Source organism: Pseudomonas inefficax (assembly GCF_032164165.1).
In the GTDB taxonomy this organism is placed as follows: Bacteria; Pseudomonadota; Gammaproteobacteria; order Pseudomonadales; family Pseudomonadaceae; genus Aquipseudomonas; species Aquipseudomonas inefficax.
This window is the reverse complement of the sequence record NZ_CP134401.1, coordinates 4,635,047-4,750,389: the sequence shown is the minus strand read 5'-3', so window position 1 is coordinate 4,750,389 and position 115,343 is coordinate 4,635,047. Positions and strand designations below refer to the sequence as shown.

At 63.6% G+C, this 115,343-nt stretch carries 99 protein-coding genes, 3 tRNA genes and 2 riboswitches (2 of these 104 running past the window's edge); of the genes, 57 read left to right on the top strand and 45 right to left on the bottom strand.

Going from position 1 to position 115,343, the window contains the following annotated elements:
• The 5 genes from RIN61_RS21480 to RIN61_RS21460 form a co-directional block, all read right to left on the bottom strand.
• Positions 1 to 161: the beginning of a glycosyltransferase family 61 protein gene (locus tag RIN61_RS21480; RefSeq protein ID WP_112252415.1), read on the bottom strand. It extends 955 nt beyond the left edge of the window; only the first 161 of its 1,116 coding nucleotides appear in the window; its start codon is at positions 159 to 161; its stop codon lies off the left edge, out of view.
• Positions 162 to 193: 32 nt separating this feature from the next.
• Positions 194 to 1,336 (bottom strand): hypothetical protein, encoded by a 1,143-nt coding sequence (locus tag RIN61_RS21475; protein WP_252378869.1) that lies wholly within the window; start codon positions 1,334 to 1,336, stop codon positions 194 to 196.
• A gap of 214 nt (positions 1,337 to 1,550) precedes the next feature.
• On the bottom strand, positions 1,551 to 2,921 hold the full coding sequence (locus tag RIN61_RS21470) for an oligosaccharide flippase family protein (protein WP_112252413.1): 1,371 nt from the start codon (positions 2,919 to 2,921) through the stop codon (positions 1,551 to 1,553).
• 168 nt (positions 2,922 to 3,089) lie between these two features.
• Positions 3,090 to 3,166, bottom strand: a tRNA-Val gene (locus RIN61_RS21465).
• 261 nt (positions 3,167 to 3,427) lie between these two features.
• A tRNA-Val gene (locus tag RIN61_RS21460) sits at positions 3,428 to 3,504 on the bottom strand.
• 202 nt (positions 3,505 to 3,706) lie between these two features.
• Between RIN61_RS21460 and RIN61_RS21455 the strand changes: the two genes are divergently transcribed.
• Positions 3,707 to 4,990, top strand: a complete 1,284-nt coding sequence (locus tag RIN61_RS21455; RefSeq protein ID WP_112252412.1) for an NAD(P)/FAD-dependent oxidoreductase — start codon at positions 3,707 to 3,709, stop codon at positions 4,988 to 4,990.
• Positions 4,991 to 5,111: 121 nt separating this feature from the next.
• Here RIN61_RS21455 and RIN61_RS21450 read toward each other — a convergent pair whose 3' ends face one another.
• Complete coding sequence (locus RIN61_RS21450; protein WP_207878378.1) at positions 5,112 to 5,789, bottom strand: peptidase C39 family protein; 678 nt, start codon at positions 5,787 to 5,789, stop codon at positions 5,112 to 5,114.
• Positions 5,790 to 6,011: 222 nt separating this feature from the next.
• Here RIN61_RS21450 and RIN61_RS21445 point away from each other — a divergent pair, with 222 nt between their 5' ends.
• Positions 6,012 to 6,185 carry a hypothetical protein gene (locus tag RIN61_RS21445; protein ID WP_313853919.1) on the top strand — a complete coding sequence of 58 codons (174 nt, stop codon included), beginning with the start codon at positions 6,012 to 6,014 and terminating at the stop codon, positions 6,183 to 6,185.
• Between the two features lie 132 nt (positions 6,186 to 6,317).
• Here RIN61_RS21445 and RIN61_RS21440 read toward each other — a convergent pair whose 3' ends face one another.
• Positions 6,318 to 7,070 (bottom strand): TerC family protein, encoded by a 753-nt coding sequence (locus RIN61_RS21440; RefSeq protein WP_112252410.1) that lies wholly within the window; start codon positions 7,068 to 7,070, stop codon positions 6,318 to 6,320.
• A 29-nt stretch (positions 7,071 to 7,099) separates the two neighbouring features.
• Positions 7,100 to 7,339 (bottom strand): hypothetical protein, encoded by a 240-nt coding sequence (locus RIN61_RS21435; RefSeq protein ID WP_112252409.1) that lies wholly within the window; start codon positions 7,337 to 7,339, stop codon positions 7,100 to 7,102.
• Positions 7,340 to 7,472: 133 nt separating this feature from the next.
• On the opposite strand from RIN61_RS21435, the gene nhaR reads away from it, so the two are divergent.
• From nhaR to RIN61_RS21365, 14 genes are all read left to right on the top strand, one after another.
• Positions 7,473 to 8,366, top strand: coding sequence for a transcriptional activator NhaR (gene nhaR / locus RIN61_RS21430; RefSeq protein ID WP_112252408.1), 894 nt, complete (start codon positions 7,473 to 7,475; stop codon positions 8,364 to 8,366).
• Between the two features lie 34 nt (positions 8,367 to 8,400).
• Positions 8,401 to 8,609, top strand: a riboswitch (cobalamin riboswitch).
• 109 nt (positions 8,610 to 8,718) lie between these two features.
• Entirely contained in the window at positions 8,719 to 10,845 is a 2,127-nt protein-coding gene (locus tag RIN61_RS21425) for a TonB-dependent receptor (protein ID WP_207878374.1), read from the top strand.
• A gap of 203 nt (positions 10,846 to 11,048) precedes the next feature.
• Positions 11,049 to 12,215 (top strand): acetyltransferase domain-containing protein, encoded by a 1,167-nt coding sequence (locus tag RIN61_RS21420; protein WP_313853915.1) that lies wholly within the window; start codon positions 11,049 to 11,051, stop codon positions 12,213 to 12,215.
• Between the two features lie 28 nt (positions 12,216 to 12,243).
• Positions 12,244 to 12,441: riboswitch (cobalamin riboswitch) on the top strand.
• A 111-nt stretch (positions 12,442 to 12,552) separates the two neighbouring features.
• Positions 12,553 to 13,563, top strand: coding sequence for an ABC transporter substrate-binding protein (locus RIN61_RS21415; protein WP_313853913.1), 1,011 nt, complete (start codon positions 12,553 to 12,555; stop codon positions 13,561 to 13,563).
• On the top strand, positions 13,563 to 14,579 hold the full coding sequence (locus RIN61_RS21410; RefSeq protein WP_313853912.1) for a FecCD family ABC transporter permease: 1,017 nt from the start codon (positions 13,563 to 13,565) through the stop codon (positions 14,577 to 14,579). The genes RIN61_RS21415 and RIN61_RS21410 overlap by 1 nt, the downstream gene beginning before the upstream one ends.
• Positions 14,580 to 14,584: 5 nt before the next feature.
• Positions 14,585 to 15,364 carry an ABC transporter ATP-binding protein gene (locus tag RIN61_RS21405; protein WP_390899151.1) on the top strand — a complete coding sequence of 260 codons (780 nt, stop codon included), beginning with the start codon at positions 14,585 to 14,587 and terminating at the stop codon, positions 15,362 to 15,364.
• A gap of 16 nt (positions 15,365 to 15,380) precedes the next feature.
• Positions 15,381 to 16,721, top strand: coding sequence for an OprD family porin (locus RIN61_RS21400; RefSeq protein WP_112252402.1), 1,341 nt, complete (start codon positions 15,381 to 15,383; stop codon positions 16,719 to 16,721).
• Between the two features lie 140 nt (positions 16,722 to 16,861).
• Entirely contained in the window at positions 16,862 to 17,341 is a 480-nt protein-coding gene (locus RIN61_RS21395; RefSeq protein ID WP_313853909.1) for a hypothetical protein, read from the top strand.
• Between the two features lie 78 nt (positions 17,342 to 17,419).
• The gene (locus RIN61_RS21390; protein WP_112252400.1) at positions 17,420 to 18,991 is read left to right on the top strand and encodes a sensor domain-containing diguanylate cyclase; all 1,572 of its coding nucleotides are present in this window, start codon (positions 17,420 to 17,422) and stop codon (positions 18,989 to 18,991) included.
• A 264-nt stretch (positions 18,992 to 19,255) separates the two neighbouring features.
• Positions 19,256 to 20,032 carry a ParA family protein gene (locus RIN61_RS21385; protein WP_112252399.1) on the top strand — a complete coding sequence of 259 codons (777 nt, stop codon included), beginning with the start codon at positions 19,256 to 19,258 and terminating at the stop codon, positions 20,030 to 20,032.
• 173 nt (positions 20,033 to 20,205) lie between these two features.
• The gene (locus tag RIN61_RS21380) at positions 20,206 to 20,616 is read left to right on the top strand and encodes a DUF2946 family protein (RefSeq protein ID WP_207878362.1); all 411 of its coding nucleotides are present in this window, start codon (positions 20,206 to 20,208) and stop codon (positions 20,614 to 20,616) included.
• A gap of 70 nt (positions 20,617 to 20,686) precedes the next feature.
• Entirely contained in the window at positions 20,687 to 22,837 is a 2,151-nt protein-coding gene (locus RIN61_RS21375) for a TonB-dependent receptor (RefSeq protein ID WP_112252398.1), read from the top strand.
• Between the two features lie 31 nt (positions 22,838 to 22,868).
• Positions 22,869 to 23,003, top strand: coding sequence for a hypothetical protein (locus RIN61_RS21370; RefSeq protein WP_313853903.1), 135 nt, complete (start codon positions 22,869 to 22,871; stop codon positions 23,001 to 23,003).
• A 134-nt stretch (positions 23,004 to 23,137) separates the two neighbouring features.
• Entirely contained in the window at positions 23,138 to 24,475 is a 1,338-nt protein-coding gene (locus RIN61_RS21365) for an MFS transporter (RefSeq protein ID WP_207878358.1), read from the top strand.
• A 134-nt stretch (positions 24,476 to 24,609) separates the two neighbouring features.
• Here the strand turns inward: RIN61_RS21365 and RIN61_RS21360 are convergent, their stop codons facing one another.
• The 3 genes from RIN61_RS21360 to RIN61_RS21350 are packed head-to-tail and all read right to left on the bottom strand — an operon-like array spanning position 24,610 to position 30,218.
• A complete protein-coding gene (locus RIN61_RS21360; protein ID WP_313853900.1) occupies positions 24,610 to 27,756 on the bottom strand; it encodes an efflux RND transporter permease subunit in 3,147 nt (1,048 codons plus the stop codon).
• Positions 27,757 to 27,772: 16 nt separating this feature from the next.
• Positions 27,773 to 28,972 (bottom strand): efflux RND transporter periplasmic adaptor subunit, encoded by a 1,200-nt coding sequence (locus tag RIN61_RS21355; RefSeq protein ID WP_313853898.1) that lies wholly within the window; start codon positions 28,970 to 28,972, stop codon positions 27,773 to 27,775.
• Complete coding sequence (locus RIN61_RS21350; protein ID WP_313853896.1) at positions 28,965 to 30,218, bottom strand: TolC family protein; 1,254 nt, start codon at positions 30,216 to 30,218, stop codon at positions 28,965 to 28,967. Before RIN61_RS21350 ends, RIN61_RS21355 begins: the two co-directional genes overlap by 8 nt.
• Positions 30,219 to 30,444: 226 nt before the next feature.
• On the opposite strand from RIN61_RS21350, the gene aroQ reads away from it, so the two are divergent.
• Complete coding sequence (gene aroQ, locus RIN61_RS21345) at positions 30,445 to 30,894, top strand: type II 3-dehydroquinate dehydratase (RefSeq protein ID WP_112252393.1); 450 nt, start codon at positions 30,445 to 30,447, stop codon at positions 30,892 to 30,894.
• Positions 30,891 to 31,739, top strand: coding sequence for a shikimate dehydrogenase (locus RIN61_RS21340; RefSeq protein WP_313853894.1), 849 nt, complete (start codon positions 30,891 to 30,893; stop codon positions 31,737 to 31,739). The genes aroQ and RIN61_RS21340 overlap by 4 nt, the downstream gene beginning before the upstream one ends.
• Positions 31,740 to 31,870: 131 nt before the next feature.
• On the opposite strand, the gene RIN61_RS21335 is transcribed toward RIN61_RS21340, so the two are convergent.
• Both RIN61_RS21335 and RIN61_RS21330 read right to left on the bottom strand, forming a co-directional pair.
• The gene (locus tag RIN61_RS21335; RefSeq protein ID WP_112252391.1) at positions 31,871 to 32,401 is read right to left on the bottom strand and encodes a thioredoxin family protein; all 531 of its coding nucleotides are present in this window, start codon (positions 32,399 to 32,401) and stop codon (positions 31,871 to 31,873) included.
• On the bottom strand, positions 32,391 to 32,666 hold the full coding sequence (locus tag RIN61_RS21330; protein ID WP_112252390.1) for a DUF2790 domain-containing protein: 276 nt from the start codon (positions 32,664 to 32,666) through the stop codon (positions 32,391 to 32,393). The genes RIN61_RS21335 and RIN61_RS21330 overlap by 11 nt, the downstream gene beginning before the upstream one ends.
• A gap of 219 nt (positions 32,667 to 32,885) precedes the next feature.
• Here RIN61_RS21330 and RIN61_RS21325 point away from each other — a divergent pair, with 219 nt between their 5' ends.
• The 4 genes from RIN61_RS21325 (at position 32,886) to RIN61_RS21310 (ending at position 36,169) form a co-directional block, all read left to right on the top strand.
• A complete protein-coding gene (locus tag RIN61_RS21325; protein WP_003250463.1) occupies positions 32,886 to 33,626 on the top strand; it encodes a response regulator in 741 nt (246 codons plus the stop codon).
• Complete coding sequence (locus RIN61_RS21320; RefSeq protein ID WP_112252389.1) at positions 33,623 to 34,909, top strand: sensor histidine kinase; 1,287 nt, start codon at positions 33,623 to 33,625, stop codon at positions 34,907 to 34,909. Before RIN61_RS21325 ends, RIN61_RS21320 begins: the two co-directional genes overlap by 4 nt.
• Positions 34,910 to 35,048: 139 nt before the next feature.
• Positions 35,049 to 35,684, top strand: a complete 636-nt coding sequence (locus RIN61_RS21315; protein ID WP_112252388.1) for a ferric reductase-like transmembrane domain-containing protein — start codon at positions 35,049 to 35,051, stop codon at positions 35,682 to 35,684.
• Positions 35,681 to 36,169, top strand: a complete 489-nt coding sequence (locus tag RIN61_RS21310) for an HvfX family Cu-binding RiPP maturation protein (RefSeq protein WP_112252387.1) — start codon at positions 35,681 to 35,683, stop codon at positions 36,167 to 36,169. The genes RIN61_RS21315 and RIN61_RS21310 overlap by 4 nt, the downstream gene beginning before the upstream one ends.
• A 120-nt stretch (positions 36,170 to 36,289) precedes the next feature.
• Here RIN61_RS21310 and RIN61_RS21305 read toward each other — a convergent pair whose 3' ends face one another.
• From RIN61_RS21305 to RIN61_RS21275, 7 genes are all read right to left on the bottom strand, one after another.
• The gene (locus RIN61_RS21305; RefSeq protein WP_112252386.1) at positions 36,290 to 36,988 is read right to left on the bottom strand and encodes an HvfC family RiPP maturation protein; all 699 of its coding nucleotides are present in this window, start codon (positions 36,986 to 36,988) and stop codon (positions 36,290 to 36,292) included.
• Positions 36,981 to 37,829: an HvfB family MNIO-type RiPP peptide maturase gene (locus RIN61_RS21300; protein WP_112252385.1), complete on the bottom strand. Its 849-nt coding sequence runs from the start codon at positions 37,827 to 37,829 to the stop codon at positions 36,981 to 36,983. The genes RIN61_RS21305 and RIN61_RS21300 overlap by 8 nt, the downstream gene beginning before the upstream one ends.
• Positions 37,830 to 37,905: 76 nt before the next feature.
• The gene (locus tag RIN61_RS21295) at positions 37,906 to 38,397 is read right to left on the bottom strand and encodes an HvfA family oxazolone/thioamide-modified RiPP metallophore (RefSeq protein WP_112252384.1); all 492 of its coding nucleotides are present in this window, start codon (positions 38,395 to 38,397) and stop codon (positions 37,906 to 37,908) included.
• A gap of 163 nt (positions 38,398 to 38,560) precedes the next feature.
• Complete coding sequence (locus tag RIN61_RS21290) at positions 38,561 to 39,115, bottom strand: DUF4174 domain-containing protein (protein WP_112252383.1); 555 nt, start codon at positions 39,113 to 39,115, stop codon at positions 38,561 to 38,563.
• 197 nt (positions 39,116 to 39,312) lie between these two features.
• Complete coding sequence (locus RIN61_RS21285) at positions 39,313 to 43,812, bottom strand: NEL-type E3 ubiquitin ligase domain-containing protein (protein ID WP_313853885.1); 4,500 nt, start codon at positions 43,810 to 43,812, stop codon at positions 39,313 to 39,315.
• 208 nt (positions 43,813 to 44,020) lie between these two features.
• A complete protein-coding gene (locus tag RIN61_RS21280) occupies positions 44,021 to 48,496 on the bottom strand; it encodes an NEL-type E3 ubiquitin ligase domain-containing protein (protein WP_313853883.1) in 4,476 nt (1,491 codons plus the stop codon).
• Positions 48,497 to 48,574: 78 nt separating this feature from the next.
• Positions 48,575 to 50,935: a DNA polymerase II gene (locus RIN61_RS21275; RefSeq protein ID WP_313853881.1), complete on the bottom strand. Its 2,361-nt coding sequence runs from the start codon at positions 50,933 to 50,935 to the stop codon at positions 48,575 to 48,577.
• A gap of 494 nt (positions 50,936 to 51,429) precedes the next feature.
• On the opposite strand from RIN61_RS21275, the gene RIN61_RS21270 reads away from it, so the two are divergent.
• The 5 genes from RIN61_RS21270 to RIN61_RS21250 all read left to right on the top strand — a co-directional run bounded on the left by RIN61_RS21270 (position 51,430) and on the right by RIN61_RS21250 (position 57,811).
• The gene (locus tag RIN61_RS21270) at positions 51,430 to 53,490 is read left to right on the top strand and encodes a DUF6531 domain-containing protein (protein WP_313853879.1); all 2,061 of its coding nucleotides are present in this window, start codon (positions 51,430 to 51,432) and stop codon (positions 53,488 to 53,490) included.
• Between the two features lie 117 nt (positions 53,491 to 53,607).
• Positions 53,608 to 56,028, top strand: coding sequence for an RHS repeat-associated core domain-containing protein (locus tag RIN61_RS21265; protein ID WP_313853877.1), 2,421 nt, complete (start codon positions 53,608 to 53,610; stop codon positions 56,026 to 56,028).
• The gene (locus RIN61_RS21260; protein WP_146742839.1) at positions 56,025 to 56,492 is read left to right on the top strand and encodes a hypothetical protein; all 468 of its coding nucleotides are present in this window, start codon (positions 56,025 to 56,027) and stop codon (positions 56,490 to 56,492) included. Before RIN61_RS21265 ends, RIN61_RS21260 begins: the two co-directional genes overlap by 4 nt.
• A 778-nt stretch (positions 56,493 to 57,270) precedes the next feature.
• Positions 57,271 to 57,534 (top strand): hypothetical protein, encoded by a 264-nt coding sequence (locus RIN61_RS21255; RefSeq protein ID WP_112252378.1) that lies wholly within the window; start codon positions 57,271 to 57,273, stop codon positions 57,532 to 57,534.
• A gap of 4 nt (positions 57,535 to 57,538) precedes the next feature.
• On the top strand, positions 57,539 to 57,811 hold the full coding sequence (locus RIN61_RS21250) for a DUF3077 domain-containing protein (RefSeq protein WP_112252377.1): 273 nt from the start codon (positions 57,539 to 57,541) through the stop codon (positions 57,809 to 57,811).
• Between the two features lie 235 nt (positions 57,812 to 58,046).
• Here RIN61_RS21250 and RIN61_RS21245 read toward each other — a convergent pair whose 3' ends face one another.
• A complete protein-coding gene (locus RIN61_RS21245) occupies positions 58,047 to 59,237 on the bottom strand; it encodes an MFS transporter (RefSeq protein WP_112252376.1) in 1,191 nt (396 codons plus the stop codon).
• A gap of 117 nt (positions 59,238 to 59,354) precedes the next feature.
• On the opposite strand from RIN61_RS21245, the gene RIN61_RS21240 reads away from it, so the two are divergent.
• Positions 59,355 to 60,251: a LysR family transcriptional regulator gene (locus tag RIN61_RS21240; protein ID WP_112252440.1), complete on the top strand. Its 897-nt coding sequence runs from the start codon at positions 59,355 to 59,357 to the stop codon at positions 60,249 to 60,251.
• On the opposite strand, the gene RIN61_RS21235 is transcribed toward RIN61_RS21240, so the two are convergent.
• Positions 60,232 to 61,152, bottom strand: coding sequence for a LysR substrate-binding domain-containing protein (locus RIN61_RS21235; protein WP_085592215.1), 921 nt, complete (start codon positions 61,150 to 61,152; stop codon positions 60,232 to 60,234). The genes RIN61_RS21240 and RIN61_RS21235 overlap by 20 nt on opposite strands.
• 159 nt (positions 61,153 to 61,311) lie before the next feature.
• Here RIN61_RS21235 and RIN61_RS21230 point away from each other — a divergent pair, with 159 nt between their 5' ends.
• The 8 genes from RIN61_RS21230 (at position 61,312) to RIN61_RS21195 (ending at position 67,041) form a co-directional block, all read left to right on the top strand.
• Positions 61,312 to 62,100: a YqcI/YcgG family protein gene (locus RIN61_RS21230; protein ID WP_112252375.1), complete on the top strand. Its 789-nt coding sequence runs from the start codon at positions 61,312 to 61,314 to the stop codon at positions 62,098 to 62,100.
• A 2-nt stretch (positions 62,101 to 62,102) separates the two neighbouring features.
• Positions 62,103 to 62,729 carry a LysE family translocator gene (locus RIN61_RS21225; RefSeq protein ID WP_025338491.1) on the top strand — a complete coding sequence of 209 codons (627 nt, stop codon included), beginning with the start codon at positions 62,103 to 62,105 and terminating at the stop codon, positions 62,727 to 62,729.
• Positions 62,730 to 62,768: 39 nt separating this feature from the next.
• A complete protein-coding gene (locus tag RIN61_RS21220) occupies positions 62,769 to 63,851 on the top strand; it encodes a hypothetical protein (RefSeq protein WP_313853869.1) in 1,083 nt (360 codons plus the stop codon).
• Positions 63,852 to 63,989: 138 nt separating this feature from the next.
• The gene (locus RIN61_RS21215; RefSeq protein ID WP_313853867.1) at positions 63,990 to 64,685 is read left to right on the top strand and encodes an SEL1-like repeat protein; all 696 of its coding nucleotides are present in this window, start codon (positions 63,990 to 63,992) and stop codon (positions 64,683 to 64,685) included.
• 222 nt (positions 64,686 to 64,907) lie between these two features.
• Positions 64,908 to 65,600 (top strand): AzlC family ABC transporter permease, encoded by a 693-nt coding sequence (locus tag RIN61_RS21210; protein ID WP_112252372.1) that lies wholly within the window; start codon positions 64,908 to 64,910, stop codon positions 65,598 to 65,600.
• Positions 65,597 to 65,911: an AzlD domain-containing protein gene (locus RIN61_RS21205; protein WP_112252371.1), complete on the top strand. Its 315-nt coding sequence runs from the start codon at positions 65,597 to 65,599 to the stop codon at positions 65,909 to 65,911. The genes RIN61_RS21210 and RIN61_RS21205 overlap by 4 nt, the downstream gene beginning before the upstream one ends.
• Positions 65,908 to 66,741: an AraC family transcriptional regulator gene (locus tag RIN61_RS21200; RefSeq protein WP_112252370.1), complete on the top strand. Its 834-nt coding sequence runs from the start codon at positions 65,908 to 65,910 to the stop codon at positions 66,739 to 66,741. Before RIN61_RS21205 ends, RIN61_RS21200 begins: the two co-directional genes overlap by 4 nt.
• A 72-nt stretch (positions 66,742 to 66,813) precedes the next feature.
• Positions 66,814 to 67,041 carry a hypothetical protein gene (locus RIN61_RS21195; protein ID WP_003250422.1) on the top strand — a complete coding sequence of 76 codons (228 nt, stop codon included), beginning with the start codon at positions 66,814 to 66,816 and terminating at the stop codon, positions 67,039 to 67,041.
• Positions 67,042 to 67,167: 126 nt separating this feature from the next.
• On the opposite strand, the gene RIN61_RS21190 is transcribed toward RIN61_RS21195, so the two are convergent.
• The 5 genes from RIN61_RS21190 to RIN61_RS21170 form a co-directional block, all read right to left on the bottom strand.
• Positions 67,168 to 67,650 carry a copper chaperone PCu(A)C gene (locus tag RIN61_RS21190; RefSeq protein ID WP_313853863.1) on the bottom strand — a complete coding sequence of 161 codons (483 nt, stop codon included), beginning with the start codon at positions 67,648 to 67,650 and terminating at the stop codon, positions 67,168 to 67,170.
• Positions 67,651 to 68,259 carry an SCO family protein gene (locus RIN61_RS21185; RefSeq protein ID WP_024086651.1) on the bottom strand — a complete coding sequence of 203 codons (609 nt, stop codon included), beginning with the start codon at positions 68,257 to 68,259 and terminating at the stop codon, positions 67,651 to 67,653.
• Between the two features lie 340 nt (positions 68,260 to 68,599).
• Positions 68,600 to 69,184, bottom strand: a complete 585-nt coding sequence (gene nfuA / locus RIN61_RS21180; protein ID WP_003250416.1) for a Fe-S biogenesis protein NfuA — start codon at positions 69,182 to 69,184, stop codon at positions 68,600 to 68,602.
• Positions 69,185 to 69,242: 58 nt separating this feature from the next.
• On the bottom strand, positions 69,243 to 70,277 hold the full coding sequence (locus tag RIN61_RS21175; RefSeq protein ID WP_112252368.1) for an acyltransferase family protein: 1,035 nt from the start codon (positions 70,275 to 70,277) through the stop codon (positions 69,243 to 69,245).
• Positions 70,278 to 70,552: 275 nt separating this feature from the next.
• On the bottom strand, positions 70,553 to 72,853 hold the full coding sequence (locus tag RIN61_RS21170) for a fatty acid cis/trans isomerase (protein ID WP_112252367.1): 2,301 nt from the start codon (positions 72,851 to 72,853) through the stop codon (positions 70,553 to 70,555).
• 182 nt (positions 72,854 to 73,035) lie between these two features.
• Here RIN61_RS21170 and metH point away from each other — a divergent pair, with 182 nt between their 5' ends.
• Positions 73,036 to 76,743 (top strand): methionine synthase, encoded by a 3,708-nt coding sequence (metH, locus tag RIN61_RS21165; protein ID WP_112252366.1) that lies wholly within the window; start codon positions 73,036 to 73,038, stop codon positions 76,741 to 76,743.
• A 171-nt stretch (positions 76,744 to 76,914) separates the two neighbouring features.
• The gene (locus RIN61_RS21160; RefSeq protein WP_112252365.1) at positions 76,915 to 77,130 is read left to right on the top strand and encodes a DUF2970 domain-containing protein; all 216 of its coding nucleotides are present in this window, start codon (positions 76,915 to 76,917) and stop codon (positions 77,128 to 77,130) included.
• A gap of 378 nt (positions 77,131 to 77,508) precedes the next feature.
• On the opposite strand, the gene RIN61_RS21155 is transcribed toward RIN61_RS21160, so the two are convergent.
• Positions 77,509 to 78,585 carry an ABC transporter substrate-binding protein gene (locus RIN61_RS21155; RefSeq protein ID WP_313853858.1) on the bottom strand — a complete coding sequence of 359 codons (1,077 nt, stop codon included), beginning with the start codon at positions 78,583 to 78,585 and terminating at the stop codon, positions 77,509 to 77,511.
• A 213-nt stretch (positions 78,586 to 78,798) separates the two neighbouring features.
• Between RIN61_RS21155 and RIN61_RS21150 the strand changes: the two genes are divergently transcribed.
• The 7 genes from RIN61_RS21150 (at position 78,799) to RIN61_RS21120 (ending at position 86,544) form a co-directional block, all read left to right on the top strand.
• The gene (locus RIN61_RS21150; protein WP_112252363.1) at positions 78,799 to 80,451 is read left to right on the top strand and encodes a nitrite/sulfite reductase; all 1,653 of its coding nucleotides are present in this window, start codon (positions 78,799 to 78,801) and stop codon (positions 80,449 to 80,451) included.
• Positions 80,435 to 80,929, top strand: a complete 495-nt coding sequence (locus tag RIN61_RS21145; RefSeq protein ID WP_013971943.1) for a DUF934 domain-containing protein — start codon at positions 80,435 to 80,437, stop codon at positions 80,927 to 80,929. Before RIN61_RS21150 ends, RIN61_RS21145 begins: the two co-directional genes overlap by 17 nt.
• Before the next feature lie 124 nt (positions 80,930 to 81,053).
• The gene (locus RIN61_RS21140; protein ID WP_313853853.1) at positions 81,054 to 82,625 is read left to right on the top strand and encodes a hypothetical protein; all 1,572 of its coding nucleotides are present in this window, start codon (positions 81,054 to 81,056) and stop codon (positions 82,623 to 82,625) included.
• A 223-nt stretch (positions 82,626 to 82,848) separates the two neighbouring features.
• Positions 82,849 to 83,652: a 2,5-didehydrogluconate reductase DkgB gene (gene dkgB / locus RIN61_RS21135; protein WP_313853851.1), complete on the top strand. Its 804-nt coding sequence runs from the start codon at positions 82,849 to 82,851 to the stop codon at positions 83,650 to 83,652.
• A gap of 4 nt (positions 83,653 to 83,656) precedes the next feature.
• Positions 83,657 to 84,649, top strand: coding sequence for a TIGR03571 family LLM class oxidoreductase (locus RIN61_RS21130; protein WP_215521210.1), 993 nt, complete (start codon positions 83,657 to 83,659; stop codon positions 84,647 to 84,649).
• A complete protein-coding gene (locus RIN61_RS21125) occupies positions 84,646 to 85,818 on the top strand; it encodes an MFS transporter (protein ID WP_313853848.1) in 1,173 nt (390 codons plus the stop codon). Before RIN61_RS21130 ends, RIN61_RS21125 begins: the two co-directional genes overlap by 4 nt.
• A 261-nt stretch (positions 85,819 to 86,079) precedes the next feature.
• Positions 86,080 to 86,544, top strand: a complete 465-nt coding sequence (locus RIN61_RS21120) for a nuclear transport factor 2 family protein (protein ID WP_085592957.1) — start codon at positions 86,080 to 86,082, stop codon at positions 86,542 to 86,544.
• Here RIN61_RS21120 and RIN61_RS21115 read toward each other — a convergent pair whose 3' ends face one another.
• Positions 86,545 to 87,900, bottom strand: a complete 1,356-nt coding sequence (locus RIN61_RS21115) for an ATP-binding protein (RefSeq protein WP_112252359.1) — start codon at positions 87,898 to 87,900, stop codon at positions 86,545 to 86,547.
• The gene (locus RIN61_RS21110; RefSeq protein WP_112252439.1) at positions 87,897 to 88,607 is read right to left on the bottom strand and encodes a response regulator; all 711 of its coding nucleotides are present in this window, start codon (positions 88,605 to 88,607) and stop codon (positions 87,897 to 87,899) included. Before RIN61_RS21110 ends, RIN61_RS21115 begins: the two co-directional genes overlap by 4 nt.
• Positions 88,608 to 88,773: 166 nt before the next feature.
• Between RIN61_RS21110 and RIN61_RS21105 the strand changes: the two genes are divergently transcribed.
• The 5 genes from RIN61_RS21105 to RIN61_RS21085 all read left to right on the top strand — a co-directional run bounded on the left by RIN61_RS21105 (position 88,774) and on the right by RIN61_RS21085 (position 93,411).
• Complete coding sequence (locus RIN61_RS21105; protein ID WP_207877399.1) at positions 88,774 to 89,556, top strand: MlaA family lipoprotein; 783 nt, start codon at positions 88,774 to 88,776, stop codon at positions 89,554 to 89,556.
• 13 nt (positions 89,557 to 89,569) lie between these two features.
• The gene (locus RIN61_RS21100) at positions 89,570 to 89,779 is read left to right on the top strand and encodes a hypothetical protein (RefSeq protein WP_313857661.1); all 210 of its coding nucleotides are present in this window, start codon (positions 89,570 to 89,572) and stop codon (positions 89,777 to 89,779) included.
• A gap of 328 nt (positions 89,780 to 90,107) precedes the next feature.
• Positions 90,108 to 91,340 (top strand): MFS transporter, encoded by a 1,233-nt coding sequence (locus tag RIN61_RS21095; protein ID WP_215521213.1) that lies wholly within the window; start codon positions 90,108 to 90,110, stop codon positions 91,338 to 91,340.
• 39 nt (positions 91,341 to 91,379) lie between these two features.
• Positions 91,380 to 92,153, top strand: coding sequence for an AraC family transcriptional regulator (locus tag RIN61_RS21090; RefSeq protein ID WP_112252355.1), 774 nt, complete (start codon positions 91,380 to 91,382; stop codon positions 92,151 to 92,153).
• A gap of 109 nt (positions 92,154 to 92,262) precedes the next feature.
• Positions 92,263 to 93,411, top strand: a complete 1,149-nt coding sequence (locus RIN61_RS21085; RefSeq protein WP_112252354.1) for a M14 family metallopeptidase — start codon at positions 92,263 to 92,265, stop codon at positions 93,409 to 93,411.
• A gap of 167 nt (positions 93,412 to 93,578) precedes the next feature.
• On the opposite strand, the gene RIN61_RS21080 is transcribed toward RIN61_RS21085, so the two are convergent.
• From RIN61_RS21080 to RIN61_RS21050, 7 genes are all read right to left on the bottom strand, one after another.
• Complete coding sequence (locus tag RIN61_RS21080) at positions 93,579 to 94,547, bottom strand: Csu type fimbrial protein (RefSeq protein ID WP_112252353.1); 969 nt, start codon at positions 94,545 to 94,547, stop codon at positions 93,579 to 93,581.
• Positions 94,544 to 96,841, bottom strand: coding sequence for a fimbria/pilus outer membrane usher protein (locus tag RIN61_RS21075; protein ID WP_313857659.1), 2,298 nt, complete (start codon positions 96,839 to 96,841; stop codon positions 94,544 to 94,546). Before RIN61_RS21075 ends, RIN61_RS21080 begins: the two co-directional genes overlap by 4 nt.
• A 108-nt stretch (positions 96,842 to 96,949) precedes the next feature.
• Positions 96,950 to 97,726: a fimbrial biogenesis chaperone gene (locus RIN61_RS21070; protein WP_252378845.1), complete on the bottom strand. Its 777-nt coding sequence runs from the start codon at positions 97,724 to 97,726 to the stop codon at positions 96,950 to 96,952.
• 39 nt (positions 97,727 to 97,765) lie between these two features.
• Positions 97,766 to 98,269 carry a Csu type fimbrial protein gene (locus RIN61_RS21065; RefSeq protein ID WP_112252351.1) on the bottom strand — a complete coding sequence of 168 codons (504 nt, stop codon included), beginning with the start codon at positions 98,267 to 98,269 and terminating at the stop codon, positions 97,766 to 97,768.
• A 3-nt stretch (positions 98,270 to 98,272) separates the two neighbouring features.
• Positions 98,273 to 98,803 carry a Csu type fimbrial protein gene (locus RIN61_RS21060; protein ID WP_112252350.1) on the bottom strand — a complete coding sequence of 177 codons (531 nt, stop codon included), beginning with the start codon at positions 98,801 to 98,803 and terminating at the stop codon, positions 98,273 to 98,275.
• Between the two features lie 18 nt (positions 98,804 to 98,821).
• Entirely contained in the window at positions 98,822 to 99,358 is a 537-nt protein-coding gene (locus tag RIN61_RS21055; protein WP_112252349.1) for a Csu type fimbrial protein, read from the bottom strand.
• Positions 99,359 to 99,388: 30 nt separating this feature from the next.
• The gene (locus RIN61_RS21050) at positions 99,389 to 99,916 is read right to left on the bottom strand and encodes a Csu type fimbrial protein (protein ID WP_252378842.1); all 528 of its coding nucleotides are present in this window, start codon (positions 99,914 to 99,916) and stop codon (positions 99,389 to 99,391) included.
• Positions 99,917 to 100,179: 263 nt separating this feature from the next.
• Here RIN61_RS21050 and RIN61_RS21045 point away from each other — a divergent pair, with 263 nt between their 5' ends.
• Genes RIN61_RS21045 through RIN61_RS21035 form a run of 3 tightly spaced genes read left to right on the top strand, consistent with a single transcriptional unit; the run spans position 100,180 to position 105,307 of the window.
• Positions 100,180 to 102,429 carry an ATP-binding protein gene (locus RIN61_RS21045; protein ID WP_112252347.1) on the top strand — a complete coding sequence of 750 codons (2,250 nt, stop codon included), beginning with the start codon at positions 100,180 to 100,182 and terminating at the stop codon, positions 102,427 to 102,429.
• 15 nt (positions 102,430 to 102,444) lie between these two features.
• A complete protein-coding gene (locus RIN61_RS21040) occupies positions 102,445 to 102,906 on the top strand; it encodes a response regulator (RefSeq protein ID WP_112252346.1) in 462 nt (153 codons plus the stop codon).
• 13 nt (positions 102,907 to 102,919) lie between these two features.
• The gene (locus RIN61_RS21035) at positions 102,920 to 105,307 is read left to right on the top strand and encodes a hybrid sensor histidine kinase/response regulator (RefSeq protein ID WP_112252345.1); all 2,388 of its coding nucleotides are present in this window, start codon (positions 102,920 to 102,922) and stop codon (positions 105,305 to 105,307) included.
• Between the two features lie 92 nt (positions 105,308 to 105,399).
• On the opposite strand, the gene RIN61_RS21030 is transcribed toward RIN61_RS21035, so the two are convergent.
• A tRNA-Gln gene (locus RIN61_RS21030) sits at positions 105,400 to 105,474 on the bottom strand.
• Between the two features lie 261 nt (positions 105,475 to 105,735).
• On the opposite strand from RIN61_RS21030, the gene RIN61_RS21025 reads away from it, so the two are divergent.
• Positions 105,736 to 105,978, top strand: a complete 243-nt coding sequence (locus tag RIN61_RS21025) for a hypothetical protein (RefSeq protein ID WP_085624636.1) — start codon at positions 105,736 to 105,738, stop codon at positions 105,976 to 105,978.
• A gap of 1 nt (position 105,979) precedes the next feature.
• On the opposite strand, the gene RIN61_RS21020 is transcribed toward RIN61_RS21025, so the two are convergent.
• Positions 105,980 to 106,405, bottom strand: coding sequence for a DUF1810 domain-containing protein (locus RIN61_RS21020; RefSeq protein ID WP_112252344.1), 426 nt, complete (start codon positions 106,403 to 106,405; stop codon positions 105,980 to 105,982).
• A gap of 167 nt (positions 106,406 to 106,572) precedes the next feature.
• Here RIN61_RS21020 and zapE point away from each other — a divergent pair, with 167 nt between their 5' ends.
• Positions 106,573 to 107,643 (top strand): cell division protein ZapE, encoded by a 1,071-nt coding sequence (gene zapE / locus RIN61_RS21015; RefSeq protein WP_215521217.1) that lies wholly within the window; start codon positions 106,573 to 106,575, stop codon positions 107,641 to 107,643.
• 127 nt (positions 107,644 to 107,770) lie between these two features.
• Here the strand turns inward: zapE and RIN61_RS21010 are convergent, their stop codons facing one another.
• Positions 107,771 to 109,660 carry a propionyl-CoA synthetase gene (locus RIN61_RS21010; protein WP_207877414.1) on the bottom strand — a complete coding sequence of 630 codons (1,890 nt, stop codon included), beginning with the start codon at positions 109,658 to 109,660 and terminating at the stop codon, positions 107,771 to 107,773.
• A 180-nt stretch (positions 109,661 to 109,840) separates the two neighbouring features.
• Here RIN61_RS21010 and RIN61_RS21005 point away from each other — a divergent pair, with 180 nt between their 5' ends.
• Complete coding sequence (locus tag RIN61_RS21005) at positions 109,841 to 110,707, top strand: LysR family transcriptional regulator (protein ID WP_112252341.1); 867 nt, start codon at positions 109,841 to 109,843, stop codon at positions 110,705 to 110,707.
• On the opposite strand, the gene RIN61_RS21000 is transcribed toward RIN61_RS21005, so the two are convergent.
• The 5 genes from RIN61_RS21000 to RIN61_RS20980 form a co-directional block, all read right to left on the bottom strand.
• Positions 110,681 to 111,835: an HPP family protein gene (locus RIN61_RS21000; RefSeq protein ID WP_207877417.1), complete on the bottom strand. Its 1,155-nt coding sequence runs from the start codon at positions 111,833 to 111,835 to the stop codon at positions 110,681 to 110,683. The genes RIN61_RS21005 and RIN61_RS21000 overlap by 27 nt on opposite strands.
• A 341-nt stretch (positions 111,836 to 112,176) precedes the next feature.
• Entirely contained in the window at positions 112,177 to 113,496 is a 1,320-nt protein-coding gene (locus RIN61_RS20995) for an ATP-binding protein (RefSeq protein ID WP_112252339.1), read from the bottom strand.
• On the bottom strand, positions 113,493 to 114,161 hold the full coding sequence (locus RIN61_RS20990) for a response regulator transcription factor (RefSeq protein ID WP_112252338.1): 669 nt from the start codon (positions 114,159 to 114,161) through the stop codon (positions 113,493 to 113,495). Before RIN61_RS20990 ends, RIN61_RS20995 begins: the two co-directional genes overlap by 4 nt.
• The gene (locus tag RIN61_RS20985) at positions 114,162 to 114,476 is read right to left on the bottom strand and encodes a PepSY domain-containing protein (protein WP_133971027.1); all 315 of its coding nucleotides are present in this window, start codon (positions 114,474 to 114,476) and stop codon (positions 114,162 to 114,164) included.
• The gene (locus RIN61_RS20980) at positions 114,476 to 114,787 is read right to left on the bottom strand and encodes a PepSY domain-containing protein (protein ID WP_025338449.1); all 312 of its coding nucleotides are present in this window, start codon (positions 114,785 to 114,787) and stop codon (positions 114,476 to 114,478) included. Before RIN61_RS20980 ends, RIN61_RS20985 begins: the two co-directional genes overlap by 1 nt.
• A 279-nt stretch (positions 114,788 to 115,066) precedes the next feature.
• Here RIN61_RS20980 and RIN61_RS20975 point away from each other — a divergent pair, with 279 nt between their 5' ends.
• Positions 115,067 to 115,343, top strand: partial view of a patatin-like phospholipase domain-containing protein gene (locus RIN61_RS20975; RefSeq protein ID WP_313853823.1) — the beginning only. It continues 803 nt past the right edge of the window; 277 of the gene's 1,080 nt are visible here — the first part of the coding sequence; it begins with the start codon at positions 115,067 to 115,069; the stop codon falls past the right edge of the window.

Here is a 115,343-nt window from a genome sequence, read left to right as displayed (position 1 = left end):
ACCTCGGCCGGCGCGATATCCCAGGTCTTGACTGCAAGGCTCTTGAGGTTCTCCGACGGCTTTCGTACCAACCGCTTTCTTGCCAGGTACGTGTATGCGGCCAAGCTCCAGCTTTTACGGTCCGATCCCTTCGTCTCTACATTCGAAATATCGTTCATCATGCAGCACTCTCATTGAAGGCAATCTTTCACGCTCAGTTGGACGCTACTCTTTCCAGAATGGGGGGAGACTGGAAGTGGGCATACCGATCTCGCAAGTTCTCCAGCAATAGTTCACCAGGCGCTTTCGCACAGTAAATGTATATCTTGAACAAACCACCGAAGACCATTTCACGATAGCGGTCGACAACTTCCTGGTCACTTGGCCCATCCGGCAGCCCCAGATGCAGTGTGAGCTTACTGTCCTCGACGGCGAATAACGGGAACTCCCAGAGGAACTTGGCGATGCCGGTCTTGGGTAGCCGGACGAACATATAGGCCTGGTTGCCCAAGGTATCCACATCACCGCCGCGCCGGCGCTTCCATTTCAAAAGCCCATCGTCCGGACGTGCCAGGCATTGGCCGATATCGTAATAATCGAAACCCTGCTCGATGGCCCACTCCAGGGCCATGAAAGTAGTGATGGAGTTGACCTCGCGCAGTCGTTTGGGGTCGCTGAAGACAGCCTCCGGGTAGCCAAAGCGAAGCGTGCTCCAATAGCGCTTGCCGGCCCGGGTTATTACACAACCGAAATGACAGGCGACAACCTCGTCGCCTTTCATTATCAGGTCGAGTCGGCCAACGGTCTGGGCGATGCGCACCACTTCCTGCGAGTCGAATTGTTTGGCATACAGGCCATGCCGCGCCTGAGCATAAGGCTGCAACATTTCCCGGTCGGCCTTGCCAATCGCCTCGTCCGTCAGCACCTGCTGCATACGGTACAGCGGCCGGCACTTGCGAATACTGCGGCGTAGTTCACCGTCGTAGCGGGCGATGATCTCCTCCAGCGGACGCCCCAGGGGGATGATGGCACTCAGGTAATGGGGCACGTACAGGGCCCCTGCACTGGGCATCTCGCTGATTAACAACCTATGGGACGCGGCGCCAGATTGTTGCGGGCCATCGCCAGGCTGGGTGTCGACCTCGGGCTTACCGCCGATGAGCAGCCTGGCCATTTCCCTGCGGCTCTTTCGCCCGACATACAAGACCTCGTAGTCGTTACTTTTCTGTAGCCGGAACCTGGCGATTTCCCAGCGCCACAAACACGCGCGCCCCATTATATCCTGGGTCCAAATCAAGAGCTTTCTTATTTCGAAGCGCATCGACGGCGTTATGAGCTTTCGTATGTGCTCTCTCATTTTAGTTTACCCGGATAACAGGTTATATGCTGTCAAATAAACACCCAATCACCTTTGGCACTTAAACGCCATAGGCTGCCAGATACAAAAATATTAAAGATCCGCGAAAAAGATCTGTCAAACACGCTTAATCATTGAATATTCAATGGTTAGCCAGTGAAAACAGTATGTTTTATGGCGCCATTTTTTCTTGTGGAACATCTTCACGGCCCAATCAGGTGAACAGGCTGGTAATCATTTCACCGAAAAGGACGCCAATCAGCAGGGCGGGCAGCACTACAAGCTCGCGCTTCAGGTCCAGCAGGCCCAGCTTGCGGTTGACCGGAAAAATCAGGAAAAGCGTGAAGAAGGTATGCAGCGCCACACCCCAGATGGCATAGGTCACGCCACCGATGGCCATGAGGACCGGCAGCAGGATAAACAGCGAAACGACCCGGATGATGTTGTCCATCGCCACGTATTTGGTCAGCCCCAGGGCCAACCAGAGCTGGTGTGCCAGCGTGAAGCGCAAGGTGAAAAGCGAGAGCGAGAGAATGGCCATGGTATTGCCGGCGCCGGCATAACGGTCGTCGTAAAGCCAACTGATCATCAGTGGGCTGGCAGTCAGCAAAAAACCGCAAGCAAACAGCGAGGTCAGGTCGAACAGCGCCCTGGAGCGGTAGTAAAGGCTGCGCACCCGCTCTTTGTCGCCACTTCTCGTCGCCTCACTGAAGGCCGGCAGGGCAACTGCCCCCGCCAGCCGCAGCAGGACCGACTGAATGGCCCCGAGGATGGCGACAGCGATGGAATAGACCCCTAGTTCCGCGACCGACATACTACCGCCGAACCAGATCCGGTCACCCTGCATTGCCAGGACCCCTACGGAGGACGACAACAATATCCAGCGTCCGTAATCGAACACCTCGCGCAGCGCAGCCGGTTCCAATCGCAGGCGGTTGCGCGGCCCCTGGAAGATCAGGTGACTGAGTACGGTGAAAACCAGTGTGCTCAGCAGGCCTGCGGCCACCAATGACCAGATGGAGCGGGTGAGATAGCCTGCCACGAGCATGGCTATCAAACCGACAAACTGCGCAATCAGCTCGGCGATCACCACCTTCTTCTGCTGGAAGACACGGATGGCCACATCGACCTTGGGCGACTGGAAGCCATAGATGATTGCGGCGACCCCAGACAAAGCCAGTACCATCGGTAGCTCTGGAGCGGCGTAGGTGGAATGGGCCGGCCACAGCTCGATGTGTTGCGTGAATTGTGCCCCCAGGGCCAACAGCAACGTGAGAAGGAACAGCACAAACCCACGGATGACTTGCACCGTCCACACGGTATCGAGAAACAGCGGTTCGTCGCCGCGCGAACTCTGAATGACGTTCGGCCGCAGCCCGACATCGGAAAGCATTTGCAGCAGCACGGATACAGTGGTCGCAATGGCCATCACGCCGAACATTTCCGGCACGAGCAAGCGGGTAATAACCAGATTGCCGCCCAGGCGCATGACCTGGGAAGCAAAGACAGCGACAAGGTTCAACGCACTGGCCCACATGGCCCGTTTGCGCAGGCTCAACGGAAGCGACACATCTATCGAAGGCATAGCCGCATCTCTGAACCCATCGCTAGAGACTCACTATAGTCACAATTCGCCATGGGGCTATCCGAGCAGGCTGTAGCGCGTGAAATCGCCCTCCGCCGGGCACAACAAAAACAAAAGGGCGACCCCTTGGGGTCGCCCTTTTGATGCCCGGAAACCGGGACTTTTATTTGGTAGGCACAATTGGACTCGAACCAACGACCCCCACCATGTCAAGGTGGTGCTCTAACCAACTGAGCTATGTGCCTGTCGTGTGGGGCGCATATTAGTGATCGAAAGCGTAGCTGTAAAGCGTTTTTTTCAGAAAAATCAAAAACTTTCGAAACCGAACGCATCGCGCTTGTTGTAGGAGCAGCCTCGTGCTGCGAAAGGACCGGCATGGGCGACTCAATACCGGCGGCAGGACTGGCGTCTGCGCAGCACAAGGCTGCCCCTACAATTCAACGACTACCTACAAAATCGGGCAATGAAAAAAGGGATGACCCTTGCGGATCACCCCTTCTTCGATTTGGTAGGCACAATTGGACTCGAACCAACGACCCCCACCATGTCAAGGTGGTGCTCTAACCAACTGAGCTATGTGCCTGTCGTGTGGTGCGCATTCTACTCATTCCAAAAACCGTGTCAACACTTTTTTTCGCGCTAACCTACTGAATCTTAAACTCTTTATAGAAAGGCGCGCTGGCAGGACCGAGTAAAGGATTTTCACCGGACGACTAGCGGGTGTTTATTATTATTGATAGCATCGGTACATTCGTTAAAAATATAAAACACGAGGTTCCTGCAGCATGGCTAACACCCCCTACCCCCAGTCCTACTACGCCGCCTCGGCCAACCCGGTGCCGCCACGTCCGGCGCTGCAGGGTGAGGTGGAAACCGATGTGTGCATCATCGGCGCCGGTTACACCGGCCTGTCCAGCGCCCTGTTCCTGCTGGAGAACGGCTTCAAGGTGAGCATCGTCGAAGCGGCCAAGGTCGGCTTCGGCGCATCGGGCCGCAACGGTGGCCAGATCGTCAACAGCTACAGCCGCGATATCGACGTCATCGAACGCACCGTCGGCCCCAAGCAGGCCCAGCTGCTGGGCCATATGGCCTTCGAAGGTGGGCGCATCATTCGTGAGCGCGTGGCCAAGTACAACATCCAGTGCGACCTGAAGGACGGTGGCGTGTTCGCTGCCCTCACCAGCAAGCAGATGGGCCACCTGGAGTCGCAAAAGCGCCTGTGGGAACGCTTCGGCCACAACCAGCTGGAGCTGATGGACCAGAAGCGCATCCGCGAAGTGGTCGCCTGCGACAACTATGTGGGCGGCATGCTGGACATGAGCGGCGGCCACATCCACCCGCTGAACCTGGCCCTGGGCGAAGCCGCCGCGGTCGAGTCGCTGGGCGGCATCATCTATGAGCAAACCCCGGCCGTACGCATCGAGCGTGGTGCCAACCCGGTGGTGCATACCCCGCAGGGCAAGGTCCGCGCCAAGTTCATCATCGTTGCCGGCAACGCTTACCTGGGCAATCTGGTGCCGGAGCTGGCCAGCAAGTCCATGCCATGCGGCACCCAGGTGATCACCACCGAGCCGCTGGGCGACGAACTGGCGCGCACCTTGCTGCCGCAGGACTACTGCGTCGAAGACTGCAACTACCTGCTCGACTACTACCGCCTGACCAGCGACAAGCGCCTGATCTTCGGTGGCGGCGTGGTGTACGGCGCGCGTGACCCGGCCAACATCGAGGCGATCATCCGCCCGAAGATGCTCAAGGCTTTCCCGCAGCTGAAGAACGTGAAGATCGACTACGCCTGGACCGGCAACTTCCTGCTGACCTTGTCGCGTCTGCCACAGGTTGGCCGTATCGGCGACAACATCTACTACTCCCAGGGCTGCTCGGGTCACGGCGTGACCTACACCCACCTGGCGGGCAAGGTGCTGGCCGAGGCCATGCGTGGCCAGGCCGAGCGTTTCGACGCCTTCGCCGGCCTGCCGCACTACCCGTTCCCGGGTGGCCAGATGCTGCGCGTGCCGTTCAGCGCCCTTGGCGCCTGGTACTACAGCCTGCGTGATCGCCTGGGCTTCTGATGTAAGCAGGCTTGGCCTCTTCGCGGGTGAACCCGCTCCCACAGGTACAGCACAGGATTTGAATATTGTGCAGTACCTGTGGGAGCGGGCATGCCCGCGAAAGGGCTTGAACAGGCAGAAGCTACTTGTTCAGGCTACTCACAGCCTGCCTGGCCGCAATCTCCTGCCCCGCCCGGGCCAGTTCATCCGCAGCCTGCAACCAGCGCTGGCGGTCCACCTGGGCCGGCAGTTGCCGCGGTGGCTGCACGAGCACTGCCCAACTCCCAAGCTTCGCCCACGCCGAGGCAAAGTCATCGAACGCCATCAGCTGCCGCCGGTGCATGCCCGAGCGCAACAGCACCCGCTGCTTGTAGCGGTCGTAGCCGATCAGCACGGCATAGCGTGGCTCGCTCCACCAGGCCGAACCATCCTCGTAACGCAGCAGCACTGGGTTGCCCGCCGCCACCTGGGTCAACAGCGCGTCCAGTTGCTTGTCCAGCGGATACACCACCATGCCGTAGTCGCGCGCTACCCGGGGGATACCCGTGTCCAGCGCCTCGGCGCCCTGGGGCAGGTTCAGCGGCTTGTCCAGCAGCCCCGGCGTGATCGGGGCCCCCTGTTGCGACAGCACCGCCGCCAATGCCATGGCCCCGCTGTGGTTGGCGTTGCCACGGTAGAACGGCACGCTGCTGATCTCGACCCGCTGTGGCAGGCCTTTGAGGTTGGCGGAGGGTCCGCCGGCACAGCCGGCCAGGCTGGCCGCTACCAGGCAGGCAGCCAGCAGCCGACGAGGGATGGTCTTGAAGGAAAGTTGCTGCATGGACACTCGCTTGCTTCAACGCCAGGCAGGCAGCGCCCGGCTCTGGCCAACGATCATAGGTCGGACAGCGGCGCGGGTATAGTCCGACACCGGCTAGTGCCAAATCGGACCAAGCGATAGACCTTTGGTCAATGGAACGTCACAGGCGAAGGGCTAGACTAAAGCAGTGTCTGGAGGGCCAGCGTCGGCGACCGAGCGCGGCCCATAGAGATGGAGGCACAAATGAGCCTGACCATGGCAATCCTCATGCTGGTGGGCATGTGGCTGAGCGTTGCAGCCGCCATGCTGTGGGGTGTACTGCGTATCGTGCGGCGTCATTCCCACCACCTGCCACCGCAGGCCCTCGCCAAGCCACAGCCTGTGCGCCGGGCGCGGCGGCATGCCGGGGTGCACTGATTTCAGAAGTTTCGAGGCCCATTCGCGGGTGAACCCGCTCCCACAAGATCCTCCACTGCCTTCAGAAGCGGCGAATTACCTGTGGGAGCGGGCAAGCCCGCGAACGGGGCGCAAGCGCCCCGCTTTTTTACATCAACCTTCTGCGGCTTCGCGCTTCAACCGCGCCCGACGGGCGAGGATGTTGAGGATCTCGATCGCCGTCGAGAAGGCCATGGCTGCGTACACATAACCCTTCGGTACATGGGCGCCAAAACCTTCGGCGATCAGCGTCATGCCGATCATGATCAGGAAGCCCAGGGCCAGCATCACCACGGTCGGGTTGTCGTTGATGAAGTTGGCCAACGGGTCGGCGGCCACCATCATGACGATCACGGCAGTGATAACGGCGATGATCATGATCGGCAGGTGCTCGGTCATGCCCACGGCGGTGATGATGCTGTCAACCGAGAACACGATGTCCAGCAACAGGATCTGGAAGATCGCCGCAGCAAAGCCCAGGGTAACCGTCGACGATACCTTGGCTTCTTCCTTGGCACCGTGCGGGTCGACGTTCTCGTGGATTTCCTTGGTCGCCTTCCACAGCAGGAACAGGCCACCGGCAATCAGGATCACGTCCTTCCAGGAGAAGGCATTGCCGAACACCTCGAACACCGGGTCGGTCAGCTGGACGATCCAGGCCACCGTGCTGAGCAAGGCCAGGCGCATGACCAAGGCCATGCTGATACCGATACGGCGCGCCTTGGAGCGATACTCCAGCGGCAGCTTGTTGGTCAGGATGGAGATGAAGATCAGGTTGTCGATGCCCAGTACGACTTCCATGGCCACCAGCGTAGCCAAGGCAACCCAGGCGGTAGGGCTAGCGACGAGTTCCAGCAAATATTCCATTGTTCAAATCCTGCAGCAGCGGTTGGGGGTCAGATTTCCTGGGTGTCTTCTTTCTTGTCGGCGTCCTTGGGCTTGTGCCCTTCGTTGCCGATGGCCTCGCTCAACGCCTGCTGTGCAGCCTTGTTGGTGTCGTCGATGGCCTGCTTGGCCGACTGTGCGGCCTGGTCGAGCATCTGCTGGGCGGATTTCTCGGCCTGCTCGCAACCGGCCAGGGTGAACAGGGCCAAGGCCAGCACCAGCGGCGTGCCGATGGATTTGAGTTGCAGCATGGGTTCCTCGCTTTCATATTCCGGCGGCGCGCACGGCGCCTGATGGAGCCGCATTCTAAAGAGCGTAATACATCAGGAAAATTCGTTTTTTCAGCGGTTATACTTCGGGTTTTACGAATCCGGAAACATACCGATGCTCAACTATCGGCAGTTGCACTACTTCTGGGCCGTGGCCAAGACCGGCAGCATCGCCCGCGCCAGCGAACAGTTGAACCTCACCCCGCAAACCATCAGCGGGCAGATCAGCCTGTTCGAACAGACCTACGGCCTGGAGTTGTTCCAGCGCGTGGGGCGCCAGCTGGAGCTGACCGAAACAGGGCGCCAGACGCTGATCTATGCCGAGCAGATGTTCCAGCTGGGTAGCGAGCTGGAGGCCATGCTGCGGGCCGGTCCGCAGGAACAGATCCTGTTCCGCGTGGGTGTGGCGGACGTGGTGCCCAAGTCCATCGTCTACCGCCTGCTGGCACCGACCATGGAGCTGGACGAGGTGCTGCGCATCAACTGCCGCGAAGACAAGCTCGAACGGCTGCTGGCCGACTTGGCGATCCAGCGCCTGGACCTGGTGATTTCCGACAGCCCCATGCCCAGCCACCTGGACATCAAAGGTTATAGCCAGAAACTGGGGGAATGCGGGTTGAGCTTCTTCGCCACCCTGGCGCTGGCACAACGCCTGGAAGGCCCCTTCCCCGCCTGCCTGCAGGATGCGCCATTGCTTATCCCCGGGCAGGAAACCGTGGTACGCAGCCGCCTGCTGCGCTGGCTGGGTGAACAGCAGGTGCAGCCACGGATCGTGGGCGAGTTCGATGACAGTGCCTTGATGCAGGCATTCGGGCAGTCGGGCAGCGGCATCTTCGTCGCGCCCAGCGTGATCGCAGAGGAAGTGTGCCGCCAGTACGGCGTGGAGCTGATCGGGCAGACCGAGGCGGTGCACGAGTCGTTCTATGCCATTTCGGTGGAGCGCAAGGTCAAGCACCCGGGGATCGTGGCGATTACCGAGGGGGCGCGACGGGAGTTGTTTCATTGGTAGAGGGCAGATTTGACGCCCCCGCGTTTCAATGGTCATATGCCTGCCAGTTTCAGGTGCCCTGCGCCGCCGCGCGCAGGGTGAAACGGGAAGCCGGTGCGTCGTGTTACCCCACGACAAGTCCGGCGCTGCCCCCGCAACGGTAAGCGAGCGAACCCTTCGAGATACCACTGTGCACCTGCATGGGAAGGTGAAGGTTTCATGCCCCTCGCAAGCCCGGAGACCGGCCTGGAGCTTCACTTGGCAACCCGCGGTGGGCGGGCGCAGGCCGGTATCGGTGCGCGCGCCTGCGTGCACGGTGTGCCTTTGCGTGTTTTCCACCGGGATCCATTCATTCCTGCAGTAGTGGAACGACATGTCCCGTATCTTCAAGCTTCACCCCTTGGCGGCCTGCCTGGCCGTTTCCCTGCCGGCCCTGGCCGATGACCTCGACCGACAACCATTGGCCCTGCCCTCAACGGCCATCACCGACACCTTCGACAGCCACGCCATCGACCTGGCCACCCCGACCCAGGCTGGCTCGCGCCTGGGCCTGAGCGCCCTGGAGACACCGGCCAGCACCAGTAGCATCAGCGCCGAGGAGATCCAGCAGCGCAACAACCTCACCGTGCAGGACGCGGTGACCCGCTCACCGGGCATCAGCTACATCGGCTCCCCGGGCGACGGCGGCACGGGCCTGTCCGCCCGCGGCTTTACCGGGCACAACTCGGTGATGACCTTGTTCGACGGCGCACGCCTGTACACTGGTGCCGGCACCCAGACGTTCCCGATCGACCCGTGGATGGTCGAGCGCATCGATGTGATTCGCGGCCCGGCCTCGGTGCTGTATGGCGAAGGGGCCACCGGTGCGGTGGTCAACGTGGTCCCGAAAAAGCCGTTTGCCGGCGAGGTGCGCAACCACCTGCGCCTGGGCTACGGTTCGTGGGACCGCCAGCAGCTCGGCCTGGACAGCGGCGGCAGCCTTGGCGAGCGCCTGAGCTACCGCCTGGCCCTGAACCAGCAAGCCGGTAACGGCTGGGTCGACCGCACGCCGTCGCGCAGCCTGGCGTTGAGCGCCGCACTGCGCTTCGATGCCAGCGACGACCTCAGCTTCACCCTCGCCCACGACCGTGGCGATGCGCAGCCTGCCAACTATTACGGCACCCCGCTGATCGACGGCCGCTACCGCAGCAGCCTGCGCGACAAGAACTACAACGTGCAGAACGACGTGCAGCATTACGTCGATGAATGGACCCGCCTGAACACCGACTGGACGTTGAACGACCACCTCAGCGCCAGCAACCAGCTGTACTACATCAAGAGCCGCCGTCACTGGCGCAATGCCGAGGACTACAGCTGGGATGCAGGGCGCCAGCAACTGCTGCGTGGCAGCTACCTGCAGATCAAGCACAACCAGGAACAGTTCGGCGATCGCCAGGCCTTCACCCTCGACCACACACTGTTCGGTCTGGCCAGCAAGACCGTGGTCGGCGCCGAGTACAACAAGGTCCGCTTCAACGTCGACAGCAACGCGCCCTACAACGATGTGGGCGGCGACTACGTCGACCCGTGGCAACCGCAACCAGGTTGGTTCCACAGCGCCTCGCCACTGCGCCCGCAAACCCTGTCCAGCACCCACACCTTTGCCCTGTTCGCCGAAAACCGTCTGCAGTTGAGCGATCGCCTGTCACTGGTCACCGGTGTACGCCGCGACCAGAACCACATCGTCCAGGAGAGGCTGACCACCGACAGCCACAGCGACCGTAGCCTGCGAGGGGGCAACTGGCGCGCAGGGCTGGTGTTTGCGGTCAGCGAAGACCTGTCGCTGTATGGCCAGTACTCCACCAGCGAGGACGGGGTCGACAACCTCATCAGCCTCAGTGCCAACCAGATGCACTACGACCTGACCGAGGCCAGGCAGACCGAGGTGGGCCTCAAGCAGCGCTTCTGGGAGGGGCGTGGCGAGTGGACATTGGCGGCCTACCACATCGTCAAGAAGAAGCTGCTGGTGGATGACCCGCTCACCCACGAGAAGCAACAGGCTGGCCAGCAGACCTCCGACGGCCTGGAGGCAACCCTGGAACTGGCGCTGGCGCACCAGTGGCAGGTATCGGCAAACGCGGCGATCGTGCGCGCCAGGTATGACGACTTCGAGGAAATGGTCGGCGGCGTGGCTCAGGACCGTGCGGGCAATCGCCCGGCAAATGTGCCGCGGCGTACCGCCAACCTGTGGCTGAGCAAAGGCTTCGGCCAGTGGCTGGAGGCCGGCATAGGCGCGCGTTATGTGGATGAGCGCTATGCCAACACCGCCAACACCCAGAGCGCCCCCGGCTACACCGTGGTCGATGCCAACATCGGCTGGCAGGTGTTGCCGGACGTGCGGCTGGGGTTGCAGTTGAACAACCTGTTCGACCGTGAGTATGTGCAGTCGGCGTTCAGTGGGCAGCAGTGGCTGATGGGGATGCCACGGTCGTACTTTGCGACGGTGGATTACAGCTTCTGATCTGAACTGCCTGCACCGGCCTCTTCGCGGGTGAACCCGCTCCCACAGGGATATCACAGAATTCGAATACGGTGACGTACCTGTGGGAGCGGGTTTACCCGCGAAGAGGCCGGCACAGGCAGCACAAAAACATCTACCTCTCCGGGATAATTTAGTTATAAGATAACGTTTCAGTTGACATCGATTCCTAACAGCGACCTCCCATGACAAGCGCCAGCGCCACCCCCACCCTGCTCACCCAGCGCCTGCAGAGCATCGATGCCCTGCGCGGCCTGGTGATCCTGTTCATGCTCCTGGACCACGTCCGTGAAACCTTCTTTCTGCACCGCCAGGTCAGCGACCCGATGGCCATCGACGCCACCGAGCCGTCGCTGTTCTTCAGCCGCACCCTGGCCCACCTGTGCGCGCCGGTGTTCGTCATGCTGACCGGCCTGTCGGCCTGGCTGTACGGCGAGAAACACCAGGGCCGCAGCGATGTCGCGGCGTTCCTGTTCAAGCGCGGGCTGTTCCTGGTGGCGCTGGAATTCACCCTGGTCAACTTCGCCTGGACCTTCCAGCTGCCACCCAGCGTCATCTACCTGCAAGTGATCTGGGCCATCGGCGTGAGCATGATCGCCCTGTCGCTGCTGGTGTGGTTGCCACGTGCCGCCCTGATCGCCCTGGGCGCAATCATCATCGCCGGCCACAACCTGCTCGATGGCCTGCACTTTGGCGCCGAATCCGCCCTGCATGTGCCGTGGGCAATCCTGCATGACCGGGGCTGGCTGGAGTTCTCCGAAAGCCTGCGCCTGCGCACCTCCTACCCAGTGCTGCCGTGGATCGGTGTCATCGCCCTGGGCTACGGCCTGGGCCCCTGGTTCGCCCGTGGCAGCGAGGCCGGCCAACGCCAGCATCGCCTGCTGCTGGCCGGGCTGATCGCGCTGCTGGGCTTTGTCGTGCTGCGCCTGGTCAACGGCTACGGTGAGGCGCCGTGGAGCACTTATCCGACCGTCACGCAAACCCTGATGAGCTTCTTCAACATCACCAAGTACCCGCCGTCGCTGCTGTTCCTGGCACTGACCCTGGGCAGTGGCCTGCTGTTGCTGCGCGCCTTCGAACGTGCCGGCCAGGCCCGCTGGATCAGTGCCCTGGCGGTGTGCGGTGCGGCACCGATGTTCTTCTACCTGCTGCACCTGTATGTGCTGAAGCTGCTGTATCTGGCCAGCCTGGCGCTGTTCGGCCGCAACCATGGCGACTACTTCGGTTTCGACGGCATTGCCGCGGTGTGGCTGGCGGCAGTGCTGCTCGCGGTTTCGCTGTACCTGCCGGTGCGCTGGTTCGCCCGCCTGAAGGCGCGGCGGCGCGACATCACCTGGCTGAAGTACTTCTGAAAAGCGTTTTCACCCGGCGGCACGATGGTCTACCATGCCGGCCGCCGGTTTCCACCACGGAAACAATAGGGAATCCCAGGCCCGCCAATTCGGGCCAAACGGAACTGCCCCCGCAACTGTAGGTGCCGAGCCTGCTCCATCGATGCCACTGGGCCACGAACCCGGGAAGGCCGGAGCCAGGCGATGACGCACCAGTCAGGAGACCTGCCGGCCTACATTCACCAACCGGCGGGGTGTCCGGGATTGGCCATCAGTGTTGCCCCTGCCACCAGCGGGGGCTCGGCGATGCCTGTCCGTGCGTTCCTCACCCGAACTGTCCGATAGGAGATCGCCCAGCATGCTGCCCCGTTTTGCCACCCTGCTCGCCGGCCTGGGCCTCACCGGCCTGGCCCAGGCTGCTGCCACCCACTACCCGCTGACGCTGGACAACTGCGGCAAGCCGCAAACCTTCGCCCAGGCGCCGCAACGCACGGTCACCATTGGCCAGGCCAGTACCGAGCTGCTCTACGCGCTGGGGCTGGGCGACAAACTGGCTGCCACCTCGCTGTGGTTCAACAACGTGCTGCCCGAGTACCAGGTGCAGAACGCCAAGGTGCCGCGCCTGGCCGACAACGAGCCCAGCTTCGAGGCGGTAGTGGGCAAGCGCCCGCAGCTGGTGACGGTGCAGTTCGAATGGATGGTCGGCGCCCAGGGCGTGGTCGGCACCCGCGAGCAGTTCGATGAACTGGGCATCTCCACCTACCTGCTGCCGTCGGACTGCGAAGGCAAGGACAACCTGGTGGGTGCCGATGGCACCCGTCTGCAGGCGTTCCAGGTCGATACCATCTACAAGAGCGTCAGCCAGCTGGCGGCAATCTTCGACGTGCAGGACCGTGGCTCGGCCCTGAATGCCGAGCTCCAAGGCCGCCTGGACAGTGCCAGGGCGCAACTGGCCGGCAAGGACCTGTCCGCCACCTCGGCGCTGTTCTGGTTCTCCAGCGCCGACCTGCACATCGACCCCTACGTGGCGGGCCGCCAGGGGGTCGCCGACTTCATGCTGCGTACCCTCGGCGTGCGCAACGTGGTCGAGTCCAGCGAAGAGTGGCCGACCGTAGGCTGGGAAACCCTGGCCAAGGCCAACCCCTCGTGGCTGATCATTGCCCGCATGGACCGCCGCCGCTACCCCGCCGATGACTACCAGAAGAAGCTGGCATTCCTGCGTAGCGACCCGGTAACGCGCAACATGGACGCGGTGAAGCACGATCGCATCGTCATCCTCGACGCCGACGCCATGCAGGCCGGCATTCGCTTGTTCAGCGGCGTGCAGACGCTGGCCGCCGCCTTCGCCAGCGGCAAAGCAGCCCAATGATGATGCGCCTGTTACCCTGTATCGCCGTTGCCCTGGCCGCCCTGTTGGCCGCCCTGCTGGCCGGCACTGCCATCGGTGAAACCAACCTGGCGCCCGGCGTAGTCGGCCAGGTGCTGGCCAACCACCTGTGGCAGGCCGGCTATCCGGTCGACCTGATCGACGCCGGCATCGTCTGGAACTACCGCCTGCCCCGCACCCTGGTCGCTGCGGCCTGCGGCGCAGGCCTTGCCACCTGCGGCGTGATCCTGCAGGCACTGTTGCGCAATCCGTTGGCCGAGCCTTACCTGCTGGGGTTGTCTGCAGGCGCCTCGACCGGTGCGGTGCTGGTCGGCCTGCTGGGCTTCGGCAGCCTGGCGCTGAGCATGTCCGGCGGCGCCTTCATCGGCGCCCTGGCAGCGTTCGCTCTGGTACTGGTGCTGTCCAGGGCAGCCGGCCCCAGCAACAACAACGCCCAGGTGATCCTTGCCGGGATCGCCGGCTCGCAACTGTTCAACGCCCTTACCGCCTTCCTCATCACCATGTCGGCTACTGCCGAGCAGGCGCGCGGCATCCTGTTCTGGCTGCTGGGCAACCTCAGTGGCGTACGTTGGCCTTCGGTGTGGCTGGCCGTGCCAGTTGTACTGTTCGGGCTGTTGGTGTGCCTGTGGCATCGCCGTGCCCTGGATGCCTTCACCTTCGGTGCCGACTCGGCGGCGTCGCTTGGCATCCCGGTGCGGCGTACCCAGTTGCTGCTGATCAGCTGCGCGGCGCTGGTGACCGCCGTGATGGTGTCCATCGTCGGCGCCATCGGTTTTGTCGGGCTGGTGATCCCCCATGCCCTGCGCCTGCTGCTCGGCCCCGGGCACAGCCGCCTGCTGCCCGCCAGCGCACTGGGCGGGGCCCTGTTCCTGATTGCCGCCGACATCCTGTCGCGCACCTTGATCCCTGGCCAGGTGGTCCCCGTTGGCGTGGTCACCGCGCTGCTTGGCGCACCGGTCTTCGCGCTGATCCTGGTCAGCCGCCGGGGGCACCCATGACGGTCATGACGACGCTACGGATGGCCCCCTTGAGTTGCCACGACCTGGGACTGCAGCTGGCCGGCAACACCGTGCTCAGCGCTATCGAGCTGAGCGTTGTCGCCGGCGAGACCCTGGGTATCGTCGGCCCCAACGGCTCCGGCAAATCCTCGCTGCTGAAAGTGCTGGCCGGGCTGCGCAAGCCAGGCAGCGGCAGCGTGCGGTTGCAGGGCGAACCACTGGCACGGTTGCCCCGCCGCCGTGTCGCCCAGGCCCTGGCACTGGTCGAACAGCAGGCCGACACCCTCGATGCAATCAGCGTGTTCGACGCCGTTGCCCTGGGCCGCACCCCCTGGCTGTCGGCGCTGGCGCCATTCTCTCGGGAAGACCACGCAATCGTCGAGCAGGCCCTGGCCGACCTCGATGCCCTGCACCTGCGCGCACGCCTGTGGGGGTCGCTGTCCGGTGGCGAGCGCCAGCGCGTGCACATCGCCCGTGCCCTGGCACAGCGGCCGCAGGTGCTGCTGCTGGACGAGCCGACCAACCACCTGGATATCCAGCACCAGCTGAGCCTGTTGCAACAGGTGCAGGCCCTGCCGGTGACCAGCCTGGTGGCCCTGCACGACCTCAACCAGGCGCTCACCTGCGACCGCGTGGCGGTGCTCGACAAGGGCCGCCTGGTCGCCTTGGGCAAACCGCTCGAGGTGCTCACCCCCGAGCGCCTGCTGAACACCTTCGGCGTGCACGCCCACTACCTCATCGACCCCTTCGACGGCGCGCGCATCCTGCGTTTTCGCGCCCCCTGAACAGGAAGTTCTGCCCATGCCGCGCCCTGTCGCCCTGCTGCTTGCCAGCGCCCTGCTCGCGCCCCCAGCGCTGGCCGACTCCGCCCAGTCGCAAAGCAACGGCTTCATCGAAGATAGCCGCTGGAGCCTGCTCAACCGCAGCGTATTCGACCAACGCGACTACAAGCATGGCGGGCGCAACAGTGCCGGGCGCAACGCTTACAAGCCGCGCAATGAACGCAGCGGCAAGGCCGAGGAATGGGCCTATGGCCTGATGGGTACCTTCCGGTCCGGTTTCACCCAGGGGCTGATCGGTGTCGGGGTCGACGCCCACGCCTACCTGGGTGTGCAACTCGACAGCGGCGGCGGGCGCGTCGGCAAGGCACGCTTGCTCGGGGTGGATAACGAGGGGCACCCGAAAAACGAATACAGCCGTGCCGGCGCGGCAGTGAAACTGCGCATGTCCGATACCGTGCTGTCCTACGGTGAGCAACGGGTCAAGACCCCGGTGTTCAGCTCCTCCGACAGCCGCCTGCTGCCCGAGACCGCAACCGGGTTCTTCCTTGACAGCACCGAGTTCGACAACCTCAGGCTGGTTGCCGGGCACTTCAACGAGAGCGCCGACCGCAACGCTTCCAGCCATGACCAGGGCTTCGTGGTGAACTACTCCAATGGCCGCCAGGGCAACAGCTTCGACCTGGCCGGCGTGGTGTGGAACCCCGGTGCCGCCTTCAGCGGCAGCCTGTACACCTCACGTTATCAGGACAGCTGGAACCAGCATTACCTGGGCAGCACCCTAAGCCATGCCCTTGATGAACGCCGCAGCCTCACTCTCGACCTCAACCTGTACCGCACCACCGACACCGGCAAGGCGCTGTCCGGGCGCATCGACAACACCACCTGGAGCCTGGTCTCGCGTTACGACCACGGGCCGCACGGTTTCAGCCTGGGCTGGCAGCAGGTGGACGGCAACACGCCGTTCGACTACGTGACGCGAGGGGCGATCTTCATTGCCAATGCGGTGCAGATGTCGGACTTCAACGCACCGAACGAGAAGTCGTGGCAGGCGCGCTATGACCTGAACATGGGCGCCTACGGCGTACCGGGGTTGAACCTGACGGCATTGTACGTGCGCGGGTTCGATATCGACGGCAGCCATGTCGACCCTGCGGGCGGCTACGCGTACCTGGGGTATGGCAAGGGGGGCAAGCATTGGGAGCGCGACCTCGAGGCACGGTATGTGGTGCAGGGTGGCAAGGCCAAGGGCACCGTGTTTTCGTTGCGGCATAACGTGCATCGGGGCAATACGGCGCAGGCGGAGCTGGATGGGGACCAGATACGGTTGGCGGTGGAATGGCCCTTGGGGGGTGGGTTCTGATGTTTCGCGTGACCTGAAAAAATTCTGGGGCAGCTGCGCGCCCCTTTCGCGACACAAGGCCGCACAGCGGCCCCCAAAATCCATCAGGCAACCCAACTGCCGTATAATCGCCAGCACCCACTGCCCAACCAGGCCACGCCATGCCTCGCCTCCAGAAGTTGCTGTTACCCCTGCTGCTGGCTGCAGCCCTCACCGCCTGCGATCAGAAACCCTCCCGCGAAGAACAGATCCTGTCCCAACTGCCGCTGCAGGATGCCTACACGCACAACATCGAGCGCATGGCCGCGCTGCTCGGCCGCACGCACCCGCAGCTGTCGCAGGCGACGATCCAGGGCGTGCTGCGCAAGCACCTGACGGTCGAGGACCAGCGCCAGGACCTGTTCCGCCTGTACAGCGAAAAGAACTTCAGCGATGCCGAGTTCGCCACCATCGTCGAGGCCACCCAGGACCCGGCCAAGGCTCGCGCCCTGGAAGACACCGAGGCAGGCAAGCGCCTGAGCGAGAAGCTCACCGCCCTGATGCGCGAATCGGCCCGCGACGCGAAGGTGCAGGCCCTGGCCGAGCAGCGCATGCAACAGGTTGAAGACGAGCTGGACGCGCTGGAAGACGCGGGCTCCTGAACGCGGTTCCCCACTGCGCTCACAAGGCGTAAGGTTGTTCCCATTTCGTAGCTGTTTTTCGATCACTCGAGGTCAGGATTGCCACACACCAAGCACGGACTGCGTCTGGATCTACGCACACTCATTCTGGTGCTTTGCGCCCTTACCGCCGTGGTCATGCTGTGCGCCAGCTATTTCGCCAGCTACCGGGTGCAACGCCAGCTGCTGATCGACCATGCCCTGGAAGCCAACCGGGTGTATGCGATGAAGCTGGCCAGCATCACCGAGACCTTTATCGGCAACGCCTTGCAGCAGCTGTCGTTCAGCGCCGGCGTGCAAGGCCGACAGCTGGGTGACGCCGTCGCCCTGCAGGCGGAGACCGAGCGCGTCCTGAGCCAGAGCATGGCTTTCAACTCCACGTTCGTGATCGATGCCGACGGAGTACTGCTCGCGATTTCCCCCCCGCCCTTGCGGCACCTGGTCGGCAGCCACATGCACTCGCCCGGTGTCCAGGAGGCGCTACAGGCGCGCCGCCCACTGGTGTCGACGCCCTACATGTCGGCGGCCAACAACCTGGTGGTGGCGCTGTCGCAACCCATTTTCGACAGCAACGGCCGCTACCTGGGGTATGTCGGCGGCAGCCTGTACCTGCGTGAACGCAACATCCTCAACAGCCTGCTGGGCGAGCATTTCTACAAGGACGGTTCCTACCTGTACGTGGTCGACCGCAACCGCCGCCTGCTGTACCACCCCGACAGCCAGCGCGTGGGTACGGTGGTTGAAGGCAACGCATTGATCGACCAGCTGGCGACCCTGGGCAGTGGTACCCGGCAATTGTCCAACAGCCTCGGCGTGGAAATGCTCGCCGGGTTCGCCACCGTGCCCAGCGCCGGTTGGGGCGTGGTGGCGCAGCAGCCGCTGACCCAGACGGTGACGCCACTGAGCCACCTGATCCTCAGCGTGGTCGGCACCTCCGTGCCGTTGGCACTGGTGGGCAGCGTGCTGCTGTGGTGGTTGGCCATGACCATCGCCCGCCCGCTGTGGCAGCTGGCCGCCGGCGCCCGCTCGATGGACCGGGCCGGCACTGCCGAGCGCCTGCATCGGGTACCGGCCTGGTACTTCGAGGCGGCCGAGCTGAAGCGCGCGCTGCTATTCGGGCTGAACCTGCTGCATGAACGCATCGGCCGGCTCAACCGTGACGCCCAGACCGACCCGCTGACCGGCCTGGGCAACCGCCGTAGCCTGGAGTTCAGCCTGTCGTTGCTGGAAGCCGAGGGTCGGGCGTTTGCGGCGATCGTGCTGGATGTCGACCATTTCAAGCGAGTAAATGACGGCCACGGGCACGAGGTGGGAGACCAGGTGCTGCGTCGGCTGGCGGAACTGATGCGCCGCTGCTGCCGCGAGGGCGACTTGCTGTGCCGCACCGGCGGCGAGGAGTTCCTGATGCTGCTGCCGGGGGCCAGCCTGGACGTTGCGGCAGTGGTGGCCGAGCGGCTGCGGGTTACGGTGCAGGATACGCCGGTGGAACCGGTGGGGGCGGTGACGGTGTCGCTGGGAGTGGCGCATTGGGATGGCGAGGCAGAGAGCGAACCGGGGGATGCGTTGAGCGAGGCTGACCGGGCGCTTTACCGGGCCAAGCAGGAGGGGCGCAATCGGGTGGTGGTTGCCTGAGCGCCCTTGCCTGCCTGTTCCGGCCTCTTCGCGGGTAAACCCGCTCCCACAGGTCCCCCACTGCCCTCAAGGACGGTGCATAACCTGTGGGAGCGGGTTCACCCGCGAAAGGGCCCGAACAGACACTACACAGCTCAAGGCAAACCTATCGCCACATGAAGCAATGAACTTGGCAGGTTGTAACATTCATTGTCATAAAACTGTCTTGTTTCGGTCATAGGATTGACCCCAGCCTGACATTTTCACTTCATGGATGAGCGTCTCATGCGTCGTGTGGTTTTCAATCAGAAAGGTGGCGTCGGAAAGTCCAGCATCGCCTGCAACCTTGCCGCCGCCAGTGCCGCCGAAGGCTACCGGACCTTGCTGGTCGACCTTGACCCGCAGGCCAATGCCACCTATTACCTGACCGGCCTGGTCAATGACGCCATTCCTTCCGGCATCGCCGATTTCTTCCGCCAGACCTTGTCGCCAGTCACCGCTGCCGGCAAGAAGCACCGGGTTGCGATCACCGAAACCCGCTACCGCAACCTGCACCTGATCACCGCCAGCCCCGACCTCAGCGACCTGCAAGGCAAGCTGGAGAGCAAGTTCAAGATCAACAAGCTGCGCAAGCTGCTGGTGGAACTGGGCGAGGACTACGAGCGGATCTACATCGACACCCCGCCGGCGCTCAACTTCTATACCTTCAGCGCACTGGTGGCGGCCGAGCGGCTGTTGATCCCGTTCGACTGCGACAGCTTCTCGCGCCAGGCCCTGCACTGCGTCATGGCCGAGGTCGAAGAACTGCGCCAGGACCACAACCCGACGTTGCAAGTGGAAGGTGTGGTGGTCAACCAGTTCGCCGGGCGCACCGCGCTGCACCAGACCCTGGTCGAGCAATTGCGCGGTGAAGGCATGCCGGTGTTGCCGGTGTACCTGAGCAGTTCGATCAAGATGCGTGAATCGCACCAGGCCTCGGTGCCACTGGTACATCTGGCGCCGCGGCATAAACTGGCGCTGGAGTTTGTCGATTTGCTGGATGTACTGGAGCGTGCGGCCTGACAGAACCCTGGGTGCGCTTTGCGCCCCTTTCGCGACGCAAGGCCGGTACACAAAGACCGCGCCGCCTTTGAAAGCTGTGCACGGACTTGTGTCGCGATGGGCTGCAAGGCGGCCCCAAAATATCAATCCCGAAGCACTACCCGACCGTTCGTCCGGGTGGTAGATTCGCCGTCATGAAAACCACCCGGCACACCCGCACGCTGACCGCCTGGACGCTCTACGCCAGCGTCCTGTTCAGCCTGGTTCTGTGCGGCCTGCACCATGGCCAGATGGGTGGCCTGCGCCTGGCCGGCCTGGAAGGCGGTTTCTGCTCGATCAACAGCGAACACGGCGTAGCCATCGACCTGGATGGCGCCGGCGGCGACCAGCACATGGCACAGCTCGACTGCCCGGTGTGCTCCTCGTTCGGCATGGCCGTACCGCTCAGCAGCAGCGGCTGGTCGTTCACCCCGGCGCAAACCGTGGCCACCTCGCCCATAGTGGTGCGCAGCTGGGCGCAACCGCCACCGCGCTATCAACGCCCCGCCCTCAACCCCCGCGCCTCCCCCGTCGCTTTCCCCGCAGCCGTACTTCATTTCGCCTGACCTCAGCCGGGCGCGCCTGACTGCGCGCGCTCGCGGTCAGCCATGACCTTTGCGTGGAAGACACATCAACATGCTTCGCAATACCTCCCTGGTGCTCCTCATGGGCACCTGCAACCTTGCCTGGGCGGATGCTGCCCCGGTGGAACTGAACGCCACCACCATCGACGGTAAACGCGACGCCGCCAGCGGCGTGCAACTGGACGAGCCGATCCGCACCGGCTCGCGTCTGGCCCTCACCGCGCGGGAAACGCCGGCCTCGGTCAGTGTCTCGGACCGCCGCCTGATCGAAGAGCGCGGCGCCAAGGACAGCCAGGACGTGATCAACGCCATGACCGGCGTCAACGCCTCGGCCAACCCCGGCTTTGGCGGCTTCGTCGCCTATCGCGGCTTTACCCAGAACCAGGTTACCCAGTTGTACAACGGCATCAACCTGGGCTACAGCAGCGCCACACGGCCCGTGGATGCCTGGGTACTCGACCGCGTCGAACTGATTGGCGGGCCGTCGTCGTTCCTGCATGGTGCGGGCGCGGTGGGCGGCTCGATCAACTACATCACCAAGCTGGCCAGCCGCGATCAGCAGACCATCGATGGCCGCATCCGCTACGGCAGCTTCGACGACAGCGAAGTGGCGTTCGGCATCAACCAGGCTCTGGCCAGCAACCCCGCCGATGCCCGCCACTTCATGCGCCTGGACTTCAGCCGTGGGCATGGCAACGGCTACATCGACCGCAACGAACGGCACACCGACAGCCTGGCCTTCTCGTTGCTGAGCGACCTCACGCCGAACCTCACCCACACCCTGGCCCTGGAATACCAGGAAGACCGCGAAGACAGCCCTTACTGGGGCTCGCCGATCCTGCCTGGGCGCAGCACGATGAAGATCGACAACAGCCGCCGCTTCGAAAACTACAACGTCGGTGACGGGCGCTATGAGCAGCGGGTACGCTGGCTACGCTCGATCCTCGACTACCAGCTCAGCGACAGCACCAGCGTGCAGAACACGCTGTACCACTACAACGCCCAGCGCGATTACCGCAACCTCGAACGTTACAGCTACACCAACGATGACAAGGTACAGCGCAGCAGCCCTTACCTGCAGCGCCACGACCAGAACCTGCTGGGCGACCGCATCGAGCTGCGCCACGACAACCAGCTGTTCGGCCTGGCCAGCCAGTGGTCGCTGGGGTTGGAGTACTCGCGCATGCGCCAGACCCTCTACCCCACCTCGAGCAGCTGGAGCGATGTGGTCGATGCCGAGCACTTCGACCCCGGCAGTTTCGACGACATCCCCGGGGTGAACGCCGGCCTTACCAAGCAACGCCGCCACGAGGTGACCAACCGCGCGGTGTTTGCCGAAAACCGCGTGCAACTCACCGAACGCCTGGCCTTGCTGACCGCCCTGCGCTACGACTACCTGGACATGCAGGTGACCAACTACGGCGCGGTAACGCCAACCTCGCCGGCGTTCTTCGAACGGCGCTGGGAACCGCTTTCCGGGCGTATCGGCCTGACCTATGCGCTGACCCCGTCCGCCAGCGTCTATGCACAGTACAGTACCTCTGCCGACTTGCCGGCCGGCTCGCTGGCAGCAGCGACCTATTCCAACGTCGGGCTGTTCGACCTGTCGAAGGGCGAACAGTGGGAAGTGGGCAGCAAGTTCGACTTCCTCGACGGGCGCGGCGCGGCCACGCTGGCGCTGTACCAGATCGTGCGCAAGGACTTTGCCGTGCGCGACTCCAACGACGCCAACCTCACGGTCCAGGCCGGGCAGCAGACCTCGCGGGGTGTCGAGTTGTCCGGGCGCCTGCAGGTGACATCCAAGCTGCTGGCCGAGGCCAACTATGCCTATGTCGATGCGCAGTACGACGAGTTCAACGAGGCCGTCAACGGTGTATCGGTGTCGCGCAAGGGCAACGCACCGGTGAACGTACCCGCCAACGTCGCCAACCTGTGGCTGACCTACAGCCTGACCCCGGCATGGTCGGTGGGGGCGGACGGGCGCTACGTGGGCTCGGTGTATGCCGACAATGCCAACAGCCTCAAGGCCCCGGCCTACACCCTGTTCGGTGCGTTCGCCCGCTACCGGCTGGATGAACACACCACGCTCACCGGGCGGGTACGCAACCTGACCGATGAGGTGTATGCCAAGCAGGCCTACAACAGCCAGTACTACATGGGGCCGCCGCGTACCTTCGAACTGGCGCTGGATATGCGTTTCTGAGCTTATTGCCCGCGTTCCTGTAGGAGCGGCCTTGTGTCGCGAAGGGCTGCAACGCAGCCCCGGCGATGCCTGCGCCTACTTCAAGATCCTGGGGCTGCTGCGCAGCCCGATCGCGACACAAGGCCGCTCCTACAAGGCCTGCGTCAGCTGCATAGCTGGTGGTTGAATCAGGCATCCCGAGGTCGCCCTCGACAAAGCGCCCTGCAGCGCCCGGTTATCTACTGACAAGCACAACAATGATGGCGCGGCCCGACCGCGCCACTTTCATCATGCCTGCCAATGGAACCGGAGAGCACTCGCATGCCCGCACCTCACGAGGTATCCCCCGCCACCCTGCGCCGGGTGATCGCCGCCTCGGCCATCGGCAATTTCGTCGAATGGTTCGACTTCGCCGTCTACGGCTTTCTCGCTACCCTGATCGCCAGCCAGTTCTTCGCAAGCGAAGACGCCAGCGTGGCCTTGCTCAAGACCTTTGCGGTGTTCGCCGTGGCCTTCGCCCTGCGCCCGCTGGGCGGCATCGTGTTCGGCGCGCTGGGTGACCGCCTGGGGCGCAAGCGCATCCTGTCGCTGACCATCCTGCTGATGGCCGGCTCCACGACCCTCATCGGCCTGTTGCCGACCTACGCCAGCATCGGCCTGGCAGCCCCTGCGCTGCTGACCCTGGCGCGCTGCCTGCAGGGGTTTTCCGCCGGTGGCGAATATGCCGGGGCCTGCGCCTACCTGATGGAGCACGCGCCCAACGACAAGCGCGCCTTCTATGGCAGCTTCGTGCCGGTGTCGACCTTTTCCGCCTTTGCCTGCGCGGCGGTGATCGCCTATGGCCTGGAAGCCAGCCTGTCGGCCGAGGCGATGAATGCCTGGGGCTGGCGCATACCGTTCCTGATCGCCGCGCCACTGGGGCTGGTTGGCCTGTACCTGCGCTGGCGCATGGAAGAAACCCCCGCGTTCCGCGAAGCCATCGCCCAAGGCAAGGAGCATGAACATTCGCCGCTCAAGGAAACCCTGCGCAACCATGGCCGAACGATCCGCAACCTGGGTGCCTTCATCTCGCTGACCGCGCTGTCGTTCTACATGTTCACCACCTACTTCGCCACCTACCTGCAACTGGTCGGCAACCTGACCCGCGCGCAATCACTGCTGGTGACCACCGTGGCGCTGCTGTTCGCTGCGGTCGGCTGCCCGCTGGCCGGGGCATTCTCGGACCGCGTCGGGCGGCGCAAGACCATCGGCTTTACCTGCCTGTGGGTGATGCTGTGCGTGTTCCCGGCGTACTGGCTGGCCAGCTCCGGCTCGATGTCCGGTGCGCTGCTGGGGGTGATCCTGCTGGCGGTGGGGGCGTTGTGCAGTGGCGTGGTCACGGCGGCATTGCTGTCGGAAAGCTTCCCTACCCGCACCCGCTATACCGCTTCGGCAATTACCTACAACGTGGCCTATACGTTGTTTGGCGGCACCGCGCCATTGGTGGCGACCTGGCTGATCGGGCAGACCGGCAGCAGCCTGGCACCGGCGTTCTACCTGGTGGTGATTGCGCTGGTGGCGCTGGCGGGCGGGTTGGCGTTGCCGGAAACTTCGCGGATTTCGTTGCATGATGAGGCTAGGGGCGACAGTGCAAGAGCTGGGGCTCGTCGTACTGTTTGAGAATTTGGGGCCGCTTTGCGGCCCATCGCGACACAAGGCCGCTCCTACAAGAGATTGCGTCAATTTGCGGCTGATGCGATCCCCTGTAGGAGCGGCCTTGTGTCGCGATGGGCTGCAAAGCAGCCCCAAAACGCTCAACCCTCCTGCACCTCTTCCCGCCGATACGCCCACTGATACAACGCCGGCAACACCAGCAAAGTCAGTGCGGTGGACGACAGAATCCCGCCAATCACCACGGTCGCCAGCGGCCTCTGCACCTCGGCCCCGGTGCCGGTAGCCAAGGCCATCGGGATGAACCCCAGCGACGCCACCAGTGCCGTCATCAGCACCGGCCGCAAGCGCGTCAGCGCGCCCTCCTCGACCGCTGCCCGCAGCGTGCGCCCTTCTTCCCGCAGGCCACGGATAAAGGCAATCATCACCAGCCCGTTGAGCACCGCCACGCCCGACAAGGCAATGAACCCCACGCCAGCGGAAATGGACAACGGAATGTCCCGCAACCACAGCGCCAGCACCCCGCCGGTAAGGGCGAACGGGATGCCGGTGAATACCAGCAGGCCATCCCTGAGGTTGTTGAACATCATCAGCAACAGCGCCATGACCAGCAGCAAGGCCACCGGCACCACCACCTGCAGGCGCTTGGCCGCCGACTGCAGCTGCTCGAACTGGCCGCCCCAGCGAGTCCAGTAACCCGGCGGTATCTGCACCTGCTCGATCAGCGTCTGTTCGGCCTCCTCGACGAACGAGCCCAGGTCACGCCCACGCACGTTGGCGCTGACTACCACCACTCGCTTGCCATCCTCGCGGCTGACCTGGTTCGGCCCTAGCTGCAGGTTCAGCGTGGCTACCTGCGACAGCGGGATAAAGCCGATTTGCCCGGCACCCGCAGCCGTATTGGCCGGCACCGGAATCAGCAGGCTGGCCAGTCCGTCGACATCGGTGCGCAGGGTTTCCGACAGGCGTACCACCATGTCGAAACGGCGGTCACCTTCGTACAGCGTACCGGCCGTGCGGCCACCCACGGCAATGGCAATGGCGCCCTGCACATCACCCACGTTCAGGCCATGGCGGGCTGCCTTGTCGCGGTCGATATCGATGGTCAGCACTGGCAGGCCAGTCGTCTGCTCGACCTTTACCTCGGACGCGCCCGGCACGCCTTGCAGACTGCTGGCGATCTGCGCGGCAGTGCGGTTGAGCACATCCATGTCATCACCGAAAAGCTTCACCGCCACATCGCTGCGTACCCCGGAAATCAGCTCGTTGAAGCGCAGCTGGATCGGCTGCGACAGTTCATGGTTGCTGCCCGGCACGCTGGCGGCGGCACGTTGTACCTCGGCAATCAGCTCATCACGCGGCTTGCCTGGGTCGGCCCATTGCTCACGCGGGCGCAGCATCACATAAGCATCGGAAATGTTCGGCGGCATCGGGTCGGAGGCGATCTCGGCAGTGCCCGTGCGGGCGAACACCCGCTCCACTTCCGGCACCTGGGCGATGATCGCCTGTTCCAGGCGCCGCTGCATGTCGACCGACTGCGACAGGCTGGTGCCCGGCACGCGCAAGGCCTGCAGGGCGAAGTCGCCTTCGCTGAGGCTGGGGATGAACTCGCTGCCCATGCGGCTGGCCATAACCCCGGACAACAACACCAGGGTAGCGGCGGCAGCGAACGCCAGCTTGCGCCGGCCCAGCACCCAGGCCAGCACTGGGGCATAGCGCTGACGCGCCGTGCGCATTACCAGGCCCTCCTCTTCGTTGACCTTGCCGGTGACGAACAGGGCAATGGCCGCCGGCACGAAGGTAACCGAGAGGATCATGGCACCGAGCAGGGCGGTGACCACGGTAAAGGCCATAGGGTGGAACATCTTGCCTTCCACCCCGGTCAGGGCAAAGATCGGCAGGTACACCACCATGATGATCAGCTGGCCGTAGATCAGCGGCCGGCGCGCCTCACGGGCGGCCGCGAACACTTCATGGAAGCGCTCGCTGCGGGTGAGCATGCGGCCATGGCGCTGCTGGGCGTGGGCCAGGCGGCGGATGGCGTTCTCCACGATCACCACCGCGCCGTCGACGATGATGCCGAAGTCCAGGGCGCCCAGGCTCATCAGGTTGGCGCTGACCTTGTTGCTGAACATGCCGGTGAAGGTGAACAGCATCGACAACGGAATGACCATGGCAGTGATCAGCGCAGCGCGGATGTTGCCCAGGAACAGGAACAACACGGCGATGACCAGGATGGCGCCTTCGACCAGGTTCTTCTTCACCGTGGCGATGGCCTTTTCCACCAGGTTGGTGCGGTCGTACACCGTAACGGCGACCACGCCCTTGGGCAGGTTGCGGTTGATATCGACCAGCTTGGCGGCGACCGCCTGGGACACCGTGCGGCTGTTCTCGCCGATCAGCATGAACACCGTGCCTAACACCACTTCCCGGCCGTTTTCGGTGGCCGCGCCCGAGCGCAGCTCTTCGCCCAGGCCAACCTGGGCAACATGGCTGACGCGGATTGGCGTGCCATCGATACTGGAGATGACGATATTGGCGATGTCCTCGGCCGACGCCACCTGGCCTGGCGCGCGAATCAGCAACTGCTCGCCATTGCGCTCGATGTAGCCGGCACCGACGTTGGCATTGTTGCGCTCCAGCGCCGCGATCAGGTCATTGAGGGTGAGTTTGTAGGCCGCCAGGCGCTTGGGCTCCGGCGCAATCAGGTACTGCTTGGCATGGCCGCCGATGCTGTTGACCTCGGCCACCCCGGGCACGTTGCGCAGCTGCGGCTTGATGATCCAGTCCTGGATCACCCGCAGGTCAGTCGGTGTGTAGGGCGTGCCGTCCTCCTTCAGCGCGCCCTGCTCGGCCTCCACCGTCCACAGGAAGATTTCACCCAGCCCGGTGGAAATCGGCCCCATGCCCGCTTCGATGCCGGCGGGCAACTGCTCACGCGCCACCTGCAGGCGCTCGTTGACCAGTTGACGGGCGAAGAACAGGTCGGTGTCGTCGTCGAAAATGACCGTGACCTGGGACAGGCCCGAGCGCGACAGCGAACGGGTCTGCTTGAGCCCGGGCAGGCCGGCCATGGCGGTCTCGATGGCGAAAGTGATGCGCTGCTCGGTCTCCAGCGGCGAATAGCCGGGCGCGGCGGTATTGATCTGCACCTGGACGTTGGTGATGTCCGGTACAGCGTCGATCGGCAGTTTCTGGTAGCTGTGAATACCCATCGCGGCCATCAGGACCACGGCCAGCATCACCACCAGGCGCTGCTCGATGGCGAATTGGATCAGGCGTTCGAACATACAGGTGTCCCCGTGATCAATGGCTATGCTCGGCCGAGCCCTTGCCCAGCTCGGACTTGAGGACAAAGCTGCCGGCAGCGGCCACCTGGGTTCCGGCGGCAAGGCCGGTGGTGATTTCCACCTGGCCGGCGTCGCGGCGGCCGGTCTTCACCGGGCGGGCCTCGAAGCCTTCCTCGGTACGGGCAAACACCACGGTCTGCTCCTCCCAGGTTTGCAGGGCGCTTTCCGGTACCACCACGGCGGCGTCGAAGCGTTCGACGCTGACCGCGATATTGACGAACAGGCCTGGGCGCCAGGCGCCGTTGGGGTTGGCCAGCGTGGCGCGGACAGTGGCGGCACGGTTCTGCTCGCCGAGCAGGCTGCCGACGTAGTTGACCTTGCCCTCGACCTGGGCGCCCAGGTCCGGCGCGCTGACCGTGACATTGCGGCCTGTGGTGACCTTGTCCAGGTCGCGCGGGGCGACGGCGAAAGTAGCCCAGACCCGGCTCAGGTCAGACAGGGTGAAGGCATTGCTGGTCTCATCGACCACCTCGCCTGCGGTCAGGTGTTTTTCCACCACCACGGCATCGAACGGCGCGCGCAGTTCATAGCGGTTGCCGGCGCCGGCCGGGCCCACGGCGGCGACCTTCTGCCGGGCGTTGGCCAAGGCAATCTCGGCTTCCTGCAACGCCTGACGAGCCTGCAGGTAATCCTGCTCGGCGCTGATGCGTTCCTGCCACAGCTGTTGTTCACGCTGGAAGGTCAGGCGCGCCAGTTCCAGGCGGCGCTGGGCAGCCTGCTGTTCGCTGCGCAAGTCGGAAATCTGCTGGCTGGCGATTACCGCCAGCACCTGACCACGCTTGACCGCCTGGCCCAGTTCGGCTTGCACCGACTCGACCACACCAGGCACGCGTGGCACGACGTGGGCGGTGCGGTCCTCGTCGAAGCGGATTTCACCCGGAAAGCTGATGGCGGTGCCCAGTTCACGAGGGCCGGCATCGGCCAATTGCACACCGGCGGCCTCGATCTGGGCGGTGGACAGGTGCAGCTTGCCCTCCTCCTCTTCGTGGCCTTCGCCAGTCTGTTGCTCGCCGTGGCCTTGGCTGTCTTCGCCGTGGTCATCGTGCCGGGTTTCAGTGCTCGACGCGTTGCCGAGGTTGCCGGTCCAGGCCAGGCCACCGAGGCCAAGCGCGGCGATGGCGGCAGCCAGAAGGGCTAGCTTGCGTGGATTAGTCATTGTTGCTCCTGCTGTTCAATTTGTTGCTCAGGCCATCGAGGTCGCCATAAATCCGCTCGACCTGCGCCCGCGCGTCGGTCGCAGTGGCCAGCGCCTCGAGGTACAGCCCGCGCGCCTCGATCAGCGTGCGCTGGGCGTCGAGTACATCGAGAAAGGCGAACTTGCCCATTTCGAAACCGCGTGTGGCGGTGTCCACGGCCTGCTGGGCAGAGGGCAGGATGGTGCGGTCATAGGCCTGCACTTCCTGCATGGCCGTGGCCCACTGGCTCACGGCGCTGCGGGTTTCACTGCGCAGGCGCAGCTCCACGGCGTTGCGCAGGTCACGCGCCTGGTCGGCGCGGCGGGCCGCGGCCAGCACGTTGCCCTGGTTACGGTCGAACAGCGGCAAGGGCATCGACAGGCCCACCACATTGACCCGCTCGCGGTCTTCGCGGCTGTACTGGCTGCCCAGGCTGACGGTGAGGTTGGGAATGCGCAGGGCCTTTTCCGAACCCAGGGACGCTTCGCCGCGCTCGACCTGGGCAGCGGCCAGGCGCCATTCGACTGTCTGCTCGACCTGGTCGAGCAGGCCGTCGGCGCTGGGCGCATCACCAGGGGACAGGTTGGCTGCCTGCAACTGGTCGAAGCTTGCCAGCGGGCTGCCGGTCAACCATGCCAAGGCCTGGTAGGCCACACTGCGCTGGGTTTGCGCACGACGCACTTCGGCCTGGGCTTGAGCCAGCTGCACCTGGGCCCGGGTGGCCTCAACGGGCGATGACTGGCCAGCGGTTACCCGCCCCTGCACCACCCGCAGTCCACGCTCGGTCAATGCCTGCGATTGCTGCGCCAGCTCCAGCGCGGTCTGTGCGCGCAGGGCCGCGTGAAAGGCCTGCACCACATCGGCGCGCAGGCCGTTGCGCTGGCGCTCCAGGTCAAGCTTGGCAATGGCTTGGCCGGCACCGGCCACGGCGACACGTGCGCCGCGCTTGCCGCCCAGCTCCAGCGGTTGGCTGAGAGTGACAGTGGTGGTGCCGGTGTCACGGCGGGTGTCCTCGACCTCCCAGGAAAGTTCCGGGTTGGGGATCAACCCGGCCTGGCGCCGCTCGCCATCGGCAATGCCGATTTCCCGGCCAGCCGCGGCCAGCTCCGGGTTCTGGGCAAAGGCGGCATCAAGCGCCTGGGGCAGGCTCAGGCTCTGGTTGCCCTGGGCGCTGGCGGCGCCGGCCAGCAACAGGCAGAGCAAGGCGGTCTTGCGGGGGATGGGCACGAAACAGGTCCTCGTCGGCGAGCTTTGGCGAGGGACTGTAGAAAGCCGTGCTTATCGGGGCGGTGGCGGGAAAATTACAATTTTGTAATTCAGCTGCTCCTACAGAGGGTGTGTTGAGGGTTCGATAATCGCCCACTTTCCGGGTGCAGCGGTTTAGTCCAATTGACTAAACTAACCAGGCGGTACAAAACTAAACGCATCCAACAACAACAAAGCGATGCCCGTCATGAAGCCCATTATTCTCGTGCTCAACGGCCCTAACCTGAACATGCTGGGCACCCGTGAGCCTGCCCAATACGGCTACGAAACCCTCGCCGACCTGGCCAAGGGCTGTGCCGATACCGCCCATGCCCACGGCCTGGAAATCGAGTTCCGTCAAACCAACCATGAGGGCGAACTGATCGACTGGATCCATGCCGCCCGTGGCCGCTGCGCCGGCATCGTGATCAACCCCGGTGCCTGGACTCACACTTCGGTGGCCATCCGCGATGCCCTGGTAGCCAGCGAAGTGCCGGTCATCGAAGTGCACCTGTCCAACGTGCACAAGCGCGAACCGTTCCGTCACCTGTCGTTCGTATCGTCCATCGCCGTCGGGGTCATCTGCGGCCTGGGCAGCCATGGCTACCGCATGGCCCTCAGCCACTTCGCCGAAATGCTGCAGGAGCACAGCGCATGAGCCAGCAAGCCATCCTCGCCGGCCTGATCGGCCGCGGCATCCAGCTTTCGCGCACCCCAGCCCTGCACGAGCACGAAGGTGATGCCCAGGCGCTGCGCTACTTGTATCGGCTGATCGATGCCGACCAGCTGCAACTGGACGACAGCGCCCTGCCCGGCTTGCTCGACGCGGCCCAGCACACCGGTTTCACCGGGCTCAACATCACCTACCCGTTCAAGCAGGCGATCCTGCCGTTGCTCGACGAACTGTCGGACGAAGCCCGCGGCATCGGCGCGGTGAACACCGTGGTGCTCAAGGACGGCAAGCGGGTTGGCCACAACACCGACTGCCTGGGCTTTGCCGAAGGCTTGCGCCGTGGCCTGCCGGATGTGGCACGGCGCCAGGTTGTGCAGATGGGTGCCGGTGGTGCAGGCTCGGCCGTCGCCCATGCCCTGCTGGGTGAAGGGGTCGAACGGCTGGTACTGTTCGAAGTGGACGCGGCCCGTGCGCAGGCCCTGGTGGACAACCTGAATGGCCATTTCGGTGCCGGGCGTGCCGTGGTCGGCACCGACCTGGCCACGGCCTTGGCCGAGGCGGACGGGCTGGTCAACACCACGCCGGTGGGCATGGCCAAGCTGCCGGGCACGCCGCTGCGGGTGGAGCTGCTGCATGCGCGCCTGTGGGTGGCGGAAATCATCTACTTCCCGCTGGAGACCGAACTGCTGCGCGCCGCCCGGGCACTGGGCTGCCGCACCCTGGATGGCAGCAACATGGCCGTGTTCCAGGCGGTTAAGGCGTTCGAACTGTTCAGCGGGCGACAGGCGGATGCGGCGCGGATGCAGGCGCATTTTGCCAGTTTCACCTGACAGATCGTTGTTGGATTCTTCGCGGGTGAACCCGCTCCCACAGGGATCGCACAGCTTGCAAGCGGTGCAGTACCTGTGGGAGCGGGTTCATCGAGTCGTCGAACCGCCGCGAAGAGGCCGGCACAGACCACTCACCCTTTCTCATCCAGCAACGCCTGTATAACCTGTTCCTGCCCACCATAATCCCCTTCGCCAAAGTGCACATGGCGCACCTGCCCTTTGCGGTCGACAAAGTAGTGTGCCGGCCAGAACTGGTTGCCCCAGGCGTTCCACACCTTGTAGTCGTTATCCACCGCCACCGGGTAACCGATCCCCAGCCTGGTCACCTTGTCACGCAAGGTGACCACATCGTGCTCGTAGTCGTATTCCGGGGTGTGCACGCCGACCACCACCAGGCCCTGGTCGGCATAGCGCCGCGCCCATTCGTTCACATGCGGCAGGCTGCGTCGGCAGTTGATGCAGTCCCAGGTCCAGAAGTCCACCAGCACCACCTTGCCCTTGAGCCCGGGGCCATCCAGCGGCGCCGAGTTCAGCCACTGGCTGGCGCCCGACAGCGACGGCATGGCACCGTAGCTGTCGCGGGCCATCAGGTGCCCGGCCAGGCCCAGGCCGGCCAGCACCACCGCAATTCCGCCAACCAACAAGCGGCGATCAATTTTCATGGCAACCGCCGGTGGCGTAGGTACGATACTGCACGCTCTGCTGCTGGCCCTTGGAGTCGAGGTAGTCCATGCGGGTATTCACCAGGCCGCAGGCGTCGCTCTGGTCATCCTGTATCGACAGCACTTTCTTCACGTCCAGGTGATCACCGTAGCGGTACTGCATGACCCCGGTGTCGTCCATCGGCATGGTGGAGGCCTGGGCGGCAATGGCGCCGATGCTGAGCACGGCGAACAGACTGGCACGGGCGAAGGTTTTGAAGTTCATGGCATCTCTCCTGTGTAACGCTTGAGGGTGGGGAGTCGTGCTCCCCGGTCGAGAGCCATTTCACGCCGGCCAGGTATCCCGCATGTGTCGCCCGAAGCTGTGATGTGCTTCCTCCTGTGTCTGTACACGAGCGAGATACACTGCAATACAAAGCCCCGCAGGCAAGCGCGAACGCGCTCGGTACACTGCGCCCATCCCTTTTGCACAGGAACGCAGCGCATGGAACATGTCGATCACATTCTGATCGTCGACGACGACCGCGAAATCCGCGAACTGGTCGGCAACTACCTGAAGAAGAACGGCCTGCGCACCAGCATCGTCGCCGACGGCCGGCAGATGCGTGCCTTTCTCGAAGCCAACAGCGTGGACCTGATCGTCCTCGACATCATGATGCCCGGCGACGATGGCCTGCTGTTGTGCCGCGAGCTGCGCGCCGGCAAGCACCGCAATACCCCGGTGCTGATGCTGACCGCCCGCAACGACGAAACCGACCGTATCATCGGCCTGGAAATGGGCGCCGACGATTACCTGACCAAGCCGTTCTCGGCCCGCGAACTGCTGGCCCGTATCAACGCCGTGCTGCGCCGCACGCGCATGCTGCCGCCCAACCTGACCATCAGCGAAAGCAGCCGCCTGCTCGGCTTTGGCCAGTGGCGGCTGGACACCACCGCGCGCCACCTGCTCGACAGCGAAGGCACCCTGGTAGCCCTGAGTGGTGCCGAATACCGCCTGCTACGGGTGTTTCTCGACCACCCGCAGCGGGTACTCAGCCGTGAGCAGTTGCTCAACCTGACCCAGGGCCGCGAAGCCGACATTTTCGACCGTTCCATCGACCTGCTGGTCAGCCGCCTGCGCCAGCGCCTGGGTGACGACGCCCGCGAGCCCAGCTGCATCAAGACCGTGCGCAGCGAGGGCTACGTATTCTCGCTGCCGGTGCAACTGCTCGAGTCGCCATCATGAAGTGGCCGCGTACCCTGGCCTCGCGCCTGGCACTGATCTTCTTCACCGGCCTGGTGCTGGCCTACGGCCTGTCGTTCGGCCTGCAGGCGTACGAGCGCTACATCAGCAGCCGCTCGATGATGCTCAGCACCCTGGAGCAGGACGTGGCCACCTCGGTGGCCATCCTCGATCGCCTGCCCGCGGCCGAACGCGCCGCCTGGTTGCCGCGCCTGGAGCGGCGTACCTACCGCTACCGGCTGGACCAGGGCCTGGCGGGCGAAGCCATGCCGACCAGCGACCCGCCCATGGCCGCCGACTCGATCGTCAAGGCCATTGGTGCCGACTATCGCCTGTCCTTCCAGGAAATCCCCGGCCCGAATGCGCACTTCCAGGCACACCTGACACTGGCCGATGGTGCACCGCTGACCATCGACGTAACCCCATCGCCGGTCCCTGTGGCACGTTGGCTGCCCGTGGTGTTGCTGATCCAGTTGGCCGTGCTGTTGCTGTGCACCTGGCTGGCGGTACGCCTGGCGATCGGCCCGCTGACCCGCCTGGCCCGCGCGGTGGACAACCTCGACCCGGACAAGCCTGGCGTGCAACTGGATGAAAGCGGCCCGCGCGAGGTGCGCTACGCCGCCGCGGCCTTCAACGCCCTGCAGGCGCGCATCGCTGCCTATCTCAAGGAACGCATGCAATTGCTGGCGGCCATTTCCCACGACCTGCAAACGCCGATCACGCGCATGAAGCTGCGTGTCGAAGTGATGGACGAAGGGGTGGAAAAAGACAAGCTGTGGAGCGACCTTGGCGAGATGGAACACCTGGTGCGTGAAGGCGTGGCCTATGCCCGCAGCATGGACACCAGCACAGAGGCACCGTGCCGGGTCAACCTCGATGCATTCCTCGACAGCCTGGTGTTCGACTATCAGGACAGTGGCGCCCAGGTCGAGCGCCATGGCAGCAGCGGCAGCCTGCTGGAAACCCGCCCGCATGCCCTGCGCCGGGTGCTGGTGAATCTGGTGGACAACGCCCTGAAGTTTGCCGGCGCTGCCGAACTGGAAGTATGCCGCGAGGGTGACATGACCGTGATCCGCGTGCTCGACAACGGGCCAGGTATACCCGGTGGCGAACTGGATGAAGTGCTCAAGCCGTTCTATCGCGTGGAAGGCTCACGCAACCGCAGCACCGGCGGTACCGGGCTGGGGTTGGCGATTGCCCATCAGCTGATCCAGGCCATGGGCGGTCGGCTGACCCTGAGTAACCGGGCAAGCGGCGGGCTGTGCGCGCAGATCGAACTCAAATGAATGGCTCGCAGTCCTTTGTAGGAGCGGCGTCTGAGCGCTTTCTACAATCCGATACACAACCCCACCACCGCCGACACACTGCAGATACCCCACCCCGACACACTCCCGGTTACATAACCACACCCCGGGAGCCTCCCTGATGAAACCCCTCACCCTTCCCTCCGGCTGGAGGCTGTTCGCCACGCTCGCCGGCCTGACCCTGGCGATGACCGCCGTGGTGCTGGCCAGCCAACCTGATCCGGACGGCCTGCGCAGCGCAATCCGTGCCACTGCGCGCAGCTCCTTCGCGCTATTCCTGCTGGCCTTCCTGGCCTCGTCGCTGGTGATCTTGCTGCCAGGCACCAGCAGCCGCCGCATCCTGCAGGAACGGCGCTACCTGGGGTTGGCATTCGCCTTTTCCCACACCGTGCATGGGGTACTGATCTACCGCTACGCCCAGCAATTCCCCGAGCTGTTCTGGGCCGGCCGCACGCTCACTTCCAGCCTGCCCGGCACCCTTGGCTACCTGTTCCTGCTGCTACTCACCATCACCTCGTTCAAGGCCCCCATGCGCCTGTTGGGTGGCCGCGCCTGGCAGGCCCTGCACAGCACCGGCATGTGGGTACTGGCCGCGGTGTTCTGCCTGTCGTTCTACAAACGCATCCCCATGGGGGGCTGGTACCCGCTGGCGTTCGCCCTGATGTTCAGCGCCATCGCCGTCAAGCTCACCGCCAAGCTGGCCCGCCAGCAACGCCGTAACGCACGTGCCCTTCCTGAAGAGAGAAAACCAGCATGACCACCTTGACCCGCACCCTGACCACCTTCGACCGTTTCGGTATCTGGAGCGCCGACCTGCCGTTGCGGCTGTTCCTGGCCTGGGAATTTTTCGAATCCGGCTGGGAGAAATTCAATGGCAGCAACTGGTTCGCCGACCTGCAAGCGAACTTCCCGTTCCCCTTCAACCTGCTGCCTGCAGAGCTGAACTGGCAGCTGTCGATGTGGGCGGAGCTGACCCTGCCGTTACTGCTGTTGCTGGGGCTGGGTACCCGGCTGGCCTCATTGGGGCTGATGGTGGTGACCGTTGTGGCGATCGCCGCGGTGCATTGGCCGGCGCACTGGTCGAGCCTGGCCGAGCTGGCCCAAGGGTATGCGATTACCGACCAGGGCTTTGGCAACTTCAAGTTGCCGCTGATCTACCTGGTGGCGTTGCTGCCACTGCTGCTGAAAGGGGCTGGGCGGTTGAGCCTGGATCATTGGCTCAGAGGGCGGTTCGCCAAGTGATATAGCCGGGGGCTGCTTTGCAGGCCATCGCGACACAAGGCCGCTGCTACAGGGATCGCGTACCTCTGTAGGAGCGGCCTTGTGTCGCGATAGGGGCGCAAGGCGCCCCCCGTGCCGCACTCAACATGTACCGACGATAACCCCCTGCTCGCGCAATCCCTCCAGCAACGCCAACCCCTCTTCCACACCACCTCCCAGCGCCTCCAACCGCGCCCGCCCACTGCCCTGCTCCAGTGCCAGCAACCGGTACGCCAGCGGCGCCAGGCGCGCGAAGCGCACCTTCAACTGCCCATCGCGATAAACCAGCAACAAGGTCGGCGCCGCTGGCGCGACCGCTGGCTGGTAATCCGCCCCGATACGTTCCACCGGCCAACGATAGGCCAACACCCGCGCCACGCACGACAACAGCGGCTCCCCTTCCAGCAGGTCGCCTGCCGGGTCATGGGCCGGGTCTTCGGCATCGCTCAGATACAACTGCGCCTCGACCCACTCATAGTGCGCCAGCTCCAGCTGCCAGGGCGCATCCAGTTCGATACCTTGCAGGTAATCGACGAACGCTTGGGCAATCTCGGTAAACAACGGTGTCTGGCTGCGATAGTTGGCATAGAAATCTCGCACTCGGGCATGCCAGCGCTGCTCGCCCAATGCCTGGCGCATCACCGGAAAACTGCCGGCCAGCAAACCTTCGATAGCACCATAGAACAATTCGCGGTATATCTTCAGGCGGCGGGCCTCCACGCCCGGCGGCGGTGCATGCCGCTGCGGGTCACGCAGGTACCGGGCCAAGGTGTACTGCTGCTCTCGCAAGGTCTCATTCATTTGCCTGCCCTCCCGAGGTTCTTTGCACTGCACGAATGCGCGCCGTTTCGGCAAGCAGTTCGGCCAGCGGCGGGTAGTTGAAATCACGTTCGAGCACGGTCGGTTGCACACCGAAGCGCGCACAGGCGACCGCGTACAACGCCCACACATCTTCCTTCACCGCAGCCCCGTGGGTGTCTACCTTGAGGTCCGGCGCTTCATCGTAATGGCCAGCCACGTGCATGCCGGTCACCCGCGACAGCGGCAAGCCGGCAAGGAATTCGCGGGCGTCGTAACCGTGGTTGCAGGCATTGACGAAGACGTTGTTGACGTCCAGCAGCAGGTCGCAATCGGCCTCATCGAGTACCGCACGGATGAACTCGAGTTCGCTCATCGCCTGGTACGGCGCGGCGTAGTAGCTGATGTTTTCCACGGCAATACGCCGCTCCAGGTATTCCTGGGCCTGGCGAATCCGCGCGGCTACATGGCGCACCGCTTCGTCGGTGAATGGAATGGGCATCAGGTCGTACAGGTGCCCGTCATCGCTGCAATAGCTCAGGTGCTCGCTGTACAGACGCACCTGGTGGCGATCGAGAAACTGGCGGGTCTGGCCAAGGAAATGGCGGTCCAGCGGCTCGCTGCCACCCAGCGACAACGACAGCCCGTGGCAGGTAATGGCAAAACGCTCGGCCAACTGCGGCAGGCCCTTGCCATAGGCACCACCCACGGCAATCCAGTTTTCCGGTGCGCATTCGAGAAAGTCCACGGTGCCAGGTTCCAGGGCCAGCAGTTCCGGCAACAGGCCACGGCGCAGGCCAAGCCCTGCCTGTAAGGGAACAGAGGATAAAGATGTGGGGTGCATGAACAGCTCTCCGCAACAGGCACAACGCCCCGCCTGACCAGCAGGAGGGGCGTTGCGCGGTTCATGGGGTAGAAGGTCAGGACTTGCCAGTCAGGTGGCTGAACAAGCCTTCGGGCATGGCCTTGCCATTGGCCTGGTAGATCGCCTTGAGGTGATCCGCGGCCTCCTGTTCGGAGATGAAGCCATCATGGTTGCTGTCGATCTTGTCGAAGTCGCCGGCACGGTCCTTGGCCACCGCCAGGAACTCGTCGCGCGAGACCTTGCCGTCGTGGTTGCTGTCGGTCTTGGCGAACGAGGCATCACCACACTTGCCCTCGCCACACTTGCCTTCGGTACCGGCCTTGGCGCTGGCGCCGCATTTGCCCTCACCGCATTTGCCTTCGCCTTGGGAGGCCTTGGCGCTGCCACCACATTTGCCCTCACCACACTTGCCCTCGCCGGCCACCTTGGCCGAAGCCAGCTGGTAACCCTGGGCCAACGGCTCGACGGCGAAGGCGCTGCTGCTCAATGCCATGCTGCCGATCAGGGCTGCGCCGAGCAGGCCGAGAGTGTTTCGTACTTGAGTCATGGTGTCGCTCCACTGTGGTTGGAATGTGGAGCCATTAGGCCGTTGCGGTATGTCGTGGATGTATCGCGCGGGATGCAGTTTTGTATGGGAATGGGTCTGCGGCGTGGGCAGATACAGAGGGATACACAGCGGCCCCAAGGTGCGTTGGGGCCGTTGTGCCGGGTCAGTCTTCCAGCGGCTTGGGTGGCGCGGCCGGCTTGGCGGGTTTGGCAGGCTTGCTGTCCTTGGCTTTTGCTTCCGGTACCGCGGCAGCCACAGGCTCGGGTGCCGTCACGGCCTTTTCGCTGGCAGGCAGTTCATCGACCGCCTTCAAGATCACCTGCGGATCGATGGCTCCGCCCTCCTCGTCGTCCTTGAGCATGTGCCGCTCGCCGTCCTTGCCCACCAGGATCACCTTGGTGCCTTTGCTGGCACCCAGCTTCAACTCGCGGATCAGGGCCATGGTGGTCTGCTGCTCGAGGTTCTTGTCCTCACGCTTGCCCATCATGTTGGCAACGCTGTAGAGCACCAGATTGCGCTCTTTGAAGGCGGCCTGGGTGGCCGGGTCCTTGAGGGCCTCGTTCAACCCCCGCAACGTCGGGTCGGCGCTGCTGGGCGCAATGACAACCAAGGGCCTGGCCTTGCCCAGTTCCTTGGCCAGCGGCGCGTCACTGTCGGCGGCAAACACAGGGCCGACAAGCGCGAGCAAGGTGGCGAGGGTCAATGACCGGACGAGCATGCGTATCTCCTTATTCTCTCGATAAACCAGAAGACTACAGATCAGAGCGAAAGATCCGACGAGCGAGCGTAAACCACCCAGAGGCCTCCATGTTCAATGAACAGTAACCGGCGGTTACCAAGTGAGATCATTCCCCTTCCCGAGCCGAAAAAGTACCTCTGTCACTTGTAGCTTGAGCATAGTCCAACGCGCCCTTGTCATGCCGGCCGTTGCAGAGCCTTGATGGTCAATTGAAGCTCGGTCTCCTCGGTCCACTGCCTGCTTTCCGCCATCAACCTGTCGGTGTCCTCGGCGCTGGCATCCTCTGCCAACTGGCTCTGAAACCTTGGCGGCACTTCCAGTTCGTATACGTAACGTTTCTCGAGAAAATTTCTCCAGAACGGTTGCTGGAGCATCCACGCTGCGACCGTTTCCTCTGTCTCGTTACGCCTTATCTCATCACTCACGCGCGCCACCGACACGTCGTTAAGGCGCGGGATCCCCGCGTGGAGCATGCTCCGCGCGTTGTCAGGCAGGTCCAGGTCCTCGCGCAAGCGGATCGAATAGGCCAGCGCCCATTCAATCGACTCATTGCCCGCACCTACGGCCTCAGCGTCGCGAAAGGCGATGAAGTCAACCTCCTTTTGCCTCCACAACTGCCGTGCCAGTTTCACCAATGCTCGCTCCTTGCGACCAGAAGGGGCAGCCTGCTCGGCAGCCCACACAAGACAGCGGATTTCAAGCTGCTGGAAGACCACCGTAGCGTTGTCGGCGCAGTTCTCGATCAATGCATTGGCGAAGATTTCATTGGCCAGTGCTTGTGAATCAAGGAGCTTTTCCATCAAGGCCAAAACGCGTGAAGCCAGCATTTCCCCATATCGAGGATGAAGGAAGTCTTTCGAGCGCGTGAGCTGTGCCAGCAGCTGCAAGAAGTTCGTCACCCCATCCATCTGCTCGATGCTGACCCACAGGCTACCCAGATCTTGGCGCTTTTCACCGTCCAGCCGGTCCAACCAACGCAGCTTGTAAGGGACTGAACTAGTCTCCGGAATTTCCCAGGCCTCCTGCACCGCTTCAGTCTGGTGCACCGACACGGGATTGTCTGACAGCGCCACGTAGCCGGTCTGCCACAACCGGGACTGGGTGAAGTCAGGGGGCAACGAGGTGATGACGTTGCTGGAAGCGTCGAGCATGTACAGCCTCTCACACTCCATGATGCCCTCGGGCAGTGATGCCAACCCTGTATTGCGCAAGCGCAGCTCGGCCAACTGGTCCATCTGAGCCACCGAAAAGGTCATGCTCAATCGGTTGTCCGAAAGATTCAGGTAACGTAACCGTCGGCAGAGCGACAGCACTTGAGCTTGAGGCAAATCCAGCGAAATGCGATTGCCGGACAAATCGAGTATGTGCAGTTCATTAAGCAACGTCAGACTGCCTGGCAGCCGTCGCAACCGGTTGTAGCTCAGTTCCAGAGACGTCAGATTGGGGAATGAAAGCAGGAATCGCTCCGGCACCTCCTCCAGCAGCAGGCTGCGCAGGGAAAGTTCGGTAACATGCGGGAAGGTGAAATGTGGCCCCAATTCAGGCAATGAGCGCAGGTCATGCCCGCTGTAGTGCCAAGTTACAGACAGCCGTTGATTCTCAGGGGTAACCTGATCGGGCACCCGTTCCCGCCAGCATTGCATGATTGCTTTGCGAAACCGCTTGCGCTCGGTTCGCTCACCGGCCAGCACCCCTTTCAGCGTCCAGTCTTTCAGGTGCTCGTTCAATCGGCGTGCCTGCTCTTCGAGCATACCGAGCTCAGTGTCGGTATCGCGCCCCGAAGCGTGCAACGTGGTCAGCCAGGCTTCGATCTGCTCATCACTGTACGCTGGGTAAAGATCACGCAGACGCGCCTCAAACGCCCGGGGTCGAGATGCAGGCCGGGCAACGCGCCCCAGGCCGCCACCCAGCGGGTAGCCGACCCTGCCATCCTCCAGGCGCATTGGCGTCAGCAACCATGGCTGTCGAGGGCTTTTGCCCAACACCTGAGCGATAACCTTGCTGTTCCCGGGCATTTGCCGGGCCAACACTGCTCTCAAGCCCGGGCCGTAGGGCTCATCGATACCGAGTGCCGCATGATCAGCCGGGGCAAACGCATCCGCCAAGGTCTCGAACAGCTCGCCGGGGCCGCGCAGCTCGAGGCCTAGCGCGTCCTCAAGTTCGAACCGCCCGTTGTAATGCACCAACCTGTAGTTCTGCCTGTCGCCAGCGGTAGTCATTATCGGCCGCGGGCTATCGCCGTCGTACAGCCGCCAGCTCGGTCTGACCCTACCGACATCCAGAGTCTCCAGCAGAGTCAGTGCGACCTTGGCCTGGTCCAAGGTCTGGGGCGTATCGATGAACAGCGCCTCGCAGGCGCGCGCAACACGTATGCGCAGTACGCTTAGCCTGGCCCTTTCGACCAGGCGAAACGGCACCGTGCCGCTGACCAGTTCCTGAAACTCTGCACCTTCTGCCGAGAGCCCATCCACAAGCTCGCGCGCCGCTCGGCGATGCAGGCTCGGGAATGCCCTGCGCAACGTAGCCACCGCCGCATCGTCTGGCTCCTGCTGCCCGTCATACACCAGTTGAAACAGCTGGCGCCGCCTTGTCGAGACCTGCGCTGCCAATGCTGGCCCGTCGAGCTCGGTGACACCCGACAAGGCGCGCGCCTCCGCCAGCAACAGCGCGTCCTCTGGCACTCGCCCAAGCTGCAGTTCGTTCAGCAGGGCCCGCAGCCGGCGGTCGATCAGCAGCCGCTCTACGGTATCGACCAGCTCGGCCTCAGGCGGCCGGCCGTACACATGCAACGCCCGAAGATGATCTGTATCCAGGGCATGGAGGGCCATGGCCTGGTCAATCTGCTCATCATCCAGGCGAGCGAAACGCTCACCCAGGCGGCGGAACATCCAGTGCTTGTCTGTCCAGCTGGCAGGTTGCTCGGTCCAAAGCCGCCAGGCACCGGCGCCATTATGACGCAACAAAGGTCCATGGCCACCTCGTGGCGCCAGTTGCCACTCTTCATCTGCGCGCTGGACGATTTCGTAGTAACGGCCGTCCATGAGCATCCAGCTTCTGTCTTGTGCACGGTAGATGCCCATGGCGTCGGCCACCGCCCCAGCGGGAGGAGCAGCGCTACGGAACGGTAGCAGGTCTCCATTCCAGAGTTTCTGGGTCCCGTTTTCCAGGCGCGCTGGCAACCACCGGTCCAATTTGGCCCAGGCCCGACTAGCTTCCCGCCATATCACAGCGGTGGCACCAACCACGGCCAGGTCTTTGGTTACGCTGAGCAAATGGTCCATTGCTGCATTGGTATCACCCTCGCGCCAGTCTTCCACCGCCTGGAACAGCTCGCCCAGCAGGTCCCAGATCATTACCGCCAGCAGCAGTGTATTGAGTGCGGGGACGAACACGCCCGCCACCATGGCCAATGTCCATCCCTCGGCAGCCAACCTTTGCTGATGTGCTTCCTGGGCCTGGCGATCCAGGTCTGACACGGGCGTGGCTATAAGCGCGGCATCATCCTTGATGTGAGCAATGCGCGCGGAGGCAAGGTGCTCGAACAAAGGCAGCGGGTAGTCCTGCATGTGCTGGTCCATTTCCCGAGTTGCCCAATCGGCAACGTCCACCAGTTCCTTGGCAACCTTGCAGAAGAACTGCTGGCTGTCACGTCGTCGTACAAAACGCCTGAAGAACGACTGATAGCGCGTATCCCGCAGACGCTTGCCCAGTACCTTGCGGGTGAAGCTTTCCAGATCGGGGCTTACGCTCCAGGGGCCATTGGGGTCATCAGGAATGTAGACAATGACTTTGCGGCTGGCGTTGAACAGCCAACCTTCGTGAAGTACCTCCAGTATCACGATCTGTTGCAAATCACAGCCGAACGCCTTGAGTTGCCGGGCCACCACTTTCGATTCGTAGAACGTGCCGAGCCGTCCGTTCTTGCACAGGTCCAGCACCAGGTCCAGTTCGGCGGCACTCAGTATTCCATCGCTTTTGGCCTTGCACGCATCGATCAACATGACCGAGCTGTACAGTTGGGCAAGCGTCGAAGCCATGCTGCGCCAGCCGCGCGCCTGGGTGCTCGGTGCTTTGAGCACGGTGTCCAGATGCTCTTGATAGCGCCTGCCCAGATCCAGCTGACGGCACACGCGTGCGAAGGCAGGTGCGGTTGGTGAGGTGAGCCGTTGCGACAGGCTGTCGACGATGCAGTTGTCCTTGTGCTGTTCGTTTCGCCCCTCGCCGGGCGTGAAGTTGTCCAGTGCCGCCTCGATCAACGGCACTTCGAAATAGTCCTTGTCCGCTACCGGGTAGCGCCCCCACACAGTGCCCTGGCTTGGAGCTGTGTAGGTGTACCAACGCCTGAAAAACATGCCATCTACATTTTCCCGGATGCCGAATTCTTTTTGCATGGCACGTTGAAGCAACGGCTTGACGAAATGGTCGATACCCTCGATTCGCGCAAGCTCCTTTGCCAGCCACTGTCGACAGGCCAGGCTGTCTTTCAACGCATCGCGCAATGCAGCATGCTGTGATTCATACAAACCGTTGACCGGTATGTTCTGCTCGGTCGGCGATACGATACGCAGCCGGAGAATCCATCTGGGCAGCCGCTTGACGATGAGGCTGTCCTGATAAGCCTGCTCCATGGCCAGCGTATCGGCAGTTGGCGGTAGTTCCTGGCGGGGTGTAGTCACGTTGTTGCGCCTCGGGCTGATCCAAAGGCCCGACATTAGACGCAGGCTCGGCAAGCGATTAGCTAGATAGCTACCACCCCTTCAGAACAGCGCCAGCTGCTGGCCGGTCACCCCTTCGAAACTGTCGCCAACGAACGGCAGGATGCCATCGGCCACCGGCTGCAGCTGCCAGGTCAGGTCAGGTCAGGTCAGGTCAGGTCAGGTAATGCTACCTGGGCGCAGCCACCGGTATCATCACAACCGCCAGGTGGCGGCCCATTGCCTCCCGTGTCAGTTGCTTGGTCACATTGAGTTCCCACTGTTGCACGCGATCCTGAAGCCGGTCGATGTCCGCTTGCGCTGCGTCGCGCTCGACCAGCCCTTCCAGTTCGGCATGAAAGAAGTGCGGCGTACTCAGGCGCGTAGCGAAGGCGCGTGCCAGGTGCTCCTTCCAGAACGGTGTGGTCGATAGATAATCGACCAGCGCGTCCCTGGACTGGGCAACCCGCACCAGCTGCGCGGCGGCGTCGATATCCTGCCGCGACAGGTTGGCAACGCCGGGGTTGAGCATTTCGTCGTGCTCGACAGGCAGGTCCAGGTCGTCGGCCAGCGCCAGCCGGTAGGCCAGTGCGAACTCCAGTGACTCATCAGGCCGGCCGGCACGCACGGCGTGCAGGCCGCCTACCTGGTCGAGGGTATCCAGTCGCCAGCATTGCCCGCCCAGATGCAACAGCGCCCGCTCCGGGTCTTCGCCCACGCTGCCGTGTAGTGCTTTCCATTTGCGCACACGTACTTCCAGGTCGCTGAAGCGCAATGTTGCATTGTCCTGGCAGTGCTCGGTCAGCGCATGCGCGTACAGTTCCGTGCGCAACAGTGGTTGTTCGCTCATGGACACCAGCATGCGCAGCACCCTGAGTGCCAGGTAGCGGGCCAGGAATTCCTGCTGGAAATCGGCCGAACTGGTCAAGCGCTGCAGCAGGTGAAAGAAGTCTCTCGACGCCTCCTGGCCATTGAGCTTGCCCCAGATATCGGCCATGCGATCTCGTTCAGCGGGGGACACCAGGTCGACCCAGCGCAGCATCGTCGGCACCTGGTCTTCGAGCACCTCATTCCAGCTATCTTGGTCAAGCAGCAACGGGTTGCCCGCCAGCCGGACCCGCCCCGCGTGCCACAAGTACGAGCGATAGAACCCGTAGGGCAAGGTGCGGATCGCATTGTGGCTCACGTCCAACGTATGAAGGTGCGGCGCTTCCACGACCCCGGCAGGCATCTGTGTCAACTGCGTCCCCCGCAGCATCAGGACATTGAGCCGGGGCAGGCCTGCCACTGACAGCGCAGTGCGCAACGGGTTGTGGGACAGGTTGAGGTAAACCAGCGAGCGACAGGCCTGCAGCAGGGCCGGCATGCCGCCCTCGGGCCCGATCTGGTTGTTCGACAGGTCCAGCACCTGCAGGCGCTCAGCCATGGCCTGGGTCAACGCCAGCGTACGCAGTCGGCAATTGGTGATATTCAGCGTTCTCAACGTGGAGAAGGCGTGCAGAAACGTATCCGGCACGGTGTTTATCTGCAGTGACCGTAATGCCAGGTCCGACACATGCGCGAAGCTGACCGTCGCCGGGATAGCCGGAAGCGCATCCAGGTCACTGCTGTAGCAACTCAGCAAATAGCCCCGGTCTGCCTCGACAGCCCCCAGCTGTCTGGGCACCAGGTAGCGCCAACAGTCAACGAGGCCTCGAGCGAACTCGCGACGCGCCTTCCAGGCCCAGGCTTTGACCGTACCCACCTGCCAGCCCTTCAGGGTCTGACGCAACGTGCCCAGCTGTTGTTTCAACTCGGCCAGCTCCGTGGCGGGGTCACGTTGCGACGCCCGCAACCGTTCCAGCCAGTGCTCGACTTCGTCATCGTCGAAGCCCGGGTAGAGGTCACGCAGCTCGGCGGCCAGGTTCCTGACCACAGCCCGGTCCAGGCCCAGGCACTGGCGCCAGCCACTCAACGGGTAGCCGATGCGGCCGTTGGCCAGGCGTTGCGGCAAGAACACAGCGCCGTTCGAGGGCCTGATGCCTAGCACTTCGGCGATCACTTCCCGCTGTTGCGCCACCCGCCGCGCCAGCTCGCTGCGTAGCTGCAAGGCGAACGGTTTGCCAATGGCCAGTGCCGCGCGCTGCTCACGGGTATAGCCGCTGGCTATCTGCTGGAACAACTCCCCCGCTGCGCCCAACGGCCCCTGGTCATCGCTGAGATGGAACAGGCCGTCCCGGAACCTGAGCTGCAACTGCCGCCCGCCCCCATGGGTGCCGAGCAGTGGCGTACCGGCGTCACCGTCGAACAATTGCCAGTGCGGACCGATGTCCACGCCAGGCATGCGGTCTAGCATGCCCAGGGCGAAGCGCGCAAGGTCCAGGGTTTGCGGCGTATCGAACACCAAGGCTTCGTGTACACGTATGCAGCGAATACGTTTGACTAGTGCCGCAGCCGAGATCCACAGGTCGTCCGGGCTTGCCGTAGCCAGCAGGTGTTCCGCTGCCAGCCGGTGCAGGCTGGCAAAATCGCGCTGTAACGCCTGCGTATCGCCGGTCACCGGGTACTGTTCGTAGTACAACTGCCCCAGCAACGAACGGCGACGGTTCCACAGGTAATCGGCCAGCTCGTCATTCGCCACACCCTCTGTATCCTGCCAGCGCTGTGCCCGGGCAAGCAGTGCCGTATCGGTCACCGCCCCGCCTGCGCGCAGCTGGCTGACCAATACCTTGATGCGATTCGCCAGCCTGACCCGGCTGACGGTGTCCACCAGGCAGGCATCCGCCGCCTGCCCGCAGACATGCAAGCCGCGCAAGTCGTCCGGTTCCATCCCATGAATGGCCAGCACGTGATCGATCTGGTCGCCTTCCAGTTGCTGAAACTCACCGCCCAGCCGCCGGAACATGGCGTGCGTGTCATCCCACTCCACCGGCTGCTCGCACCATACCCGCCAGGCACCGGCGCCGTTGTGGCGCAACTGGGGCCCGTGCCCTTGCCTGGGCAGCATGCGCCATTGATCGTCGTCGCCTTGTACCACTTCGTAGAAGTAGCCCTGGATGTTCACCCAGCGACGCTCACCCAGGCGATACACACCCTCGTCATCGGGCTGAGCTTGCAGCGCTGGCGGCTCGGTGCGAAAAGGGGCCAGGTCGAAGCGCCAGAGCTTTTCGCTGCCATCCTCGAGCCGCGCCGTGACCAGTTGCTCGACCAGGTCGGTCTTACGCATCACCGCGCCGGCCAGCACGGAGGTGATACCCACCGTGATGAGCGTCCTGGCGATGTTCAACAGGTGCTCGACCGCAGCACGGGTATCGTCCTCTCGCCAGCTTTCCACTGCATGGAATGCGTTTTTGAGCATGTCCCAAGCCATGGCAGCCACCATCACCGCACCAATGGCCGGCACGAACACCCCCACTACCCCTGCCCCAGCCCAGGCACTGGCCACCAGACGTTCACGCTGTGCCTGTTGAACGCCGCTGTCGATCATGCGCACCGGTACCGCGATGAACGCCGCGTCATCCTTGATCACATCGATACGCGCCTGTGCCTGATGGTCGAACAAGGGCAATGTACAATCAGCCAGGTGCTGCTCCATATCCCGCGAAACTGCTTCGGTCACATCCGCAAGTTCGTCGGTAACCCGGGTAAAAAAACCGGCCTGATCCCGCAGGCGCACGAAACGCCTGAAGAAACGCTGGTACTGAGGGTCGGCAAGGCGTTTGCCCAAGGTCCTGCGAATAAACGTGTCGAGATCTGGCGCGGCACACCAGGGGCTGACCGGGTCGCCGGGCAGGTACACCAGCACGCGTCTGGTGCTGGTAAAACCCAGTGTCGTGCGGGTGACATGCAGCACGATGACCTGCTCCAGCGTGCACCCAAAGGCTTGCAGATGCCTGGCGGCGACTGGGTCGCCCTCGAACCTGCCAGGTGCGCCGCTGTTGCACAACCCCAGGATCAGAGCCAGTTCTGCACGGGTCAGGGCCGCCTCGGTCATTGCCTTGAAGGCATCTACCTGCATGTTCGACACCAGCTGCGCCTTGAGCGTGGCTTGCAGGCCCTCGGCCCCCTTGGCGGGCGGGTACAGAACGGTATCCAGGTGCTCTTGGTAACGCCCCCCCAGGTCCAGTTGGCGGCACATCTTGGCCAACGCCGGCGCGCTCACCCCCGGCACCATCAAACCCGCCGCATCCACCAGGCAGTCGCTACGCGGCAGGTTGCCCGGTCTCGCTTCATCCTCGGTGAAATTGGCCAGTGCAGCGTCGACAAGTGCGATGTCGTAGTGATTCTCTTCCTGTTGCGCCAAGTGGCCTGTGGCCAGTTCGGGATCAGGCGAAACGGTGAAGTAGGTGTGGCGGTAGAACAACGTATCCGGGTCGTGCAGGGAATGCAGTTTCTCCTGCAACGCCCGCTGCAGCAGCGGTTTGCAGAACGCGTGAATGCCTTGCAGCGGCGCCAGTTGGCGCTGCAGGCGCTGGCGGCAGTCGAAACTGTCTTGCAGGGCCTGCAGCAGCGTCGTCAGTTGTTCTGCTGTGACCGAAAAATGCGACTGCGACGCCCTGTCGGGGCTTGCCAGGCGCACCCCGCTCAGCCAGGCCGGCAAGCGGCGGGCAAGGATGCCGTCCTGAAAGCCTCGCTCCAGGTCCAGGGTGGTGGGTAATGCTCGGGTCGGATTCAGACGGTTCTGCATGTCGCGCCTCCAGGGTAAAAGGAGGTGCGAAACTAGTAGCTGCCACTGGCCAGCGAGTGTTAGCCAGGTACCACCGCGTCAGAACAACAGGAGCTGGCGATCGGTCAGCGCAGCGAAATCATCCCCCACGAACGGCAGGATGGCATCGGCCACCGGCTGCAGCTGGCGGCTCAGGTAATGATCGTAATCGATGGGCGCCTGTGGGTTCTCCAGCGGCTCGGGCCCCGCGGTGGTCATCAGGTAGCTGATCCAGCCGCCGCGCTGGTACTGCTTTGGCCGGCCCAGGCGGCTGTTGTAGTCATCTGCCAGGCGCGCAGCGCGCACATGGGGGGGCACGTTGCGTTGATAGTCGGCCAGCGGCCGGCGCAGGCGCTTGCGGTACACCAGCAACGCGTCCAGTTCACCGGCCAGCGTCTGCCGCACGTAGTCACGCACGTAGTCGCGGTACGGCTCACCACGGAAGATCCGCGCGTACAGCGCTTGCTGGAACTGCCGGGCCAGCGGCGACCAGTCGGTACGCACCGACTCCAGGCCCTTGTAGACCATCTGCTCGCTGCCATCGGCCCGCTGCACCAGCCCGGCATAGCGCTTCTTGCTGCCTTCGTCCGTACCGCGGATGGTTGGCATCAGGAAGCGCCGGTAATGCACCTCGAACTGCAGCTCCAGCGCGCTTTCCAGGTTCATCTGCTCGCGCAGGTGTTCGCGCCACCACTGATTGACTTGCGCCACCAGCTCGCGGCCAATGCGTGCTGCAGCCTCCTCGCCGTGGGCGCCCTTGAGCCAGACGAAGGTGGAGTCGGTATCGCCGTAGATCACCTCGTAGCCCCTGGCTTCGATCAGTGCACGGGTCTGGCGCATGATCTGGTGGCCGCGCATGGTGATCGACGAAGCCAGGCGCGGGTCGAAGAAGCGGCAGCCGCTCGAACCCAACACTCCGTAGAAGGCATTCATGATGATCTTCAGCGCCTGCGACAGCGGCGCGTTGCCCTCGCGCTTGGCTGCTTCCCGGCCCTGCCATACCCGCTCGACAATGGCCGGCAGGCAATGCTCGCTACGGGAAAAACGCCCGCCCCGGAAGCCTTCCACCGAGTGTTCATCGTCGGGCAGGCGCAAGCCTTCGACCAGCCCCACCGGGTCGATCAGGAAGGTGCGAATGATCGACGGGTACAGGCTCTTGTAGTCCAGCACCAGCACCGAGTCGTACAGGCCCGGGCGTGAATCCATGACGAAGCCACCGGGGCTGGCCTCGTCGGGGCGGCTGCCGAGGTTGGGGGCGACGAAGCCCAGGCGGTGCATCTGCGGGATGTACAAGTGGCAGAACGCGGCCACCGAACCACCGCTGCGGTCCACCGCAAGGCCGGTGACCGAAGACCGCTCCAGCAGGAATTCGAGCAGGCGGGTGTGGGCGAAGATGCGTGTCACCAGCTCGCAATCCTTGAGGTTGTAGCGCGCCAAAGCCGGCTTGTCCTCGGCGAAGCGGCGGTTGATTTCATCCATGCGCTGGTACGGCGTGTCGATGGCCTTGCCTTCACCGAGCAAGGTCTGGGCGACACTTTCAAGGCTGAACGACGGGAAGCTCCAGGTCGCCGAGCGCAGCGCCTCGATGCCGTCGATCAGCAGCCGCCCCGGGGCATCAGCGAACACGTGGCCACCACCGGCATGGCTGCGCAAGGTCATCGGCGCGCCGTTGCGCCCCAATGCCAGCGGTACCTGCAGCAGCTTGGCGTGCTCATGCAGCAGGCGCAGGTCGAACTGGATCAGGTTCCAGCCGATGATTGCATCCGGGTCGTGCTCGGCCATCCACTGGTTGAGGCAGGCCAGTATGTCGGCGCGGTCGGCGCAGTAGTGCAGGTCGAAGTCGAGGTCATCAGCCGTGCCGTTGGCCGGCCCGAGCATGTACACCTGGCGCTGGCCACAGCCTTCCAGGGCAATGCTGTACAGCTCGCCCCGCTCGCTGGTCTCGATGTCCAGCGACACCAGGCGCAGCGGCGGGCGATAACCCGGCAGGGGCTTGAGCTGGGCATCGCAGAACACGCCTTGGGCATCCGGTTGGCCGGTGAACTGCACCGGGGCGGTGATGAAGCGCTCCATCAGGTAGCGCTCTGGCGGGCGAATATCGGCTTCGAACACCTCGATACCGGCCGTGCGCAGGCGTTGCTCCAACTGCATCAGTTGCCGGTGCTGGCGGCAGTACAAGCCCAGCACCGGGCGCTGGTCAAAGTCCTTCAGCTGCAGCAGCCGCAACTCGACACCGGCTTCGTTGGCCAGCAGCACCCGTGCGTGCGCTTCCTGCGCCTGGGGGATGAATGCCACCGATACCTGTGGCGCCAGGCGCAGCTGCCGTGGCCCCTGGTCGGTGGCCAGCCAGAATTCCACGCAGGTGCCTTCGGGCGTGTCATGCCAATGTCGGGTCAGGACAAAGCCCTGCTGCAACTCCACCGCGTCGACCTCTGAATCGTTTGTCCAGGGGGGATTCTACCTCCATGGCGGCTGTTTGCGCTGGGCATGCGCCATGCATGAAGAGCGACTGCCTTACCTAAAACCTTGAAACCGATACGGTCGATGTGGGAGCGGGTTCACCCGCGAACACCGGCGCAGCCGGTGCCATCCATCACATCGCTTGGTTCAAAGACCGGCCTGTGACCACTTATTACATCCCCAACACCCTGTAACGTCACGAGTCGAACTTTCCTACACATTTTTCGGAAGCCGGACTAGCGACCCGGAACCCTTGCCTCGTTAGTGTCCGGTGCTTGCACCCCGTGCAATTCACCACACGTGCCCGCATGCGCCAGGAGGCTGCATGCCGGCGTTCACCTGCCCGATGGAATGAACAGCAGGAACACTAATGAGCGCACAACACACTCTACGCGTTACCCCAAATACCCTCACTCCAGCCTGGATGATTCATCCCGTCACCTGGGGTACCCACCATGGATAAATGCTCCGGCGTCGTCGCCCCCACCGAGACCTTCGACCAGGACGATGTCGGCGCCAGCACCGAATTGCTGGCGCAATGGCTGACTGACCTCACCGGCCATCTGGTCAACTGGCGCACCGTCATCACCGTCGCGGAGGTAATGCCCGTCGCCGGTTCGGTATTCGCCGCCACCGACGCCATCGGGGACATCATCAGCCTTGTCCAGGGCACTCCGGAATACCGGGCCGACCTGTTCAACTGGGTTGGCCTTGGCATCAACCTGTTCGCCATTGCACCAATACCCGGCATGGGTCCCGCTCGCAAAGTGATGCGGCCGGTGTTGAAGTCCGCGAGGGCTTCCTCCAAGGACGGCATGGCCCAAGCCCTGCTGATCGCGATGGAAAACGCCCTCGCCGACGTCTGCCGGGGCGACCTGGAAAACTTCGTCAAGGAAATCGACCGGCAGTTACAAACCATCCTGGCCGGCTTTGCGCAGAAGGTCGTGGATATCTGCCAGTTCTTCGCAGACCTTATCCGCTCGGCCGCAGACGGCACCGTCAAAAGCACTGCCCTGACCGTTATCTTCCCGGGGTTACGCCTGGTTGCCGAAGCCTCCGATTACGCCAAACGCAAAACCGGCTACGGCTTGAGCAGAGACCAGCTTGGCCTGGGGCCGGACCCAAAACTGCTGGCACTGCTCGAACCCATTGCGCTCAGCTTGGAAAGCCTCGGCCGAATGGCAGGCAACAAGATCGCCCAGATCGGCAACAAGGCCACCCCAGGCAGCCTGGCGGCGATCCTGGATGCGTTGAAGCTGGCCCTGAGCAAGCGCAAGCCTGTAGTGATGCGGGCCAACGTGAATGCCGACGGCAGGGTCACCCAAGTGCGGCGCGTTCACCCACAAAACGGCACCGAAGCAGCCCCGCGGCAACGCCCTGCCCGTGCCGACCCCAACTGCCGCAAAGCCGGGGTCGCCGGCGGCACAGGATGCAGCATCAGTTTTGCCCTGGGCAGCGAAACGATCAGCCACACGGACTTCGCGCTACCCGGCGTGTTTCCCATCAACTGGAACAGAACCTATCGCTCGACTCTAGGCGCCTACGACCATAGCCCGTTCGGCGCCCGCTGGATCACGCCGTTCTCCAGCCGCTTCGACCTGGCCGGGGACGAGCTCGTGTACCACGGCATCGATGGCCGTAGCCAGCACTACCCCTTGCCTGATGTCAGCAAGCATCACCACGACCCGATCGAAAACCTGTGGGTCGGACGACCAGAGGCTGACAAGCTGGTGCTGGCGCGCGGGCATGTGATGCATGAGGTGTACGTGCGCGACGGTGACCAGTTCCGGCTGGAGCTGATCTCGCATCAGGGCGGTGCACGCATCGCACTGTTCTATGAGCACCGCCATGCCGACCGCTCTGTGCTGTCCGACCTGGTGACCTACCAGTACGAAACCGCCCACCAGCACATCCACACGCAACTGGACGATCACGGCCGGATCGTCGCCCTGTGGTTGATGCGTGATGGCCAGCCAGAGCGTCAAGTCGCTGGCTATGAATTCGATGCCCAGGGCGACCTGTGCAGTACGCGTGACGAACATGGCGCGCAATGGACCTACCAGTACGCCCATCACCTGATCACCCGCTACACCGACCGTACGGGCCGGGGCATGAACCTTGAATGGGCCGGCGAAGGCTCCGACGCCAAGGCCATCCGCGAGTGGGCCGACGACGGCAGCCTGGATACCCGATTGAACTGGGACCCAGATGTTCGCCTGACCTGCGTGACCGATGCCAACGGCAACCAGACCCAGCACTTCTACGACAGCTTGGGTTACACCTACCGCATCATCCATCCGAATGGTGACGAAGAATGGCTGTACCGTGACAGGGACAAGAACGTTACCCAGCATGTGCATACTGATGGCACCGCTGACCACTACGTCTATGACAATCGCGGCAATCTACTGCAGCACACCCGCCCGGACTACACGACCGTCCACCACGCCTACGACGACCTGGACCAGCGCTTCAAGACCCGCGATGCCGAGGGCGGCCTGTGGAAGTACGATTAAGACCAGCGCGGCAACATCATCGAAACCCAGGACCCACTGGAGAACAAGACCCTCTATACCTACAACAGCGACAACCTGCCCATCGCCATCACCGACGCCAACGGCGGTGAGAAGACGTTGGCCTATAACCCTGATGGCCAGCTGACGAGCTACACCGATTGCTCAGGCAAGACCACGCAGTGGAAATACAACGCGTTGGGGCAACTGGCCAAACTGATCAACGCCGCCGGCGAGGTTACCGAATACCAATACGAAGCAGGTCAGCTGGTGTTGCTCATCCACCCGGACAAGACCACCGAACGCTTCGAACGTGATGCCGAAGGCCGCTTGCTCAGCCATACCGATGCCCTGTATCGCCGAACCGCCTGGACCTACAACGAAGCAGGGTTGATTCACCAGCGTCACAACGCCAACGACACCGCCCTCACCTACCACTGGAACAAGCTCGGCCAACTGGTACGCCTGCGCAACGAGAACAACAGCGAAGCCAGCTTCAAATATGACCCCGTCGGGCGGCTGCTCAAGGAAACCGGCTTCGACAAAGAGACCACTCACTACCTCTACGACAACGGCAGCAACCTGCCCACCCGCCGCGTGGATGGCGACCGGACCACGCACTTCGAATACGACCCCATGGGCCGGCTCATCCAGCGCAAGGCCGCTCGGCGTGGCGGTGACAAGTGGGAGGTTGAAACCTTTGCCTATGACGGCAATGGCAACCTGCTGGCGGCCAACAATGAGGCCTGCAGGCTGCAATGGTTCTACGATGCTGCCGGCAACAACACGCGCGAGCATCAGTGGCTGGATTATCTGGTCAAGCCACAGGTTGCCGTGTTCAGGCATGAGTACGACGCCCTCAACCAACGCATCGCCACCACCCGCCCCGATGGGCATCGGGTCAGTTGGCTGACCTACGGCAGCGGCCACTTGCTTGCGCTCAAGCTCGATGACCAGGAGTTGATCAGCTACGAGCGAGATGATCTGCACCGGGAGGTCGGCCGCGTGCAAGGCAATGGCCTGGTCCAGCGCCAAACCTGGAGCCCGAATGGCCAGTTGCTGGAGCAGACACTGGTTCGCCAAGGTGAATCCAGACGCATCGCGGCGCGCAGCTACCGCTACGACGAAGCCGGCCAGCTGTGCCACATCGACGACCTGAACCGTGGCGACCTGCACTATCGCTACGACCCGGTTGGCCGTTTGCTTGAAGCCAGCCGCAATTACGAGAAGGAAACCTTCGCCTTCGACCCGGCGAGCAACCTGCTGGACCCCGAGGCACCACCCAATCCTAATCCGCACTCGCCGCACAAGTTGATGGACAACGTGCTGCGCAGCTACTGCGGCACGCAGTATCGGTACGACGAGCGCGGCAACCTGCAGGAGCGGATTGAGAACGGCAAGACAGGCAAGTTTACCTGGGACCTGTATGACCGGCTGCGGCGCTACGAGGATGAGCGGCTGGTTGTCGAGTTCGGGTATGACGCGTTAGGCCGCCGGGTGTACAAGGACTCACGCTCGAAATACCGCAAACGGTTACAAGCAGGGCCGGTCTGGAACGAGAATGCGCGGCGTGCGCTGGATGAAAAGCTGGGCTGCGATCTGACGCTGTTCATCTGGGACGGCGATACGCTGGCGTTCGAGCAGCGCGGTCGGGATGGTAAAGGACGGACTACGCACTATGTGTTTGAACCGGGGACCTTCGTTCCTGTGGCACAGGGAGTGATGAATCATATTGAGGAGATGCTGCATCAGCCGAGCTATGATTTCCCCTATAACATCAACCGGGATCCGGTATGGCAGGAAAAACCAACGCCGAAGCCGTTTGACACTCTTGGCTGGTACCAGTGTGATCAGCTCGGCACTCCAATGGAAACTACCGGCGCCAGCGGCCAGGTATTTTGGAAGGGAAGCTACAAAGCCTGGGGATCCACAGCAGATCAGATCAGTATCGACCCGCCAGAGAATGGATACACCAATATCCGCTTCCAAGGTCAGTATTTCGACATCGAAACCAAGCTCCACTACAACCGATATCGATATTACGACCCGAGTATTGGCCGCTTTGTAGGCAGAGATCCAATTGGTTTCTCCGGCGGGTTAAACATCTTCATCTTTGCAGTCAATCCAGTCCAGTGGATTGACCCATACGGGCTTAAGAAGAAAGCCGTATCCTCTTGCTGCCCAATAGAGATTGACCCCTGCGCCGATGACGGCAAGACTCACATCGTATATCAAGCTCCAGACCCAAAACATACCGATGCAGACGGAAATCCATTAATTTATACAGGAAAAGCCTCAGGCTACGGGGTACCAACAAGCGTTCTCAGTAGACGTTTCAGCGGTGGCCATCACCGCAAAATTGACCTAAGTTCTGTCACTATCATACACACTACAGACTCATATGCAGCGGTAAGGGGCATTGAGCACATGGAAAAGGTTCAACTCGGAGACAGAGCGACCAAACAGAATAACCCTATTGGGAATCGAAATAAAAACAAACCGACCTATATAGAATGTGCAGAAAGGCACCTATCAAAATGAAATCGAAAAAAATTAGAATTATTACCGGAGACGTATTCGCGGTTCCACTGTCAACACGAGAGCCGCTTTACGGCTATATCCGGGCATATCAAGACCCCGACATAGCAATTCTCCCCATAATCTCTAGAGAAATATTATTAAACGCTTCAGACTTTGCTGATCTAACATCTTACCAAGATGTCCTGACCATACGAAAGCCCATGGAGAGCGGTGAATGGCCAAGAGTCGTAAATATTCCATTCCCAAACGAAGACTCAGCATGGCCACCCCCAAGGAAGCAGGTATCTGAGATCAGGCCCGACATTCGCCTAGTTGTATCAAAGGGACAGCTTATTCCAGCCAATGTGTTTGGAAAATTCGACGAACTCCCGCCGCTTATCAAACTAAATAGCGAGGCACTCATCGAGAGAATTCTTGAGCTTTCAGAGAAATTCAAGCTAATTAATATCCATGACAGCAAGTGACCCAGAACCATGACATCTCAGGAACTAACACCAGACGGCAGCGTCCATCGCTAAAGTGCGAAAAACAAGCGGAGGCGGCGGTATGGCATTTCACCAAAAATCCTGTACCGCCGCCCCCAACTCAAGCCAGCGGTGAGGAAATACCTTGGGTCAGCTGGCCAAACTGATCAACACCGCCAGCGAGGTCTTTGCGGCCCGATCGGGACACTAGGCCGCTTCTGAAGCAAAGGCGCGCCCCCTTCGCCTCGACCTCGATATTGTGCCGGACAAAAAAGGCGATCGCGCGCGTTGGCACAGGCGTTACTGGCCAGAAACAGATGTAGGAGCAGCCTTGTGCTGCGAAGCGCCGCGCGGGCGGCGCTCGATCTCACAGGCGCTGAAAATGTAGTGCCGGACACATAGTAGCCCTGACTCCAACCTCTCGCCCTACACCCCACAGCCAACAAAGCCATCCTGTAAGACATTTCTGAACATGAAACCAAATGCTTCAGAATGAACCCGCTTAGGAATTATCCTACGCGCGCTGCCGAACTATCGCTGTTGTCGGGGAAACACCTCACGGATAACGTTTCCGGGTCGCTTCGGTGACCGGGCATGAGAACCCGACAGATAAGCTAGCAGCACCTCTATGGTGGCCGTACGTGGGCGGGCTTTCGCCTGGCCGGGTCTTTGCTAGCTTCTTCTCGGCTTTCTCACACCCGCGTACGGCTGCCACCCTCAAATCCATGAGAAAGATTCGGGTGGTAGTTCCTTTGTGCTAAGAAGCTGGAATTACACAATGAAAAAGATCGTCCCCAATTCACCACGCCGTCCCGTCAATACCCCGTTCTTCACCGTCAAATCCGACATCTACCCTCCCCACGCCCTCGCCCACGTCATCGAACTACTACGCGGCGTTATCGATACCCTCGACGAACACTGCCGCACTTACGCTGGCGAGCCCGGCCTGTGCAATGCCTTGCATGCAACTGAAATCGCTCACTCGCTGGTAGCGCATTCACATGCGTGGCTGTTCGGCGCAAAGGAAAAGGAAGAGGAGTGACGACATGACAGACGAACCCAAAGTCATCCTCACCATCGGCGCAGAGACCTTCCTCGAGGTCGGCAACCCGCCGATCAATCTGCTGCGGGTCCAGCCGGGCATTCCTATTGATGATGCCTACGAGCAAGTGTCGATCCTGCTGAGCTATATCAAGCACCTGCTGCGCGAAGGCGATATGGAGGACGACCACAAGTTCCTGGGCGCCGCCGATTACCTCACGACACTGGCCAAGGCCTTGATGAACGAGGTTGAGCTGACCAAGAATACCTTGCGCTGAAGCTCAGGGATTTTAAAGGCAACTGCCTTACATCAATTTCCTGGCCTTGCGCGGGCTTTTGGAGCAGCCTTGTGTCGCGGAAAGGCTGCAAAACAGCCCCAGCACTTGTGCGTTTGCGCTGGAAACCTGGGGCTGCTTCGCAGCCCTTTCGAGACACCAGGCCACTCCTACAGACCGGCGCAGCTTCTGTAGGAGCTGGCTTGCCAGCGATAGTGCTGTGACAGGTACTGCCCGTCTAGCGGGCTCCCAACACAAACCCACTGCGACGCCCAGCCCAAGCCAGCAGCCAGGCCAGCGCGATCAGCCCCAACACCACCCCGGCAAACCACTCTACCCCCGCCCCGTTCAGCAACAACCCGCCAATGATCCCACCCAGGGCGATGGCGCTGTTCCATACCGTTACCAGTATCGATTGCGCCACATCACCACCCTCGCCCGCAGCATCGGCGCAGGCAGTCTGCAGGAGGGTCGGCGCACCGCCGTAGGTCACGCCCCACAAGGCAATGCTCAAGTACATCGCCCACGGCGACGCCTGCCCCATTACCAGCGTGGCCAAGGCAAAACCGGCCAGGCTCAGCAGCACCAGGGTTCGCAGATGCCGGTCGACCAGCAGCCCCACCAAGCCGATTCCGGCCATGGCCGCCAGGCCGAACACCATCAGCACCGGACCGATGTCGGCAGCCATGCCGGCCGACGCCAGCAGTGGCACGATGTAGGTGTAGAGAATGTTGTGGCCAAGGATCCAGCTGAGGATTACCAACAGCACGATCAACACCCCCGGCGTGCGCAACACCTGCAGGGCCGCAGGGCGTTTACCAGCGGCATGCCCCGGGTAGTCCGGCACCGACCGCAGTACCCAGGCTACCAGCAGCAGCGCCACCACCGTGACCACCACGAAAGTGGCCCGCCACCCCAGCCCCGCCCCCAGCCAGGTGGCTATCGGCAGCCCGAGCGACAGGGCAATGGGCTGGCCGAGCATTGCCATGGCCATGGCCCGGCCCTGCAACGCCACCGGCACAATGCGCCGGGCATGGCCGGCAATCAGCCCCCAGGCCAGCCCGGCCGCGGCGCCAGTGAAAAAACGCAGCACCAAGGTCAAAGTGTTGGAAGTCGACACGGCGGTCAACCCGTTGAACAACACGAAACCCACGATCGCCAGCAACAGCGCACGGCGGCGGTACCAGCCCTGGGTCAGGGTCACCAAGGGGATGGCGGTCAGCAACGAGCCGAGGGCATACGCCGTGACCCATTGCCCGGCCATGGCTTGGCTGATGTGCATGCCATCGGCGATCTGGTCGAGCAGGCCGGCCGGCAGGGTTTCGCTGAGGATGGCGATAAAGCCGGTCATAGCCAGCGCCAGCAGCCCACTGGTGGGCAAGCGTTCGCTGCCGTTGGCCAGCAGCGGTGCGGAAGATGTCTGGGACATTGCAGATGCCTTGATTGGAAAACGAGGCGAACAGTCTGCAAGCCAAAAGCATTATGGAAAAAGATGGGTACAATGCCGCTTACCCAGGACGTCAATGTCCGCAATCAGGAATGCAGCATGGACAGCCTCAGCGGCTTCGTGGTCTTCAACCGGGTGGCTGAAACCCGCAGTTTCGTCGCCGCCGGCCAGTCGTTGGGCATCAGTGCCTCGGCCGTGGGCAAACGCGTGGCGCGGCTCGAAAGCCGCCTGGGGGTACGCCTGTTCCACCGCAGCACGCGCAGCATTACCCTCACCGCCGAAGGCACGCTGTTCCTTGAGCGCAGCCGGCGCATCCTCGCTGAAATCGAGGCCACCGAGCAGGAGCTGTCCCAGGCCAGCGCGACCCCGACTGGCCGCCTGCGGGTGAGCATGCCGCAGGTCACCGGGCTGGTGATGCCGGCACTGGCCGAGTTCATGGCGCGGTACCCACAGGTGGAGCTGGACCTGGATTTTTCCGACCGCATGGTGGATATCGTCGGCGAAGGCTTCGACGTGGTGATGCGAGGTGGGCAGCCGGTGGACTCGCGGCTCAACGCCAAGTTTCTGGGGTACTTCCAGCACTGCCTGGTGGCTTCGCCCGAGTACCTGCGCGAACGCGGCACGCCGCTGCACCCGCGCGATCTGGCGGCGCATACCTGCCTGCATTACCGCTTTCCCAGCAACGGCAAGCTGGAAACCTGGCCGCTGCGCCAGGAACACCCCGAGCAGGGTTACGACATTCCTATCTCGATGGTCTGCAACCACGTCGAGACGCGCGTCTGCTTTGCCGTCAACCACCGCGGCATCACCTGCCTGCCGGACTTCACCGTACGCCGCGAACTGGCCAGCGGTGCGCTGGTCAGCGTGCTCGACGACTTCATGGAGCGGCGTGGCAGCTTCTACCTGCTATGGCCGTCCGGGCGGCAGATGCCGCCGAAATTGCGGGTTTTCATCGACTTCATGCTCGAACGCGTATTCAACCGTACAGGTAATTGATGTCCTTGCAGGCCAGCGGCGGCACCTGGCCCAGCAGGAACTCGCGCAGCTTGTGCATCTGCCGCGCCTTGGGGCTGGCCTTGAGCCAGGTCATGTAATAGCCGTCGCCGGTGGCCACCGCGTGCTTGAACGGCGTTACCAGGCGCCCGGCCAACAGGTCGGCGCTGGCCAGCACCAGGTCGACCACCGAAATACCCAGGCCTTGCTGTGCGGCCGAGATGCCCTGGTCGAGGGTATCGAACACTTGCCCGTGGTCGATGCTGATGTCCAGCGCATCCATGCGAGCCAGCCAGCGCCGCCAGTCTCGTCGGTCAGGGGACGGGTGCAGGAATTCGCACTGGGCCAGGTCGGCAAGGACCGGTTGAGCCTGGGCCATGTAATCCGGGTGGCACACCGGGATCAGCCATTCATCGAACAGCTTGAAACTCTCGATATCGGCGGGAAAACGCCCGTTGGCCAGGAGGATCGCACAGTCGTAGGGCTCGGAGTAGAAGTCCACGCTGTCGATGTCCATCCACACGCTGGACAGCTGCACGCTGCAGTTGTCCTCGACCTTCTTGAACGCATCCAGCGCCCGCAGCAGCCAGCGCACGGTCAGTGTGGACGGCGCCTTCAGACGCAGGCCGTAGCGGTCCTGACGCAGCAGGGCGCAGGCATTTTCGATGATCTTGAAGCCAACCTTGAGTTCCTGCGCCAGCAGGCGGCCGTGCTCGGTCAGGGCCAGCTTCGGCCCGCGGCGTTCGAACAGGTCGCAGCCGAACATGGCTTCGAGGGTCTTGATGTGGTGGCTGACGGCGCCCTGGGTCAGGGCCAGCTCTTCCGCGGCACGGGTAAATGAGCCATAGCGAGAGGCCACCTCGAAGGCACGCAGCGCGTGCAAAGCCTGAATCCGTTCCGACATGGCGACGCCCTGAGCATGAGTAAGACTAATAGTAGGTCATAGTTCCACGCGTTTTACAACGCCAAGGACGTCTCGGAAAATGCAGGTAAATAACAAACATAACCAAGATCCTGCCTGCATGTGACTTGAACGTTCATAGAATTTACGCCTGGGGAAATCATGTCGACGGGTTATGGAACTTGCTATCGCCTGGATGCGCTAGAGCTGGCCGCTGACCATGTGCGCAACACGCAACATTGGACCTACAAAGCCGTAGAACATTTTCGCAGTGTCCTCGCCAACCCCGAGTTTCCCTGCCTGTTCGGCCGCAAGGCGGTAAACGGCGCAACCTGCCACATCCTCTTCGCCCGCGCCGGGCAACTGGCCGATGACATCGCCATGGGCCTGGCCGACTACGTGCGCACAGTCGCACCTATCCCACCCAAGCAGCGTATCGGCAGCCCACTGGTGGTGTTTCTCGAAACCGCCGCCGACTACACACTGGCCGAGCAACAGGCGCTGGCCTGGAAGGTGTTGCGTGGCGTGCACGCGCGCGACCCGCATCCCTGGCCGCAGGGCATCCCGACCGACCCCGACGACAACGCCTGGTCGTTCTGCTTTGCCGGCATGCCGCTGTTCATCAACATGAACTTCCCCGGCCACCAGCAGATGAAAAGCCGCAACCTGGGGCCACACATCACCTTCGTCATCAACCCGCGGGCGAACTTCGACGAAGTGGCCAACGTCAACACCGAAAGCGGCCATCGTATCCGCGAACGCATCCGCGAGCGCGTGCACCACTACAACGACGGCGTCATGCCCGACACCCTTGGTTTCTTCGGCGATGCCGACAACTACGAGTGGAAGCAGTACCAACTGCAGGAGGCAGGGTCGCTCAACCCGTCCCGCTGCCCGTTCCACGCCCATGCCGTACAGCCGGCAACACCCGACATACTGATCGAGACCTGACCGTGAATACCGCACTCACCGCTACCTACGCCCTTACTGTCCTGCTACTGATCGCCACCCCCGGCCCGGTGGTGGCACTGATCGTCAACACCGCGGCCGCCTCCGGTTCACGCAAGGCCATGTTCACGGCTGTCGGCACCAACTGGGCATCACTGGTGCTGATCGGCGCGGCGGCCTGGATCATCCTCACCAGCGCCGCCATCGACAAGGCCTGGCTCAGCGCCATGAGCCTGCTGGGTTGCCTGTTCATCGGCTACATTGCCGTCGGCACGCTGCGGGACGCCCTGCAGGCGCCAGCAGCCGAGGCACCGGGCGAGCTCGCCAAGCCTGGCCGCGGCGGGCTGCTGCAAGGTTTCATGGTGGGCATTTCCAACCCGAAGGACATCATCTTCTTCATCGCCTTCTTCCCGCAGTTCATCCAGATCACCGAGTCGTTCGGCAAGAGCATGGTGGTGCTGTCGATGCTGTGGGTGGCCATCGATTTTGCCGTGCTGAGCCTGTACATCTTCGCCATCGGCAAGATCGCCTCGCAACGCAGCAACCGCATGATCAGCCTGGCCTCGGGGGTCGCCCTGCTGCTGATCGCCGCTGGCGGCCTGCTGTACAACGTCAAGGAGCTGGCGGCCTGAATGTGATGCAAAGCGCCCGCTGCAACAGAAGGAGAACCCATGACCGCGACTGACACGAGCCCTTCGCCTTCGCCGTTGCAACAGGACTACCAGCGCTTTCTGCTGCTGGGCAGCCGGCGTGCCCCGCACACCGTGCATGTGCACGAAACCGGCTACCGCTCCGGCACCATCAACACCGATGCCCTGGGCCTGCGTTACAGCCACTGCGCCGGCAAGCGCTTTTCGGTGGCCGAACGCGGTGGGGCGTCACGCATCAACCTGCTGGTCGGCGGCTCCGCTGCCCTGGGCATCGGCGCCAGCTCCGACGGACACACAGTGGCCTCGCACCTGTCGATGCTTACCGGCGAAGTCTGGCTGAGCCTGGCCGGCTGCGGGCTGAATGCCAGCCAGGAACTGCTGATGTTCCTGACCCACCAACATCGCCTTGGCCAGCTCGGCCATGTGGTGGTGCTCAGCGGCCTCAACACCCTGGCCCACGAAGCCCTCTGCGAGGTCCTCGCCAACCTGAATGACCCTCAGCACGCCAAGGCCTACCAGGATTTTCTCAACAGTTTCAGCGAAGGCATGCAGCCCTCGACGTCGCCCCGCCGGCAATCGCTATGGCAGCGTATCGGCCAGGCGTTGGCCACGCCCTCGGTCGCAACACCTGCGACCTGGCCGCTGTCGCCCCCGGAAAAGCGCCTGGCCCGTGCCGCCGACAGCATTGGCCGGACCTTGCGCCAATGGGACCGGCTGCTGGCAGACAGCCATTCCACCCTCACCTTCATCCTGCAGCCGTTGCTGCCCTGGTGCCGGGATAGCCTGCCCGCTGGCGAGCAGACCATGCTGGACGCGCTACAGCGGCGACCGGCGAATTTCGACCGGCTGCTGGACGGCGCGTTCGACAGCCAGTTGCACTCGGCCTTCTTCCGCCGTATCAAGAGCCAGGCCGAACCGGTCCCCTGCTACGACATGAACTGCATGCTCAGCAGCTCACCGGTGTTCGGCGCCGACCTGTTCATCGACCGCCTGCACCTGAACGACCTGGGCAACAATGCCCTGGCCAAGGTCATTACCGCCAAGCTTGGCCTGGCCCAGGAAAAACATGCCCAGCGCAAGGTCACGCCGATCAAGCTCGTCTGACAGTTGCCGGGTGGACTTTCGGCCAGACCCTTTGGGTGGCTAGAATAGGCCGTCGTTCCGATCTGCCCGAGGCGCACGCTTGACCGCCATGAACATCGAAGCCATCCATCAGTACCTGGCACCCCATGGAGCTTGCCTGTGAGCCGCATGCTGCGCTTGCCCCCACTGTTGATCGCCCTGATGCCACTGGCCACGCATGCGCTGGAAGTGCGCATCGACCCTCATGCCGACCTGCTCTACCGCCAGGCCTTGCCCTTGCTGGAGCAGGCAGACAGCCAGGACGACGGCGCCAGCACGCTGCGCACGGCCATCGGCGGCGACCCGGAGCTCAGCCGCCAGGGCCAGGCCATGGCCCACACCCTGCCGACAGCAGTCGCCTTGCTGAAAAAGTCCGTGGAGTTGGGCCACCCGGTCGCACAGTACCGCCTGGCGCTGTACTACATGACCTACCTGCCCGCCGCGCAAATCCCGGATGCCGCCTGCCCGCTGCTCGAAGCCAGCCTCAGGCAGGGCTTTGCCGCACCAGCCCCGGCCATCGCTACCTGGTGCCCGCCCTATAACGTCAGCAACGAGTACCGGACTGCGCTGGAGGCCATCCCCAACATGGCCACCTTGTATGCGCCCTATTACCCACAGCCGGCCACGCGCCTGGCCTGCAACCGCAACCGGCCACAAGGCCTGGAAATGCAGTGGGGGCGCCAGCGTGACTACCAGGCCGAGGTCTACCGCCTGCTCGGCGACCTGGACCCGCAGCATCGCCAGAGCCTGCTGCAGAAGGCCGTGGACACCAACGGCTGCGTGACGGCGCAGCAGCATCTGACCAGCCGTCCGTAACACGGACACGGTTTCCGTGTAGGAGCGGCCTTGTGTCGCGATGGGGCGCGCAGCGGCCCCAGGATTTCAGCTTCGCCGCAGATATTGCCGGGGCCGCTGCGCGCCCCATCGCGACACAAGGCCGCTCCTACAAGGGAACGTGCCAGGCATAGCAAGATCGTTCAAGCCATCCCCCGCCCCGTCTGGCATGCTGGCCTACCACCTACACGCACTGCAGCCACCATGCCCCACATCGCCCGCCAAGCCTTTCTCCACGGCGCCATCGCCATTCTCCCGTTGTCCCTGGCCGTTGCCCCCTGGGGCCTGCTGGCCGGCTCCATGGCCATCGAAGCCAACCTCAGCGCCTGGCAGGGGCAAGGGCTGTCGGCCATCGTCTTCGCCGGTGCCGCGCAACTGGTGGCCATCGGCATGCTCAAGGGCGGCGCCAACCTGGCGTCGATCCTGCTGACCACCCTGCTGTTGACCTCGCAGCACCTGCTGTATGGCCTGACAATGCGCCCGGTGCTGTCCAGCCAGCCGCTGCGCTGGCGACTGGGCCTGGGCTTCCTGCTGACCGACGAGTTCTTCGCCCTGACCAGTCAGTACGACCAGCAGCAGTTCAACCGCTGGTACGCCTTGGGCGTGGGCCTGACCTTCTACGTCGCCTGGAACCTGTTCACCCTGGCCGGTATCCTGCTGGGGCAGAACATTCCGCACCTGGACCAGCTCGGCCTGGACTTCTCCATCGTCGCCACCTTCGTCGCCCTGATCGCGCCACTGGTGCGCAACCTGGCCACGCTGGTGTGCGTGGCGGTGTCGCTGTTCTGTTCGGTGCTGTTCAGCTACTGGCACTGGGAAACCGCCCTGGTGGCCGCAGGCCTGCTGGGCATGAGCGCCGGTTTCATCTGCCAGAAATTCGCCGGAGCCCGCGCATGACCTGGATCCTTATTTTCGCCATGGGCGCCATCGTGTTCCTCAACCGCTATGCGTTCCTGGAGCCGCGCCTGCCCTTGCGCCTGAGCTCCAACGCACGGCAATTCCTCGGTTTTGCCGTGCCGGGCATGCTCACCGCTATCTGCGGCCCGATCATCTTCATGCCCGAGCACCAGCTGAACCTGAGCCTGCTCAACCCCTACCTGCTGGGCTCGCTGGTGGCCATTGCCCTGGTGCTGTTGACCCGCAGCGTGCTGCTGAGCATGCTGGTGAGCATGTTGATCTTCTTCCTCCTGCGCAGCTGGCTGGCATGAGCACGCCCCTGCGCGAGCAGACACACCTCTGGCAGGCGCCGGCACTGGGCGACGTCGAGATGCTGCACGCGCGCTATTTCCAGCAGCGTTTCGCCCCGCATGTGCATGAAGGCTATGTCTTCACCGTGATCGAGTCGGGCGCACAGCGCTTCTGGCATCGCGGCAGCGAGCACCTGGCGCCGGTCGGCAGCATGGTGCTGATCAACCCCGACGAGCTGCATACCGGTGCCACCGCCCACGAAGCGGGCTGGCGCTACCGTGGGTTCTACCCGGAACATGAACGGGTAACCGGGGTGCTCGACGAACTGGAACTGGGCCGCCACGGCATGCCCAGCTTCAAGGACAGCGTGATCCACGACCCGGCCTTGGCGATTGCCTTCAGCCAGTTGCACCAACTGTCCGAAGCCGGCGCCAGTGCCCTGCAGCAGCAGACCGCCTGGCGCCAGGCGGTGCTGGCCCTGGTGCAACGGCACGGGCAATGCGCCGAACCCGCCGCCCCCGGGCACGAGCCGCTGGCAGTGGCCCGCGCCCGTGAGCTGCTGGAAAGCCAGCTGGCCGACCCGCCCTCGCTCGAAGCTCTGGCGGCGGCGGTCAACCTGTCGCCGTTCCATTTCGCCCGGGTGTTCCGCCAAGCCACTGGCCTGCCGCCACATGCCTGGCTCAAGCAGCGGCGCCTGGCCCGTGCGCGGGAAATGCTCAAGCGTGGGTGGGCTGCCTCGGAGGTGGCGTTCGACCTGGGCTTTGCCGACCAGAGCCATTTGAGCCGGCAGTTCAAGCAGGCCTACGGGGTAACGCCAGGGGCCTATCGCAGCGCCTGCCTGCAAGGCTGAGCTGCGACAACCGGCCTCGGGCAGGTCGGCCAGCCACTGCTACACTGACAAGGCTGAATGGAGGATCCTGCCATGTCCGAAAGAGAGCTCACCACCCTCCTGTCGCTGATGAACCAGCGCCAGGCCTGCCTGAGCAGTGCCTGCAAGGAGATAGCCGACTGGATCGACCGGCAGGGCGACGTGCCCGCCGCCGGCAAGATCCGCGCAAGTCTCAAGGCCCTGGAGGCCGATGAGGCCCAGGTCCGCAAGACCTTGACCTCGCTAACCCTCGACAGGCCGCTGCCCAGGTTTCGCAGCTGATTGAACCGGGGCTGCCTGGCAGCCCATCGCGACACAAGGCCGCTCCCACAGGGGATACGCGTTCTCCTGTGGGAGCGGCCTTGTGTCGCGATGGGGCGCAAAGCGCCCCCAAAGGGTTCAGCCTGATCAGTGCTTCATGTGCATGTGATCATGCCCAGCGCCCGCCTCGGCGTTGAGCGCACGCACTTCGGCCTGCACATCCAGGGTTTCCTTGTCCCCCTTGGCATCTTCGATGGTCAGGGTCAGTGGCACTTTCTCGCCTTCTTTCACCTGGTTGTTCAGGCCCATCAGCATCACATGCAGGCTATTAGGATCGAGGGTCACCGCCTTGCCAGCCGGCAGCTCGACCGCCTTGACCTCACGCATGCCCATCACGTCGCCGTTCATGGTCATCTCGTGCACCTGCACGGTCTTGGCCACAGGCGAAGCCACGCCCACCAGCTTGCTGTCGCTGCTGGCGGTCAGGGTCATGAAGGCACCGGTGGACTGCTGGTGCGGCACGGTCGCACGGACCCAGGCGTCGCTCACGGTGGTCTGGGCCAGGGCCGGCAGCGCCAGGCCCAACAGGGCCAGGGCAGCCAGGCCTTGCTTGATCGGTTGCATCGACATTCAGCAGATCTCCATCAGGGTGACCAGGTCTTCGGCGCATTCCTGGGCGGTCAGGGAATGGCCCAGGCTCAGGCGCAGGGTGCCACGCGTATCGTAGACGTAGCTGGTGGACGAGTGAGAGACGGTATAGGTGTCACCGGCCGGGACTTTCTCGTAGAACACCTTGAATTCCTTGGCCACCGCGGCGATTTCCTCGGGGGTGCCGGTCAGCGCGGTGAACGATGGGTCGAACGCCTTGACGTAGGCATCGAGCACTTCGGGGGTGTCGCGCTCCGGGTCCAGGGTAATCAACACCACCTGGAACAGGTCGCGATCGCGGCCGCGCAGCAGCTTGCGGATTTGCGCAGCGCGCGCCAGGGTGGTCGGGCAAACCGCCGGGCACTGGGTGAAGCCGAAGAAGATCATCGGCATGCTGCCGTAGAAGCTCGACAGGGTGCGCACGTTACCCTGGGTGTCCTTGAGGCTGAACTTGCGCCCAAGGATTTCATTGCTCATGTTCTTGCCGTACTTGAACTCGAGCCCCCGGGCCGGGCTGCAGCCTGCCAGCAGGCCAAGCCCGAGAACGCCCATCCCGGCGACAACTGCGCGCCGGGTATATAGATCATTCATGAAACCATCCTTTACAGGGAAGGTGCCGGCCCTCGGGACGGGCCGGTCGAAAAACGGGGGCATTCTGGCACGGCACCCTGAGGGGTTCTACCCGACGAAGGCGAGGATCGGCTGCAGCCCTTTGAATACGGGCTGCGGCCTGTTGTCGCAGGGGTTGAAACAGTAACACTTTGTTGCTAAGGAAGTGGGTTCAATGCGATCCCTGTAGGAGCGGCCTTGTGTCGCGAAAGGGCCGCGAGGCGGCCCCGGCAATACCAGCTTCGCCGCCAATATCCCGGGGCTGCTCCGCAGCCCTTTCGCGACGCAAGGCCGCTCCTACACATGACAGAGCGCGTCAGCCTCAGTAGTAGGCGTTCTCTTTCTGGCTGTGGTCAGTCACGTCACGCACGCCCTTCAGCTCGGGAATACGCTCGAGCAGGGTGCGCTCGATGCCTTCCTTCAGGGTCACATCGGCCTGGCCGCAACCCTGGCAACCACCACCGAACTGCAGCACGGCAATGCCGTCGTCGACCACATCCACCAGGCTCACCTGGCCGCCGTGGCTGGCCAGGCCGGGGTTGATCTCGGTCTGCAGGTAGTAGTTGATGCGCTCGTTGATCGGGCTGTCTTCGTTGACCATCGGTACCTTGGCGTTCGGCGCCTTGATGGTCAGCTGGCCACCCATGCGGTCGGTGGCATAGTCGACCAGCGCGTCTTCCAGGAACGGCACGCTGACCGCGTCCAGGTAAGCGGTGAAGCTCTTCAGACCCACGGCGGTGTCGTCAGGCTTCTCTTCGCCCGGCTTGCAGTAGGCGATGCAGGTTTCGGCGTACTGGGTGCCCGGCTGGGTGATGAAAATGCGAATGCCGATGCCAGGCGTGTTCTGCTTGGAAAGCAGATCGGCCAGGTAGTCATGGGCGGCGTCGGTAATGGTTATAGCGCTCATGTAGGTTCCTCACAGACTTGCGGCCAAGTGTACGCCAACCCGGCCTTCGAACAAAGTCCTAGTATTTGACTCGGGAAAGCGCATATTCAGGGGCTCGCCCCCGTGGCGCCGCCAGCCAGGCCTGCATGCGCCGGTAAAGGCCGCGCTCGAGCCACTGGTAGCTGAACCACGACATTAGTCCAATGGACGGCACGCACAGGGCAAACACCAGGTACGGGTTCAACTGCAGGCGCTGGCTGGCGAACCAACCGGCATACAGCACCAGCACATGAACCAGGTACACCGAATACGAACAGTCGCCCAGCGCCTTGAGCAGCCGGTTGCCACGGAACACCGGCTCCAGGGCAACGAAGGCCAGCACGATCATTGCGCTCGGCACGCCCCAGTGCAGCAAGCGCCGGGAAGCGTCCAGGTGGTAGATGGCAAGGCCCGCCGCCGCCAGCAGCACCAACGGCAGCCAGCGGCCCTGCTGGATCAGCCCGCGCCGGTGCAACACGCCCAGGCCGATGCCGAGCAGGAATTCGTAGATGATGTCGTTGCTGTAGAAGCGGCTGAGCACGCCCAGCCGGCCCAGTATCTCGCTGGCCAGCAGCAGCACGGCGGTGACCAGCAGCTGGTGATGACGCTGGCGCACCAGGAAAGCAAGGCCGAACAGCAGGTAGAAGAACATCTCGAAATTCAGTGTCCAGCCCACGTTCAGGGTCGGGTACAAGCCGTAGCCACCGGGGTTTTCTGCCGGGATGAACAGCAGCGACAGCAGCAGGTGGTGCCAGGTGAATGCCTGGTGCGGCATCCATTGGCTGAAGGCCAGCAGCAGGGCTGCCATCAATGCCGTATAGAACCAGTAGGCCGGGACGATACGCAGCACCCGGTTGAGCAGAAACTGGCGGGGCTCGATGGCCTTGTCGCAGGTCGACAGGTAGATGACCAGCCCGCTGATGACGAAGAAGATGTCGACGCCTGCGGCGCCACGGTCGGTGAGCAGTTGGCCGATGGGGCCGGAGGCTTGGAAGTCGAAGAAGATTTGCATGAAATGGTGGCAGACCACCACCCAGGCGGCGAACGCCCGCAGTGCTTGAAGCGAATACAGCATGGAGTACCCTGCGATTGCCGGTGCATTGAGGCCCAGGCTCGAATGCAAGGGCGAGCGCTACGCGCCCGTTCGCGGGTAAACCCGCTCCCACAGGATTAGTGCTGTCCTCGAGAGTCGTGCCATTCCTGTGGGAGGGTTAGCGCTGACCTCGAGAGTGGTGCCATGCCTGTGGGAGCGGGTTTACCCGCGAAGGGCTGCAAAGCAGCCCCTTGCAATCGATCAGGACCACCCAGCAAGTCCGACCGCAGGGTAATCGGAAAGGTCAGCCCAACCGATCAGAGGTTCTCGTAGCGGTTCATGTCCAGCACGCCCGCCTCGACCGGCTCGGTCTCCTTGATGAAGCTGGTCAGGTCATGGAAGTAGCGCCAGAACTCTGGGTGACTGCGGCGCACACCCCAACGCATGACGATGCGCTCGAACCTGGCCGGGTCATCTTTCGCATACTCCATGTCCTCGACGAACTCCGGCACATCCTTGGTCGGGATGTTGAAGATGAAGTTGGGGTAGCTGCTGAGCACGCCCGGGTACAGGGTCAGGGTGTCCAGCCCCGGCTGGTAGCGGTATGCCTCGCCCAACAGGAACGCCACGTTGCTGTGCGCGCGGTTGCGCAACAGGCTGTACACCTGGCGCTGGCCACCCTGCCCTTCGATGCGCAGCATGGTCGCCTCGGGCAGCTGGTTGATCACCTTCAACCCGGCAGCCGGGCGCGACACCAGGCGGCTGAGCGACTGCTCGGCATTGCGGAACTCTTCGCTCACCTGCGGCCGTGAGCAGAACGCGCCCTGGCAGCGGTTGATCGGGTCAGGCGCGGCATTCAGGCTACCGGTACGCTGCAACAGCTTCAGGCCGAAGTCGCGCTTGGGGTTGCGCGGGTCGAGCTGGATACCGCTCGGGGTGTCGGTGTCGATGTCTTCATAATCCATCCACATCTTCACCTTGCCGCTGGTCTGGTACCAGTCGCCGAGGATCGCCTTGCGCTGGTCGGCCGGCATCAGGCGCAGGAAGTTGACCTCGGCGCCGTTGCGGATCAGGTCGAAGTACAGGCGCGTCTGCAACTGGTGCGAGACGTTGCCGAATACATCGAAGTTGACCGCCAGCTGGTAATAGGTGCGCTCGAACAACGGGTAGTCGAAAAGCCACACGGTCAGCGGCACGTCACCGACCAGGCCCTTGGTCACCGCAGCGCTGTCGAAGTGGCGGAAAATGCTCAGCAGCGCGTTGTCGTTACCGGCCCACAGCGTCGCCCAGCCCGGTGCCGGCATGTCGGCATAGGCTTCGCGGCGCAGTTTTTCGTACTCGTTGCGCTTGTCACGGTAGGCGTGCCACAGGCTCAGCACGCTGCCCACGTCATCGATCTGCCCAGGCATGGCCAGCAACGGCGTGGCCTCGCCACGGTACTTGGCATCGGTGATGTAGCGGTCGTGGGCCGGTTCCTGGAACAACGCCCAGAAGTTGTCGCGGATCACGTCGGTGGCGATCTGCCCACGGCATACCGGGCCACGGATGAAGGTGCGCACGAAGTACTCGGCGTTATCCAGCATGAACTGGTAGCGCGCCACGGCCGGGATCGCTTCGAAGGTTTCGAACGGGTTGGCCCGGTGGCGCGGGCCGTAGCCTGGCAGTGCAGTGGCATGCCAGTCGCCGGCGTAGAACAGTTGCTTGACCCGCTTGAGCTTCTGCGGCCCCATCGGGTAGGTGATGTGCGTCTTGTGCACGATCACGCCCTGCACCGGAATCAACCGGTAGTAGAAGTCGGTGCCCGGTGGGTCATTGGGGCGGCGCGTGGCGATCAGGTCGACTGGCTGGCCGCTCGGTGTACGCGAACGTACCCACTGGAAGAAGTGGCCCTGCTCGCCACCCACGAAGTAGATGTGCGCCAGGAACAGGTGCTCGTACAACCAGCGGCCGACCAGCGCCTCGGTGGAACCCGGGCGGTTGAGCAGCTCTTCCCAATCGGCAATCTGAGTGGCTTCGGCCGCGCTTGGCTTGATCGGCTGGTGCTCGACCGGTGCACCTGCGGCCAGCCAGCGGCGCATGGTGTCGTATTCCTTGTCGGTCAGGCCGGTCACCGCCAGTGGCATGCCTTCCTTGGGGTGGGCGCCGGCATAGGCATCGAACTCATGCGGCAACGGGCACATGTTGTTGCGGTTCAGGCCCAGGACGATTTCCTCGGGCAGCTTGGCGTTGGGGGTGAGCGGGGTCTTGTGCCCCAGCTCGAGCATGCGCGCCATCAGCGCAGCCTGGCTACCCTGGTTATCGAGCACCGAGTAGAAGCCCTTCTTGCGCCATTCGCCCTCGCTGTGGGCGTCGTAGAACAGCCGCGTGGTGGGCACTGCCTTGCTGCGCTCACCCTGGTACACCGGAACCTTGGTAGCGCCGCGCACCGCGCCTTCGGGGCTTTCCAGCTTCAGCTGGCAGGCCGCGTCGTTGCAGGCGTGGCAGGCCACGCATTTCTCGGTGAAGATCGGTTGAATGTCCCGGGTGTAGGAAATAGCCGGGCTCGACTGGGGGGCTTGCCCGAACGCCACACTGCTGATGAGCAGGGCGAAAACGCCGGCAAGAATACGATGCACCATGTGCGGAAAGTCCTGGGTATGAAAGCCATCACGATTTGTTGCCTGGTCGTCCTTGGGTGCCCTGCTTTGCCGACGCCCGCCCAACATGAGGCATTTTCATGCAAATGGGCGATGCACCTAAAAACCGCGCAGCTTTGTTATGATTCTGCACCTTCTGAAATTCGCCCGACCAGGTAGTTCCTATGTCCGACCGCAGCGCTCGTCTCCAAGCACTCCAGAACGCACTCGAAGAGCGCATCCTGATCCTCGACGGCGGCATGGGTACTATGATCCAAAGCTACCGGCTCGAGGAACACGACTATCGTGGCACGCGGTTCGCCGATTGGCCAAGCGATGTCAAGGGTAACAACGACCTGTTGCTGCTCAGCCGCCCGGATGTGATCGCCGCCATCGAAAAGGCCTACCTGGATGCCGGCGCCGATATCCTCGAGACCAACACCTTCAACGCCACGCAGATTTCCCAGGCCGACTACGGCATGGAGTCGCTGGTCTACGAGTTGAACGTCGAGGGCGCGCGCATCGCCCGCCAGGTGGCCGATGCCAAGACCCTGGAAACCCCGCACAAGCCGCGCTTCGTCGCCGGCGTGCTCGGCCCTACCAGCCGCACCTGCTCGATTTCCCCGGACGTCAACGACCCCGGCTACCGCAACGTCACTTTCGACGAGCTGGTAACGAACTACATCGAGGCTACCCGCGGCCTGATCGAAGGCGGCGCCGACCTGCTGCTGATCGAAACCATTTTCGACACCCTCAACGCCAAGGCGGCGATCTTCGCCGTACAGCAGGTGTTCGAGGAAGACGGCATCGAACTGCCGATCATGATTTCCGGCACCATCACCGATGCCTCGGGCCGCACCCTGTCGGGCCAGACCACCGAAGCGTTCTGGAACTCGGTGCGCCACGCCAAGCCGATTTCCGTGGGCCTGAACTGCGCCCTCGGCGCCAAGGACCTGCGCCCCTACCTGGAAGAGCTGGCGACCAAGGCCGACACCCATGTCTCGGCCCACCCCAACGCCGGCCTGCCGAACGCCTTCGGCGAATACGACGAAACCCCGGCGGAAATGGCCGTGGTGGTCGAGGAATTCGCCGCCAGCGGCTTCCTCAACATCATCGGCGGCTGCTGCGGCACCACTCCGGGCCACATCCAGGCCATCGCCGAGGCCGTGGCCAAGTACAAGCCGCGCAAGATTCCGGAAATCGCCAAGGCCTGCCGCCTGTCCGGCCTGGAGCCGTTCACCATCGACCGCCAGTCGCTGTTCGTCAACGTCGGCGAGCGTACCAACATCACCGGCTCCGCCAAATTCGCCCGGCTGATCCGTGAAGAGAACTACACCGAAGCGCTGGAAGTCGCCCTGCAGCAGGTCGAGGCCGGCGCCCAGGTGATCGACATCAACATGGACGAGGGGATGCTCGACTCCCAGGCCGCCATGGTCCGCTTCCTCAACCTGATCGCCGGCGAGCCGGACATCTCGCGCGTGCCGATCATGATCGACTCGTCCAAGTGGGAAGTGATCGAAGCGGGCCTCAAGTGCATCCAGGGCAAGGGCATCGTCAACTCCATTTCCATGAAGGAAGGCGTCGAGCAGTTCAAGCACCACGCCCGCCTGTGCAAGCGCTATGGCGCTGCCGTGGTGGTGATGGCGTTCGACGAAGTCGGCCAGGCCGATACTGCAGCGCGCAAGAAGGAAATCTGCCAGCGCAGCTACGACATCCTGGTCAACGAAGTGGGCTTCCCACCGGAAGACATCATCTTCGACCCGAACATCTTCGCCGTCGCCACCGGCATCGAAGAGCACAACAACTACGCCGTCGACTTCATCGAGGCCTGTGCCTACATCCGTGACCACCTGCCGCACGCCCTGAGTTCGGGCGGTGTGTCCAACGTGTCGTTCTCGTTCCGGGGCAACAACCCGGTGCGCGAAGCCATCCACTCGGTGTTCCTGTACCACGCTATCCAGAATGGCCTGACCATGGGTATCGTCAACGCCGGCCAGCTGGAAATCTATGACGAGATCCCGGCTGCACTGCGTGAAAAGGTCGAGGACGTGGTGCTCAACCGTACCCCGCATGGCACCGACGCACTGCTGGCCATCGCCGACGACTACAAGGGCGGCGGCGCAACCCGGGAAGTTGAAAACGAAGAGTGGCGCTCGCTGCCGGTGGAAAAACGCCTGGAGCACGCACTGGTCAAGGGCATCACCGCGTTCATCGTCGAAGACACCGAGGAATGCCGCCAGCAGTGCGCACGCCCGATCGAAGTGATCGAAGGCCCGCTGATGAATGGCATGAACGTGGTCGGCGACCTGTTCGGCGCGGGCAAGATGTTCCTGCCCCAGGTGGTCAAGTCGGCCCGCGTGATGAAACAGGCGGTAGCACACCTGATCCCGTTCATCGAAGCCGAGAAAGGCGACAAACCGGAGGCCAAGGGCAAGATCCTGATGGCCACGGTAAAAGGCGACGTGCACGACATCGGCAAGAACATCGTCGGCGTGGTGCTGGGCTGCAACGGCTACGACATCGTCGACCTCGGCGTGATGGTGCCGGCCGAGAAGATCCTGCAAACCGCCCGCGACGAGAAGTGCGACATTATCGGCCTGTCCGGCCTGATCACGCCGTCGCTGGACGAAATGGTCCACGTTGCCCGCGAAATGCAGCGCCAAGGCTTCCAGTTGCCGCTGATGATCGGCGGTGCCACCACTTCCAAGGCGCACACTGCGGTCAAGATCGAACCGAAGTACAGCAACGACGCCGTAGTCTATGTGACCGACGCCTCGCGTGCGGTCGGCGTGGCCACTCAGCTGTTGTCCAAAGAACTGAAGCCGGGCTTCGTCGAGAAAACTCGCCAGGACTATGTGGAAGTACGCGAGCGCACCGCCAACCGCAGCGCCCGCACCGAGCGCCTGAGCTATGCCCAGGCTGTCGCCGCCAAACCTCAGTACGACTGGGCTGGCTATCAGCCAGCGGTGCCCTCCTTCACCGGCGTCAAGGTGCTGGAAGACATCGACCTGCGCACCCTGGCCGAGTACATCGACTGGACCCCGTTCTTCATCTCCTGGGACCTGGCCGGCAAGTTCCCGCGCATCCTCACCGACGAAGTGGTCGGCGAGGCTGCCACGGCGCTGTACAAGGATGCCCGCGAGATGCTCGACAAGCTGATCGACGAAAAGCTCATCAGCGCCCGCGCGGTGTTCGGCTTCTGGCCAGCCAACCAGGTGGCCGATGACGATATCGAAGTGTACGGTGAGGACGGTCAGGCCCTGGCTACCCTGCATCACCTGCGCCAGCAGACCATCAAGCCGGACGGCAAGCCCAACTGGTCGCTGGCCGACTTCGTCGCGCCGAAGGCCAGTGGCGTTACCGACTACGTCGGCGGTTTCATCACCACTGCTGGCATCGGTGCCGAGGAAGTGGCCAAGGCCTACCAGGACAAGGGCGACGACTACAGCTCGATCATGGTCAAGGCCCTGGCCGACCGCCTGGCCGAGGCCTGTGCCGAATGGCTGCACGAACAGGTGCGTAAAGAGCACTGGGGTTATGCCCGCGACGAACACCTGGACAACGAAGCGCTGATCAAGGAGCAGTACCGCGGCATTCGCCCGGCTCCCGGCTACCCGGCCTGCCCGGACCACACCGAGAAGGAAACCCTGTTCCGCCTGCTTGATGGCACTGCCATCGGCGAGACCGGGCCGAGCGGCGTGTTCCTCACCGATCACTTCGCGATGTTCCCGGCGGCGGCAGTCAGCGGCTGGTACTTTGCTCACCCACAGGCGCAGTACTTTGCCGTGGGCAAGGTCGACAAGGACCAGATCGAGCGCTACAGCGCGCGCAAGGGCCAGGATGTGAGTGTCAGCGAGCGCTGGTTGGCGCCTAACCTCGGGTACGACAGCTAAATCGGCGTTGGCTTCTTCGCGGGCTTGCCCGCTCCCACGGGGACCGCACTGCTCTTCAGGGCTGCGCAGTACCTGTGGGAGCGGGCAAGCCCGCGAATAGGCCGGCAAAGCCAACCTCACCCTCATTGCCTACACTGTCCCTGATTGCCTCTGATTTCCTCAGGAGCCACCATGGACGATTCCAGCCAGGGCAAGCCCCCGACCTTCTGGCAGATGCTGCACAGCATCCTTGCTGCAGCCTTCGGCGTGCAAAGCGGCAAGAACCGCGCCCGCGACTTCACCCACGGCAAGGCCAGCCATTTCATTGCGCTGGGGACGCTGTTCACCCTGATATTCATTGCCGTGCTGATCGGCCTGGTGCAATTGGCCCTGCACCTTGCTCGCTAGCCTGTGCCGACCCCTTCGCGGCTAAAGCCGCTCCCACAGGGACACCACAGTGCTCAAGGCCTGTGCAGTACCTGTGGGAGCGGCTTCAGCCGCGAAAGGGCCAGCACAGGTAAAGCAAAAACGCCTGCAGGATTCCCTCCCGCAGGCGCTCAGGCTGCATCATGGTCTTGAATACAAGTCTACTGGTGGCTGACCCAATACACGGCAGTGACCACCACCAGGACGATCAGGCAGAGGATCGCCCAGGCATCGACGCTGCTGTCAGCTTTGCGGACCTTGGTTGAGTTTCCCATTGCATTGCCTCTTGTAGTGGTTATGGGAATGCACTTCACCACCAGCAGTTAAGACGAGCAATGCCCTTCTCTCAAGCAGGGTCTTTCAATAATTGATCGGTGATGTCAGAAATGGGTACTGGTAGTCGGGCGGCCGTCCTTCGGCACTGTAATGCTGGAAATCGATGCCGTAGTCGGGCTGTTCCAGCAGTTTCAGCCAATGGGTTGCCTTGGCCTGGTCGATCGGTTGCAACACCGGCACGCGATGCTCGCGCACGCCATCGCGGTTCACCGCCAGCCCCAGGGCATCATCGTGCAGCATCACCATGGCCCAGCCGCCGAGGGTGAAATGCCCGCCCATCAGCGCGCTAAGGCGCCCGTCGATACGTGCGTGCAGAGCCTCGGGCGAGCTGTTGATGGCGCTGAACAGCACATCGCGCCCCGGCTTGCGCCCCGCCTCCTCGAACGCCTGCATGGCACCAAAGGCCATTTCGTCATTGGCCGACCACACCAGACGGGTGGCCGGGTAACGCTCCAGCAGTTGTTGCGCCTGCTCGTAGGCGCGCTGACGGCTCCAGCCGCCATACACCACCTGGCGCAAGCGCACCTGAGGGAAGTCGGCCAGGGCCCGACGCATGCCTTCCTCGCGCAGCTGCGAGGCCGGAGTGGTCTTGACCCCGGCAAACGCCAGCAAGTCTACCGGCCCGCTGTCACGGGGCAATTGCGCGACCATCTGGTGCAACATCTGGAAGCCCGCCTGCTCGTCGTTGGCCGTCAAGGTGCCCAGCAGCTCGGCATACTTGTCGGGCTGGGCCTCGATGCTGCGGGCCTGGCTGGCAGTCAGGCCGTTGTTGACCAGGAACAGCTTGACCCCGCTGCCGCGCGACAGCCGCAGGATCTCCGGCGCCACGTACTGCTCATTGACCACTACCAGGTAATCCGGGCGCTGCGGCCCGCCCAGGATCGCCCTGGCCTGGGTCAGCGCCAGGTCGGCGCGGCGTTCGCTGTATTCAACGCGCAGGGTCATGCCCAGCTCGTTCGCGGCGGCCTGCATGAAACGCGTATAACTGGTCCAGAACGCCTCGGTGGATAGCCCCGGGTTGAGGAAAACCACCGAAGCCGGTTGTGCGCTTGCCGCCAGCGGCAAGGCAAGACACAAGCTTTGGCACAACGCCTTGAGCATGGGCTGACATCCCTGCAAAGCAAACATCGGATTATAAACGCCAGGCCACACCCAGCGCACAAATGGCAGTCAGTCTCACATAGTCCATTTGGTTCTTTTCATATGCAAAAACATCACTTTAGCGCATAAACGCAACCTGCTATCGTTCCCCGGCTCCGAAGCGGAGTGCGCGGCCGTGCGCGCGAATAGCTGCATGCCTGAGACAGGACTTTTATGTACGTATACGACGAGTACGATCAGCGGATCATCGAGGACCGCGTCAAGCAGTTCCGTGATCAGACCCGCCGCTATCTGGCCGGTGAGCTGAGCGAAGAAGAATTCCGCCCTCTGCGCCTGCAGAACGGCCTTTACATCCAACGTTTCGCACCGATGCTGCGCGTCGCCGTGCCGTACGGCCAGCTTAACGCCACCCAGGTCCGCACCCTGGCCAGGATCGCCCGCGACTACGACAAGGGCTACGCCCACATCTCCACCCGCCAGAACGTGCAGTACAACTGGCCGGCCCTGGAAGACATCCCGGACATCCTCGCCGAGCTGGCCACCGTGCAGATGCACGCGATCCAGACCAGCGGCAACTGCCTGCGCAACACCACCACCGACCAGTTCGCCGGTGTGGCCGCAGACGAAATCGTCGACCCGCGCCCGTGGTGCGAAATCGTCCGCCAGTGGACTACCTTCCACCCGGAATTCGCCTACCTGCCGCGCAAGTTCAAGATTGCCATCAACGGCTCGCAGGAAGACCGCGCCGCCATCGAAGTGCATGACATCGGCCTGGAGCCGGTGCGCAATGCCGCTGGCGAGCTGGGCTTCCGTGTGCTGGTCGGCGGCGGCCTGGGCCGTACTCCGGTGGTGGGCTCGTTCATCAACGAGTTCCTGCCGTGGCAGGACCTGATCAGCTACCTCGACGCCATCCTGCGCGTGTACAACCGTTACGGTCGCCGTGACAACAAGTACAAGGCGCGCATCAAGATCCTGGTCAAGGCCCTTACCCCGGAAGTGTTCGCCGAAAAGGTCGAGGCCGAAATGGTCCACCTGCGTGGCGGCAGCACTACCCTGACCGAAGCCGAAGTACAACGCGTATCGCGCCACTTCGTCGACCCCGAGTACCTGGCGCTCGACAATGTCGACTACAGCGCTCTGGATGCCGAAAACCCGGGCTTCGCCCGCTGGCGCTCGCGCAACACCCGCGCCCACAAGCGCCCTGGCTACGTGGCCGTGACCCTGTCGCTGAAGCCGACCGGCGTTGCCCCTGGCGACGTGACCGACAAGCAGCTGGACGCCGTGGCCGACCTGGCCGAGCGCTACAGCTTCGGCTTCCTGCGCACCTCGCACGAGCAGAACATCATCCTCGCCGACGTGGAGCAGCGTCAACTGCACGCCCTGTGGCTGGAACTGCGCGAAGGCGGCTTCGCCACCCCGAACATCGGCCTGCTGACCGACATCATCTGCTGCCCGGGCGGTGACTACTGCTCGCTGGCCAACGCCAAGTCGATCCCGATCGCCGAATCCATCCAGCGCCGCTTCGACGACCTGGACTACCTGTTCGACATCGGCGAAATCGACCTGAACATCTCCGGCTGCATGAACGCCTGCGGCCACCACCACGTGGGCCACATCGGCATCCTCGGCGTGGACAAGAAGGGCGAAGAGTTCTACCAGGTGTCGCTGGGTGGCAACGCCGCGCGTGGCGCGAGCCTGGGCAAGATCCTCGGCCCGTCGTTCGCCCAGGATGACATGGCCGATGTGATCGAGAAGCTGATCGCCGTGTACGTCGAGCAACGTACCGAGGAAGAGCGTTTCATCGACACCTACCAGCGTATCGGCATCGACCCCTTCAAGGAACGCGTCTATGCAGCGAATCATTAAGAACAACCAGATCGTCGACGAAACCTGGCACCTGCTGCCCAAGGAAACCTCGTTTGACGAGCTGACCAACTGCGACGACTACATCGTCCCGCTACAGATGTGGCGCGACCATGCCCACGCGCTCAAAGCCCGCGACGGCGGCCTGGGCATCTGGCTGGACAGTGACGAAGAAGCCGAAGAAATCGGCGAAGACGTGCAGCACTTCCAGGTCATCGCCCTGAACTTCCCGGCCTTCACCGACGGGCGCAACTACTCCAATGCGCGCTTGTTGCGTGACCGCTACAAGTTCAAGGGCGAGCTGCGCGCCATTGGCGACGTGCTGCGCGACCAGCTTTTCTTCATGGCCCGTTGCGGCTTCGACGCGTTCGCCATCCGTGCCGACAAGGACCCGGAAGACGCGCTGCAAAGCCTGAAGGACTTCTCGGTGACCTACCAGGCCGCCACCGACGAGCCGCTGCCGCTGTTCCGCCGCCGCTGATCGTCATGCTGTGCCTGACGGCCCGCCTTCATGGCGGGCCGTTGCGTTTTCGGGTCAAAATTCAAGTTCGCTGATGGCGCGCCGACATCACGTACGAACGTACCAGAAAACGCAGGGAGCGTGAATGAATCCGATTACACCGATCATACGCACGACGCAGACCTACATGCCTGCCGCTACCGCACCTCCAGGCATTGCCATAAAAGCCGCAGAATCCACAGCTGCGAGCAACGAGGTCAGCATTGGCAAGTCGCCGCCCAGCGCCGACATTGGCATCTACAACGCCAAAGGCACCCTCGGCAATGGGCAGGTTCGCCACATCTGGGAGCACAACGGCATCGACAAGCTGAGCCTGAACATGTACAGCGCGATTCAGGCCTCTTCCACCGCTTCCCGGTTCCAGGGCCTGGGCGCAGCGTTGCTGGAACAACTGGCAGCCAACGGCGGGCAACGTATCGCCCAGTCAGGCCTGGCAGTTGACAGCGGTACGGCAACCGAGCCCCTGCTGCTTGGCCTGCAACAGGCCAGGCTGCGCGAGTTCGCCACCGACCGCGTGACCTTCACCCTGAACACCGCGTCCGGCGCGACCGTTTCACTGGGGCTGTTCAACAGCGACAGGGGCCTGGCGGTAGATGCCGAGGTGCTCGGTGGCGACCTGACAGCCAGTGAACTAAAAGGCCTGGCGATGATGGCGGACAGCTTCCAGACCGCCGTCAACGGCCTTGCTCAAGAACCTCCGAGCCTGAAGCTCGGCTCGCTGGTGAAGCTCGACCCCGCGCTTTTCACCGGCCTGCAATTCGAAGCACAACTGCAAACCGCAGGCGGCGCTCAGCAGACCTTTGCCCTGCAGATGGATGAGCATACGCGCAGCCTTGAACTCCAGGGACCGTCCGGCAATGTGAAGATGAACTTCGACACCCAGGGCGGCACCTTGCTCGGCAGCGAGACGCAACGACAGGCAGCAGTGTCGAACTACCTGACCCAGTTCGATGCTGCACAGCAACGCGGAAACGGCGATGAACAGCTGATGACGCTGTTCAAGGATGCTTTCCGCCAACTCAATAGCGTCGACGACGCCGCCCTGCGCCCGGCGGGTCATGACACCTGGTCAAGCAGGACCAGCCGCCTGCTGCTGAGTGGCATGGCCGACTTCAATGCTTCGCTCACCACACCCGAGAAGCGAACCAACCCCATGCGGCGGGAGGAAGTAGACAGCTTCACTTACAACGTTTCACAAACCACCACCCGCAAGGGCGGAGCAGCCAACCTGAGCTTGCAACAGGACCAGCAGAGCGCGCTGAAGGCCTCCTGGCACGAGAGCCTCAACCCTTGGGTAGAGCTGCAACTAAGCCTCGACAGCAAATCGCAGGACTACCGTTACCATGAGGTGGATGACGAAGCCAGCAGCTCGACCCGCATAGGCTTTGTCAACAACGTCCTGGTCGAGGCCACTGCTACGCAACAGGCCAGCCAGCGGGAGCGTGTACGCACTTACCAGCAAGCCGAACTGCAGTCCGATGTCACCACCTCTGCCTCGGCCGAACAGTCACGCGACCTGCTGGACATGCTCGAAAAACTTCTGGCCCAGGACCGGCAGGCGCGGCGACTTGGCCTCGCCTCGAGTCTGGAGCAACAGGTCCAGTCGCTGCGAGGCCTGTGGTTGCTGCAGTCCAACCCGTCGCTGATCGACGACTGATCATTGCATCTGCCTGCCCCTATCGCCCTTCAATGGGCGCTTGGGGCAGATTGGGTGGCTCACGATCACGACCGAGCTGCCTATTGTTGACTGCGGATCAAAGGACCTTGGCCCCGCCGCCCCTTAATCTATCCCCGCCAAACCCGCACACTGCTGCCACACGAACGTACCGAGCGTCCCGCCTCGGTTCCGTTCACCTCTCTCAAGCAGCAGGAGCAGATCCATGAGCATTCCATCCTTCGGCCTCGGCACCTTCCGACTCACCGGCCAAGCCGTCATCGATTCGGTCAAGTCCGCCATGGAACTGGGCTACCGGGTCATCGACACCGCACAGATCTACCAGAACGAAGCCGACGTCGGCCAGGCCATCGCCGAAAGCGGCGTACCGCGCAGCGAGCTGTTCATCACCACCAAGATCTGGGTCGAGAACTACGCCGCCGACAAGCTGATCGCCAGCCTGCGCGACAGCCTGCAGAAACTGCGTACCGACTACGTCGACCTGCTGCTGATCCACTGGCCAGCCCCAGGCAACGGCGTTGAACTGCCCGAGTACATGGCCGCCCTGGCCGAAGCCAAGAAACTGGGCCTGACGCGCCAGATCGGTGTGTCCAACTTCAACATCGAACTGACCCGCCAGGCCATCGAAGTGGTCGGCAAAGGCGAAATCGCAACCAACCAGATCGAACTCAGCCCGTACCTGCAGAACGTCAAGCTGACAGCGTTCCTCAAGGAGCAAGGCATCACCGTCACCTCGTACATGACCCTGGCCTACGGCAAGGTGCTGAAAGACCCAGTACTGGCCGACATCGCCGCCAAGCACAAGGCCACCGTCGCCCAGGTTGCCCTGGCCTGGGCCCTACAGCTGGGATACGCGGTGATCCCGTCGTCGACCAAGCGCGAAAACCTGGCCAGCAACCTGCTCGCCCATGACCTGAAGCTGGACGCCGACGACATGGCACGCATCGCCAAGCTCGAGCGCAATGGCCGCGAAGTCAGCCCTGACGGCCTGGCGCCAATCTGGGACTGAAGCCATGACCACGCCCCTTGAACGCCTGACGGCTGGCGGCTTCAGCATCGGCCTGGAAGCGCCGCTGGACCACGACTGGACGCCCGCCGGCGACCAGGCGCGGCGCCGCGACGGCCGCCAGTTCGGCGAGCCGGACCTGGCCCGCCACGCAGAACTGGCACAACTGGCCGACCGCCTGGGCTACCGCGCCCTGTGGGTTCGCGATGTGCCGCTGTACGACCCGTCGTTCGGCGACGCCGCCCAGGTGTTCGAGGTGTTTGCCTACCTCGGCTACCTGGCCGGGGTAACCCGCGACATCCTGCTCGGCACGGCTGCCGTGGTGCTGCCGATTCGCGAACCGCTGCTGACCCTGAAATCGGCCAACAGCGTGCAGCGCCTCAGTGGCAACCGCCTGCTGCTGGGCGTGGCCAGTGGTGACCGGCCGGTGGAGTACCCGCTGTTCGGTCGGGATTTCGAGGGGCGTGGCAACGCATTCCGCGAACAGGTTGCACTGCTGCGTGATGGTGCCAAAGGCCACCTGCCCGAAGGGCTGGCCGTGTTACCCGGCACCGCTTCGCCGCTACCATTGCTGGTAGCCGGCCTGGCGCAGCAGAGCCCGGAATGGATCGGCAGCAACCTGGACGGCTGCCTGGCCTACCCCGGCACACCGGAAGACCACCGACACCGAGTCGCCGCCTGGCGCGCGGTGGCGGGCAACAAGCCCTACAGCAGCTTCATCCACCTGGACCTGGCGGACAACCCCGACGAACCGCTGCAACGCTGGCGCTTCGGTTTCCGCGGCGGGCGCAAGGCGCTGGTGGCCGAGCTGGGCGCCCTGCGCGCGGCGGGCGTCGACCATATCGGCCTGCACCTGCGGCGTAACGTGCGACCGCTGGACGAAACCCTGCACGAAATCGCCGAATACGTACTGCCACAGTTCCATGAGACACCAGTCAAACTGACGGAGGCCACCCCATGCCCATTGACCGAGTTGGCCGCGCCGGAGCACGCGCAATGAACGCCGGACGCGTCCTGTTTGCCCTGGCCATCGGCGCCTTCGGCATCGGCACCACCGAGTTCACCCCGATGGGCCTGCTGCCGGTGATCGCCCAAGGGGTTGATGTCAGTATCCCCAGCGCCGGCATGCTGATTACCGCCTATGCCATCGGAGTGATGGTCGGCGCGCCGATCATGACCCTGCTGTTCAGCCGTTTCGGCAAACGCGCCGCGCTGATGGCGCTGATGGCCATCTTCACCCTCGGCAACCTGCTGTCGGCGCTGTCACCGGACTACTACACCCTGCTCGCCTCACGCCTGGTCACCAGCCTCAACCACGGCGCGTTCTTCGGCCTGGGCGCGGTAGTGGCTGCCAGTGTGGTGCCCAAGGAGAAACAGGCCAGTGCCGTGGCCACCATGTTCATGGGCCTGACCATCGCCAACATCGGCGGTGTGCCGGCCGCCACCTGGGTCGGCCAGCAGGTCGGCTGGCGCATGGCCTTTGCCGGTACCGCCGTGCTGGGGCTGCTGGCCATGGCCGCGCTGTGGTATGCCCTGCCCAAGGGCGAACGCGGCAGCGTGCCGCACGTGCGCAAGGAGCTGGCGGTCATCGCCCGCCCCAGCGTGCTGCTGGCAATGGCCACCACCGTGCTCGGTGCCGGCGCCATGTTCACCTTGTACACCTATGTCGCACCGGTACTGGCCGAACTGACCGGCGCCTCGGACAGCTTCGTCACCCTCGGCCTGGTGCTGATCGGTGTGGGCTTTACCCTGGGCAACAGCCTGGGTGGCCGCCTGGCCGACTGGTCGCTGAATGGGGCGGCGCGGATCTTCCTCGCGGCACTGGCGGTGATCATGCTGCTGATGCCGCTGGTGCTGGGCAGCCACATCGGCGCCGCCATCGCCTTGCTGGTGTGGGGCATGTTCACCTTCGCCGTGGTACCGCCGCTGCAGATGCGGGTGATGATTGCCGCCATCGAAGCACCGGGGCTGGCCTCGTCGATCAACGTCGGCGCGTTCAACCTGGGCAATGCCGTGGGCGCGGCGCTGGGTGGTGCGGTGATCAGCCTGGACCTGGGCTATGCGGCAGTGCCGATGGCAGGAGGCGTGCTGGCGGCTGCCGGGCTGCTGCTGGTGTGGCTGGGCGGGCGTAGCAAGGCTGCCGGAAAAACCGCAGCCGACGCAGCCTGATAAAGCCCCCCTTGTAGGAGCGGCCTTGTGTCGCGATGGGCCGCAAAGCGGCCCCAAGGTGCTTGCGTCAACTCTGGAGCTATTGGGGCTGCTACGCAGCCCTGTCGCGACACAAGGCCGCTCCTACACGTGGACCGCGCCTGGCATGGCACCTCGGCATTGTTCCACACGCTGCAATTATGATGTGCCAGGCACACCCATTCTCTGTTCGGCCAGCGGCTACTACTCTCCTACAGGCCAATCGAACTGAGGAGTATCCCGATGTCCCGCCCACCCCTGCCACCCTTCACCCGCGAAAGCGCCATCGAAAAGGTCCGCCTGGCCGAGGATGGCTGGAACGGCCGCGACCCGGCCAAGGTCGCGCTTGCCTATACCATCGACACCGTCTGGCGTAACCGCGCCGAGTTCCCCCGCGGCCGTGCCGAGGTCGAGGCGTTCCTGACCCGTAAATGGAACCATGAACTGGAGTACCGCCTGATCAAGGAGCTGTGGGCCTTCACCGGCAACCGCATTGCCGTGCGCTATGCCTACGAGTACCACGACGACAGCGGTCAGTGGTACCGCGCCTATGGCAACGAGAACTGGGAGTTTGCCGACGACGGGCTGATGCAGAACCGCCATTCGAGCATCAACGAGCACCCTATCAGCGAAGCGGAGCGCAAGTTCCGCTGGCCGTTGGGCCGGCGCCCGGATGATCATCCCGGGCTCAGCGAACTGGGGCTGTGATCAGCCCGGCGGCAGCATGACCCTGACTTCCAGCCCACCACCCGGGCGGTTGGCCAGGGTCACGCTGCCGCCCTGCTCGAGCACGATGGCCCGTGCTGCGGGCAGGCCCAGCCCCACGCCACCGGTATTGCGGTTGCGTGAACCTTCGATACGGTAGAACGGCGCGAATACCTGCTCATGCAGCTCCGGCGCGATACCCGGCCCGCGATCCTGCACGGTAATCTCGATCTGCCTGGCACTTACCGCCAACACCACCATGGGCTCAAGGCCGTACTTCGCCGCATTGTCGATCAAGTTGACCAGCACACGTTTGATACCCACTGGCCGCCCCGTATACACGCAGCGGCGGGGCCCGCTGAGGCCGACCTCTACCCCTGCATCCTTGAAGTCGTCCACCACGGTCAGCAGCAACTGGCCCAGGTCGAACACGGTGCTCTGTTCCAGCCGCGCGTCATCACGGAAGAACCCCAACGCCGCATCGACCATCGCCTGCATCTCGTCGACATCCTTGAATAGCTTGGCCTGTAGCTGGGCATCGTCGATGAATTCGGCGCGCAAGCGCATGCGCGTCAGCGGTGCCCGCAAGTCGTGGGAAATGGCCGCAAGCATCTGGGTACGGTCGTTGAGAAAATGTTTGAGCTGCGCCTGGGTGGCATTGAACGCGAGAATGGCCTGGCGCAGGTCGTGCGGGCCGACCACCGGAATGGGTGGGGCATTGAAGTCCTTGCCAAAACGCCGCGCACCTTCGGCAAAGCGCTCCAGCGGCTTGGCCAGGTAGCGCGTGGCCAGCAGCGCGACGACAAGGCTGGAAACCAGCATCAGCCCGAGGATGATCAGGTTGCGCGGCAGTTCATCCAGGCCCCAGCTACGGCTGGTGGCACGGAACAGCACCCAGGACTTGTCGCTCAGCTCGATCATCAGCGCATAACCACGTTCAGGTGCGTACTGCGGCATATCGGACGGTTCGAAAGCCTCGATCCTGGCGTCCGGGCGCTTGAGCAGTGCGCGCAGGATAGGCGTGCCCTGGCTGAACTCGGCATCGACCAGCGCCGGCACGCCCGCTTCGTCATGGCGGTGCAACCATCGCACGGAGTATGAGCCGTCGCCCGCCGCACTGGCGATGTTGGCACGCTGCGCCACAGGCGCGGCGTCGAGGATGCGGGTGACCGCTGCAACCTTCTCGATCACCCCACTCTCCAGCAGTGGTGGCTGCGCCCAGACGCTCAGCAACAGGCTGAACAGCACCTTTAGCAAGAGCAAGAACAGCATCGCCGTCAGAGTGGTCAACGCGATCCAGCGGGCGATGGTGATTCTGGGCCGCGGCAGGGCCTGACGAACCCTGGCCAGCAACTTCATCGCTTCGCGACCGTGGGCGTGAACAGGTAACCGGCGTTGCGCAGGGTACGGATCAGGGGTTCGTTGCCGTTGTCGGTTTCAAGCTTGCGACGCAGCCGGCTCACCTGTACGTCGATGCTGCGGTCATAGGCGTCGTAGGCATCGCCACGGGCCATGTCCAGCAACTGCTGGCGGCTGAGCACCCGCCGTGGATGCTCGGCGAACACCAGCAGCAGCTCGAACTCACCGTTGGACAAGGGGATCATGACGTTGTCCGGCGAACGCAGTTCGCGCCGCACCACATCCAGCCGCCACCCGGCAAACTCCAGGGTCGCGCAGGCATGGCCCGCCGTGCCACCGGGAGTTTCACCGGCACGTCGCAGCACTGCCCTCACCCGGGCCAGCAGTTCACGGGCGGCGAACGGTTTTGTCAGGTAGTCGTCTGCCCCCAGCTCCAGGCCAACCACCCGGTCACTCAACTCGCCCATGGCGGTGAGCATGATCACTGCCACCTTGTGCTCGGCCAGCAAACGCTGGCACAACACCAGGCCACTGTCGCCTGGCAGCATCACATCCAGAATGACCAGGTCCGGCACCCGCCGCTCGACGGCCTGCCAGAGCGCCTTGCCATCCCTGGCCACATCAACCTCGTAGCCATGCTGGCAGAGAAACTTCTGCAGCAGGTCGAGCACCTCGACATCATCGTCGACTATCAGCAAATGGCTCACAAAAGCACCGCAAAACAAGGTTACCAAGCCGTACTTTAAGGCCATCCCCACGCAGCCGTCATATATTTCAACCCGGAAACAAAGTGTCGATGCCGAGACAATCCGGACATTCCCAGGCAAAGAAAACTGCGCAGCATCGCCGCCAGTTCTTGCCAGGAATGCATCCATGTCCCGTTCATCATCCGCCTCCCGCTCAGTGCGCTCTGCCGCGCTGGCCTTGTCGCTGCTTGCGGCGGGAGGCTGCAGCCAACGTGCGCCGGCCACGGCTGCCTGCGGTAATGTCGCCTATCAGGTCAGTGACCCGGCCGAGCCCGCCAACCGTGCCGTGTTCGCTTTCAACCGCAGGGTCGACGACTATCTGCTGGCCCCCGTCGCACGGGGCTACAGCGCGCTGCCCGGTTTTGCCCGACAGGGCATGCACAACTTTGCCAGCAACTTCGGTGAGCCCAAGGTGTTCGTCAACGACCTGCTGCAGGGCAATGGCGAACGGGCGATGACCAGCCTCAGCCGCTTCATCTTCAACACCACCCTGGGTGTGGCAGGGCTGGTCGATGTGTCTGGCAAGATGGGGCTGAGCCAGCATCGCTCGGACTTTGGCCAGACCTTCGGGGTGTGGAACATTGCCGCTGGCCCCATCGTCGAACTGCCACTGCTGGGCACCCACAACCTGCGCGATGCCACTGGCACAGTACTGGGCTTGGCGCTGGACCCGTTTGGCGGCAACAGCGATACCGTCGAAACCATGGGCAACCTAGCCACGGCCGGCGGCATTGTCGATGCACGGGCCGAAGCACTGCCATTGACCGACCTGCTGCGCACCTGGCCTGACTACTACCTTGCGTTGCGCGACTACAACGCGCAGCGGCGCAGCAACCGGGTGGCAGAAGGCAAGGCCGGCGAGCCGGGAGCGTGGCCAGTGGATTGTGCAGGGGGTGCCCGTGAAGAATGATGCCCAAGCCGCCATGCTGCTGTTCAGGCGCCTGGAAGGCGCCGCCCGGCAACCGCTGTTGCTGCACGAACTGGAGGCCCGGGTTTCGGCCGATGGCCGGAGCCTGGTGTTGAGCCGCTATCGCGAACGCCTTACCGCCGATGGCAAACCTTACCGGCATGAGGCTCACCGCAGCGTACCGATTGCAGCATTGCTGCGCTGGGTGGCGCGGCACGAGCGATGAATCCGAGTGCGGCCGGGTATTAGCAGGGACCTGTGGGAGCGGCTTTAGCCGCGAACACCGGCGCAGCCGGTGCCATGCACCGCGTTGGATTCTTCGCGGGTAAACCCGCTCCCACAGGGCGCGCGGACCGCTTGCAAATGCAATTCTCTACCCAACAGTGCAGCCCAAAGGCCTCGGCAAATTTCCTAAAGGAATTGCGTTTGGGCGTCTGGCCCAAGATGTCCGAAACGCGACAGTAGCTGCCTGTTCGGCGGGAGACAGGCAACCCGGGTACTGGCTAACCTGCCCCCGCAATGCCTTGTTCCCTTTCGCCAGAAGAAGATCGCCCATGACGACCTCCACCGCCTCCATGGCCGCCACCACACCTGCCGATCAACCCCAGGGCTTTCTGGTCCGCATCGTCGGCGCCGCCGCATTCGCCCACCTGCTCAATGACCTGATCCAGGCCGTGCTGCCATCCATCTACCCGATGCTCAAGAGCGATTTCACGCTGAGCTTCGCCCAGGTAGGCTGGATCGCCCTCATCTACCAGGTGACCGCCTCCCTGCTGCAACCCTGGGTCGGCCTGTACACCGACAAGCACCCGCAACCCTACCTGCTGCCGGCCGGCATGCTGGTGACCCTGGTGGGCATCGCCCTGCTCGCCTTCGCCGGCAGCTATGAAATGCTGCTGGTGGCCGCAGCGGTGGTCGGCGTGGGCTCGGCGACCTTCCACCCAGAAGCCTCGCGAGTGGCCAGGATGGCCTCTGGTGGGCGCTTCGGCACCGCGCAATCGACCTTCCAGGTCGGTGGCAACACCGGCTCGGCCCTCGGCCCGCTGCTGACCGCTGCCATCGTCATACCCTACGGCCAGCCGGCCATCGCCTGGTTCATGCTGGCAGCTGCGCTGGCAGTATTCGTGCTGTTGCGGGTGACCGGCTGGACCGTGCGCCACGGCCAGACCCGGCTCAAGACCTTCGCCGGCCAGCAGGCCCCCGGCCTGTCGCGTGGCGCCATGTGGCGTGCCGTGGCGGTCATCGCCGTGCTGATGTTCGCCAAGTTCGTCTACATCGCCTCGTTCACCAACTATTTCACCTTCTACCTGATCGAGCATTTCGGCTTGAGCGTGCAGCACAGCCAGTTGTACCTGTTCATATTCCTCGCGGCCGTGGCACTGGGTACCTTCGCCGGTGGCCCGGTGGGTGACCGTATCGGGCGCAAGGCGGTGATCTGGGTCTCGTTCCTCGGCGTGGCGCCCTTCGCCCTCGCCCTGCCCTACGCCAACCTGGCCTGGACTGCGGTACTGGCGGTGGCCATCGGCCTGGTGATGTCCTCGGCCTTCGCCGCCCTGGTGGTGTATGCCCAGGAGGCGGTGCCGGGCCGGGTCGGCATGGTGTCGGGGGTGATGTTCGGGCTGATGTTCGGTATCAGCGGCATCGGCGCCGCCGGGCTCGGCGAACTGGCCGACCGGCATGGCATCGCTTGGGTGTACCAGATGATTTCCTTCCTGCCGCTGCTGGGGTTGGCCACGGCGCTGCTGCCGGCAACCCGCTCGCAAGCCCGCCCCAGCCGCTGCTGTTAAAGTGGGCGCGCCAGGCTGGCCAGTACAAGGGGGAGCGAAATGCTGAAGCCGCAGCATGAATTGCTGGTGGAAGTGGATGAGTGGACCGGGGAGGTCGGCAGCCGTGCGACGGACTACCCGACCGACTGGTTCATCGAGCCCCACAGCCATGCCAAGCACCAACTGATCTATGCCATCAAAGGCCTGATGATCGTCGAGTCCGGTAACGAACGCTGGACCGTGCCCCCCAGCCGCGGCGTATGGATGCCCTGCGGCCAGGTGCACGCGATCCGCTGCGTGGGCGATGTGAAGATGCGCAGTGTGTTCGTGCGCACCGACGCGGCAGTGCAGTTGCCTGCGCAGAGCAAGGCTATCAGCATCTCGCCGCTGCTCAGCGAATTGATCAAGGCCTCCGTAGGCTTTACCGCGCCGTTTGCCGAAGACTCGCGTGAAGCCCGGGTGATGCGCCTGATCCTCGACGAGATCTGCGTGCTGCCGACCTTGCCACTGAAACTGTCGCAGCCCGGCGACAAGCGCCTGCAGGCAATCTGCTCCGCGCTGCACGAGCGGCCTGACGATAACGCCACCGTGGCCGACTGGGGCCAGCAGCTGGGGGTGGACGAAAAGACCATCCAGCGCCTGTTCCGCAAGGAAACCGGCATGACCTTCGGCCAGTGGCGCCAGCAGGCGCGGCTGATGCAGGCACTGGAGCGGATCGCCCTGGGCGAGCGAATCATCGATGTGGCGGGGACGCTGGGGTATGACAGCCCTAGTGCCTTCGCCAGCATGTTCAAGCGCCAGTTCGGCATCACGCCGAGTCAGTTCTTCAAATAGCCTGTAGGAAACATATGAGATCGCCCCCGCGTCGCCTGATCTCGCGCAGCAACCCTGCCAAGCCGTGTACAGTACCCTCACAACAAAGCCCCCAGAAGGAGCCTGGCACATGAGCGTGACGCTGTCCCCCCTGCAGATCGACTGCGATTTCGATTCCGGCAACATCCAGGTGCTGGATGCCAGCAACCCGGCCCGGGTGCACCTGGCCATCCGCCCCGACACCCACAGCGGCCACTACCAGTGGTTCCACTTCAAGGTCAGCGGGCTGACGCCGGGCCAGGTCCATCGTTTCAGCCTCGACAATGCCTCCGGCTCCTCCTACAAAAACGCCTGGAGCGGCTACAACGCCGTGGCCTCCTACGACCAGCAAACCTGGTTCCGCGTCCCCAGCCAGTTCGACGGCACGGCGCTGTCGTTCGAGGTAAAGGCCGAACAGCCACACATCTGGTTCGCCTACTTCGAGCCCTACCCGCGCGCGCGCCACAACCAGCTGATCGAACGTGCACGGCTACTGCCGGGGGTCGAATTGCTCGCCAGTGGTCGCAGCGTACAGGGCCGCGACATTCCCCTGCTGCGTGCCGGTGATGGTGCCGCAGGCAAGCGCAAGCTGTGGTTGATTGCCCAGCAACACCCGGGCGAACACATGGCTGAATGGTTCATGGAGGGCGTGATCGACCGCCTGCAGGGTAACGACGCGGTGATCCAGCAGTTGCTGGCCAAGGCCGACCTGTACCTGATCCCCAACATGAACCCCGACGGTGCCTTCCTCGGCCACCTGCGCACCAACTTCAAGGGCAAGGACCTCAATCGCGCGTGGCAGGACGCCAGCGTCGAGCTCAGCCCCGAGGTGTTCTTCGCCCAGGCGCAGATGAAGCAATACGGCGTGGATGCGTTCATCGATGTGCATGGCGACGAAGAGATTCCCCATGTGTTCACCGCGGCCTGCGAGGGCAACCCAGGCTACACGCCGCGGCTGGCCAAACTGGAGGAGCAGTTCCGCAGCACCCTGTGCAGCCTGACCCGCGACTTCCAGACCGTGCATGGCTACACCCGCGACGAACCGGGGCAGGCCAACACGACGCTGGCCTGCAACGCGGTGGGGATGGCGCATGACTGCCTGTCACTGACCCTGGAAATGCCGTTCAAGGACCATGACGACGCGCCGGATGCCGTCACCGGCTGGTCGGGGGCGCGCTCGAAGGCGCTGGCCGGGGCGGTGCTGGAGACATTGGCGAAGATGGTTGGTGATTTGCGCTGAGTGAAACGGCCCATCGCCGGCAAGCCGGCTCTCACAGGACTGCACATGACTCACGGAATTAGCAGGGCCCCTGTGGGAGCGGCTTCAGCCGCGAACACCGGCGTAGCCGGTGCCATGCACCGTGTTGGATTCTTCGCGGCTAAAGCCGCTCCCACAGGTCCCTGCGCTCAGAACTGCACATCCAGAATCACACTGTCGGTATAGGTCGCCGCCGGTGGTGTAGCCTGGTCGGTGTAGACCTTGGCGTTGTAGTTGAACACCTGGCTACCGGTGCCGGTACCTGTGCCGGGGTTCACGTCGGCATCGGCGCTGGCCCGTCGCGCAGCCCCTACCGAACCCCAGCGCACCGCACCGGCGCTCTTGAAAATGTCGTAGGCCAGGTAGTTGTTGGCCGCCGACTTCATCCGCCGCCGCCCATTGGCCACGTTCTGCCCGTCATCCAGGCCCACGGTGTAGTTGCTGCCCTTGGTGCACGAAACGCTCAGGCTCTGGCTCACCGTGCCGAACCCCGCCACCACCGGGGCGCTGGCGAAGTTGATGCTGGGTGTGCTGATCTGGCAGTCGTTGGTCACCGTCATGCTTACCAGCAGGGTCCTGGTACCGGAGCCCTGGTCTCGCCCGATGCAAAGCCCGCCAACACCAATCCCGTCGCAATAGTCCCACTCCCATTGGACATCGAGGGTTTCCTGATACAGCCCCGCCGATACGTTGCTGCCTACCTGCGTGCGCATATAGATGGGCACGTTCTTCGGTGTACCGTTAAGCAACCCGAGCAAGTCGAGGATGCCGGTAGTCCTGAATTCGAAGGGGGTGCCACGGGTGATCGGATAGGTGGTTGTGGCGTCGGCATACAGCGTGTAGGGGATGATATCCCCGGTAGGCCCAACCAGGCCGCTGGTAGTAGCAGTAATCTTGATCTTGAAGGAGTCGCTGCTACTGAGCAGGCTGATCACCGAACCGTTGCATTGCAGGCCAGAGTTGGTGCTGGAAGCCGTCTGTACCGTGCCACGTACCTGGGTCGAGTTGAGCGATCCAAACGCCGCCGGCGCTGTCAACACTGATGTGCACTTGGCCCAGGCCGAGCCCGCCCACAGCAACAAGGCGCATGCCAACAACCCACGCCAGCAGGCGTTCACTTGCACACCAACGGGCCAATCAACGGGATGGAGCCTTGCGCTTCAGGCAGGTCGAACGCAACCTGGCAATGCCCGCCCCCTTCCAGCTCCACCTGCAGTCGGTTATGCGGCGTCAGGTTCTCCAGATACACCAGGCCATCCCAACCGACCACCGCCTGGCTGCCGCTTTCAGCATGGGTGACACGGCTGCCCAGCTTGAGTGCCTGCCGGTCAGCGTCCACCAGTTCGACACTGGCCGCCAGCACGCGCCTGAGCGGGAACTCCAGCAGGTAACCGCTGCCCCGGCGCACCGCCACCCGCTGTTCCACTTCCGGCGCGAGGATATCCGGCGGCAAGTCCATGGGGTCGATTTCGTACTTGCCGCGGTAGTAACCGCTGCTGTACGGCACCAGCAAGTGGCCGTCGGCATCGGTACGGCCGACTTCCTGGTTTTCATAACGCACCGGCACATCGGCGTAACCTCCGGTGCTGACCACCACGAAGGCATCGTCGATACGGTTGGCAGCGAACAGCCCGGCATCCATCCACACCAGCGAGCCACTGGCGTCAGCCCAGCGGGTCATCTCGCCACTGCTGCCATACAAACCGGCCTGCAACTGCACCGACTGCAAGCGCCAGGTGACATCGGCCTGGCGGTAGGCGTCGCGCTCGCTACCGGCGGCGTAGCCCAGGTTGTAACCGACACCACCACCCACCGGCGTGGCGCGGCTGTAGTTCACCCGCTGCAGGGTTTCGCCTTGCTGGCTGCGCTCCATGCCCAGGGCCAGGGTGCCGTGCAGGTCGAACGGGATCACCAGTTGCGCCTGCACCGCCCACTGGCTGTCCCCCACTTCACGGTTGGCCGACAGATACACGCTGCTGTTGCCCCATAGCGGCCTGCTGTAGCTCAGGTTGATCAAGCGCGTACGTGTGCCGTCGCCGGCGCGCACATCGAAATAGCCGGCGCCGATGTTGCCGTATTGGTTCAGGTTCAGGCTCAACGTGACCTGTTCGCTGCGCTGGCTCAGCTGAATGTCACGGCTGTCGACCCGGGTCAGGTCGGCATAGTCGCCGTAACGTTGCAGGCGCTGGTAGCTGAAGCCGATGCGCTGGCTGTTGTACTGGTAGCCGAGGGCGACCTGGTGGCCCTTGTCGCCGTCGAACCGGCTCTGCGCCAAGGCCGCGTTGAGCACGCCGAAATTGCCCAACCGCATGTTGCCGCCCAGGCCGCCCAGCATCAGCGATTCGGCGCTTTCGGCATGAGTCTCCAGGGTGAAGACGTCGCTGACCCCATAGCGCAGGCTTGCCGAAGCAACCCCGGGGCCGTAGGCAAAATCGCGCAGCCCGTAGTCACGGCGCAGGCTGCCGGCCGCCACCGAATAATCCGCCAGGCCCTGCTGCAGCAGGCTGCTGGTGACGTAGAACGGCAAGGTGGTCGACACCTGCCGGCCGAGGGCATCGGTGGTGACCACCACAGCCTCCCCGGCGCCGTTGATGAACGGCACGTTGGTCAATGTGTAGGGGCCCGGCTGCAATTCGGCGGTGCTGGACTTGTAGCCATTGATGAACAGGTCCAGCGAGGTGGGTACCGCCGCTTCACCGGAGAACGCCGGCAGCGGATAGGTGACCAGGTCGGGACGTGCAGCGAAATCGCGCGACACCTGCAGGCCACCGACACGCACCGAGCTGGTCCAGGGCAAGGCCCCGGTCACCAGGTCACCGGTTTCGTAGGTCAGCAGGCGCTGTTCGTCGGTGAAGCGCCAGGTAGTGTCATAGCGCAAGAAGCCCTGGCGCACGTCGTCGGTCGGCGCACCATTGAACGACTGGCGCCACTGCCCGGTACTGGAGAACGTACCCCAGCTGTCGAACAGGCGCAGTTCGTTCCAGGCCGCCAGGTAGCTGCCACCGTCATCGGTGTCGTTCAGGTACAGATCGTAGTTGAACAAGGCGCCGAAACTGCTGCGCGCATCGCTGGCCGGGTACAGGTTGCGGTCGCCCAGTTGCTGCTCGGGCAGCCAGGCCGGCGGCACTTGCAGCAGCAGGCGCTGGTTCTGGCTGTCGTAGTCGGCATGCAGCCCCACGATGGCCTCCAGCGCCACCTCGCCCTGGGGGTTGCCAGGCGGCGCGATACCGGCTGCCCGCAACACCTCGCTGTCCAGATACAACCGCCCGGCGCGCTGCTGCACCGGCACCAGCTCAGCCTTGGGCATCTGGTTCACCAGCAGCTCGAGGTACAACGTGGCATCGGCGATGGCGGCCAGCTCCGTAGGTGGTGGCGGCAGGTCGTCGGCCAACACCAGGCCAGGGCCGACCAGGGCAAGCCCCAGGCACCAGCGGTGGGTACCCCCTGTCAGCCACCTCACACACGGTTTCCAACCATTGCCGGGTCCCCCATGGCCCCTGCGCGGCATTCAGGCGCAGGCTCATTGGCTTTGGCGGATGGCGTCCGCGCTGCTCTGGCCGTTTACCCTGCCCTTCAGCACGCTGCCGGCATTCGGTACCAGCGGTGCCGGCCAGCGCATGCTGGCCCCCGGCAGCACATAACCCAGCAGGCCATCGGCCAGTGGCTTGCTCTGGCTGCCCTGCTGCACCACCACATCGGTCAAACGCGCATGCACCGCGCCGGTGTTGCGCAGTTCCACGTACGGCTTGCCCTGTATGGTCACCGCACGCCAGCTGAGTTGCGGCTTTCCGACGCCCTCGGCATTGCGCTTGCCCGCGGGATCGGCCTTGCCCCACAGGCCTTCGCCGTAGACGAACAGCGGTACCGAGTAGCGCATCTGCAGGCGGATCGCCGCGGTGGTGCCGGGCTCGGCCTTGTCGACGGGGATGGCGGCAGGGATTTCGTCGATGATGATGCGGTAGGCCTGCTCCTGGCCGACTGGCGAGGGGCCGGTGCGGGTCAGGCGGATCAGCTGCTTCTGTCCGGGTGCGATGCTGGCCACTGGCGGGCTGCCGATGATCTCGCGCTGTGCCTGGTACTGTTCCTGATAGTCACCCTGACGCCAGGCGAACACCCGCACCTGCAGGTTGGCCGGTGCAGTACCGCGGTTTTCCAGCCACAGTGCGCCAGCCTTCTGGTCAGCCTCCAGCACCGGGTCGATCGGCCAGATCAGCACCGAGGTGGCCGCCCAGGCCGGCAGGCTCGCCAGCCACAATAGCCCTGTCAATCCACGCGCCCACTTCGCGCCTGCCCCCATGAAACTCTCCTTGGCTACTGGTCGTTGGTGCCGGTGCATTCACCAGGTCACCGTCACTTGCACCACATCGGTGTAGGTCCCGGCCGGCAGCGTGCCGCTCAACTGGACCCGCCCGTACACCGGCAGCTTGATCGCCGTCGGGTCGCTGTAGTTCACGGCCACGCTCTGGCCGATCCCCAGGCTCTGGCTGTAGGCCGCGTCCCGGTACAACTGATAGGCCAGCACTTGCGTGCCCCCCGTGCGCTTGAGGTTGCGTGTGCCGCTGGCACTGTTCTGCCCACCATCCACGCTCATGCTCAAGGCCACCCCCGGGGTGCACTGAAAGGTCACCGTGGTACCGCCCAACGAGGTGCCGATGGCCCCGGTGGCGAGTGCCGATTGCGTACCGTAGTCGAGCGTCCCGTAGCTGCTCACACCGCCAACCACCAGGCACCCGGCGACGATCTGCGCCGTCACCATGAAACTGCTGGTGGTCGCCGCATCCAGGGGCCCGGCCAGCAGTACGCCGAGGCCGCTCAGGCTGCCCGCCAGCCAGATGCGCATGGCTCAGAACGACAGCTCGACGGACACCGTGTCGGTGTACACCCCCGCCGGCAGGCCGGCCTTGCCGCGTGCCTGGCCATACAGGTTGACGGTCTGGGCCGCACCGCTGCTGGTCGGCAAGGTGATGGTGCCGTTGATGGCCAACAGCTGCGTGCGCCCGGTATCGGTGTAGAAGTCGTACGGCACGAAGTTGCCGAGGCCATCCGCCAGCGCACGACTGCCGCCGGCCGACTGGCCATCGTGGGCACCGGCACCCACACGGATCACGGGTACCGTGCCGGCCGAACAGAGAATGCTGATCGCCCCTCCGCCGCCACCGATTACCTGGGCGTCGACGGTGGTGAACAGAGCATCCTTGGTGCCGAAGTCCAAGGCACCGAAGTTCACCCCCGAGGTGCCCGAGCTGCCATTGACCTGGCACGCCGCGGTCAAGGTCAGCTTCGAGTCGATGGTTCCGGTCGTGGCGGCCTGGGCCTGGGAAGCCAGCACCAGGCCCAGACCGGCGAGGATGCAGCGTGAAAGGTTCATTCGCATCGAAGTCTCCTTGCGTCGTTACCAGTCCAGGGTCACCCTGAGGGTGTCACGGTACAGCCCGGCCGGCAGTGCGCGCGGGTGCGCCACTACCACACCGTAGATCGGGATCGGGATCTGCCGGGTACTGCTGATGGTGAAGGCACGTGCCTGGCCGATGCCGTAGCGGCTGTTACCGCCCGGGTCGATCGCCAGTTGGTAGGGGATCAGCTCGCGGCCGTTGCTCAGCCGCCGTATGCCGTCGCTGCCATTCAGGCCGCCGTTGATGCGCACGTTGAACGCCCGCACCTCGGGCGTGCAACTGATCTGCAGGCTGCCCTCGCCGCTCACCTCGTCAACCCGGCTGCGCAGCGGCTGGTCCCAGTTCGGTCCGCGCTCGCCGAAGTCCATCACGCCGGGGTTACCCACCGTTGCCGGTTGCGTCTCGTTGCTACTGATCTGGCATGCGCTGCTGATCACCAGCCGCGCCTGGATGAAACCGGTGCTGGTGCCATGCGCAGCACCACCTGGTACCAGCAGTGGGCCCAGGGAAAGCAGCAGGATCGAGGTGCGGTTCATGGCGTCGGGTCCTTGAGCATGGTGGCATCCCTACCAAGTGACGGTGACTTTGAGCAGGTCGGCATACACGCCTGCAGGCGGTACCCAGGCCAGCTTGTCGATGCGTGCATGCAACGGCAGCTCGACCGAGCCGCTGTCCGGCACCCGCGCCGAATGCGCCACATTCACCGCCAGCGGTTCGCGCCAGGCAGCGTCGCGATAAAGGCGATACGGGATGGGCCGGGCCGTGTCATCGTCACTGGCCAGAAAGCGCAGCTCGCCGACGCCGCCATGCTGGCCACCGTCAACGCGGACCTGGTAGGGGGTGCCAGGGTTGCATTCCAGCCGTGGCGGGCGCTGGCTCGGCAGCACGCCGGTCAGCGGCGCGCCAGGGCCATCCAGCCGTGCAGCAGCACCCAGATCGATGCGCCCCAGCGCCTGTGCGCCGGCATCGGGGGCCTGGTTGACCAGCATGCAACCGCGCTGCACCAGCACTCGTACTTCCACCAGGAAGTCCGCCGCCATGGCACTGCTGCTCAACATAAGGCCCAACAGGGCGGCCAGGAAGCGCTCCGTCACCTTATTTTCCTTGTCGATGTCTGCTGGTCTGAGCGTAGCAGCGAGATGGTGTCACAGTACTGGCATGCAGCCATTTTTTTGTATTAGCCAAAAAGCGCTATCACTTGAAAAAAAAACCGCACGCCACAGAACGCATTGCCAGCATTCCCCTCAAATGGCCAAAGGCCGTTATCCGGGTCGATATTCTGTTAGGGTGTACCCCTTTCATCCTGCCTAGACTCATGCGGCATGCATGGAAGGACACGACAGGAGCGTTTTCATAGATGATTGCAGACAGCACGCTCACCCAAGCCCTCGAGCGCTGCGCCCAGGAGCCGATCCAGCTGCCTGGCAGCATTCAGCCCCACGGCTTCCTGCTGGTGCTGGACGAAACCGACATGCAGGTACTCCAGGCCAGTGAAAATGTCGAGCACTGGCTGGGCTTACCGGCCAGTGAACTGATAGGTCGCGAGTTTGCCGAACTGGTCAGCGGTGCCTTCGACCTGCGCCTGCACCTGGCCCGCCTGCCGCAGGACGAGGTCTTTCCGTTCCACATCAGCGATGTGCAGCTGCGCCAGGACGCTCCTTTTCGCGGCAACCTGCACCTGCTGGTCCATCGCCACGACCAGGTGCTGATCGCCGAGTTCGAACCCCCTCGCCTGCCAGCGGACCTTGCCGGGCAAGGCGACTACTACCCACTGGTGCGCAGCTTCGTAGGCCGCCTGCACCAGGCCGGCAGCCTCGAGGAACTGCTGCAGCAAGCAGTGCTGCAGCTCAAGCGCATCACCGGCTTTGGCCGGGTCAAGGCCTATCGCTTCGATGCCGAAGGCAACGGCCAGGTGCTGGCCGAGGTGGCCGACCCGGGGTACCCGAGCTACCTGGGCCTGTGCTTCCCCGCTTCGGACATACCACGCCAGGCGCGCGAGTTGTACCGAATCAACCGCATCCGCGTGATCGAGGACGCCAACTACCAGGCTTCGCCGTTGCTGCCCTCTGCCAACCCGCGCACCGGCAAGCCCTTGGACCTGAGCTTTGCCGCACTGCGCAGCGTGTCGCCAGTACACCTGCAGTACATGCGCAACATGGGTACCCTGGCATCGATGTCGTTGTCGATCGTGGTCGACGGGCAACTCTGGGGGCTGGTGTCCTGTCACCACGAACAGCCACGCCCGGTGGACCTGCGCACCCGTACCGCCTGCGAGCTGCTGGCCAGTGTGCTGTCGCTGCAGATCGAGTCGCGCGAGTCCCACGCCAACACTCGCCAGTTGCTGGAGCTGCGCCAACACATCGTGCGCATGATCTCGTCCATGGCCGACCATGACAGTGTTGGTGACGGCCTGCGCGACTTGCCCGAAGTACTGCTGGCCTTCGCCGGCGCCCAAGGTGCCGCGGTCATTTCCGCCGAACGTTGCGACCTGATCGGCAAGACCCCACCGGCCGCTCAGGTAAACGCCCTGGTGCACTGGCTATCGCAGCGTAGCGAAGAAAGTGTGTTCCACAGCGACAACCTGCGCCGCGACATCGACGAGCTGCCCGAGCTCGCGGCCCATGCTGGCGGTGTCCTGGCAGTAGCCATTTCGCAGATCCACTCGCACTACCTGCTCTGGTTCCGCCCCGAGCAAGTGCGCACGGTGAACTGGGCCGGGCAGCCGAACAAACAGGTAGGGCCGCAGGGCAACCTCGACCCACGGCACAGTTTCGAACGCTGGCAGGAAAAACTGCGCGGCTACTGCGAACCCTGGCACCCGCTGGTCATCGAAGGCGTGCAGGAACTGCGCACGGCAGTGCTCGGCATTGTCCTGCGCAAGGCCGAGGAGCTGGCGCAGCTGGCCGGCGAGCTGCGCCGCTCGAACAAGGAGCTCGAAGCGTTTTCCTACAGCGTGTCCCATGACCTGCGCGCGCCCCTGCGCCATATTGCCGGCTACTCCGAATTGCTCGGCGAAACCGAGGGCCAGAGCCTTGGCGAGCGCGGCAGGCGCTTTCTGCAACACATCGAGGAAGCCGCGCACTTTGCCGGGAGCCTGGTCGACAACCTGCTCAACTTCTCGCAGATGGGCCGCTCGGCCCTGCGCCTGTCCGAGGTCGACCTAAACGCCCTGGTCGAGGCCATTCGCAGCGAACTTGCGCCCGACTACCAAAACCGCGAAATTGTCTGGGACATCGCGCAATTGCCCAAGGTGATCGGTGACCCGGCGTTCATCAACATGGCCTTGCACAACCTGCTGGCCAACGCCATCAAGTACACACGTGGGCGCACCCCGGCGCGCATCGGCATCAGCGCCGTGCAACACCCGGGTGAAACCGAGATCTGCATTCGTGACAACGGCGTGGGCTTCGACATGGCCTACGCCGGCAAGCTGTTCGGCGTGTTCCAGCGCCTGCACCGCATGGAAGACTTCGAAGGCACCGGGATCGGCCTGGCCAGCGTGCGTCGCATCATCGAACGCCATGACGGTCGGGTATGGGCCCATGGCAAGGTTGACCAGGGTGCTACCTTCCACTTCACCCTCCCGCGCCACCCCGCGACCACCTGAGGCACCGCTACCATCATGCTCAAACCCATCCTTCTGGTCGAAGACAACCCTCGGGACCTGGAGCTGACGCTCCTGGCGCTGGAGCGCAGCCAGTTGGCCAACGAGGTCATCGTGCTGCGCGATGGCGCCGAGGCACTTGACTACCTGCTAAGGCGCAATGCCTATGCCGAACGTGACGATGGCAACCCCGCCGTGTTGCTGCTGGACCTGAAACTGCCAAAAGTCGACGGCCTGGAGGTGCTCAAGGAAGTGCGCGCCACCGCCGAGCTGCGCAGCATCCCGACGGTGATGCTGACGTCATCGCGCGAGGAGCCTGACCTGCTGCGCGCCTACGAGCTGGGGGTGAACGCATACGTGGTCAAACCGGTGGAGTTCAAGGAATTCGTCGCCGCCATTTCCGACCTGGGGGTGTTCTGGGCGGTACTCAACGAACCGCCACCCGGCTCGCTGCGCCTGAACCGGCGTGGCGGCATCTGAGGTGGCCGCGACGATGCAGCCAACACCGCTGAACCTGCTGATGGTCGAAGACAATTCGATGGACGCCGAGCTGACCCTGATGCGCCTGGAACGCAGCGGGCTGCAGGTGCAGGCGCAACTGGTGTTCGACCATGCCGGTGTAGAGCAGGCCCTGCGCGAAGCCCGCTACGACCTGATCCTGTGCGACTGCGTGCTGCCGGGCTCGTCCGGCACTGAAGTGCTTGCCATCGCCCAGCGCCTGGCACCGGACACGCCGTTCATCTTCCTGTCTGGCATCTACGGCGAAGAACATGCGGTGGAAATGATCCGCCTGGGCGCCACCGACTATGTACTGAAGAAAAACCTGCCGCTGCTGCCCAAGGCCGTACGCCGGGCCCTGACCGAAGTGCAGGAGCGCCAGCGCCGACGCCGCGCCGAAGAGGCCCTGGCCGACGTCGAGGCACGTGCGCGCATTGCCATCGACGCTGCCGGCATGGGCACCTGGAACATGCGCCCGCAAGAAGGCCTGTTGCTGTGGGATGACCGCTGCAAGACCCTGTTCGGCCTGCCCGCCGATACCGAAATGAGCCTCGAGGTATTTTACGCCGGCATCTACCCCGACGACCTGGCGCAGGTGCGCGAAGCGGTGGAACATGCCATGTGCCCGGAAAGTGGCGGCCACTATCGGGTCGAATTCCGCATCGCCCAACCCGCTGGCCTGGAACCGCGCTGGTTGCTCAGCAGCGGCCAGAGCCAGTTCGTCAACGACCAGTGCGTGCGCTTTTCCGGGGTGTTGCAGGACATCCACACCCAGCGGCTGGCCAACCAGGCACTGCGCCAGCTCAACGAGATGCTGGGTGAAAGGGTAGAACGCCGCACCCGCGAACGCGACCGCGCCTGGGAACTGTCGCAAGACTTGCTGGCCGTGCTCAACAAGGACCTGACCCCAGTCGCGCTGAACCCCGCCTGGGAAGCCAGCCTGGGCTTGTCCCGCGAACGCCTGAGCCAGTCGTCCTTGCTGCACCTGCTGCCCGAGCACGACCAGGAACTGCTGCTCACCGAGCTGGCCGCCCTCGCCCATGGCCGCACCAGCGCCCGCTTTGTCGGGCGCATCCTGGATGCCGGTGGCCAGCAACGCTGGTTGTCGTGGGTGGTGGTGCCGGAAGACACCCTGCTGTACGTGGTGGCGCGCGACATCACCAGCGAGCGCGAGGCCGCCCTCGGCCTGGCCGAAGCCAACGCCCGCCTGCGCGAGCAGATCGCCGAACGCGAACGCATCGAGGCTGCGCTGCAGCAGATGCAGCGGCTGGAAGCGGTCGGCCAGCTGACTGCCGGTGTGGCTCATGATTTCAACAACCTGCTGACGGTCATCCTCACCGGCGCCAGCTTCCTCGAGCGCGATCTGGCCAAAGCCGACCTGGACAAGGCCCGTGCGCGGCTCAAGCACATTCGCGAAGCCGGCGAGCGTGGCGCCAAGCTGACCTCGCAGTTGCTGGCGTTCTCCCGGCGCCAGCGCCTGGAGCCGGTGGCACTGAACCTCAACCGCACCCTGGCCGGCCTGGAAGAGTTGCTGCGCCGCACCTTGGGCGGCAACGTCTCGGTGCGCCTGGACCTGGAACCAACCCTGTGGCAGGCACTGACCGACCCGACCCAGACCGAAATGATCATTCTCAACCTGGCGATCAATGCCCGCGATGCCATGCCCGACGGCGGCCAGCTGACCCTGTCTACCCGCAACACCCGGATCGACGCCCGCCCGCAGCGCCCGGAAGACCCGGACCCCGGCGAATATGTGATGCTGAGCATCCGCGATACCGGCTGCGGCATGAGCGAAGAGGTGCTGGCCAAGGTGTTCGAGCCGTTCTTCACCACCAAGGATATCGGCAAGGGCTCGGGCTTGGGCCTGGCCCAGGTATTCGGCTTCGCCAAACAGTCCGGGGGTGGCGTGCGCATCGACACCACGCCTGGGCGTGGCACGCAGGTGGCCGTGTATCTGCCGGCAGTCAAGGGTGAAGCCGTCAGCGAACCGATGCCGTCGCTGCTCAGCCACTCGACAAGCGAAAGCGGCCATAACCGCACCGTGCTGCTGGTAGATGACGACCATCTGGTACGCGACATGCTCGGTGATGTGTTGCGCCAGTACGGCTATCAGGTGCGCCAGGCGCACAGTGGCGAACAGGCCCTGGCCTTGCTGGATGAGCAGATCGACCTGCTACTGAGCGATTTCGCCATGCCCGAGTTCAACGGCGCGCAACTGGCACTGGCGGCACGCGAGCGCTACCCGCAGCTGCCGGTGGTACTTCTTACCGGTTATGCGGAGTTGCAGGGCCTGGAGTTGCCGGGCAGCCTGGTGATCCAGAAGCCGGTACAAGCCGATGAACTGGCCCGCTTGCTGAACGAGATGCTTGGAACTGCCAGGTGACCTGACAGAGCCCCCGGAAAAACGTGCGGAAACGACAAAGCCCAGCGCTTGTCTTTCCAAGCACCGGACCGAGATACGTTTTAAGCAGAAAATGGCAGGGGCGGCTGGATTCGAACCAACGCATGGCAGGATCAAAACCTGCTGCCTTACCGCTTGGCGACGCCCCTGTATCGGATGCAGCGTTAGCTGCTCTGACAATTCCAACTGAGTGACAACTGGGTTGTTGTCTTGGAATGCGCGGCACTTTAACAACAAACTTTCGGTCTGTGAACCCCCTGATGAAAAAAAATTACCAAAAAACAGCGAGTTAGTCATTTTCGCCTTTCAGGCGGCGACCATCCGTCGCTTTCCCCCCGCCTCGCTTCAACACAATCGCATTCCTCCCTTCCAATCAGATGAGGCAATTGCATTGACCATGGAGGACTCCCATGCCTGTTTCGCACGATCTTTACCAGGACCTGCACTACCCGCGTGAAATCGTCCAGCAACGCCGCCAGCAGGACAAGGCGCTGGACCGGCTGCTCGACGAGTACATGGACATCGACAACCAGGTGCTTGCTGCCGAGTCGATCTCGGCTGGCAATTTCGAGGACGAAGACCTGCGTCACCTCAAGGAACGCCGCCTGGCCGTGAAGTACATGATCGAGCGCCAACTGGAGCGCAAGGCCTGAGCTAACCCGGCAACCTGGCCAGGGTCAGGGCGTCTGGCTCACCGTCATAGAACTGCACCAGCGCCGCCTGGAACAACGGGTTGCCGGGCGCTGCCTGGGCGAACAGGGTCAGGCACGAGCGCAGCTTGAGGTGGTCGGGGCTGCCGAGCATTTCACGGGCGCTCTTGTCGCGGTGCTGCAGCAGCGCAGTCACACAGGCTTGCAGGCGCGGGCCAAGCAGCGGATGAGCCAGGTAGGCACGGGCCTCGTCGATACCGGCCAGCGCATAGCGTGCGGCCATGGTGCTGTGGCCCAGGCCATCGAGCTGCGGGAAAACGTACCACATCCAGTGGCTGCGCTTGCGCCCGGCCTGCAGTTCCTGCATCACCTGGTCATACACAGGGTTCTGCGCCTCGACGAAGCGCTGCAGATCGACGTCGGCATGCATGCTCGCCCCTCCTCGCTCTGGTTCAGCCTTTACTGTACGCCTGCATGGCAAACCTATCTCGTCAGGTGATCAATGCCGCACATTTTCTGTATTAGTCAAAATGGCCGCTGTCGGGCAAGCTGCACGCTACCCCGTCACACTACCCCGCCACCCGAGGAGCTTTGCTTTTGCCTGCCTGGATCCCTATCCCGCTACGCCAGCTTGGTCAGCGCCTGCTCGGCGCCACCGCCAACCAGAGTGAACTGCTCGGCTGGTTCGAGGACAAGGCGCACAGCCGCGGCTACCAGCTTAGCGACGGCCAACGCCGGGTGATCCACTGCATGGCCGAACAACTGGCGCAGCTCGAACAAGGCCAGCCGCGCAGTCTGTACCTGTACGGCGCGGTGGGCCGCGGCAAGAGCTGGCTGCTCGATGGCTTTTTCCAGGCCGTACCGGTGCAGGCCAAGCGGCGCCTGCACTTCCATGACTTCTTTGCCCGCCTGCACCAGGGCATGCACCGCCACCGGGCGCTGGACGACGCATTGGGCGCGGCCCTCGACGAGCTTGTGGGAGATTGTCGGGTGCTGTGCTTCGACGAGTTCCATGTGCACGACATTGGTGATGCCATGTTGCTCACCCGCTTGTTCAATGCTCTGTTCGCCCGTGGCGTGTTCTTGCTGGTGACCTCCAACTATGCGCCCGAAGGGCTGCTGCCCAATCCGCTGTACCACGAGCGCTTCCTGCCGGTGATCCGCCTGATCAACAGCTCGATGACAGTGCTCGAAGTGGGTGGTGACACCGATTTCCGCAGCCTCCCGGCCAACCGCGAGCATCAGCGCTTTACCCGGGGCCACTATGTATGGCCGGGGAATGCGGCGCAGCGCCAGGCGCTCAAGGTGCCGGATGAACAGCCGGTAATGCTGGAAGTGAACAAGCGCCCGCTGCGCGCACTGGCCGTCGATGGCCGGCGGGTGCTGCTGGGCTTTGACGACCTGTGTGAAAAGGCCACGGCAGTGATCGACTACCTGGTGCTGGCCGGGCAGTACGATGAGTGGATCATCGATGGGCTGGATGACTTGTCGGAATGTTCGCTGGCAGCGCAGCAGCGCTTCGTCAACCTGGTGGATGTGCTGTATGACCAGGACCGGCAGGTGCTGGTGATCGGCAAGCGTCCGCTGGAAGAAAGCCTGGACGGGCCGCTTGCCGACCTGATGCGTACCCGTAGCCGGTTGGGGCAGTTGCATCAGATAGCCCCCTAGAACTGCATTGCCTGGGCCGGCCTCTTCGCGGGTAAACCCGCTCCCACAGATGCTGCGCAGTTTTCAAGTCCTGCGACATCCCTGTGGGAGCGGGCATGCCCGCGAAGAGGCCAGCAAAGTCAAAACATCAACCCGCCCTGGGCAAATCCGCCAGCACCGCCTCGATCTCGCCCAGCACCGCAGGGTCGTCCAGGGTCGAAGGCGGCACATAGTCCTGCCCATCGGCAATCTTGCGCAGCACCGCCCGCAGAATCTTCCCCGAGCGGGTCTTGGGCAAGCGCTTGACCAGACGCACCCGGTTGAAGCAGGCCAACGGACCAATTTCCTCACGCACGCTGCCCACCAGCTCCACCAGCAGCTGAGCCTCGGCAATGCCCTCGCCGTCCTTGAGCACCACCAGGGCCAACGGCACCTGCCCCTTGATCTCGTCATGCACGCCAATCACCGCGCACTCGGCCACTGCCGGGTGGCGCGCCACCAGGTCCTCCATCTCGCCAGTGGACAGCCGGTGCCCGGACACGTTGATGACGTCATCGGTGCGCCCCATGATGTAGACGAAGCCGTCATCGTCGAGGTAGCCGCCATCGCCAGTGTGGTAATACCCCGGGTAAGTACGCAGGTAAGCCTGCAGGTAACGCTCGTGGTCGCCCCACAGCGTCTGGCTGCACCCGGGCGGCAATGGCAGGGCGATGACGATCGAGCCCTGGTGGTTCGGCCCCAGCAGGTTGCCCTCGTCATCCAGCACGCGCACGTGATAGCCCGGCACCGCCCGGTTGCTCGACCCCGGCTTCGCCGCGCTGCCTTCCAGCCCCACACAGGGCGCGGTGACTGGCCAGCCGGTCTCGGTCTGCCACCAGTGGTCGTGCACCGGCTTGCCACTGACCCGTTCCAGCCATTCGTGGGTGCTGGAATCAAGTTTTTCCCCGGCCAGGAACAACTGGCGCAACGAGCTCAGGTCATGCTTGCGGATCAGCTCGCCCTCCGGGTCTTCCTTGCGGATGGCACGCATGGCAGTGGGTGCACAGAACAGCGCGTTGACCTTGTATTGCTCCACTACCCGCCAGTAGGCGGAGGCGTCCGGGGTGCGGATCGGCTTGCCTTCGTAGAACACCGTGGTGCAGCCGCTCATCAACGGCCCGTAAACGATCAGTGAATGGCCAACCACCCAGCCCACATCGGAAATGCCCCACCATACATCGCCAGCCTGCATGCCGTAGATATGGCGCATGGCATAGCACAGCGCCACGGCGTTGCCGCCGTTTTCCCGCACGATGCCCTTGGGTTTGCCGGTGGTGCCCGAGGTGTACATGATGTACAGCGGGTCGCCCGCATCCAGCTCGACCGGGGCCACCGGTTCGGCGCCGGTCAATGCTGCCTGCCAGTCCAGGTCGCGGCCCGCCTGCAGTTCGGCATGCGCCTGCTGGCGCTGCAGCACCAGCACGTTGCGCGGCTGGTGCCGGGCCAGTTGCAGGGCGCGGTCTACCAGCGGCTTGTATTCGATCACCCGGTCGAATTCCAGCCCGCACGATGCCGTCAGCAGCAGCGTCGGCCGGGCATCGTCGATGCGCAGGGCCAGCTCGTTGGCGGCAAAACCACCAAACACCACCGAGTGCACCGCGCCAATCCGTGCGCAGGCCAGCATGGCCATGGCCGCCTGCGGCACCATGGGCATGTAGATGATCACGCCATCGCCCTTGTTCACCCCCAGCTGGCGCAGCAAGCCGGCCAGGCGCGCCACCTCGTCACGCAATTGGTGGTAGGTGTAGGCCTGCTGCACGCCGGTCACCGGCGAATCGTAGATCAGCGCCAACTGCTCGCCACGGCCCTGCTCGATCTGGTGATCGAGGGCCAGGTAGCAGCTGTTCAGGCGGCCATCGGCGAACCAGCGGTGGGTGCCGTCGGCGTTGTCTTGCAGGGTGAGGGCAGGCTTGCGGTGCCAGGCCAGGTGCGCGGCCTGTTCCGCCCAGAAAGCGGCAGGGTCGGAAATGGAATGGGCGTAGCTGTGCTGGTAGCTCATATCGAAGGGAACCCGGTACTTGTTGTTATTGAAGGGCGAAACTTGAGTATGGACCGCTACGCCCGCGCCGCCATGGGACTAAAGTCACAACCGACCTGCAAATTTGCAGACAAGGCAAAAACGCCCCACAACGGTGCAAAGCCTCTAGAATAGGCCACCCCTTCCGCCACCGAGCAGCTCATGGACATCGATCAGGCCCGTACCTTTCTGGAAATCGTGCGTTGCGGCAGCCTGGTCGCCGCCGCCGAACGCCTGTTCGTGTCACAGACAGCGATCACCGCGCGGGTGCAGCGCCTGGAGCAGCAACTGGGCTGCCAACTGTTCGTGCGCAGCCGCAACGGTGCCAGCCTGACCAGCGACGGCGAAGCGTTCGTCAGTTATGCCAACCAGCTGGTGCAAACCTGGGAAGCGGCGCGCCGCGACCTGCCGCTGCCCGAAGGCTGCCAGCAGGTGCTGCACGTGGGTGGTGAAGTAAGCCTGGGCAACCCGATGATGCTCGACTGGGTCAGCGCCCTGCACCGCGAGCTGCCCAGCCATGCCATCCGCAGCGAGGTGAGCGATGGCGAATCGCTGCTGCGCAAGGTCGAGATGGGGCTGCTGGATGCCGCGCTGGTCTATCAGCCTACCTATGGCCCGGGCCTGCAGGTGGAGCAGTTGATGGAGGAGAAGCTGATCCGTGTGCGCCGGGTCGACCAGCCAGACCCGTACATCTACATCGACTGGGGCGAGGCCTTCCGGCGCCAGCATGATGCTGCCCTGCCCGACTGCGCGCGCCCGGCGCTCAGCTTCAACCTTGGCCCGCTGGCCTTGCAGTTCATACTCGACCAGGGCGGCAGTGGCTACTTCCGCACGCGGGTGGTGCAGGCCTATCTGGACAGCGGTGTGTTCGAGCGGGTACCGCAGGCGCCGGAGTTCACCTACCCGACCTTCCTGGTGTACCCGCGCAAACGCGACAGCGAAGCCCTGCAACAGGCTTTTGCCATCCTGCGCCGGCTGGTGGCCGCCGGCGCCAGCGACTGGTCACAACGCTGGGACCCGGTTATCTGAAGCCTCGGCCTTGCTGAGCAGCTGGCGCTTGAGGCCGGCGATCAGGTCGGTCTGGGTGATCACCCCCACCAACTGGTCGCCATCGAGCACTGGCAGGCAATGCAGGCCTTGTTCGCACAGCAATGGCAGCAAGCGCTCCAGCGGGTGCTGGCTGCTGACGCTGATCACCCGGCGGCTCATCACCTGCTCCATGCGCACCGCCTTGCGGCCGAACAAGCCGCGCCAACTGAAGTGACCACGCTGCATGGCCGGGCCGACCAGGTCGCTGAGGCTGACGATGCCCACCAGCTTGCCCTGCTGCAGCACCGGCAGGGTTTTCAGGTGGTGGCTGGCCAGCAGTTTCCAGGCCTGCTCCAGGGTGGTGTCGGGCGTGGCGAACTGCACGTCGCGGGACATGACCGAGGCCGCGGTGATGCCGCCGAGGCTGCGCTGCAGGGCGTGTTGCTCGGTGGCCAGGATGATGCGCTCCAGTTCGTCACGGGTGACGTCGACGAACTCGCCCAGTTCCTCCAGGGCCTGGTCCAGGTCTTCTGCGCGAATGCCGACCCGTTCGCTGGGCAGCGGGTCATGGGTGTGGTGCAGGTCCTTGCGCGGCACCGCGCCTTTCGGGTAACGCACGCCGGTGAGGCGGTTGTAGAAGATCGCCACAGTTACCAGAATCAGCGCGTTGAGCAGCACCGGCTCCAGCAGGTGGTCGCCCATGGCGCTCAGCCCCGGGTCGGCCAGTACTGCGCTTACTGCCACTCCGCCACCGGGTGGGTGCAGGCAGCGCAGCAGGCACATCACCAGGATCGAGATACCCAGAGCGGCAGCAGCCACCCACAGCTCCGGGCCGAAGCCCTGGCGCATGGCCAGACCGACCGCACCGGCCAGGGCATAGCTGCCCAATACCGGCCAAGGCTGGGCCAACGGGCCGGAGTGCACGGCGAACACCAGCACGGCCGATGCCGCAAGCGGGCCGAGCAGGTGCAAGGCAATACTGGGGCCATAGGCCATGCTGGTCAGCCAGCCGGCGAGGAACAGGCCGAACAACGCGCCGATACCGGCACGCAACCATTCTTTGGGGGGAATATTCAAAGGCGCTGGCAACAGCCGCTGCAGACGACTTTCGGAACGCGAGGCAGACATGTAAGTAATCGAGATCTTTGGTTTTCTTGATTAAAAAGAAAGCCCAGCCGAGGTGGCCTGGGCCTCGTATTGCGAGTGCAATATCACAAGGGGCTCCGTCCATGGAGAGATGGAAACCGCAGGGTTTCGTGGGGGAATTTTGCCGGGTGGGGTGAGATTGGGCCAATTCAAAAAAATGCGGCTGTACTGCAATTTTTTTGCAGTGGTGATATGGCCAGCAAATTCCTCAAGCGCGCCGCGCAACTTGTGAGAGCGGGTTCACCCGCGAAGAATGCGACACGGTGCATGGCACCGGCTTCGCCGGTGTTCGCGGGTAAACCCGCTCCCACAGGGACCCGGTATTACCGAGCCTTGCGCGGCAGGTCAATGCTCACCCGCAAGCCACCCAGGGGGCTATCCAGCAGCGCCAGGCGCCCGCCCCAGGCCTCGACGATATCGCGCACGATGCCCAGCCCCAGGCCATGCCCTGACACCTGCTCGTCCAACCGCGAACCACGCTCAAGCACTTGCTGCCGCTGGCCCTCGGGGATACCGGGGCCATCATCATCGACCCACACCTGGTAGCCCTCGGCATTCGCCGCGATACCCAGCCGCACTTCGCTGTCGGCCCACTTGCAGGCGTTGTCCAGCAAGTTGCCGAGCAGCTCCAGGAAGTCCTCGCGGTCCCACGGCAGCAGCAGCCCGGGCGGTACATCCCTGGCCAGCAGCAGGCCCTCGCCATGAATCATGCCCAATGTCCCCAGCAACCCCGGCAGTTCGACGTCGCAGTCGAACTGCGCGCCCGGCAGCGCATCCCCCGCCAGGCGCGCACGGTTCAGCTCACGCGCCAAGCGTTGCTGAATCTGCTCCAGCTGCTCGCGCATCTGCGTGCGAACATCCGGCAGGTCCTTCAGGCGCTCGCTGGAGGCCAGGCTCAGCAACACCGCCAACGGCGTCTTCAGTGCATGGCCCAGGTTGCCCAAGGCATTGCGCGAGCGGCGCAGGCTGTCTTCGGTATGGCTCAGCAAATGGTTGATCTGCCCCACCAGCGGCGCCAGTTCGCTGGGCACTTCGGCATCCAGCTGCGAGCGCTGGCCCTGCTGCAACTGGGCGATCTGCTGGCGTGCCCGCTCCAGTGGCTGCAGCGAGCGGGTCACGGTGATGCGCTGCAGCACCAGCACCAGGATCAGCGCCACCAGGCCCATGCCCAGGCCGATCTGCTGCAGGCGCCGGAAACCTTCGCGCACCGGCGAATAATCCTGTGCCACGCTGATCGAGATGTCCTGGCCCAGGCGCCGGTAGTCGGCACGCAGGGCAAGCAGTTGCTGGCCTTCCGGGCCAAGTTCGTGGCTGTCGGAAAGCCCCGGCGCAGCAGGCTTGGGCATGTCCAGATCCCACAGCGAACGGGAACGCCAGGTGCCTTTATCGAAATCGATGCGGAAGTAATAGCCAGAAAACGGCCGCTGGTAGGCGGCCGAGATACGCCGCTCATCCAGTTGCAGGCCCGAGGGCCCGCGCACCAGGGCCACCAGCAGGTTTTCGCTTTCCTTGCGCAGGCCGTTCTCCAGGTAGCGCTGCAGGCCGACCTCGAACAACCACAGGGTCAGTTGCGCCAGCACCAGGCCGACTACCACCAGCACCGCCACCAGGCCCAGGCTCAGGCGTGCCTGGATCGACTTCACGCAGCGCTCCCGGCATAGATGTAGCCTTGCCCGCGGCGGGTCTCGATGACGCTGCGACCCAGCTTGCGCCGCAGGTGGTTGACGTGCACTTCCAGCACGTTGGAGTCGCGCTCGGTTTCACCGTCGTAGAGGTGTTCGGCCAGGTGGCTCTTGGACAGGATCTGCTGCGGATGCAGCATGAAATAGCGCAGCAGGCGGAACTCGGCGGCGGTCAGCTGGATGTCCACGCCGTCACGGCTCACGCACTGGCGGCTTTCGTCCAGGTGCAGGCCGGCCGCTTCCAGCGTCGGCTGGTTGGCCAGGCCACGGGCACGGCGCAACAACGCCTGGATGCGCAACTGCAGTTCTTCGGGGTGGAAGGGTTTGCTCAGGTAGTCATCGGCCCCCGCCTTCAACCCTTCGATACGCTCGGCCCACGAGCCACGGGCAGTAAGGATCAACACCGGCGTGGCCAGGCCGGCGGCACGCCACTGGGCCAGCACCTCCAGGCCTGGCAGGCCCGGCAGGCCAAGGTCCAGGATGATCAGGTCGTAGGGCTCGCTCTGGCCCTGGTACACCGCGTCGCGGCCGTCGGCCAGCCAGTCCACGGCGTAGCCCTGGCGCTGCAGGGCGGCGGTCAGTTCATCGGCCAGCGGTACATTGTCCTCGACAAGCAACAGGCGCATTCAGTCGTCTTCCTCGTCTTTGAGCAGGGCACCGCTGCTGGCGTCGAGCTTGATCTCGCGCACCACGCCTTCAGCCGTCAGCAACTCGACTTCGTATTCGTAGCGATTGTCGTCCTCTTCCAGCTCGGCCTCCAGCAAGCGCGCCCCGGGGTGACGCCCCAGGGCGGTTTCCAGCAGATGCTCGAGCGGCAGGATGACACCCTTCTGGCGTAGTTCCAGGGCCTCGTCCTGGTCGAGGTCGCGGGCAACGGCCAGGGAACACACGGCCAGCAGCGCCAGCGCGAGGTAGCGCGCCGGCCGCAGTAGGTGGATCATCAGTTGTCCCGCTCGTCCTTCAGCACTTCACCAGTCTTGGCGTCCAGCGCCACGTCCCATTCGACGTTCTGCGTGTCGCGCAGCTCGACCTTGTAGATATAACGGCCGTACTCGTCTTCAAGCTCCGAGTCGGTGACGGTGGCACCCGGGTGCTTGGCCACGGCGGCGGCCTTGAGCTCGTCCAGCGACTTGACGGTCTTGGCATTGACCAGCTTGACCACTTCGTCGGGCTGCACATCCTTGGCGATGGCGGAATGGGCGCCCAGGGCAAGGGCGGCGGCTACGGTGAACAGGGCAGTCATGTGTTTCATCGTTCTTCTCTCCTGAGAACTGTGCAAGTTGTCTACGGGGTTAAGATTAACCACCGGTCCTTAATTCAACCTGAAAACAACTGGCGGCATGATAGCGCAGGTCAGGCTGCTGTCTCGCCATCGCTGAATCCTGCCCGGTCCCTGTGGGAGCGGGCTTGCCCGCGAACACCGGCGCAGCCGGTGCCATACACCACGTTGCATGCTTCGCGGGTGAACCCGCTCCCACAGGGTATCCGCATGAAGCCTTATAATGACCGCCTGCCGCCGAAGAGTCCCGCCATGAGCGCCATTCACATCAAATACCCCGCCCTCACCTTCAAGGCCGGCCAACGTGCCCTGCGGCAGGTCCGCGAGCGCGGCCTGCAGGCAGCCGATGTCGGTGTGCTGCCGGGTGCGGCGGGTGGGCCGAAGCCGCTGGGCATCCAGGGCCTGGACCTGGCGCTGTTCGGTGAGTGGCTACCGTCGGCACCACGCCAGCGTGCGTTGATTGGCGCCTCGATCGGCGCCTGGCGCTTCGCCAGTGCCTGCCTCGACGACCCGGTCACAGGCATCCGTC

Bases quoted from the DNA above. Each gene is read 5' to 3' on its own strand.
- RIN61_RS21025 (WP_085624636.1), top strand. From the start codon at position 105,736: ATGCCTGTTTCGCACGATCTTTACCAGGACCTGCACTACCCGCGTGAA.
- RIN61_RS20980 (WP_025338449.1), bottom strand. From the start codon at position 114,787: ATGAAACACATGACTGCCCTGTTCACCGTAGCCGCCGCCCTTGCCCTG.
- RIN61_RS21155 (WP_313853858.1), bottom strand. From the start codon at position 78,585: ATGCTCAAGGCGTTGTGCCAAAGCTTGTGTCTTGCCTTGCCGCTGGCG.
- RIN61_RS21280 (WP_313853883.1), bottom strand. From the start codon at position 48,496: ATGCAGAACCGTCTGAATCCGACCCGAGCATTACCCACCACCCTGGAC.
- RIN61_RS21355 (WP_313853898.1), bottom strand. From the start codon at position 28,972: ATGACTAATCCACGCAAGCTAGCCCTTCTGGCTGCCGCCATCGCCGCG.
- RIN61_RS21220 (WP_313853869.1), top strand. From the start codon at position 62,769: ATGACCGCGACTGACACGAGCCCTTCGCCTTCGCCGTTGCAACAGGAC.
- RIN61_RS21435 (WP_112252409.1), bottom strand. From the start codon at position 7,339: ATGCTGCAACTCAAATCCATCGGCACGCCGCTGGTGCTGGCCTTGGCC.
- RIN61_RS21115 (WP_112252359.1), bottom strand. From the start codon at position 87,900: ATGAAGTTGCTGGCCAGGGTTCGTCAGGCCCTGCCGCGGCCCAGAATC.
- RIN61_RS21455 (WP_112252412.1), top strand. From the start codon at position 3,707: ATGGCTAACACCCCCTACCCCCAGTCCTACTACGCCGCCTCGGCCAAC.
- RIN61_RS20990 (WP_112252338.1), bottom strand. From the start codon at position 114,161: ATGCGCCTGTTGCTTGTCGAGGACAATGTACCGCTGGCCGATGAACTG.
- RIN61_RS21070 (WP_252378845.1), bottom strand. From the start codon at position 97,726: ATGGGGGCAGGCGCGAAGTGGGCGCGTGGATTGACAGGGCTATTGTGG.
- RIN61_RS21295 (WP_112252384.1), bottom strand. From the start codon at position 38,397: ATGACTCAAGTACGAAACACTCTCGGCCTGCTCGGCGCAGCCCTGATC.
- RIN61_RS21375 (WP_112252398.1), top strand. From the start codon at position 20,687: ATGCTTCGCAATACCTCCCTGGTGCTCCTCATGGGCACCTGCAACCTT.
- RIN61_RS21130 (WP_215521210.1), top strand. From the start codon at position 83,657: ATGACCACGCCCCTTGAACGCCTGACGGCTGGCGGCTTCAGCATCGGC.
- RIN61_RS21400 (WP_112252402.1), top strand. From the start codon at position 15,381: ATGCCGCGCCCTGTCGCCCTGCTGCTTGCCAGCGCCCTGCTCGCGCCC.
- RIN61_RS21380 (WP_207878362.1), top strand. From the start codon at position 20,206: ATGAAAACCACCCGGCACACCCGCACGCTGACCGCCTGGACGCTCTAC.
- RIN61_RS21205 (WP_112252371.1), top strand. From the start codon at position 65,597: ATGACCTGGATCCTTATTTTCGCCATGGGCGCCATCGTGTTCCTCAAC.
- RIN61_RS21120 (WP_085592957.1), top strand. From the start codon at position 86,080: ATGTCCCGCCCACCCCTGCCACCCTTCACCCGCGAAAGCGCCATCGAA.
- RIN61_RS21005 (WP_112252341.1), top strand. From the start codon at position 109,841: ATGGACATCGATCAGGCCCGTACCTTTCTGGAAATCGTGCGTTGCGGC.
- RIN61_RS21360 (WP_313853900.1), bottom strand. From the start codon at position 27,756: ATGTTCGAACGCCTGATCCAATTCGCCATCGAGCAGCGCCTGGTGGTG.
- RIN61_RS21065 (WP_112252351.1), bottom strand. From the start codon at position 98,269: ATGCGCATCTGGCTGGCGGGCAGCCTGAGCGGCCTCGGCGTACTGCTG.
- RIN61_RS21290 (WP_112252383.1), bottom strand. From the start codon at position 39,115: ATGCTCGTCCGGTCATTGACCCTCGCCACCTTGCTCGCGCTTGTCGGC.
- RIN61_RS21405 (WP_390899151.1), top strand. From the start codon at position 14,585: ATGACGACGCTACGGATGGCCCCCTTGAGTTGCCACGACCTGGGACTG.
- RIN61_RS21185 (WP_024086651.1), bottom strand. From the start codon at position 68,259: ATGAATGATCTATATACCCGGCGCGCAGTTGTCGCCGGGATGGGCGTT.
- RIN61_RS21245 (WP_112252376.1), bottom strand. From the start codon at position 59,237: ATGTCCCAGACATCTTCCGCACCGCTGCTGGCCAACGGCAGCGAACGC.
- RIN61_RS21475 (WP_252378869.1), bottom strand. From the start codon at position 1,336: ATGAGAGAGCACATACGAAAGCTCATAACGCCGTCGATGCGCTTCGAA.
- RIN61_RS21100 (WP_313857661.1), top strand. From the start codon at position 89,570: ATGCTGCTGTTCAGGCGCCTGGAAGGCGCCGCCCGGCAACCGCTGTTG.
- RIN61_RS21160 (WP_112252365.1), top strand. From the start codon at position 76,915: ATGGACGATTCCAGCCAGGGCAAGCCCCCGACCTTCTGGCAGATGCTG.
- RIN61_RS21385 (WP_112252399.1), top strand. From the start codon at position 19,256: ATGCGTCGTGTGGTTTTCAATCAGAAAGGTGGCGTCGGAAAGTCCAGC.
- RIN61_RS21190 (WP_313853863.1), bottom strand. From the start codon at position 67,650: ATGTCGATGCAACCGATCAAGCAAGGCCTGGCTGCCCTGGCCCTGTTG.
- nfuA (WP_003250416.1), bottom strand. From the start codon at position 69,184: ATGAGCGCTATAACCATTACCGACGCCGCCCATGACTACCTGGCCGAT.
- RIN61_RS21250 (WP_112252377.1), top strand. From the start codon at position 57,539: ATGACAGACGAACCCAAAGTCATCCTCACCATCGGCGCAGAGACCTTC.
- RIN61_RS21335 (WP_112252391.1), bottom strand. From the start codon at position 32,401: ATGAAAATTGATCGCCGCTTGTTGGTTGGCGGAATTGCGGTGGTGCTG.
- RIN61_RS21415 (WP_313853913.1), top strand. From the start codon at position 12,553: ATGCTGCCCCGTTTTGCCACCCTGCTCGCCGGCCTGGGCCTCACCGGC.
- RIN61_RS21315 (WP_112252388.1), top strand. From the start codon at position 35,049: ATGAAACCCCTCACCCTTCCCTCCGGCTGGAGGCTGTTCGCCACGCTC.
- RIN61_RS21440 (WP_112252410.1), bottom strand. From the start codon at position 7,070: ATGGAATATTTGCTGGAACTCGTCGCTAGCCCTACCGCCTGGGTTGCC.
- RIN61_RS21235 (WP_085592215.1), bottom strand. From the start codon at position 61,152: ATGTCGGAACGGATTCAGGCTTTGCACGCGCTGCGTGCCTTCGAGGTG.
- RIN61_RS21240 (WP_112252440.1), top strand. From the start codon at position 59,355: ATGGACAGCCTCAGCGGCTTCGTGGTCTTCAACCGGGTGGCTGAAACC.
- RIN61_RS21200 (WP_112252370.1), top strand. From the start codon at position 65,908: ATGAGCACGCCCCTGCGCGAGCAGACACACCTCTGGCAGGCGCCGGCA.
- RIN61_RS21450 (WP_207878378.1), bottom strand. From the start codon at position 5,789: ATGCAGCAACTTTCCTTCAAGACCATCCCTCGTCGGCTGCTGGCTGCC.
- RIN61_RS21145 (WP_013971943.1), top strand. From the start codon at position 80,435: ATGCAGCGAATCATTAAGAACAACCAGATCGTCGACGAAACCTGGCAC.
- RIN61_RS21170 (WP_112252367.1), bottom strand. From the start codon at position 72,853: ATGGTGCATCGTATTCTTGCCGGCGTTTTCGCCCTGCTCATCAGCAGT.
- RIN61_RS21420 (WP_313853915.1), top strand. From the start codon at position 11,049: ATGACAAGCGCCAGCGCCACCCCCACCCTGCTCACCCAGCGCCTGCAG.
- RIN61_RS21035 (WP_112252345.1), top strand. From the start codon at position 102,920: ATGCAGCCAACACCGCTGAACCTGCTGATGGTCGAAGACAATTCGATG.
- RIN61_RS21310 (WP_112252387.1), top strand. From the start codon at position 35,681: ATGACCACCTTGACCCGCACCCTGACCACCTTCGACCGTTTCGGTATC.
- RIN61_RS21105 (WP_207877399.1), top strand. From the start codon at position 88,774: ATGTCCCGTTCATCATCCGCCTCCCGCTCAGTGCGCTCTGCCGCGCTG.
- RIN61_RS21325 (WP_003250463.1), top strand. From the start codon at position 32,886: ATGGAACATGTCGATCACATTCTGATCGTCGACGACGACCGCGAAATC.
- RIN61_RS21150 (WP_112252363.1), top strand. From the start codon at position 78,799: ATGTACGTATACGACGAGTACGATCAGCGGATCATCGAGGACCGCGTC.
- RIN61_RS21340 (WP_313853894.1), top strand. From the start codon at position 30,891: ATGAGCCAGCAAGCCATCCTCGCCGGCCTGATCGGCCGCGGCATCCAG.
- RIN61_RS21270 (WP_313853879.1), top strand. From the start codon at position 51,430: ATGGATAAATGCTCCGGCGTCGTCGCCCCCACCGAGACCTTCGACCAG.
- dkgB (WP_313853851.1), top strand. From the start codon at position 82,849: ATGAGCATTCCATCCTTCGGCCTCGGCACCTTCCGACTCACCGGCCAA.
- RIN61_RS21260 (WP_146742839.1), top strand. From the start codon at position 56,025: ATGAAATCGAAAAAAATTAGAATTATTACCGGAGACGTATTCGCGGTT.
- RIN61_RS21210 (WP_112252372.1), top strand. From the start codon at position 64,908: ATGCCCCACATCGCCCGCCAAGCCTTTCTCCACGGCGCCATCGCCATT.
- RIN61_RS21395 (WP_313853909.1), top strand. From the start codon at position 16,862: ATGCCTCGCCTCCAGAAGTTGCTGTTACCCCTGCTGCTGGCTGCAGCC.
- RIN61_RS21040 (WP_112252346.1), top strand. From the start codon at position 102,445: ATGCTCAAACCCATCCTTCTGGTCGAAGACAACCCTCGGGACCTGGAG.
- nhaR (WP_112252408.1), top strand. From the start codon at position 7,473: ATGCTCAACTATCGGCAGTTGCACTACTTCTGGGCCGTGGCCAAGACC.
- RIN61_RS21230 (WP_112252375.1), top strand. From the start codon at position 61,312: ATGTCGACGGGTTATGGAACTTGCTATCGCCTGGATGCGCTAGAGCTG.
- RIN61_RS21445 (WP_313853919.1), top strand. From the start codon at position 6,012: ATGAGCCTGACCATGGCAATCCTCATGCTGGTGGGCATGTGGCTGAGC.
- RIN61_RS21010 (WP_207877414.1), bottom strand. From the start codon at position 109,660: ATGAGCTACCAGCACAGCTACGCCCATTCCATTTCCGACCCTGCCGCT.
- RIN61_RS21140 (WP_313853853.1), top strand. From the start codon at position 81,054: ATGAATCCGATTACACCGATCATACGCACGACGCAGACCTACATGCCT.
- RIN61_RS21090 (WP_112252355.1), top strand. From the start codon at position 91,380: ATGCTGAAGCCGCAGCATGAATTGCTGGTGGAAGTGGATGAGTGGACC.
- metH (WP_112252366.1), top strand. From the start codon at position 73,036: ATGTCCGACCGCAGCGCTCGTCTCCAAGCACTCCAGAACGCACTCGAA.
- RIN61_RS21410 (WP_313853912.1), top strand. From the start codon at position 13,563: ATGATGCGCCTGTTACCCTGTATCGCCGTTGCCCTGGCCGCCCTGTTG.
- RIN61_RS21425 (WP_207878374.1), top strand. From the start codon at position 8,719: ATGTCCCGTATCTTCAAGCTTCACCCCTTGGCGGCCTGCCTGGCCGTT.
- RIN61_RS21055 (WP_112252349.1), bottom strand. From the start codon at position 99,358: ATGAACCGCACCTCGATCCTGCTGCTTTCCCTGGGCCCACTGCTGGTA.
- RIN61_RS21060 (WP_112252350.1), bottom strand. From the start codon at position 98,803: ATGCGAATGAACCTTTCACGCTGCATCCTCGCCGGTCTGGGCCTGGTG.
- RIN61_RS20985 (WP_133971027.1), bottom strand. From the start codon at position 114,476: ATGATCCACCTACTGCGGCCGGCGCGCTACCTCGCGCTGGCGCTGCTG.
- RIN61_RS21365 (WP_207878358.1), top strand. From the start codon at position 23,138: ATGCCCGCACCTCACGAGGTATCCCCCGCCACCCTGCGCCGGGTGATC.
- RIN61_RS21470 (WP_112252413.1), bottom strand. From the start codon at position 2,921: ATGCCTTCGATAGATGTGTCGCTTCCGTTGAGCCTGCGCAAACGGGCC.
- RIN61_RS21255 (WP_112252378.1), top strand. From the start codon at position 57,271: ATGAAAAAGATCGTCCCCAATTCACCACGCCGTCCCGTCAATACCCCG.
- RIN61_RS21330 (WP_112252390.1), bottom strand. From the start codon at position 32,666: ATGAACTTCAAAACCTTCGCCCGTGCCAGTCTGTTCGCCGTGCTCAGC.
- RIN61_RS21320 (WP_112252389.1), top strand. From the start codon at position 33,623: ATGAAGTGGCCGCGTACCCTGGCCTCGCGCCTGGCACTGATCTTCTTC.
- RIN61_RS21175 (WP_112252368.1), bottom strand. From the start codon at position 70,277: ATGCTGTATTCGCTTCAAGCACTGCGGGCGTTCGCCGCCTGGGTGGTG.
- RIN61_RS21300 (WP_112252385.1), bottom strand. From the start codon at position 37,829: ATGCACCCCACATCTTTATCCTCTGTTCCCTTACAGGCAGGGCTTGGC.
- RIN61_RS21095 (WP_215521213.1), top strand. From the start codon at position 90,108: ATGACGACCTCCACCGCCTCCATGGCCGCCACCACACCTGCCGATCAA.
- RIN61_RS21125 (WP_313853848.1), top strand. From the start codon at position 84,646: ATGAACGCCGGACGCGTCCTGTTTGCCCTGGCCATCGGCGCCTTCGGC.
- RIN61_RS21045 (WP_112252347.1), top strand. From the start codon at position 100,180: ATGATTGCAGACAGCACGCTCACCCAAGCCCTCGAGCGCTGCGCCCAG.
- aroQ (WP_112252393.1), top strand. From the start codon at position 30,445: ATGAAGCCCATTATTCTCGTGCTCAACGGCCCTAACCTGAACATGCTG.
- RIN61_RS21195 (WP_003250422.1), top strand. From the start codon at position 66,814: ATGTCCGAAAGAGAGCTCACCACCCTCCTGTCGCTGATGAACCAGCGC.
- RIN61_RS21305 (WP_112252386.1), bottom strand. From the start codon at position 36,988: ATGAATGAGACCTTGCGAGAGCAGCAGTACACCTTGGCCCGGTACCTG.
- RIN61_RS21020 (WP_112252344.1), bottom strand. From the start codon at position 106,405: ATGCATGCCGACGTCGATCTGCAGCGCTTCGTCGAGGCGCAGAACCCT.
- RIN61_RS21000 (WP_207877417.1), bottom strand. From the start codon at position 111,835: ATGTCTGCCTCGCGTTCCGAAAGTCGTCTGCAGCGGCTGTTGCCAGCG.
- RIN61_RS21085 (WP_112252354.1), top strand. From the start codon at position 92,263: ATGAGCGTGACGCTGTCCCCCCTGCAGATCGACTGCGATTTCGATTCC.